At 70.7% G+C, this 112692-nt stretch carries 103 protein-coding genes and 1 pseudogene (1 of these 104 only partly in view); 43 read left to right on the top strand and 61 right to left on the bottom strand.

From position 1 onward, the window contains the following. The 3 genes from ACH4VX_RS03220 to ACH4VX_RS03210 all read left to right on the top strand — a co-directional run. Nucleotides 1-984, top strand: the 3' portion of a protein-coding gene (locus tag ACH4VX_RS03220; protein ID WP_398365596.1) for a class II fumarate hydratase. It extends 420 nt beyond the left edge of the window; only the last 984 of its 1404 coding nucleotides appear in the window; its start codon lies beyond the left edge, outside the window; its stop codon occupies nucleotides 982-984. 73 nt (nucleotides 985-1057) lie between these two features. Continuing rightward, nucleotides 1058-1750, top strand: coding sequence for a DUF402 domain-containing protein (locus ACH4VX_RS03215; RefSeq protein WP_398365594.1), 693 nt, complete (start codon nucleotides 1058-1060; stop codon nucleotides 1748-1750). A 385-nt stretch (nucleotides 1751-2135) separates the two neighbouring features. After that, nucleotides 2136-4292 (top strand): SpoIIE family protein phosphatase, encoded by a 2157-nt coding sequence (locus ACH4VX_RS03210; protein WP_398365593.1) that lies wholly within the window; start codon nucleotides 2136-2138, stop codon nucleotides 4290-4292. Nucleotides 4293-4355: 63 nt separating this feature from the next. On the opposite strand, the gene ACH4VX_RS03205 is transcribed toward ACH4VX_RS03210, so the two are convergent. Further along, entirely contained in the window at nucleotides 4356-6644 is a 2289-nt protein-coding gene (locus tag ACH4VX_RS03205) for a transglycosylase domain-containing protein (RefSeq protein WP_398365592.1), read from the bottom strand. Between the two features lie 260 nt (nucleotides 6645-6904). Between ACH4VX_RS03205 and ACH4VX_RS03200 the strand changes: the two genes are divergently transcribed. The 5 genes from ACH4VX_RS03200 to ACH4VX_RS03180 all read left to right on the top strand — a co-directional run bounded on the left by ACH4VX_RS03200 (nucleotide 6905) and on the right by ACH4VX_RS03180 (nucleotide 11764). Further along, nucleotides 6905-7840 (top strand): SPFH domain-containing protein, encoded by a 936-nt coding sequence (locus ACH4VX_RS03200; RefSeq protein ID WP_398365590.1) that lies wholly within the window; start codon nucleotides 6905-6907, stop codon nucleotides 7838-7840. Then, on the top strand, nucleotides 7837-8091 hold the full coding sequence (locus ACH4VX_RS03195) for a hypothetical protein (RefSeq protein WP_398365588.1): 255 nt from the start codon (nucleotides 7837-7839) through the stop codon (nucleotides 8089-8091). Before ACH4VX_RS03200 ends, ACH4VX_RS03195 begins: the two co-directional genes overlap by 4 nt. A 126-nt stretch (nucleotides 8092-8217) precedes the next feature. Then, nucleotides 8218-8742 carry a PadR family transcriptional regulator gene (locus tag ACH4VX_RS03190; RefSeq protein WP_398365586.1) on the top strand — a complete coding sequence of 175 codons (525 nt, stop codon included), beginning with the start codon at nucleotides 8218-8220 and terminating at the stop codon, nucleotides 8740-8742. Further along, the gene (locus ACH4VX_RS03185) at nucleotides 8739-9434 is read left to right on the top strand and encodes an ABC transporter ATP-binding protein (protein WP_398365584.1); all 696 of its coding nucleotides are present in this window, start codon (nucleotides 8739-8741) and stop codon (nucleotides 9432-9434) included. The genes ACH4VX_RS03190 and ACH4VX_RS03185 overlap by 4 nt, the downstream gene beginning before the upstream one ends. After that, nucleotides 9431-11764: an ABC transporter permease gene (locus tag ACH4VX_RS03180; RefSeq protein ID WP_398365582.1), complete on the top strand. Its 2334-nt coding sequence runs from the start codon at nucleotides 9431-9433 to the stop codon at nucleotides 11762-11764. Before ACH4VX_RS03185 ends, ACH4VX_RS03180 begins: the two co-directional genes overlap by 4 nt. Before the next feature lie 23 nt (nucleotides 11765-11787). On the opposite strand, the gene ACH4VX_RS03175 is transcribed toward ACH4VX_RS03180, so the two are convergent. Then, nucleotides 11788-12732 (bottom strand): LysR substrate-binding domain-containing protein, encoded by a 945-nt coding sequence (locus tag ACH4VX_RS03175; protein ID WP_398365581.1) that lies wholly within the window; start codon nucleotides 12730-12732, stop codon nucleotides 11788-11790. A gap of 133 nt (nucleotides 12733-12865) precedes the next feature. Here ACH4VX_RS03175 and ACH4VX_RS03170 point away from each other — a divergent pair, with 133 nt between their 5' ends. Further along, complete coding sequence (locus ACH4VX_RS03170) at nucleotides 12866-13420, top strand: peroxiredoxin (RefSeq protein WP_030220361.1); 555 nt, start codon at nucleotides 12866-12868, stop codon at nucleotides 13418-13420. Nucleotides 13421-13426: 6 nt separating this feature from the next. Beyond that, the gene (locus ACH4VX_RS03165) at nucleotides 13427-13960 is read left to right on the top strand and encodes an alkyl hydroperoxide reductase (RefSeq protein WP_398365578.1); all 534 of its coding nucleotides are present in this window, start codon (nucleotides 13427-13429) and stop codon (nucleotides 13958-13960) included. A 78-nt stretch (nucleotides 13961-14038) separates the two neighbouring features. Here the strand turns inward: ACH4VX_RS03165 and ACH4VX_RS03160 are convergent, their stop codons facing one another. From ACH4VX_RS03160 to ACH4VX_RS03145, 4 genes are all read right to left on the bottom strand, one after another. Then, the gene (locus ACH4VX_RS03160) at nucleotides 14039-15430 is read right to left on the bottom strand and encodes an AI-2E family transporter (protein ID WP_398365576.1); all 1392 of its coding nucleotides are present in this window, start codon (nucleotides 15428-15430) and stop codon (nucleotides 14039-14041) included. Nucleotides 15431-15563: 133 nt separating this feature from the next. Next, nucleotides 15564-16262: a transglycosylase SLT domain-containing protein gene (locus tag ACH4VX_RS03155; RefSeq protein WP_398365574.1), complete on the bottom strand. Its 699-nt coding sequence runs from the start codon at nucleotides 16260-16262 to the stop codon at nucleotides 15564-15566. A gap of 410 nt (nucleotides 16263-16672) precedes the next feature. Further along, entirely contained in the window at nucleotides 16673-17998 is a 1326-nt protein-coding gene (locus ACH4VX_RS03150) for a PhoH family protein (protein ID WP_398365570.1), read from the bottom strand. Between the two features lie 305 nt (nucleotides 17999-18303). Beyond that, nucleotides 18304-19077: an isoprenyl transferase gene (locus tag ACH4VX_RS03145; protein ID WP_398365569.1), complete on the bottom strand. Its 774-nt coding sequence runs from the start codon at nucleotides 19075-19077 to the stop codon at nucleotides 18304-18306. A gap of 365 nt (nucleotides 19078-19442) precedes the next feature. Here ACH4VX_RS03145 and ACH4VX_RS03140 point away from each other — a divergent pair, with 365 nt between their 5' ends. Beyond that, complete coding sequence (locus ACH4VX_RS03140) at nucleotides 19443-19577, top strand: hypothetical protein (protein WP_398365567.1); 135 nt, start codon at nucleotides 19443-19445, stop codon at nucleotides 19575-19577. Nucleotides 19578-19823: 246 nt separating this feature from the next. Here ACH4VX_RS03140 and ACH4VX_RS03135 read toward each other — a convergent pair whose 3' ends face one another. The 10 genes from ACH4VX_RS03135 to ACH4VX_RS03090 all read right to left on the bottom strand — a co-directional run bounded on the left by ACH4VX_RS03135 (nucleotide 19824) and on the right by ACH4VX_RS03090 (nucleotide 30255). After that, the gene (locus tag ACH4VX_RS03135; protein ID WP_398365565.1) at nucleotides 19824-20633 is read right to left on the bottom strand and encodes a methyltransferase domain-containing protein; all 810 of its coding nucleotides are present in this window, start codon (nucleotides 20631-20633) and stop codon (nucleotides 19824-19826) included. Between the two features lie 42 nt (nucleotides 20634-20675). Further along, nucleotides 20676-21551, bottom strand: coding sequence for an LLM class flavin-dependent oxidoreductase (locus tag ACH4VX_RS03130; RefSeq protein ID WP_398365563.1), 876 nt, complete (start codon nucleotides 21549-21551; stop codon nucleotides 20676-20678). Then, a complete protein-coding gene (locus tag ACH4VX_RS03125; RefSeq protein WP_398365562.1) occupies nucleotides 21548-22234 on the bottom strand; it encodes a hypothetical protein in 687 nt (228 codons plus the stop codon). Before ACH4VX_RS03125 ends, ACH4VX_RS03130 begins: the two co-directional genes overlap by 4 nt. A 708-nt stretch (nucleotides 22235-22942) precedes the next feature. Beyond that, nucleotides 22943-24244: a hypothetical protein gene (locus ACH4VX_RS03120; protein WP_398365560.1), complete on the bottom strand. Its 1302-nt coding sequence runs from the start codon at nucleotides 24242-24244 to the stop codon at nucleotides 22943-22945. After that, nucleotides 24241-24561 carry a hypothetical protein gene (locus tag ACH4VX_RS03115; protein ID WP_398365558.1) on the bottom strand — a complete coding sequence of 107 codons (321 nt, stop codon included), beginning with the start codon at nucleotides 24559-24561 and terminating at the stop codon, nucleotides 24241-24243. Before ACH4VX_RS03115 ends, ACH4VX_RS03120 begins: the two co-directional genes overlap by 4 nt. Nucleotides 24562-24996: 435 nt before the next feature. Continuing rightward, nucleotides 24997-26028, bottom strand: coding sequence for a hypothetical protein (locus tag ACH4VX_RS03110; protein ID WP_398365556.1), 1032 nt, complete (start codon nucleotides 26026-26028; stop codon nucleotides 24997-24999). Then, complete coding sequence (locus ACH4VX_RS03105) at nucleotides 26016-26675, bottom strand: hypothetical protein (RefSeq protein ID WP_398365554.1); 660 nt, start codon at nucleotides 26673-26675, stop codon at nucleotides 26016-26018. The genes ACH4VX_RS03110 and ACH4VX_RS03105 overlap by 13 nt, the downstream gene beginning before the upstream one ends. 84 nt (nucleotides 26676-26759) lie before the next feature. Beyond that, on the bottom strand, nucleotides 26760-27281 hold the full coding sequence (locus ACH4VX_RS03100) for a hypothetical protein (protein WP_398365552.1): 522 nt from the start codon (nucleotides 27279-27281) through the stop codon (nucleotides 26760-26762). Beyond that, nucleotides 27278-27985: an Imm52 family immunity protein gene (locus tag ACH4VX_RS03095; RefSeq protein ID WP_398365550.1), complete on the bottom strand. Its 708-nt coding sequence runs from the start codon at nucleotides 27983-27985 to the stop codon at nucleotides 27278-27280. The genes ACH4VX_RS03100 and ACH4VX_RS03095 overlap by 4 nt, the downstream gene beginning before the upstream one ends. Nucleotides 27986-28071: 86 nt before the next feature. After that, on the bottom strand, nucleotides 28072-30255 hold the full coding sequence (locus ACH4VX_RS03090) for a Tox-REase-5 domain-containing protein (RefSeq protein ID WP_398365548.1): 2184 nt from the start codon (nucleotides 30253-30255) through the stop codon (nucleotides 28072-28074). Between the two features lie 421 nt (nucleotides 30256-30676). Here ACH4VX_RS03090 and ACH4VX_RS03085 point away from each other — a divergent pair, with 421 nt between their 5' ends. Both ACH4VX_RS03085 and ACH4VX_RS03080 read left to right on the top strand, forming a co-directional pair. Beyond that, entirely contained in the window at nucleotides 30677-31357 is a 681-nt protein-coding gene (locus ACH4VX_RS03085) for a DUF4232 domain-containing protein (RefSeq protein WP_398365546.1), read from the top strand. Nucleotides 31358-31450: 93 nt separating this feature from the next. After that, on the top strand, nucleotides 31451-32974 hold the full coding sequence (locus ACH4VX_RS03080) for a discoidin domain-containing protein (RefSeq protein WP_398365544.1): 1524 nt from the start codon (nucleotides 31451-31453) through the stop codon (nucleotides 32972-32974). A gap of 91 nt (nucleotides 32975-33065) precedes the next feature. Here the strand turns inward: ACH4VX_RS03080 and ACH4VX_RS03075 are convergent, their stop codons facing one another. Beyond that, nucleotides 33066-33377 carry a hypothetical protein gene (locus tag ACH4VX_RS03075; RefSeq protein WP_398365542.1) on the bottom strand — a complete coding sequence of 104 codons (312 nt, stop codon included), beginning with the start codon at nucleotides 33375-33377 and terminating at the stop codon, nucleotides 33066-33068. A 191-nt stretch (nucleotides 33378-33568) separates the two neighbouring features. Between ACH4VX_RS03075 and ACH4VX_RS03070 the strand changes: the two genes are divergently transcribed. Beyond that, on the top strand, nucleotides 33569-33934 hold the full coding sequence (locus ACH4VX_RS03070; protein WP_398365541.1) for a DUF192 domain-containing protein: 366 nt from the start codon (nucleotides 33569-33571) through the stop codon (nucleotides 33932-33934). On the opposite strand, the gene ACH4VX_RS03065 is transcribed toward ACH4VX_RS03070, so the two are convergent. Then, on the bottom strand, nucleotides 33931-34434 hold the full coding sequence (locus ACH4VX_RS03065; RefSeq protein WP_398365539.1) for an ATP-binding protein: 504 nt from the start codon (nucleotides 34432-34434) through the stop codon (nucleotides 33931-33933). The two genes, ACH4VX_RS03070 and ACH4VX_RS03065, sit on opposite strands and share 4 nt — an antisense overlap. A gap of 269 nt (nucleotides 34435-34703) precedes the next feature. Between ACH4VX_RS03065 and ACH4VX_RS03060 the strand changes: the two genes are divergently transcribed. After that, entirely contained in the window at nucleotides 34704-35555 is an 852-nt protein-coding gene (locus ACH4VX_RS03060; protein ID WP_398365537.1) for a helix-turn-helix domain-containing protein, read from the top strand. Between the two features lie 9 nt (nucleotides 35556-35564). After that, nucleotides 35565-35756: a hypothetical protein gene (locus tag ACH4VX_RS03055; RefSeq protein WP_398365535.1), complete on the top strand. Its 192-nt coding sequence runs from the start codon at nucleotides 35565-35567 to the stop codon at nucleotides 35754-35756. 5 nt (nucleotides 35757-35761) lie between these two features. Here the strand turns inward: ACH4VX_RS03055 and ACH4VX_RS03050 are convergent, their stop codons facing one another. From ACH4VX_RS03050 to ACH4VX_RS02985, 14 genes are all read right to left on the bottom strand, one after another. Further along, entirely contained in the window at nucleotides 35762-36409 is a 648-nt protein-coding gene (locus ACH4VX_RS03050; protein ID WP_398365534.1) for an OmpA family protein, read from the bottom strand. An 8-nt stretch (nucleotides 36410-36417) separates the two neighbouring features. Beyond that, nucleotides 36418-36996 carry a hypothetical protein gene (locus ACH4VX_RS03045; protein ID WP_398365532.1) on the bottom strand — a complete coding sequence of 193 codons (579 nt, stop codon included), beginning with the start codon at nucleotides 36994-36996 and terminating at the stop codon, nucleotides 36418-36420. 34 nt (nucleotides 36997-37030) lie between these two features. Continuing rightward, nucleotides 37031-37633, bottom strand: coding sequence for a pilus assembly protein TadG-related protein (locus tag ACH4VX_RS03040; protein WP_398365530.1), 603 nt, complete (start codon nucleotides 37631-37633; stop codon nucleotides 37031-37033). Further along, on the bottom strand, nucleotides 37630-37863 hold the full coding sequence (locus tag ACH4VX_RS03035; RefSeq protein ID WP_398365529.1) for a hypothetical protein: 234 nt from the start codon (nucleotides 37861-37863) through the stop codon (nucleotides 37630-37632). The genes ACH4VX_RS03040 and ACH4VX_RS03035 overlap by 4 nt, the downstream gene beginning before the upstream one ends. A 160-nt stretch (nucleotides 37864-38023) precedes the next feature. Further along, complete coding sequence (locus ACH4VX_RS03030) at nucleotides 38024-38887, bottom strand: response regulator (RefSeq protein WP_398365527.1); 864 nt, start codon at nucleotides 38885-38887, stop codon at nucleotides 38024-38026. Continuing rightward, the gene (locus ACH4VX_RS03025) at nucleotides 38884-40449 is read right to left on the bottom strand and encodes a histidine kinase (RefSeq protein WP_398365525.1); all 1566 of its coding nucleotides are present in this window, start codon (nucleotides 40447-40449) and stop codon (nucleotides 38884-38886) included. The genes ACH4VX_RS03030 and ACH4VX_RS03025 overlap by 4 nt, the downstream gene beginning before the upstream one ends. Before the next feature lie 18 nt (nucleotides 40450-40467). Beyond that, a complete protein-coding gene (locus ACH4VX_RS03020; RefSeq protein WP_398365523.1) occupies nucleotides 40468-41355 on the bottom strand; it encodes a DUF5936 domain-containing protein in 888 nt (295 codons plus the stop codon). 21 nt (nucleotides 41356-41376) lie between these two features. Beyond that, entirely contained in the window at nucleotides 41377-42321 is a 945-nt protein-coding gene (locus ACH4VX_RS03015) for a type II secretion system F family protein (RefSeq protein WP_398365522.1), read from the bottom strand. 11 nt (nucleotides 42322-42332) lie between these two features. Further along, nucleotides 42333-43670 (bottom strand): CpaF family protein, encoded by a 1338-nt coding sequence (locus tag ACH4VX_RS03010; RefSeq protein WP_398365520.1) that lies wholly within the window; start codon nucleotides 43668-43670, stop codon nucleotides 42333-42335. Nucleotides 43671-43684: 14 nt separating this feature from the next. Next, entirely contained in the window at nucleotides 43685-44059 is a 375-nt protein-coding gene (locus ACH4VX_RS03005) for a TadE/TadG family type IV pilus assembly protein (protein ID WP_398365518.1), read from the bottom strand. A 1-nt stretch (nucleotide 44060) separates the two neighbouring features. Next, nucleotides 44061-44471 carry a pilus assembly protein gene (locus tag ACH4VX_RS03000; RefSeq protein WP_398365516.1) on the bottom strand — a complete coding sequence of 137 codons (411 nt, stop codon included), beginning with the start codon at nucleotides 44469-44471 and terminating at the stop codon, nucleotides 44061-44063. Then, complete coding sequence (locus tag ACH4VX_RS02995) at nucleotides 44468-45727, bottom strand: CpaE family protein (RefSeq protein ID WP_398365514.1); 1260 nt, start codon at nucleotides 45725-45727, stop codon at nucleotides 44468-44470. The genes ACH4VX_RS03000 and ACH4VX_RS02995 overlap by 4 nt, the downstream gene beginning before the upstream one ends. 9 nt (nucleotides 45728-45736) lie before the next feature. Beyond that, nucleotides 45737-46444, bottom strand: coding sequence for a Flp pilus assembly protein CpaB (cpaB, locus tag ACH4VX_RS02990; protein ID WP_398365512.1), 708 nt, complete (start codon nucleotides 46442-46444; stop codon nucleotides 45737-45739). Nucleotides 46445-46510: 66 nt separating this feature from the next. Then, nucleotides 46511-47344: a hypothetical protein gene (locus ACH4VX_RS02985; RefSeq protein WP_398365929.1), complete on the bottom strand. Its 834-nt coding sequence runs from the start codon at nucleotides 47342-47344 to the stop codon at nucleotides 46511-46513. A gap of 409 nt (nucleotides 47345-47753) precedes the next feature. Here ACH4VX_RS02985 and ACH4VX_RS02980 point away from each other — a divergent pair, with 409 nt between their 5' ends. Together ACH4VX_RS02980 and ACH4VX_RS02975 are read left to right on the top strand one after the other, a co-directional pair. Then, nucleotides 47754-49463: a chitinase gene (locus ACH4VX_RS02980; RefSeq protein ID WP_398365510.1), complete on the top strand. Its 1710-nt coding sequence runs from the start codon at nucleotides 47754-47756 to the stop codon at nucleotides 49461-49463. A 170-nt stretch (nucleotides 49464-49633) separates the two neighbouring features. Further along, nucleotides 49634-51832: a serine/threonine-protein kinase gene (locus tag ACH4VX_RS02975; protein ID WP_398365508.1), complete on the top strand. Its 2199-nt coding sequence runs from the start codon at nucleotides 49634-49636 to the stop codon at nucleotides 51830-51832. 91 nt (nucleotides 51833-51923) lie between these two features. Here the strand turns inward: ACH4VX_RS02975 and ACH4VX_RS02970 are convergent, their stop codons facing one another. From ACH4VX_RS02970 to ACH4VX_RS02945, 6 genes are all read right to left on the bottom strand, one after another. Further along, a complete protein-coding gene (locus ACH4VX_RS02970; protein ID WP_398365506.1) occupies nucleotides 51924-53246 on the bottom strand; it encodes an Nramp family divalent metal transporter in 1323 nt (440 codons plus the stop codon). A 67-nt stretch (nucleotides 53247-53313) separates the two neighbouring features. Then, nucleotides 53314-53901, bottom strand: coding sequence for a hypothetical protein (locus tag ACH4VX_RS02965; RefSeq protein WP_398365504.1), 588 nt, complete (start codon nucleotides 53899-53901; stop codon nucleotides 53314-53316). An 84-nt stretch (nucleotides 53902-53985) separates the two neighbouring features. Then, nucleotides 53986-55473 carry a GntP family permease gene (locus ACH4VX_RS02960; protein ID WP_398365503.1) on the bottom strand — a complete coding sequence of 496 codons (1488 nt, stop codon included), beginning with the start codon at nucleotides 55471-55473 and terminating at the stop codon, nucleotides 53986-53988. A 120-nt stretch (nucleotides 55474-55593) separates the two neighbouring features. Further along, a complete protein-coding gene (locus tag ACH4VX_RS02955; protein WP_398365501.1) occupies nucleotides 55594-56004 on the bottom strand; it encodes a RidA family protein in 411 nt (136 codons plus the stop codon). Then, the gene (locus tag ACH4VX_RS02950) at nucleotides 56001-56765 is read right to left on the bottom strand and encodes an IclR family transcriptional regulator (RefSeq protein ID WP_398365499.1); all 765 of its coding nucleotides are present in this window, start codon (nucleotides 56763-56765) and stop codon (nucleotides 56001-56003) included. Before ACH4VX_RS02950 ends, ACH4VX_RS02955 begins: the two co-directional genes overlap by 4 nt. Beyond that, complete coding sequence (locus tag ACH4VX_RS02945; protein WP_398365928.1) at nucleotides 56762-57901, bottom strand: sugar kinase; 1140 nt, start codon at nucleotides 57899-57901, stop codon at nucleotides 56762-56764. Before ACH4VX_RS02945 ends, ACH4VX_RS02950 begins: the two co-directional genes overlap by 4 nt. 159 nt (nucleotides 57902-58060) lie before the next feature. On the opposite strand from ACH4VX_RS02945, the gene ACH4VX_RS02940 reads away from it, so the two are divergent. After that, nucleotides 58061-59326: an amino acid deaminase gene (locus ACH4VX_RS02940; RefSeq protein WP_398365497.1), complete on the top strand. Its 1266-nt coding sequence runs from the start codon at nucleotides 58061-58063 to the stop codon at nucleotides 59324-59326. A gap of 11 nt (nucleotides 59327-59337) precedes the next feature. Then, nucleotides 59338-60948 (top strand): amidohydrolase family protein, encoded by a 1611-nt coding sequence (locus ACH4VX_RS02935; protein ID WP_398365495.1) that lies wholly within the window; start codon nucleotides 59338-59340, stop codon nucleotides 60946-60948. A gap of 21 nt (nucleotides 60949-60969) precedes the next feature. Here ACH4VX_RS02935 and ACH4VX_RS02930 read toward each other — a convergent pair whose 3' ends face one another. Further along, on the bottom strand, nucleotides 60970-61902 hold the full coding sequence (locus ACH4VX_RS02930) for a serine protease (RefSeq protein WP_398365493.1): 933 nt from the start codon (nucleotides 61900-61902) through the stop codon (nucleotides 60970-60972). 299 nt (nucleotides 61903-62201) lie between these two features. Here ACH4VX_RS02930 and ACH4VX_RS02925 point away from each other — a divergent pair, with 299 nt between their 5' ends. The 6 genes and pseudogenes from ACH4VX_RS02925 to ACH4VX_RS02900 all read left to right on the top strand — a co-directional run. Continuing rightward, nucleotides 62202-63413, top strand: coding sequence for a pyridoxal phosphate-dependent aminotransferase (locus ACH4VX_RS02925; RefSeq protein ID WP_398365491.1), 1212 nt, complete (start codon nucleotides 62202-62204; stop codon nucleotides 63411-63413). A gap of 92 nt (nucleotides 63414-63505) precedes the next feature. Then, the gene (locus tag ACH4VX_RS02920; protein ID WP_398365489.1) at nucleotides 63506-63931 is read left to right on the top strand and encodes a hypothetical protein; all 426 of its coding nucleotides are present in this window, start codon (nucleotides 63506-63508) and stop codon (nucleotides 63929-63931) included. Between the two features lie 196 nt (nucleotides 63932-64127). Further along, complete coding sequence (locus tag ACH4VX_RS02915) at nucleotides 64128-64499, top strand: hypothetical protein (protein WP_398365487.1); 372 nt, start codon at nucleotides 64128-64130, stop codon at nucleotides 64497-64499. A 66-nt stretch (nucleotides 64500-64565) separates the two neighbouring features. Further along, entirely contained in the window at nucleotides 64566-64889 is a 324-nt protein-coding gene (locus ACH4VX_RS02910; RefSeq protein WP_398365927.1) for an IS3 family transposase, read from the top strand. 965 nt (nucleotides 64890-65854) lie between these two features. Beyond that, entirely contained in the window at nucleotides 65855-66463 is a 609-nt protein-coding gene (locus ACH4VX_RS02905; protein WP_398365485.1) for a hypothetical protein, read from the top strand. 396 nt (nucleotides 66464-66859) lie between these two features. Next, a pseudogene (locus ACH4VX_RS02900) lies at nucleotides 66860-67111 on the top strand (GNAT family N-acetyltransferase); the annotation flags it as partial. A gap of 240 nt (nucleotides 67112-67351) precedes the next feature. Here ACH4VX_RS02900 and ACH4VX_RS02895 read toward each other — a convergent pair. Both ACH4VX_RS02895 and ACH4VX_RS02890 read right to left on the bottom strand, forming a co-directional pair. Next, nucleotides 67352-69397 carry an NACHT domain-containing protein gene (locus tag ACH4VX_RS02895; RefSeq protein WP_398365483.1) on the bottom strand — a complete coding sequence of 682 codons (2046 nt, stop codon included), beginning with the start codon at nucleotides 69395-69397 and terminating at the stop codon, nucleotides 67352-67354. Between the two features lie 507 nt (nucleotides 69398-69904). After that, on the bottom strand, nucleotides 69905-71725 hold the full coding sequence (locus ACH4VX_RS02890; protein WP_398365481.1) for a phosphoenolpyruvate carboxykinase (GTP): 1821 nt from the start codon (nucleotides 71723-71725) through the stop codon (nucleotides 69905-69907). A gap of 343 nt (nucleotides 71726-72068) precedes the next feature. Between ACH4VX_RS02890 and ACH4VX_RS02885 the strand changes: the two genes are divergently transcribed. Continuing rightward, on the top strand, nucleotides 72069-72773 hold the full coding sequence (locus ACH4VX_RS02885; RefSeq protein ID WP_398365479.1) for a hemolysin III family protein: 705 nt from the start codon (nucleotides 72069-72071) through the stop codon (nucleotides 72771-72773). A 175-nt stretch (nucleotides 72774-72948) separates the two neighbouring features. Further along, nucleotides 72949-73680, top strand: coding sequence for a Mut7-C RNAse domain-containing protein (locus ACH4VX_RS02880; RefSeq protein WP_398365477.1), 732 nt, complete (start codon nucleotides 72949-72951; stop codon nucleotides 73678-73680). Nucleotides 73681-73822: 142 nt separating this feature from the next. Here ACH4VX_RS02880 and ACH4VX_RS02875 read toward each other — a convergent pair whose 3' ends face one another. Next, on the bottom strand, nucleotides 73823-75907 hold the full coding sequence (locus ACH4VX_RS02875) for a thioredoxin domain-containing protein (RefSeq protein ID WP_398365475.1): 2085 nt from the start codon (nucleotides 75905-75907) through the stop codon (nucleotides 73823-73825). A gap of 218 nt (nucleotides 75908-76125) precedes the next feature. Between ACH4VX_RS02875 and ACH4VX_RS02870 the strand changes: the two genes are divergently transcribed. Beyond that, nucleotides 76126-79326, top strand: a complete 3201-nt coding sequence (locus ACH4VX_RS02870) for a tetratricopeptide repeat protein (RefSeq protein WP_398365474.1) — start codon at nucleotides 76126-76128, stop codon at nucleotides 79324-79326. A gap of 261 nt (nucleotides 79327-79587) precedes the next feature. Here the strand turns inward: ACH4VX_RS02870 and ACH4VX_RS02865 are convergent, their stop codons facing one another. Both ACH4VX_RS02865 and mca read right to left on the bottom strand, forming a co-directional pair. After that, nucleotides 79588-79830 carry a hypothetical protein gene (locus ACH4VX_RS02865; RefSeq protein WP_398365472.1) on the bottom strand — a complete coding sequence of 81 codons (243 nt, stop codon included), beginning with the start codon at nucleotides 79828-79830 and terminating at the stop codon, nucleotides 79588-79590. After that, complete coding sequence (gene mca, locus ACH4VX_RS02860) at nucleotides 79823-80704, bottom strand: mycothiol conjugate amidase Mca (RefSeq protein WP_398365470.1); 882 nt, start codon at nucleotides 80702-80704, stop codon at nucleotides 79823-79825. The genes ACH4VX_RS02865 and mca overlap by 8 nt, the downstream gene beginning before the upstream one ends. Nucleotides 80705-80853: 149 nt before the next feature. On the opposite strand from mca, the gene ACH4VX_RS02855 reads away from it, so the two are divergent. Continuing rightward, a complete protein-coding gene (locus ACH4VX_RS02855) occupies nucleotides 80854-81252 on the top strand; it encodes a DUF4307 domain-containing protein (protein ID WP_398365468.1) in 399 nt (132 codons plus the stop codon). Nucleotides 81253-81420: 168 nt separating this feature from the next. After that, nucleotides 81421-81918 carry a transcription elongation factor GreA gene (gene greA / locus ACH4VX_RS02850; RefSeq protein ID WP_398365466.1) on the top strand — a complete coding sequence of 166 codons (498 nt, stop codon included), beginning with the start codon at nucleotides 81421-81423 and terminating at the stop codon, nucleotides 81916-81918. 58 nt (nucleotides 81919-81976) lie between these two features. On the opposite strand, the gene ACH4VX_RS02845 is transcribed toward greA, so the two are convergent. The 3 genes from ACH4VX_RS02845 to ilvA form a co-directional block, all read right to left on the bottom strand. Beyond that, a complete protein-coding gene (locus tag ACH4VX_RS02845; RefSeq protein ID WP_398365464.1) occupies nucleotides 81977-82822 on the bottom strand; it encodes an ABC transporter permease in 846 nt (281 codons plus the stop codon). Beyond that, nucleotides 82819-83814, bottom strand: a complete 996-nt coding sequence (locus ACH4VX_RS02840; protein WP_398365462.1) for an ATP-binding cassette domain-containing protein — start codon at nucleotides 83812-83814, stop codon at nucleotides 82819-82821. The genes ACH4VX_RS02845 and ACH4VX_RS02840 overlap by 4 nt, the downstream gene beginning before the upstream one ends. Nucleotides 83815-83998: 184 nt before the next feature. Further along, nucleotides 83999-85228: a threonine ammonia-lyase gene (gene ilvA, locus ACH4VX_RS02835; RefSeq protein ID WP_398365460.1), complete on the bottom strand. Its 1230-nt coding sequence runs from the start codon at nucleotides 85226-85228 to the stop codon at nucleotides 83999-84001. Nucleotides 85229-85396: 168 nt separating this feature from the next. On the opposite strand from ilvA, the gene ACH4VX_RS02830 reads away from it, so the two are divergent. The 3 genes from ACH4VX_RS02830 (at nucleotide 85397) to ACH4VX_RS02820 (ending at nucleotide 86811) form a co-directional block, all read left to right on the top strand. Beyond that, nucleotides 85397-85903, top strand: coding sequence for a MarR family winged helix-turn-helix transcriptional regulator (locus ACH4VX_RS02830; protein ID WP_398365458.1), 507 nt, complete (start codon nucleotides 85397-85399; stop codon nucleotides 85901-85903). Between the two features lie 159 nt (nucleotides 85904-86062). After that, nucleotides 86063-86566 (top strand): sigma factor-like helix-turn-helix DNA-binding protein, encoded by a 504-nt coding sequence (locus ACH4VX_RS02825; RefSeq protein WP_398365456.1) that lies wholly within the window; start codon nucleotides 86063-86065, stop codon nucleotides 86564-86566. After that, a complete protein-coding gene (locus tag ACH4VX_RS02820) occupies nucleotides 86563-86811 on the top strand; it encodes a hypothetical protein (RefSeq protein WP_398365454.1) in 249 nt (82 codons plus the stop codon). The genes ACH4VX_RS02825 and ACH4VX_RS02820 overlap by 4 nt, the downstream gene beginning before the upstream one ends. 7 nt (nucleotides 86812-86818) lie before the next feature. Here the strand turns inward: ACH4VX_RS02820 and ACH4VX_RS02815 are convergent, their stop codons facing one another. Next, a complete protein-coding gene (locus ACH4VX_RS02815) occupies nucleotides 86819-87976 on the bottom strand; it encodes a cystathionine gamma-synthase (RefSeq protein ID WP_398365452.1) in 1158 nt (385 codons plus the stop codon). Nucleotides 87977-88119: 143 nt separating this feature from the next. On the opposite strand from ACH4VX_RS02815, the gene ACH4VX_RS02810 reads away from it, so the two are divergent. Beyond that, on the top strand, nucleotides 88120-89238 hold the full coding sequence (locus ACH4VX_RS02810; protein WP_398365450.1) for a hypothetical protein: 1119 nt from the start codon (nucleotides 88120-88122) through the stop codon (nucleotides 89236-89238). Nucleotides 89239-89301: 63 nt separating this feature from the next. Here the strand turns inward: ACH4VX_RS02810 and ACH4VX_RS02805 are convergent, their stop codons facing one another. Next, on the bottom strand, nucleotides 89302-90342 hold the full coding sequence (locus ACH4VX_RS02805) for an NAD(P)-dependent alcohol dehydrogenase (RefSeq protein ID WP_398365448.1): 1041 nt from the start codon (nucleotides 90340-90342) through the stop codon (nucleotides 89302-89304). A 173-nt stretch (nucleotides 90343-90515) separates the two neighbouring features. Here ACH4VX_RS02805 and ACH4VX_RS02800 point away from each other — a divergent pair, with 173 nt between their 5' ends. After that, nucleotides 90516-91433, top strand: coding sequence for a helix-turn-helix domain-containing protein (locus tag ACH4VX_RS02800; RefSeq protein ID WP_398365446.1), 918 nt, complete (start codon nucleotides 90516-90518; stop codon nucleotides 91431-91433). 12 nt (nucleotides 91434-91445) lie between these two features. On the opposite strand, the gene ACH4VX_RS02795 is transcribed toward ACH4VX_RS02800, so the two are convergent. From ACH4VX_RS02795 to ACH4VX_RS02770, 6 genes are all read right to left on the bottom strand, one after another. Then, nucleotides 91446-91958 (bottom strand): hypothetical protein, encoded by a 513-nt coding sequence (locus ACH4VX_RS02795; protein ID WP_398365444.1) that lies wholly within the window; start codon nucleotides 91956-91958, stop codon nucleotides 91446-91448. 74 nt (nucleotides 91959-92032) lie between these two features. Next, nucleotides 92033-95362, bottom strand: coding sequence for a S8 family peptidase (locus tag ACH4VX_RS02790; RefSeq protein ID WP_398365442.1), 3330 nt, complete (start codon nucleotides 95360-95362; stop codon nucleotides 92033-92035). 209 nt (nucleotides 95363-95571) lie between these two features. After that, on the bottom strand, nucleotides 95572-96255 hold the full coding sequence (locus ACH4VX_RS02785; RefSeq protein ID WP_398365440.1) for an ABC transporter ATP-binding protein: 684 nt from the start codon (nucleotides 96253-96255) through the stop codon (nucleotides 95572-95574). 77 nt (nucleotides 96256-96332) lie between these two features. Continuing rightward, on the bottom strand, nucleotides 96333-97805 hold the full coding sequence (locus ACH4VX_RS02780; RefSeq protein WP_398365438.1) for an ABC transporter permease: 1473 nt from the start codon (nucleotides 97803-97805) through the stop codon (nucleotides 96333-96335). 150 nt (nucleotides 97806-97955) lie between these two features. Continuing rightward, the gene (locus ACH4VX_RS02775; RefSeq protein WP_398365436.1) at nucleotides 97956-99203 is read right to left on the bottom strand and encodes an Ig-like domain-containing protein; all 1248 of its coding nucleotides are present in this window, start codon (nucleotides 99201-99203) and stop codon (nucleotides 97956-97958) included. 240 nt (nucleotides 99204-99443) lie between these two features. Continuing rightward, entirely contained in the window at nucleotides 99444-99800 is a 357-nt protein-coding gene (locus ACH4VX_RS02770; RefSeq protein WP_398365434.1) for a hypothetical protein, read from the bottom strand. Nucleotides 99801-99909: 109 nt separating this feature from the next. Between ACH4VX_RS02770 and ACH4VX_RS02765 the strand changes: the two genes are divergently transcribed. Further along, a complete protein-coding gene (locus tag ACH4VX_RS02765) occupies nucleotides 99910-100224 on the top strand; it encodes a hypothetical protein (protein WP_398365432.1) in 315 nt (104 codons plus the stop codon). Between the two features lie 46 nt (nucleotides 100225-100270). Here ACH4VX_RS02765 and hutH read toward each other — a convergent pair whose 3' ends face one another. The 3 genes from hutH to ACH4VX_RS02750 form a co-directional block, all read right to left on the bottom strand. After that, on the bottom strand, nucleotides 100271-101839 hold the full coding sequence (hutH, locus tag ACH4VX_RS02760) for a histidine ammonia-lyase (RefSeq protein WP_398365926.1): 1569 nt from the start codon (nucleotides 101837-101839) through the stop codon (nucleotides 100271-100273). 75 nt (nucleotides 101840-101914) lie between these two features. Next, nucleotides 101915-103063 carry a diguanylate cyclase domain-containing protein gene (locus tag ACH4VX_RS02755; protein ID WP_398365430.1) on the bottom strand — a complete coding sequence of 383 codons (1149 nt, stop codon included), beginning with the start codon at nucleotides 103061-103063 and terminating at the stop codon, nucleotides 101915-101917. Between the two features lie 66 nt (nucleotides 103064-103129). Further along, entirely contained in the window at nucleotides 103130-103930 is an 801-nt protein-coding gene (locus tag ACH4VX_RS02750) for an enoyl-CoA hydratase/isomerase family protein (protein ID WP_398365428.1), read from the bottom strand. A gap of 215 nt (nucleotides 103931-104145) precedes the next feature. Here ACH4VX_RS02750 and ACH4VX_RS02745 point away from each other — a divergent pair, with 215 nt between their 5' ends. After that, a complete protein-coding gene (locus tag ACH4VX_RS02745; protein ID WP_398365426.1) occupies nucleotides 104146-104739 on the top strand; it encodes a hypothetical protein in 594 nt (197 codons plus the stop codon). A gap of 19 nt (nucleotides 104740-104758) precedes the next feature. Here the strand turns inward: ACH4VX_RS02745 and ACH4VX_RS02740 are convergent, their stop codons facing one another. Further along, a complete protein-coding gene (locus ACH4VX_RS02740) occupies nucleotides 104759-105868 on the bottom strand; it encodes an adenylate/guanylate cyclase domain-containing protein (RefSeq protein WP_398365424.1) in 1110 nt (369 codons plus the stop codon). Between the two features lie 136 nt (nucleotides 105869-106004). Continuing rightward, a complete protein-coding gene (locus ACH4VX_RS02735) occupies nucleotides 106005-106895 on the bottom strand; it encodes a biotin--[acetyl-CoA-carboxylase] ligase (RefSeq protein WP_398365422.1) in 891 nt (296 codons plus the stop codon). Nucleotides 106896-107194: 299 nt separating this feature from the next. Between ACH4VX_RS02735 and ACH4VX_RS02730 the strand changes: the two genes are divergently transcribed. The 4 genes from ACH4VX_RS02730 to ACH4VX_RS02715 all read left to right on the top strand — a co-directional run bounded on the left by ACH4VX_RS02730 (nucleotide 107195) and on the right by ACH4VX_RS02715 (nucleotide 109911). After that, entirely contained in the window at nucleotides 107195-108784 is a 1590-nt protein-coding gene (locus tag ACH4VX_RS02730) for an acyl-CoA carboxylase subunit beta (RefSeq protein WP_398365420.1), read from the top strand. A 9-nt stretch (nucleotides 108785-108793) separates the two neighbouring features. After that, nucleotides 108794-109000 (top strand): acyl-CoA carboxylase subunit epsilon, encoded by a 207-nt coding sequence (locus tag ACH4VX_RS02725; RefSeq protein ID WP_398365418.1) that lies wholly within the window; start codon nucleotides 108794-108796, stop codon nucleotides 108998-109000. A gap of 130 nt (nucleotides 109001-109130) precedes the next feature. Beyond that, the gene (gene mmpB / locus ACH4VX_RS02720) at nucleotides 109131-109259 is read left to right on the top strand and encodes a morphogenic membrane protein MmpB (RefSeq protein WP_398365416.1); all 129 of its coding nucleotides are present in this window, start codon (nucleotides 109131-109133) and stop codon (nucleotides 109257-109259) included. A 31-nt stretch (nucleotides 109260-109290) separates the two neighbouring features. Then, on the top strand, nucleotides 109291-109911 hold the full coding sequence (locus tag ACH4VX_RS02715) for a Maf family protein (RefSeq protein WP_398365414.1): 621 nt from the start codon (nucleotides 109291-109293) through the stop codon (nucleotides 109909-109911). On the opposite strand, the gene ACH4VX_RS02710 is transcribed toward ACH4VX_RS02715, so the two are convergent. After that, on the bottom strand, nucleotides 109880-110338 hold the full coding sequence (locus tag ACH4VX_RS02710; protein WP_398365412.1) for a hypothetical protein: 459 nt from the start codon (nucleotides 110336-110338) through the stop codon (nucleotides 109880-109882). The genes ACH4VX_RS02715 and ACH4VX_RS02710 overlap by 32 nt on opposite strands. A gap of 411 nt (nucleotides 110339-110749) precedes the next feature. On the opposite strand from ACH4VX_RS02710, the gene ACH4VX_RS02705 reads away from it, so the two are divergent. Then, nucleotides 110750-112522 (top strand): acetyl/propionyl/methylcrotonyl-CoA carboxylase subunit alpha, encoded by a 1773-nt coding sequence (locus ACH4VX_RS02705; RefSeq protein WP_398365410.1) that lies wholly within the window; start codon nucleotides 110750-110752, stop codon nucleotides 112520-112522. The last annotated feature ends 170 nt before the right edge of the window (nucleotides 112523-112692 follow it).

The raw sequence follows: 112692 nt of genomic DNA, 5'->3' as shown, positions 1-112692 counted from the left end.
AACGACGTGTTCCCCTCGTCCCTCCACATCGCCGCGACCGCCGCCGTCACCCGCGATCTGATCCCGGCCCTCGACCACCTCGCCGCCTCCCTGGAACGCAAGGCCGAGGAGTTCGCCGACGTGGTGAAGTCCGGGCGGACGCACCTGATGGACGCCACGCCGGTGACGCTGGGCCAGGAGTTCGGCGGGTACGCGGCCCAGGTGCGGTACGGGATCGAGCGGCTGAACGCCTCCCTGCCGCGCCTCGCCGAACTGCCGCTGGGCGGGACCGCCGTCGGCACCGGCATCAACACCCCGCCGGGGTTCTCCGCCGCCGTCATCGAGGAGGTCGCCCGCACGACCGGACTGCCGCTGACCGAGGCGCGCGACCACTTCGAGGCGCAGGGCGCCCGGGACGGCGTCGTGGAGACCAGCGGGCAGCTGCGGACCATCGCCGTCGGCCTGACGAAGATCGCCAACGATCTGCGGTGGATGTCCTCCGGGCCGCGCACCGGCCTCGCGGAGATCAGCCTGCCCGACCTCCAGCCCGGCTCCTCGATCATGCCCGGCAAGGTCAACCCGGTCGTCCCGGAGGCCGTGCTCATGGTCTGCGCGCAGGTGACCGGCAACGACGCGACCGTCGCCACCGCCGGCGCCTCCGGCAACTTCGAGCTCAACGTCATGCTGCCGGTCATCGCGAAGAACGTCCTGGAGTCGGTGCGGCTGCTCGCGAACGTCTCCCGGCTGCTCGCCGACCGCACGGTCGACGGCATCGTCGCGAACCGTGAACGGGCCCGGGAGTACGCCGAGTCCTCGCCGTCCGTGGTCACCCCGCTCAACAAGTACATCGGCTACGAGGAGGCCGCCAAGGTCGCCAAGAAGTCGCTGGCCGAGCGGAAGACCATCCGGGAGGTGGTCCTGGAGAGCGGCTACGTCGAGCGCGGCGACCTCACCGTCGAGCAGCTCGACGAGGCGCTGGACGTCCTGCGGATGACGCGGCCGTAGAGCCTCGCGCACCGGGCGTGAACCATGACGGGGGGCAGCGGCGTCGTACGGCCGGGGCACCTACTATCTGGCCATGACGGAGGGCGGAGCGACGATGCGCGAGGATGCGGGCAGGGCGGCCGGACACTGGGCGCCCGGGACACAGATCCTGTGGCGGTACCGGGAGAACGGTGGCGCGCGCATCCACATCGCGCGCCCCGTCACGGTCGTACGCGACGACCCGGAGCTGCTCGCGGTGTGGCTGGCGCCCGGTACCGAGTGCGTGAAACCGGTGCTCGCCGACGGCACGCCGGTGCACCGGGAGCCGCTCGGCACCCGGTACACCAAGCCGCGCACGGTGGTGCGGGGCCGCTGGTCAGGCACCGGTGTGCTGAAGCTGGCCCGGCCCGGTGAGCCCTGGTCGGTGTGGCTGTTCTGGGGTCCGGGCCTGCGGTTCAAGAACTGGTACGTGAACCTGGAGGAGCCGCTGGCCCGCTGGACGGGCGGGGTGGACTCCGAGGATCACTTCCTGGACATCTCCGTGCACCCGGACCGGGCCTGGTACTGGCTGGACGAGGACGAGTTCGCACAGGCCCGGCGGGACGGTCTGGTGGACTCCGCGCTGGCCAAAAGGGTGCGGGAGGCCGGGCGGGCCGCGGTGGAGGTGATCGATGCCTGGGGGCCGCCGTTCGCGGACGGGTGGGAGAACTGGCGCCCGGATCCGTCGTGGACGGTACCGTCACTGCCACAGGACTGGGACCGCACTCCGGCGCATGTGTCCTCGTGAGACCCTTGCTGCACCCCCGGGCGGGAAACGTAGGATCGTCCTCCGCAAGGGTGCGGGGCAGCAACCACCGGAGCGCGCACCGGGCTTGACCGATCGTCACCGAGGGGCGGCAGGACGTGAGCAAGGGGTACGGAAACACCGGCACCGGCCGGGAACGGCCGGCCGGGGCCTGTCCAACGGATCATGCCGGAAACGCGGGGCCTGGCACGCCCTCCCCCGGAGGGGGAACCCTCATCGCCTCGACGCCCTCCTCCGGCTCGGTCCGCCGGACAGGCCCTGGCACAGGAACAACCTCTGACCACGCGGGAAATCCGTTCCGGGGGCACGTATTCCGGGTATCGGAGTTTCGGCGGGACGAACCGCGCGCACGGCGTGCGCCGGACGGATGGACTCGACACGCGTGACGGAGCAGCCGACCTCCTTCGAACGCCCACAGCCGGGCGTCGACCCCGCGGATCCCCGCGGGGCGCTCCTGCGTACCCCGCCACCGGCGCGTGTGCCGGACACCGGAGCCGCCTTACCGGTGCAGAACCGCTCCGGCGGTGAGCCTCCCGCGTCCGGGGCCGCTTCCCCGGGGTCGCCGGGGGCCGCTTCCCCAGGGTCGTCGGACACGGTGACACCGGGCGGCACCGGTCAGGACCCGGCTGACGGGCCCGGCTCCGAGCACTCCCAGCCGGGTGCCGGACAGGGTGCCGGGCCGGACACGCACCGGCCGCGTCCCGCGCCCGAGGGCATTCCGCTGCAGCCGGCCGCGGATCACGGCCGGCCCGCGCAGGTCACCGACGGCAAGGAGCGCCGTACCGGGCAGGTCGCTCAGCCCGGGCGGCCCACACCGATGCGACGGGACGGGGACCGGCTGCGGTTCGTCGGTGCCGCGACCCGGCGGATCGCCCGCGGCATCGACCTGGACGAGATCGTGATGGGGCTGTGCCGGGCCACCGTGCCCACCTTCTCCGACGCGATCCTGGTCTACCTGCGCGATCCGCTGCCGGTCGGTGACGAGCGGCCCACCGGCCCGCTGGTGCTGCGGCTGCGCCGCACCGACCGGATCCCGGCCGAGCGGGACACCGAGGGCGGGTTCACCCCGGTCGCCCCGCCGGAGCCGTCCGAGCTGGACTCGGTCGGCGCGGAGCTGTGCACGGTGCGGCCCGGCAGCGCGCTCGCCGAGGTGCTGCGCGGCGTACGGCCGGTGTTCACGGACGCGCCCGCCGCGCGTGCCGCGCTGCCCGAACTCCTCGGCGAGGACGGCGCGTCGGCCGTGCCGGACGGGCAGCGGGCGATCCTCGCGCCGCTGCGCGGCCGGCGCCGGGTGATCGGCGCGGCGCTGTTCCTGCGGCGCCCGGAGCGCATCCCGTTCGAGGCCGACGACCTGCTGGTCGCCGCCCAGCTCGCCACGCACAGCGCCCTCGGCATCGACAAGGCGGTGCTGTACGGGCGGGAGGCGTACATCGCGGACGAGTTGCAGCGCACGATGCTGCCGGAGACCCTGCCGCGCTGCACCGGCGTACGGCTGGCGTCGCGCTATCTGCCGGCCGCCGAGACCGCGCGGGTGGGCGGCGACTGGTACGACGCCATCCCGCTGCCCGGCAGCCGGGTCGCGCTGGTGGTCGGTGACGTCATGGGACACTCCATGACGTCGGCGGCGATCATGGGCCAGCTGCGCACCACCGCACAGACCCTCGCCGGGCTCGACCTGCCCCCGCAGGAGGTGCTGCACCATCTCGACGAGCAGGCGCAGCGGCTCGGCGTGGACCGCATGGCGACCTGTCTCTACGCGGTGTACGACCCGGTATCGCACCGCATCACCATCGCCAACGCCGGCCATCCGCCGCCCGTCCTGCTGGAGCTGGGCGGCCGGGCCGAGGTGCTGCGGGTGCCCGCGGGCGCCCCGATCGGTGTGGGCGGGGTGGACTTCGAGGCCGTGGAGCTGGACGCGCCCGCCGGTGCGACCCTGCTGCTGTACACCGACGGCCTGGTGGAGTCCCGGCTGCGGGACGTGTGGACCGGCATCGAGCAGCTGCGGGAGAAGCTCGCCGCGACCGCGCAGCTGACCGGCCCGGACCATCCGCCGCCGCTTGAGGCGCTGTGCGACGAGGTGCTCGACATGCTCGGCCCGGGCGACCGGGACGACGACATCGCGCTGCTCGCCGCCCGCTTCGACGGGATCGCGCCGAGCGATGTGGCGTACTGGTTCCTGGAGCCGGAGGACGCGGCCCCCGGCCGGGCCCGTCGCCTCGCCCGGCGGGCGCTGTCCCGCTGGGGCATGGAGGAGCTGAGCGACTCGGTGGAGCTGCTGGTCAGCGAGGTGGTGACGAACGCCGTGCGGTACGCCACGCGGCCGGTCACGCTGCGGCTGCTGCGCACCGACGTGCTGCGCTGCGAGGTCGGTGACGACGTGCCGCAGCTGCCGCGGCTGCGGCAGGCGCGGGCCACGGACGAGGGCGGGCGCGGGCTGTACCTGGTGAACCGGCTGGCCCGGCGCTGGGGCGCGACCCGGCTGAGCACGGGCAAGGTGGTGTGGTTCGAACTGAACCGCAGCTGAGCCGTCGTACGACGTGACGAGGGGTGCCCGGTGTGGTCACCGGGCGCCCCTCGTGTTTCCCGTCTACTGCTCCTCGTCGTCCCCCGGGTCCTCCGGGCCCCCCGGGAGCTCGAACGTCGGCGGTGCGGAGGTGGTCGGGTCCGTCGGCGGCTCCGACGTCGGCGGCCGGCTGCTCGGCGGCGCGGACGTCGGCGGCTCGGAGGTCTCCGGCGGCGCCTGGGTGGTCGGCTCCTCGGTCGTCGGCTCGTCGCTCGGAGTCCCGGAGGGCGACTGCGAGACCGACGGCGAGCTGCTCGGCTTCACCGCGTTGCCCTGCTTGGTGTCCAGGTCGAACTCGGTGACCTCGTCCATGACGCCGAAGGTGTACGCCGCCCAGATCTCCGCCGGGGGGCCACCGCCGTTGACCCGGTAGTCGACGCCGGCCGCCCGGTACATCGGGACCTGGTTGTGCTTCTTGTCGTCCTCGCCGAACAGGCCGACGGAGGTGACCAGTTCGGGGGTGAAGCCGGTGAACCAGGCCGACTTGTTGTTGTCGGACGTACCGGTCTTGCCGGCAACCGCCTGGCCGTCGCGCAGCGGGTTGTCCCGCACGGACTTCTGGGCCGTACCGTCGTCGACCACGCCGGTCAGCACGGAGGTCACCGTGTCGGCGGCCTCGCGGCTGATGACCTGCTCACCGGTCGGGTCGGGGAACTCCACCGCGCGGTCCTTGTGCTCGACCGACTTCACGATCGCCGGGGCGACCTTCTTGCCGTGGTTGGCGAGGGTGGCGTAGACGCCGGCCATCTCCAGCGGGCTCGCGCCCATACTGCCCAGGGTCTGCGCGGGCACCGGGGGCATGCCCTCGGTCTCCATGCCGAGTTCGCCCGCGGTCTCCACCACCTCGGTCATGCCGACGTCGATGCCCATCTGCGCGAAGACCGAGTTGACGGACTTGTTCATCGCCTCCTGGACGGTGATGTCGTCGTAACTCCGGTCGTCCTCGTTGGGCGGCGCGAAGCCGACCTTCTTGCCGCCGTCCAGCACGGGGCGCTCGCTCGTGCCGTCGTAGATCGTGTTCGCCGTGATCGGCACGTCGTCCTGGGTCTCGGCGTCCTGGTCCACGGCCGCGGCGAGGATCACCGGCTTGAAGGTGGAGGCGGCCTGGTAGTCGTCGCGGGTGGCGTTGTTGGTGAAGTGCTTCACGTAGTCCACGCCGCCGTACATCGCCACGACCGCGCCCGTCTTGGGGTTCACGGAGACGGCGCCGGCCTGGACGTCGGCGTCGACCTCGCGCTTGTCGGGGTCGAGCTTGCTGGTGAGCTGGGTCTTGACCGACTCCTCCAGCGCCTTCTGCTTCTTCTTGTCGATGTTGAGCGTGACGGTGTAGCCGCCGAGGTCCAGCATGGCGTCGGCCTGCTTCATGTCCTCGGCGGTGCCCTGGGCGACGAGCTGCTGCTTGAGCGCGGTGTTGGCCGCCTCCACCAGGTACCCGGCCTGGCCCTCCATACCGGGGGCGGCCTTGGGCTCCTTGGGCTCGGGGAACTCCATGCCCTGGCGGTCGGCCCGGTCCAGCCACTTCTGCTCGACCATGTTGTCCAGGACGTAGGTCCAGCGCTCCTGGACGAGCTTCTTGCCGGTGTCGCTGGCGATCGCCCAGTCGTACTGGTTCGGCGCCTGGAGCAGCGCGGCGAGGTACGCGCCCTGCTCGACGGTCAGGTCCTCGGCGTCGACGCGGTAGTAGGCCTGCGCGGCGGCCTGGATGCCGTAGGCGCCGCGGCCGTAGTAGCTGGTGTTGATGTAGCCGGCGAGGATGTAGTCCTTGGACTTCTCCCGGTCCAGCTTCAGGGAGATGACCAGTTCCTTCAGCTTGCGGGTGACCGTCTGTTCCTGGGTCAGGTAGTAGTTCTTGACGTACTGCTGGGTGATCGTCGAACCGCCCTGCGCGCCCTTGCCCGAGACCGTGTTGAGCAGGCCGCGCGCGGTGCCCTTGAGGTCGACGCCGGAGTCCTTGTAGAAGGACTTGTTCTCGGCGGCGACGAAGGTGCGCTGGACGTCCTTGGGCACCTTGGCGAGGTCGACGATCTCGCGGTTGTAGCCCCTGCGGGCCATGATCGAGCCGTCGCTGTACTTGTAGACGTTGCCCTGCAGCTCGGCGTCGGCGTTCCCCTCGGGGATGTCGATCACCATGTACAGCACGATGAAGGCGCCCATGCCGAGCAGGCAGAGGCCGAAGAACGTGCCGAGGATCTTCTTCCAGGTGAAGAGGCGGCGTATGCCGCTGCGGCCGGCCGCGCCCGACGAACGGCGGCCCTGGGGTGCCGCACGGCGCCCACCGCGCTGTCGTGCGCGTCTTTCTTCCGCTCGTCCCATGCGTCCGTTCCGCTCCGCTTCGTTCGTGTGTGCTCTTCAGCCACACCAGTTCGCCGCTCGGGTCAGCTCAGAAAGCTAACACCGGGAGCTATGACAAAGAGCCGCCGATCCGGCCTTTACGGGCGTGACAATCAGCACCCGACCCAATGGAACCGACGTGCGAACGGGGTTCATGGTTGTCAGGATCGGGTAATCTGATATCACTTAGCTAGTCAGGCGCTAGCCGGTCGGCGGGCGCCCGGAGAAACGGGGGATCACCCATGTCCACACACGACACACAGGTCACGGCCGATGTGCCCGAGATGCCGGCCCCGCGCGTGCGGGAGTTCGCGGCGCACAGCATCGGCGGCGGGCTGGCGCTGCTGCTCGGCCTCGTCGGCCTCCTGGCCGGCGCCGTGCTGATCGTGACCGCCACGGCGGTCGACGGGGCCGGCGCCAAGGCCGTGCTGATCATCGGCGGCATCCTGGTCGGCATCGCCGCGTTCCTCGCGATGTGCGGGCTGAACATGGTGGCGCCGGGCGAGGCGCGGGTGGTGCAGCTCTTCGGCCGCTACCGGGGCACGATCCGGCAGGACGGGCTGCGCTGGGTGAACCCCCTCACCTCGCGCAGGAAGATCTCGACGCGGGTACGCAACCACGAGACCGCCGTCCTGAAGGTGAACGACGCCTACGGCAACCCGATCGAGCTGGCCGCCGTCGTGGTGTGGCGGGTGGAGGACACCGCCCAGGCCACCTTCGAGGTGGACGACTACATCGAGTTCGTCTCCACCCAGACCGAGGCGGCCGTGCGGCACATCGCCATCGAGTACCCCTACGACGCCCACGAGGAGGACGGCCTCTCGCTGCGCGGCAACGCCGAGGAGATCACCGAGAAGCTCGCCGTCGAACTGCACGCGCGCGTGGAGGCGGCCGGTGTGCAGATCATCGAGTCCCGCTTCACGCACCTCGCGTACGCCCCCGAGATCGCCTCGGCGATGCTCCAGCGGCAGCAGGCCGGCGCGGTCGTGGCGGCGCGGCAGCAGATCGTGGAGGGCGCCGTGGGCATGGTCGAGTCGGCCCTGGCCCGGATCGCCGAGCAGGACATCGTGGAGCTCGACCCGGAACGGAAGGCGGCGATGGTGTCCAACCTGATGGTGGTGCTGTGCGGCGACCGCTCGGTGCAGCCGGTCCTCAACACCGGAACGCTCTACCAGTGACGACTCCGTCCGGGGGCTCGGCCCCCCAGGGCCGGCCGCAGCGCAAGCAGGTGCTGCTGCGGCTGGACCCGTCGGTGTACGAGGCGCTGGCGCGCTGGGCGAACGACGAGCTGCGCTCGGCGAACGCGCAGATCGAGTTCCTGCTGCGGCGCGCTCTCGCGGAGGCGGGGCGGCTGCCCGGCGAGGCGGGGCCCCTGCCCCGTCGCGGGCGCCCCTCCGGGGGCTCCGGCCCCCGGCCCCCGTCGGCCTGAACCCCGCGCCGGCCCCGGTGCCAGAACCGTGACAATCGGCCCCCACCTGGGAGTCCGCACACCCTGCCACGCTCTGGACACTCGATGTATACATCGTGCGTATACACGGTGTGTAGAGTGCTCCGCATGTCCATCGGTCACACCCTCCTGGGGCTCCTGGAGTCCGGCCCGCGTCATGGTTACGACCTGAAGCGGGCCTTCGACGAGAAGTTCGGTCACGACCGGCCGCTGCACTACGGCCAGGTCTATTCGACGATGTCCCGCCTGCTGAAGAACGGGCTCGTCGAAGTCGACGGCATCGAGGCCGGCGGCGGCCCCGAGCGGAAGCGGTACGCGATCACCGAGGCCGGCATCACCGATGTCGAGCGCTGGCTCGCCACTCCGGAGAAGCCGGAGCCGTACCTCCAGTCGACCCTCTACACCAAGGTCGTCCTGGCGCTGCTCACCAGCCGCGACGCCGCCGACGTCCTCGACACGCAGCGCTCGGAGCATCTGCGCGGCATGCGGATCCTCACCGACCGCAAGCGCAAGGGCGATCTCGCCGACCAGCTCATCTGCGACCACGCGCTCTTCCACCTCGAGGCCGACCTGCGCTGGCTGGAGCTCACCGCGGCACGTCTCGACAAGCTCCGTGAGGCGGTGGCCCGATGACCACGACCCCTCCCCCCGGTTCCCTGCTCGTCGCACGGGACCTGCGCAAGGTCTACGGACCGACGACCGCGCTCGACGGCGCCGGTTTCTCCATCCACCCCGGCGAGGTCGTCGCCGTGATGGGGCCCTCCGGCTCGGGCAAGTCGACGCTGCTGCACTGCCTCGCCGGGATCGTCACCCCCGACTCCGGGTCGATCACGTACGACGGGCGTGAGCTGACCGCCATGAGCGACTCCGAACGCAGCGCGCTCAGGCGCTCGGAGTTCGGCTTCGTCTTCCAGTTCGGGCAGCTCGTGCCGGAGCTCACCTGCGTGGAGAACGTCGCCCTGCCGATGCGGCTGAACGGCACGCCCCGCAAGGAGGCCGAGCGGGCCGCGCTCACCTGGATGGAGCGCCTCGAGGTCGACGACGTCCGCACGAAGCGGCCCGGCGAGGTGTCCGGCGGTCAGGGCCAGCGGGTCGCCGTGGCGCGGGCCCTGGTCACCGGCCCGCGGCTGCTGTTCGCCGACGAGCCGACCGGTGCGCTGGACTCCCTCAACGGCGAGCGGGTGATGGAACTGCTCACCGACGCCGCCCGGTCCGCCAACGCCGCCGTCGTCCTCGTCACGCACGAGGCGCGGGTGGCCGCGTACTCCGACCGTGAGATCGTCGTGCGCGACGGCAGGTCCCGGGACATGGAGCGCGTCGTATGAGTGCCGCTCAGTGGGCGCGGGACCTCGGCATGGGGCTGCGGTTCGCCTTCGCCGGGGGACGCGAGGGCTGGACCCGGGCCCTGCTCACCGCGGTCGGCGTCGGGCTGGGCGTGGCGCTGCTGCTGCTCACCACCGCCCTGCCCGGTGTGTTGGCGGAGCGGGACCGGCGCGAGGACGCCCGCCTCAACTTCACCTACGGCGCGGAGATCGAGCGCGCCGACGACACCCTGATGACCGCGGACACCGACACGGAGTTCGACGGCCGGGACATCCGCGGCAGGCTGCTGGAGCCGGAGGGCGACAAGGCCCCGCTGCCCCCCGGCCTGCGGGAGTTCCCCGCACCGGGCGACATGCTGGTCTCCCCCGCACTGAAGGAGTTCCTCGACTCGGACGGCGGCGCCCTGCTGCGGGAGCGGCTGCCGTACGACATCACGGGGACGATCGGCGAGCAGGGGCTGATCGGGTCGCAGGAGCTCGCCTACTACGCGGGCGCCGAGGGCCTCGCGGACCGGGTCCGCGACGGAACGGTGGGCCGTATCGACTCCTTCGGGGACCCCAACCCGGTCGAGGAGGAGACGGACCCGGTCCTCATGCTGCTGATCCTGGTCGTCTTCGTGGTGCTGCTGATGCCGGTCGCCGTGTTCATCGCCGCGGCCGTGCGGTTCGGCGGCGAGCGGCGCGACCGCAGGCTGGCCGCGCTGCGGCTGGTCGGCTCCGACGGCGGCATGACCCGGCGGATCGCCGCGGGCGAGGCGCTCGGCGGGGCGCTGCTGGGGCTGCTGTTCGGCACCGGGTTCTTCCTGGCGGGGCGTGAGTTCGCGGCGTCCGTCGAGGTGTTCCGGATCAGTGTCTTCCCCAGCTATCTGAACCCCTCGCCGCTGCTGGCGCTGCTGGTCGCGGTGGCGGTCCCGGGGGCCGCGGTCCTGGTGACCCTGCTGGCGCTGCGCGGAGTGGTCATCGAGCCGCTCGGCGTGGTGCGCACGGCGCGGCCGGCCCGCCGCCGGCTGTGGTGGCGGCTGCTGTTCCCGCTGGCCGGCGTCATCATGCTCGCCCCCATGCTCGGCCAGGGCCGGGAGAACGGGGAATTCAACGGGTACCTGGTCACCGGCGGTGTCATCTGTCTGCTCATCGGCGTCACCGCGCTGCTGCCGTGGTTCGTGGAGACGGTCGTCGCCCGGCTCGGCTCGGGCAGCGTGTCCTGGCAACTGGCCGTACGACGGCTTCAGTTGAGCAGCGGCACGGCGGCCCGCATGGTCAACGGCATCGCGGTGGCCGTGGCCGGCGCGATCGCCCTGCAGATGCTGTTCGCCGGAGTGGAGGCCGACTACACCAAGGAGACCGGCTTCGACGTGTCGCTGGCGCAGATGCAGATCCGGGTGCCGGACGGCACCGAGATCGCCGCGGCCACGACGAAGCTCGAGGAGACCAGGGGCGTCCGCAAGGTCTACCCGCTGTCCGAGGGGTACTTCGCCGACCGCCCCTACGAGGAGGAACCGCAGCGCAGCACCCAGCTGACCATCGGCGACTGCGCGACCCTGCGCGAGGTGGCGAAGCTGCCCTCGTGCGCGGACGGCGACGTGTTCGCGGTCCGGGGCGGCGAGTACGACACCGACACGCCGTCGCTGAGCAGGCCGGGGCAGAAGCTGTACGCCGAGGCGTCGTCCGACGACGACGCGGCGAAGGACGTCGTGTGGACCGTCCCCGAGGCGTTGAAGGAGGCCGACTCCGTCGAGGACCCGACCGGGACGAAGCGCGGCGGCTTCCTGCTGACCCGGGGCGCGATGCCCGCGGACATGGCGGAAGCGGTCACGGGCCAGCTGTACCTGGCGATCGACGACTCGGTGCCGCACGCCCGTGAGCACGTGCGCAACACGGCGGCCGCGATCGACCCGCTGTCCGACCCGATGACGTGGTCCGCGACCGAGCGGACCGAGCGCTACGACACCATCCGCACGGGTCTGTTCGTCGGCGCCGCCGCCGTCCTGGCACTGATCGGGGCGAGCCTGCTGGTCTCCCAGCTGGAGCAGCTGCGCGAACGCCGCAAGCTGCTGTCCGCCCTGGTCGCCTTCGGCACCCGGCGGCGCACACTGAGCCTGTCGGTGCTGTGGCAGACGGCCGTCCCGATCGGTCTGGGACTGCTGCTGGCCTCGGTCGTGGGCGTCACCCTGGGCGCGGTGCTGCTGCGGATGACCTCCACACCGGTCGGGGTGGACTGGCCGAGCGTCCTGCGGATGACCGGCATCGGCGCGGGCGTCGTCCTCCTGGTGACCCTGCTGAGCCTGCCCCCGCTGCTGCGCATGATGCGCCCGGACGGCCTCCGGACGGAGTGAACGGCGCGGACGGTGGAGGGCGCTCAGCTCCCCACCGTCCGCACCGGAAGGTCCCGCATCGCTTCCCGCAGGGCCGCCGCCAGTTGCTCGTACTCCGCCGCCCTCGCCGCGCCCGTGCGCATGGCGAGGGCGATGCGGCGGGTGGGGGCCGGGTCGGCGAAGCAGCCGGTGAGCAGACGGCTGGAGCGGGTGGTCTCGACGTCGACGGCGGTGCGCGGCAGCAGCGTCACCCCGAGGCCGCCCGCGACCAGCTGCACCAGCGTGGACAGTCCGGCCGCGGTGGTGGTGGCCGGGACTCCCGCGCGGCCGGCCTCGCGGCAGATGTCCAGGGCCTGGTCGCGCAGGCAGTGGCCCTCGTCGAGCAGGAGCAGGTTCAGCTCGCGCAGCACCTCGCGGGGGATGCCCTGCCGGCCGCCGAGACGATGGCCGAGCGGGGTGACCAGCACGAAGTCCTCGTCGAAGAGGGGCAGTTCGCTCACCCCCGGCACCCCGAGCGGCACGGCGAGCAGCAGCAGGTCCAGCCGGCCGCCGGCCAGTCCGTCCAGCAGGTTCGTGGTCTGCTCCTCGTGCACCTGGAGGTCGAGGAGCGGATAGCGGTCGTGGACCAGCCGCAGGACCGTCGGCAGCAGGTAGGGGGCGACGGTCGGGATCACGCCGAGCCGCAGCGCCCCGGTGAACGGAGCCCGCAGCGCGTCCGCCTCCTCCATCAGCGCGTCGACTTCCCCGAGTACGGCCTTGGCGCGGACGGCGAGCCGCTCACCGGCCGGCGAGAGCAGCACCTTGCGCGTCGTACGCTCCACCAGCGTGACACCGAGTGTCTCCTCCAGCGCCGACACGGCGCCCGACAGTGCCGGCTGGCTCATCCCGATCGCCGAGGCGGCGTCCCGGAAGTGCAGATGCTCGGCCACCGCGGCGAACGCGCGGAGCTGCGCGAAGCTGGGCTGCCTGCGTCTCTTGCCCACAGTCACTGATAACTACCTCCGATCAACACGACCGAGTGTAGCTATTTCACTAATCAATGCACGGTGTGCCAACATCAACAAGGTCCAACCCATGGGAAATGCCCGCGATCCGGGTATTTCCTCGCTGCAAGGAGAGCCTGTGCTCACTGTCGGTGACAAGTTCCCCGAATTCGAACTGACCGCCTGCGTCTCACTGGAGAAGGGCAAGGAGTTCGAGACGATCGACCACAAGACCTACGAGGGCAAGTGGAAGATCGTGTTCGCGTGGCCCAAGGACTTCACCTTCGTGTGCCCGACCGAGATCGCCGCCTTCGGCAAGCTGAACGACGAGTTCGCCGACCGTGACGCCCAGGTCCTCGGCTTCTCCGGCGACTCCGAGTTCGTCCACCACGCCTGGCGCAAGGACCACGACGACCTGCGCGACCTGCCGTTCCCGATGATGGCGGACTCCAGGCACGAGCTGATGCGCGACCTCGGCATCGAGGGCGAGGACGGCTTCGCCAAGCGCGCCGTGTTCATCGTGGACCAGAACAACGAGATCCAGTTCTCCATGGTGACCGCCGGCTCCGTCGGCCGTAACCCCAAGGAGGTCCTGCGGGTCCTGGACGCCCTGCAGACCGACGAGCTCTGCCCGTGCAACTGGTCCAAGGGCGACGAGACCCTGGACCCGGTCGCGCTGCTGTCGGGGGAGTGATCCGAGATGTCCCTCGACTCCCTGAAGTCCCGTATACCGGACTACGCCAAGGACCTGAAGCTCAACCTGGGCTCGGTCATCGGCAACTCCGACCTGCCGGCCCAGCAGCTGTGGGGCACGGTGCTGTCGACGGCGATCGCCTCGCGCTCGGCCATCGTGCTGCGCGAGCTGGAGCCGGAGGCCAAGGCCAACCTGTCGCCGGAGGCGTACACGGCCGCCAAGGCCGCCGCCGCGGTGATGGCGATGAACAACGTCTTCTACCGCACCCGTCACCTGCTGTCGGACCACGAGTACGGCAGCCTGCGCGCCGGTCTGCGGATGAACGTCATCGGCAACCCGGGCGTCGACAAGGTCGACTTCGAGTTCTGGTCCTTCGCGGTCTCCGCGATCAACGGCTGCGGCATGTGCCTCGACTCCCACGAGCAGGTGCTGCGCAAGGCCGGTGTGGAGCGTGAGGTCGTCCAGGAGGCCTTCAAGATCGCCGCGGTGATCCAGGCGGTCGCCGCCACGGTGGACGCGGAGGCGGCCCTCGCGGAGTGACTCCGCCCCGTCACGCACCTCGGGCCCGTTCACCCCAACCGGTGAACGGGCCCGACGCGTACACCCCGCGCCCCGCGCCTACTCCTCGCCGGTGTCGCCCGGGCGGTTCTTCTCCTCCCCCGGCTCCGGAGGCCGGGCCTCCGGAGCTGCCGGCGCCGGCAACGGGGCGTCCGGTTCGGACATCGCCGTGGCGCCGCGCGGCCGGGGGGCCTGGATCACGGCCGTCTCATGCGCGTACGCGCGCAGATAGCCGACGACGGTGTTGGTGACCGCCACCAGCGGCACGGCCACCACCGCTCCCCCGATGCCGGCCACCATGCCTCCCGAGGCCACCGCCAGCACCACCGCGAGCGGATGGACCCGGACCGCGCGGCCCAGGATGAACGGCTGGAGGATGTGCCCCTCGATCTGCTGCACCGCCAGCACCACCACCAGCACCATGACGCCCGTGAACACGCCCTGCGTGACGAGCCCGACGACCACCGCGAGCGCTCCCGACACCACCGCACCCACGAGCGGGATGAACGAGAACAGGAAGATGAACACGGCGAGCGGCACCGCCATCGGCACATCGAGGAAGTAGATGCCGAGGCCGATGAAGATCGCGTCGATCAGGGCCACTATCACCGTGCCGCGCACATACGCCGTCAGCGTCCGCCACGCGGCCGGCCCCGCCCCGGCGACACCCGGACGGGCCGCCGCCGGAACGAGCTTCAGCGACCACTCCCAGATCCGCTTGCCGTCGTAGAGCAGGAACAGCGTCGAGAAGACCGCCAGCAGAATGCCGGTGAGCGCCTCGACCACGACGGTCACGCCCTCCAGGCCCGCCGAGGTGATCTGCTCGGTATTGGCGCCGACGGCTTCCCGCAGGTTCTTGGCGATCTCGTTGATCTGCTTGTCGGTGACGTGGAAGGGGCTGTTCAGCAGCCAGTTGCGCAGCTCGTCGATGCCGTCCTGGATCTGGTCGGAGAGGTTGTCGATGTTCTCCATGACCTGCCAGGTCACGAACCAGCCGATGAGGCCGATCACGACGAACCCGAACAGCGCCGTCAGCGCGGTGGCCGGCCCGCGCGGCACGCCGAGCCGCCTCATCCGCGCCACCGTCGGCTGCAGCAGCGCGGTGATCAGCAGCGCGGCCACGAACGCCAGCACCACCAGCTGTACGGCGCTGATGACCCGCATGAGTACCCAGACCGTGCCGGCCAGCACCAGCAGCCGCCAGCCGGCCTCGGCCGCGACCCGTACCCCCCAGGGCACGGCCTGCGCCGGGTCCGGGCGGACCGGGACGACGGCGGCCGCGTACTCGAGCGGCGGCTCAGGGTCGGAACGCGGGGTCTTCACCCGTTCGGGTTCGGGGTCGGCTTCCGGCAGGCGGTCCCGCTCCACCTCGGCGCGGCGCTCCTCCAACCGCTTGCTGACCTCGGTCAGTCGGGCCCCGACCCGGCCGAGCCACCCTGGCACTCGCGACATGATCCGTCCTCTTCCCCCGTTTCTCCCCACCACTCACCCCTGGAGTCGTCGGTCAGACCGTACATGGCGAAAGCCCCGCACCGTAGGACGGTGTGGGGCTGTGCCGGGGTTGAGCGGGGCCGCGCGCCTGCTTCTAGTAGTAGTGGTTGGCCTGCCAGAAGGTCCAGGCTTCACACGGGCTGCCGTAGCGGCCGTTCATGTAGCCCAGGCCCCACTTGATCTGGGTGGCCGGGTTCGTCGCCCAGTCGGCTCCGGCGGAGGACATCTTGGAACCCGGGAGCGCCTGCATCAGGCCGAAGGCGTCGGAGGTGGGGTTGTCGGCCTGGTAGTTCCAGCTGGACTCGTGGTCCACGATGGTGCTGAAGCACTGGAACTGGTCCGCCGGGACGATCTGCCGGGCCATCGCCTGCACTTCGGCGATCGTGTAGGAGGACTGGACCGGGAAGCTGGACGCGTCACGGGTGGCGGAACGGCTTGCGGCGGCCTTGGCCTCCGCGCGATCCTTGGCGGCCTGCTTCGCCTTGTCGTCCGCTTCCTTCTTCTTCGCGACCGCGGTGTCGGCGGCGGCCTTGCGGGCGGCCGCCTCGGCGTCCTTCTTGGCGCTCGCGTCCGCGGCGATGGCCATCGTCTCGGCCTGCTGCGTCAGGGACGCGGTCTGCACCTGGGCCTGCTGGCCCGCGGGGATGTCCGCGAGCAGCGTGGTGCCGCTTGCCGTCGCTTCGGCGTCGTTGTTCTGCGCGGTGCTGCCCGAGGCAACGCCGACGACACTTCCGACAGCGGTGACCGCCGTGGCCGAGGCCACTGCGAATCCCCGGACCGAGATCCGGCTCACACGGTTTCCTTCCAGCATCACCCGCTTCGGTGACCCTCGCGGACGCAATCGTGCCCCTGGCACTGGCCTCCCCAACTAACGGGTCACGGGAGGCACGGGCCCGGTGGGCAACTCCCACGGGGGGAGCGCCGCGTGGTGCTCGGGCGGCATACGACGACGCTATGGAGTTGAAACTGTGGTGCTGCACCGCTGGGGATACAGCTGTGTCGTATGCGGGGCCTGACAGGAGTGAGACTCTGCCGTAACCCGACGGCGCAAGGCAATTCCCTGTTGCGTGTGAAAGCTCACATCCCGTTCGGCCCCGGCGAATCCTGGAAATCCGCACACACGCCGACGCCGCCCGGCTAGGCTCTACGCCTTTCCGGACGGCGCCAACTACTGGGTAACCGCCCCCTGTTGGGCGGTGCGGGTCAGATCTGCCCGTCTTCGAGCATTTCGGTCACAAGCGCGGCGATCTGGGACCTCTCGGACCGCGTCAGGGTGACGTGCGCGAACAGCGGATGCCCCTTCAGCTTCTCGACGACGGCGACCACACCGTCGTACCGACCGACCCTCAGATTGTCCCGCTGGGCGACATCATGGGTCAGAACGACCCGCGAATTGGCCCCGATACGGGACAGAACGGTCAGCAGTACGTTCCGTTCCAGCGACTGGGCCTCGTCCACGATCACGAACGCGTCGTGCAGCGAGCGGCCCCGGATGTGGGTGAGCGGCAGGACCTCCAGCATGCCGCGCGCGGTGACCTCCTCGATGACCTCCCGGCTGGTGACCGCCGACAGCGTGTCGAACACCGCCTGCGCCCAGGGGCTCATCTTCTCCGCCTCGGAACCCGGCAGATAACCGAGCTCCTGCCCGCCCACCGCGTACAGCGGACGGAAGACCATCACCTTCTGGTGCTGACGGCGCTCCAGCACCGCCTCCAGGCCGGCGCACAGGGCCAGCGCCGACTTGCCGGTGCCGGCCCGGCCGCCCATGGACACGATCCCGACGTCCGGGTCGAGCAGCAGGTCGAGCGCGATCCGCTGCTCGGCGCTGCGGCCCTTGACGCCGAACGCCTCCCGGTCGCCGCGCACCAGGCGGACGTTGCCCTCGGGCGTGATCCGCCCCAGCGCCTTGCCGCGCTCCGACTGGATGGTCAGCCCCGTGTGCACGGGCAGGTGGGAGGCCTCGGGCACATACACGTGCCCCTCTTCGAAGAGGACGTCCACCTGCTCGCCGGGCAGGGTCAGTTCGGACATTCCGGTCCAGCCGGAGGAGTCCGTGATGGCGAGCTCCGCACGGTACTCCTCGGCGAGGAGACCGACGGAGGACGCCTTGATCCTGAGCGGGAGGTCTTTCGACACCACGGTGACGTCGAACCCCTCGGCCTGCAGATTGCGGGCGACCGCGAGGATGCGGGAGTCGTTGTCCCCCAGGCGGTAGCCACTGGGCAGCACGCCGGGGTCCGAGTGGTTGAGCTCGACCCGCACGGTCCCGCCGAGGTCCCCGGTCGGGATGGGGGCGTCGAGACGGCCGTACCGCACCCGGTAGTCGTCCAGCAGGCGCAGCGCCTGCCGGGCGAAATAGCCGAGTTCGGGATGGTTCCGCTTGGCCTCCAGCTCTGTCACCACGACGATGGGGAGCACGACCTCGTGCTCGTCGAAGCGGCTCAGGGCGTTGGGATCGGCCAGCAGGACACTGGTGTCGAGAACATAGGTGCGCCGGTCGGGCTTGTGGCGCTTTGCGCTGGTCACCACGGAAGAACGTACCCCCTCGGATGAGGTCGGGGAGCGACGAGGCGGAGCTGGACCGGTCGACGGCCCTCATGCACAGCGGGCCGAGAACCGGCCCTCCGCCGCTTCTTCCGTGCCGTGACCGCACGGTCGGGCTGGTGCAAAGGGCCTCCCGGGCGGACGGCTTCTGCGCCGCCCGCTGAGATCCGACACCCGTGGTTCGGGTGTCGACCTGTCTGGCTTATGCCCTCGAACAAGCGCCGCCATGCCACGGCATATGACGGCGTGCCGGTGAACTCCGGGTGACGTGCGGTAGGTGGGCGGGGTGCTCAGCCGCCGTAGCGCCGGTGGCGGGCGGCGTAGTCACGCATCGCGCGCAGGAAGTCGACCTTGCGGAAGGCCGGCCAGAACACGTCGCAGAAGTAGTACTCCGAATGCGCGGTCTGCCAGAGCATGAATCCGGACAGCCGCTGCTCACCGCTGGTGCGGATGACGAGGTCCGGGTCGGGCTGGGCGCGGGTGTAGAGGTGACGCCCGATCATGTCGGTGTCGACGGCCTCGGCGAGCTCGTCCATCGACGTGCCCTGCTCCTGGGCGTCCAGCAGCATGGACCGCACGGCATCGGCGATCTCCTGGCGTCCGCCGTACCCGATGGCGACGTTGACCACTATCCCGTCGACGTCCGCGGTGGCCTGCTCGGCCTCCTTCAGGGTGGTCTGCATCCCGGACGGCAGCAGGTCGCGCGTGCCGACGTGATGCACCCGCCAGCGCCCGTCGGCGGCGAGGGTGCGCACCACGTCCTCGATGATGCCGAGGAGCGGGACGAGTTCCTCCTTCGGCCGGTCGAAGTTGTCCGTCGACAGCAGCCAGAGGGTGACGACCTCGACATCCGTCTCGCTGCACCAGCCGAGGAACTCCCCGATCTTGTCCGCGCCGGCCCGGTGGCCGTGGACGGTGCTGGAACCCGCGGCCTTCGCCCAGCGGCGGTTGCCATCCATGATGACGCCGATGTGCTTGGGCACCTGAGCGGTGTCCAGGTGACCTTCCACCCGGCGTGCGTACAGCCTGACCAGCAGGCCCCGCAGCTTGTCGCGCAGGTTCACGTGATCGTCAGCCCCTCCGTACGGATCGGACAGGCGCGGCGTTCCCCGCCGCGTCGCGCGGCAAGCGGCCCGGTCTCGGCCGCGGGCGGCCCCTGTCCGTATGGCGGTCCCCGAAGGGGAAGCGTACCCCCGCCGGGGCGGGGGTCCCCAAAGTCCGGGGTGGTCGTGTTCGCCGGCTGTCCGGCGGCAGCACACGGTTCGTCGCCCGTATTCGCCGCCCGTGGGGGTGCCGCACGCGGTTTGCCTGCCGCCCTCCGACCACCGCCCCCGTCGGGCGCTCTTTCCTGGCCAAGAAAAAACGGGCCGGTCCGTGGGGGGGGAGACGGACCGGCCCGAGGGGGGGTTTCCACCATAACCCTTCGTAAGTGATGCTGCGTACATCGGCGCGCCACAACTACTCTCCGAAACCGTCCGACGACGCGCAGACGGCCCTGGAAGGCGCTTTCCAGGGCCTCGAGGTGGCCGAAAACCGGCGAAATCGCGTGAAAACCGAGCGGTGAGGGGACTCTGGGCCGAATGTGGCACCATCCGCCGACAGGGTGACCACACTTCCGGCCATCCCTCCGACAGGCGCCCCGGGTGCGGACGCCGGATTGACCCGAGGAGGCCGGCTCGGGCACCGCGCAGCCCCCTCCGCTGCGCGGTACCGTCGCCCCGCGCAACTTTGCTGGCGCGAATTATCTTGGTCCGAACCTATGTGATCCCCTGCTCCGGAGACCAGCCGCACCCCATAACGATGCGGAAACTCATGGGCGCGAAGTGCGGCCGGCTCCGCCCTTGCGGGCATGGAAGAGATGCCGGGTGCTGTGGGCCACGAAGGCTCCCTCGGTCCTGATCCGCTCGTGCAGGGCGCGCAGCCGCGGCACATACGCCTCGACGGTGAAACCGGGGACCGTCCAGATCACCTTGCGCAGGAAATGAACGACGGCGGCGATGTCGTAGAACTCGACGCGCAGCCGTTCGGCCCGCAGATCGACGATCTCCAGCCCGGCGGCCTCGGCCGCGCGCCGCTCACGGTCCGGATGCCGCACGTTGCGCTGCTCGTCCGGCTGCGCCCCGAGGAAGTACTCGACGAGTTCGTGGACGCTGCCGGGCCCGACATGCTGGGCGAAGTAGACACCACCCTCCATGAGCACCCGGGCGATCTCCTCCCACGGGGCCTCGACGGGATGCCGGCTGACGACGAGGTCGAAGGCCCCGTCCGCGAAGGGCAGCGGCGCGTCCTCGGGCGAGGCGACGACGGCGACACCGCGCGGCCGGAGCAGGGCGGTGGCCTTGGCGACGTTGGGCGCCCAGCCCTCGGTGGCGACGACGAGCCGGGGCTGCCGAGGGGCGTCGGCGAGCGCGAAGTCCAGGACCTCCCCTCCCCCGGTCTGGATGTCGAGCACGGCGTCGGCCCCGCCCAGCCACCCGGCCATCGTCCTGGCATACCCCCACGAGGGCCGGGCCTCGCTGGCCCGCCCCTCGAACCAGGAGAAGTCCCACCCCTCGGTGGACACGGAAGCACCTTCCGCGATCAGCTCTTCGAAGGTACGGCGGCTCGCCCTGTCCGTCATGCACAGATCATGCACGGAGCGGCCGCCGCCTGTCCTCCGGCTTTACGGCACCAACGGCCGCACCTCCTCCGCCACGAACCGCACGAAGCCCTCCGGGTCCGGCTCATCACTGGTCGGCTGGAGAACGACCGAGTCTGCCCCGGCCTCGGCGAGCCGCTGTACGGCCCCGGCGACGGCCCCCGCGTCCCCGGCGACCCCGAGATCCGCTTCCCCGCCCACCCCCTCGGCGACCAGGTCGGCCCGCACCCGCTCGCCGGCACCGGTCCCCGTGGCGGCGAGCAGATAGACGACGACCTTGTGGGGCTCGTGGTCACGCCCCGCCGCAGCACGTCCTTCCTCAATGAGCCGGCGCGCCCGCCGCACCCCCTCGGGTGAGGTGTCGGCGGTGAGGATGGTCCCGTCGGCGGCCTCACCGGTGAGCCGCACGGTACGGGGCCCGGTGGCACCGGCGAGCACCTCCACCGGCCCCTGCGGCGGCCAGTCGAGGGCGACGTCGTCGAGCCTGACGTACCGCCCCTCGGTGGTGACCCGCTCCCCTCCCAACAGGGCCCGCAACGCGACGAGATGCTCCCGCAACAGGGTGAGCGGCGACTCGGCCCGCGCCCCGACCTGCCCCATCCAGTCCTGCACCCCGTGTCCGACTCCGAGGATCGCGCGGCCCGGGAACATCCGGTGCAGACCGGCGGCCTCCATGGCCGTCATGGCGACGTTCCGCAGCGGCACGGGCAGCAACCCGACCCCGACCCGAACCCGCTCGGTCCACGCCAGCGCGGCAGCGGCGGTCGAGATCCCACCCTCCCGGAAACAGTCCTCCCACAACCAGAGCTCCTCGAGCCCCGCCTCATCGGCGATCCGGGCAACGGAACGGAGCCGCTCGGGAGCGAGCTGGGGACGGAAGACTGCGCCTAGTGTGGTCATGGGTGGGTCCTACCCACCTGGGACGGGCTCTTGAAACTGACGCTCGCGGCGATCAGCCGCAGAATCTCCCGGTACTCGTCCCGTCGCCCCGGGGCCGTCGTGGTGAGCGTGAGCACGGCCAGGCGTCCGCAGTCCGGGTGGGGCAGATGCGCGTGCAGCTGGAGAAGCGGTATCCGCGGCAGCCCGCTGCCGGCCCCCGGCACGGACGCCGACTCGCTGAACGCGGCGGGCCCACAGGAAAGCTCGACGAACTCCACACCGGCACGCCCCTCCCCGGCCGTCACCACCCGAGCGGCGGTGACACCACGCGGGGCAACGGCGGTCTCCCGCCAGGAGATGGTGAAGAGGGAGAACAACGGCACCGGGTCACTCACACCGGCCACGTCAGCGACGTCGTCCCGATGAAGCCCGATGGAGCAATGCACGGTACCGACTTCGCGTAGGGCGGCCAGCAGCTGCTGGGCTGTGGCGAACTGGGCAATGAGCTGCTGGCGTGCCATCTCGTCTGGGGCGGCGTCCAGGAGCGGAGCCACCGCTGTTCGTAGTTCATCCGCTGCCGCGGAATCAGGACGAGGGAGTAGAGCTTCTAGCGGAAGGGCCGTGAAGCCGGCTGGTTCGGTGAACCAGAGTTCCGCATCGGGGTCGTTGAATGATTCGTGAAGAATGATCGCCGAGTTGGTCACAGAGGGTTCCAAACAAGGGGTCAGGGGCGGAGAGGGAAGATTCCGACACGTCGGCCACGCTCTACGTCCTCCGCAGTGGCTCCCCAGTCCGCAAAACGCTGACCATCATGCACGACCATTCGCTGCTCGAGCACATGCAGCCGCCGAGGCGTGTTGCCACTGCGGCTGGGTACAGCGATGAGTCCAATAAAGCGGGGATCACCGGCAAACCAAAGCGTCTCGATTTCAGCCTTCAGCGTCGGTTTGGCGCGGGGAGCCATCCTGCGGTGCCACCACTCCGTACGGTAATGCCGCGAGAAGACAAGAGGTAGGCGGTGCTGAGGGCGAGCAGGATTGGACATCTCGAACCATCCATGATGCCTACTCGACACCTCAGCATGATCCGTTAATCCGTGTGGAATATCCCGAAGAACTCGCCACGGATACGTCCGCATGATACGTCGCATGCAAAGAGCCGGACGGAAATAGCGCAACTGCACTACCGCTCGATAGAAGCAGTAGCAGAGCGGAAGCATGAAGAGAAGAGCAAATTTCGAAGAAAGGTGAACAACCAGGACGTAGAGCAGACCGAACCATGAAGCAAGCCACCACAGTAAACCGGCAACACACCTCAGTGCGTGCCCTGACCAGGACAGGCGAGTAAGCGGATGGTCCCACGCCACTCGGCAACGTTCAGGATTCACGCACCATCTCTCCCTTTACTCAATGTCAGAAGGCATGACGGACGACATCGAAAATTCCGGCGTTGTCCAAAATTAGCCTTACCCCGTCGACACCTGCCACAGTGCCATCCTTAACTCCATCGCCCTCCGCATCCACGATCTTGTTGTAGATCCCAAAACCAGCAGTACCGACGCCAGCCAATCCCGAGGTAGCAGCCACCGCCTTGGCCGCTGCGTCAGGACTACTGAGACTTCTCACTGCCCGCGCAACCAAGGGGTTGTCCAGTCGAGCAATGGACTGCATGTTGTCCATGGATTTGGCACCCAAAAGCGCTGCCTTTTGTGCGAGCGTAAGCGTTTCTCCACTGGCACGAATAGAATTCATAGCCCCCTTGGCTCCTGCGGCAACCGCCCCTAGGCCGGGAATCACACCGGCAGCGTCTGCCCCTACTGACACCAAATTGCTCCAGAAGTCCGCATCGAGCTCACCTTTGGTGAAGCCGTCCTTCAAAGACTCCAAGGTCTCGGGATTCGCAATAAGCCTCAGACCGAGCGCCGTCACACTCAGCCCGGACGCCACGAGCATCAGCGCGGCCACCATCGGCAAGCCGAGCGGACCCGCAAAGAGGATCGCCACGACTCCTGCAACACCAGCCAAGAAGCTCAGGACGTCCGGCAGGTTGTCGGTCAGCCAGTCGAGGGCCTCGTCGAACCAGCCTGGTTCGTGAGGGGCCAGTTTCTTCGTCGCGTCGCGGATTCTGCTCGCACGGTGCTTGGCCTGCCGCTCATGTTCCTCAGCCAGTTGCTTCGCCTTGCGAATGACCTTGTCGAGCTCGGCCTGCGCCTCCTCGACAACCGTGTTCCCACGCTCCTCCCCCGCCTTGTCCGCACGCCTCTCGGCCCGGCCGACCGCAGCACGCGCCTCCTCCGCCTCGCCCTCCAGCCGTTTCGCACGCCGCTGAAACTCATCCAGCTCGCTCTCCCAACGGCTCAGCTGCCCGGCCGCCTTGCGAAGGGAATGCGCCGCGTTCTTCAGGTTCAACGGCAGCGGCCCGCCGTCGAGCTGCTCGCGGAAGGCGACGGCGGCGTCGCCCTTCCAGTAGCTGCCGTCCAGCAGCTTGGTCACCAAGCCGTGCGCGTCCCGCAGGACCTCCGCACACCCGCTCAGCTTCTTGTGCAGCCGACGGACGGCCTCCGTGTCACCCGGCACCGGATTGAACCCCAGATGCGGATACTCCGGATTGGGGATACGCGGCGCCGACTTGAGTCCTTGAGGTAGACCGAGATCGGCCCGCGACTGCGGATCAAGGACCGCGCCGGACTGATCGGTCTCCGGAGCGAAAGTCACTTCCCAGCGCCTCCGCCCTTGCCTTCGCGGGCCCGCTTGAGCGCTTCCTCCAGAGCCTTGTCGACCTCGAGGTAGCTGTCCCGGCTCTTGCCGATGATCTCGGCCAGGTCCTCCGTCTGCTTGCCGATCTCCTCGGCCCCGTACTTCCAGTCCTCCTGGAAGTCCTCACAGGCACTGTCGAGATCATCGGTACCGAGCCCGGTGACGGTCGCGTCCGCGAGCGCCTTGCGTACACCTCTGAGCGAACTCGACGACTTGCGCAAGGACTTCATGAACCGCCCGAGCTCGCCCCCGTCAACCGCCAACCGCTCCGCCATACGCCCGTCCCCTCCACCCGCACGACATCACCGATGGAATGAACGACACGAACCACAATCCGTGACGACCCGGAGCCGGCGAACGCGCTCTGCCGGGTACGTCGTACACCTGAAGCCGTACTGGTGTGCCGGGAGGAAGCCGAAGATCAGCTCATACGGTCGGACTCAGGGCCGGCACTTGTCGCTGCCCCGTGCACCGGATCCTGTTCCGCAATGGCCGTGTCCACAGCCCTGATCCGCTGCTCGGCAGCGTCAAGTACCGAATCCGTCACCGACTCGCTCGAGGAGACCGACTTCTCACCATCCGTGTCCACGCCCCCCTTCCACTGTCCCTGGCGGTGCTGTCGCCGTCGCTTCCGCAGGCGGACAGCGTGAACGCCGCGAGCAGGGTGGGGCGACGGTTCGCAGTTGGCTCCCGTAGGGCGAAGCCTGGGGTCAGCGGTTGATGGCCTGGATTTCCTGGACCTCGACGTCCTGCGTCGCTCCGAACTCGCCGTCGGGAAGGTCACCGCCCGCGCCGCCGGTGCCGGTCCAGTGGATCTCCCACGTGACTGTCGCCTGGAGCGGGAACGTACCGTCGCCCGAGGAGCGCAGGTATTTCACCCCGCACGGAGGCGTCTCGTCCACCTTGCCCTTCTCGTACGGCTCACCGATCCGGCCGTCGTCGATCTCGCAGACGCCCGAGGCCGGATAGACCTCCGCGTCCGGCGTGCCCGGCTTGATCTCCAGCGAGACCGGCTCCGCCGTGGCCGTCGCCTCGAGTCCGATCGCCTCGACGGACGCGGTGACCGAGACCGGCTTGAACTCGGCACCGTCCAGCCACGCCCACGTCGGAAGGTTCACCTTGGTGGCCTCCGCGGGGGCCAGCGTCACCTCGGTACCCGGGACCCGGATCTCCGCGTAGGCGAGTTCGGCGAGGATTTCGGGGGTGATGGCGTTCTCGATGTTCGCGGGAGGGGCGTCGCCCGTGTCCACCCAGAAGTAGTCCTCGTCGCAGGAGTCCCAGCCCGGCGGGAAGCTCTTGTCGACGTATGAGCCCCACCAATAGCCTTCGCCCGACTTGTCCTTGTTGAAGCCCTTCTTCTCGTCGTCGGCGTTGTACTTCTCCCGCTGTGTGGCGTCCCACTCGTGGCCCGTCGAGCCGGCTTCCCAGATCGGTTCCAGGTACTTCTGCAACTGCTCGGGGGTGTATTTGGGGGCGTACCAGCAGGGGGGTGGACTCCACGAGGTGGACGACGTCAACGCGCCCGCGGAGTCGCCGCTGCCGTTCTTCGAGCGGTCGAAGACGACGCCGCCGACGGTGACGGAGAGGTTGCCTTCGTCGTCGGCGTTGGCGCTCTGTTCCGTGCCGCTGCGGGTACCGTCCTCCCCGCGCCCACCAGCGAACGCCGCAGGTGCTGCAAGGAGGGGAAGACTGACGAGTGCGACAAGAATCGCAACCCTTATCGGCTTTGTTACGGCTGGCATACCTTGCTCCCCCGATCCGACGCGATGTCGGTGGTCCGCCAGACGCCCTCAGCGTTCTTCGCGAGCTTTGTGTTGTAGAGGACGTAGGCATCCGCCGTCGTCGGCGTATTCTTGACCTTTCCGGTTTTCTTGTCCTTGATGAACGACTTGCTCTCGTCTGAGCAATAGGTGATGTAGGCCCCGTCGTCCCCTGAGAGATTCACCTTGTAGTCGAAGTACCGAGTCTCACCGACCCACGTGTGGTTCTTCTTGATGTACCCGAGCACATACGTGATCGAGCCACTCAGAGCCGATTCGGTGTTGTAGAAGCCGAGTGCCTTGGTATCGGTGCTGCCCTCGAAGATTGCCTCATCGACCGAGTTGACGCTCAGCGTACTGTCCGCGAGAGCCGCATCCTTCGCCGCATTGCCCGTCTTCTCGTACTCGAAGACGTTCTTAGCGTCGGAAGGGAATGCGATCTCCGGGCGTCCGCCAGAGTCCGACGCACTCGGGGTGGGCGATGATGACTTCTCACCCCCCGTGTCCGCGCCCGCGATCTTGTCGTTGTCCTTGGTGGTGGTGTCGTCGTCGCTTCCGCATGCGGACAGCGTCAGGGCCGCGGTGGCGGTCAGCGCGAGCGCTGCGAGCAGGGTGGGGCGGCGGTTCACGGTCGGCTCCCGGTGGGGCGAGGCTTGGCTTCAGCGAAGTCAAAGCTATCCGGTGCGTAAGTCGAGGCACCAGAGTGAGTGGGGTCAACTTGCGGGGTCTGGTGGTTCCGTGAGCGGGTGGTCGGTGATGAGGGCTGTCAGGATCAGGGGGGCGTCGCCGTCGGACTGGTTGAGGGAGAGGGCGGTCCAGCGGGTGGGTGGCAGCGGGCCCCAGAGGGTCAGGTCGCCGTAGCAGGCCTTGGTGGAGAGGGTGTGGAAGGGCTCGGGGGATTGTTTGCCCGAACCGCGTTGGAGGAGGAGGGCGCGCGTGGTCAGCGTGCGGTGGGGGCCCCAGTGGGTGTCCAGGTGCGTCGCCAGTTCGGTCAGGTGTGACTCCGCTCTCGCCTCCGCCTCGTTCCATTCGCGGCCGTACACGCCCGTGAGGGGGGCGCTCCGCCAGAGAGGAAAGAGCAGGAAGCCTTCGCCGTGGGTTGATGTCCATTCGCCGGTCAGCGGGTCGCCCTGGTCGGTGGTGGGGCCGGAGGTCGGGAAGGGAGACGACAGGGCGGTCTCGATGGCGGATACGGCGGAGGGCAGGTCGAAGGGGGTGTCTGCGCGGGGCGTCACAGTGTGGGCCTGGTCATGGGGTGGGGGAGCGGGTCCAGTGCGCCTGAGTGCCTGAGGGTTTGGTACGCCTTGACCACTGTTGCCGTGTCTCCGGGGGCAGCGATGGTCAAGAGGGTGCCCCCGGTGGGAAGTTCCTTGCTGTCGGGCAGCGCGTCGGCGGGTGTGCGGGCCGCTCGGCCGGCGGACAGGTAGGCCACCCAGCCGACCGATGGCGTGCCGATCTTGAAGCCCGCTTCCTTCTTGAGCGCGGACGTCACCGCCCGGTCGCTCACGTCTCCGTAGTCCGGGTACCACGACTCGGCCACGGCGGTGAGGAGTTCGGCGTCGGGGAGGTCGTCCGGCGTCTCGTCGGGGGACACGATCGTGGCCACCAGTGACTGGAGGAGGAACTGCGGGGTTCCGCCTGCGAGTGCGGCGATCTCCACCTTCCAGCCGGGGGCCGTGGTGTCGGCGAGCAGCCGGAGTGAGGTGCCGTTCGCCGCCGACCAGTCGTCTGTTGTCTGGGCCGTGTGCAGGGCGGCGAGCAGGGACGGCTCGGTCGGCCGGAGGGTTTCGGCCGGTCCGGAGGCGGGGGCGGTGTGCCATGTCCCCGTCGTCTGCGGCAGCAGCCGGGCGAACCTGTCCAACGTCGTGCTCCATCGTGCGGCGAGTTCCTCCGCCGACTCCTGCCGGGGGCCCCAGAAGCCCCGCACCACGCGTCGCATGTCCTGTTCCCTCTCTGATCTCTGATCTCTCGCCGCTCGCCCGTGTCCGGCTTCACACCCTAGGTCGTGCGCGGTCCGCCGATCCGTCAGTCGAAGGCCTCGGGGCGGCGGTCGCCCGCGATCGGTTCGGGGGTCGTGTGGACGACCTCGATGTCCAGGCCCGCGTCCTCGAAGGCGTCGCGGGCCGCGTCGGCGACCTCCTCGTTGGAGAAGTGCCACTCGATGTCCTTGCCCCGCGCCGCCGCGACCTGTCTGCGGGCCTCGGTCAGCAGCCGTTCCCGGCCTGACGGGGTGAGTTCCGTGCGGTCGGCGCCCAGGAAGCTGTCGTAGCCGTTCTTGGCCTCCAGGTAGGTCTGGCGGGAGGAGTCCCAGCCGTCGAACTCGACGTCCGGTACGTCCGGGTCGGTGTGCGGGACGACGTACTCGTGTCCGCGTTGGGTGCCGGTGATCTGTTCCTGGTAGCGCAGCCAGGACTCGTTGCGCCAGTTGGGGGTGGGGTTGCGGTCGCGGCTCGCCCAGAAGCCGTCGCCCTTGTCGGCGTCGCCGTACGTGCGGCTGTCCAGGTCGTCGGCCCATTCCGGCGGGTTGTAGCTGCGCGGGTCGCCGGTGTCGTTGCGCTCGGGTTCGGGGTACTGCTTCCTGTTCTCCAGTGCCTGGCGAGCGCGCTCCGGTTCCTCGGCGCGTTTGCGTTCCAGGTAGGCCTGGCGTTCGGCCGCCCGGGCCTCCTCCGCCTGTTCCCGGGCCTCCTCGTCGCAGCCGCCCTCCGCCAGGACGACGTACGGACTGCCGGCCGCCGCGAGTACGGTCGTGTCGGTACCGGGTCCGCCGTGCGGGCCCTCGCCGTACGGGGTCCTGCGGGGCGGTGCGGAGATGGTGCAGCCGGTGCGGCGGGCCGCTTCCTCGGCCTCGTCCGCCGCCTCGTCGGCGCGCCGGGCGGCGTCCTCCAGCGCGTCGAGGTCGCCGGCCTCGGCGGCGCGCCGGGCGTCCTGGGCGGCCTCGGTGGCGTCGTCGACGACCTTGCTCAGCCGGCCGAGGGAGCCGACCTTCTCGGCGATCTTCGCCTCGCCGTAGCCGGGGATGAAGAGGGAGCCGATGTTCCAGATGACGGTGGTGACGGCCCGGGTCCCGTTGCCGCTGTTCCACTGGTCCACGACGTCGTCGCCGATGAACGAGTCGAACAGGACCGTGCCGCCGGTGCCGAGCGAGGCGCCGCCCCAGTCCAGGACCGCGCCGAGGTAGTCGCCGTCGTCCCACATCTCGCGGGCGTCGGCGGTGTCGTCCCACCACGCGCCGCCCAGGGAACTGCCGTAGTCCATCAGGCCGTTCCACGTGTCGACGGGGCTGGTGACGACGTCCCAGATGCCGGTGACGTCGCCCCAGACGCCGTCGACGAACAGGCCTCCGCCCACCTGCCCCAACTGGTCGCCGGCGCAGCCGAAGAAGGCACCGAAGCCGGAGAAGCAGCCCTCGTCGTCCCCGACGCCGTTCTCGGATTCGGATTCGGGTTCGAATCCGGTGGTCGGGTCCTCGTACGGCGGCTCGTCGATCTCGTCCTCGGCGGCCACGGGGTCCACCGGGTTCGTGGGGTTCGTGGGGTCCGCGGCTGAGGGGTCGTCCTCTGTCTCAGAGGGCGCCTCGCGGGAGTCCGTGTCCCCGGTGTCGTCCTCCGCCGAGACCTGGCTGTCGTCACCCCCGCCGGGTCCCGGACATGCCGTACCGGTGACGCGGCAGACCTGGGCCTGGATGCCGGTGAGGATCTGGGTGCCCAGGCCGCTGACGACCAGCGCGGCGATGATCGCCGCGACGACCGCGATCAGGCCCGCGTACTCCACCGCCGTCTGGCCGTCGTCCCTGCGCCACCGGATCATCCGGGGCAGGGAAAAGGGGCGGCGCTCGCGCCGGCCCGGTTCCGCGAGGCGGTACCAGTCGCGGCTCTCCGGGCGGGTCAGGAGGGAGAGGATCAGGAGGGGGAGGAGGAGCTGGGTGAGGCCGCGGGCCGATCCGTCGGCGAGGTTGGATATGGAGCCGAGGATCAGCCATGCCTGTACGCCGATCAGCCCGGCCCGGACGCCGGCTCCGCCCCGCCAGGTGCGGCGGGCCAGCCACCAGCCGAGGGCTCCGGGCGCGGCGGCGTACGCCACATGGGCGAGCAGGGTGCCGTCCACCGCGTCGAACGACGCCGCTGTGAGGAGCAGCCCCAGGCCCCCGAGCACCGTGAGCGCGAACAGTGCGTGCACGAGCAGCAGGGCCTGGGACAGGGGCCGGGGCATGTCCCGCAGCCCTCCCCCGTACCCGGGCGCACCCCGCGCCACCCCCGGCTCCGCTCCTCCCCCGTTCGAGGCCATCCCCGCCCCTCCTCAAGTCTCCGGGTTCGCAACCGTGTTTGGTTCACGGCACGGGCCGAGAGTAGGGAGGGGTGGTTGTCAGGGGATGGGCCCGTGGGCCCAAAACAGCGCCCCACCGGGCCCGGCACTGTCAGTCGGAGCGATCGGGTGGTGAGCGGCAGGCCATCGGTTCGAACTCGGCCGGCATTCGGACGAGTTCGTGGTCATGTCACCCTTCTGTGACAGCGATGTCGTGGAACGACGGCGGCGGGATCCCTTCGGCTCGCAGACCCCTCATAGTGATCAAGCAAGCACCGAGAAGCCGAAACCGCTTCGGCCTCAAACAGCTTATTCTCAAGGGGATTTCATGTCCGGCAACCGTCGCAAGGCCTTCCTCGTCTCCGCAGTCCTCGTGGGCGGCGCCATGCTGATGACCGCCTGTCAGGACACGGACGCGGACACGGACACCGGTGCCGCGAAGGGTTCTTCGTCCGCCGCCTCGACCGGCGGTACGGCCACCCCCTCGTCCGGCTCGTCGACCACGGGCAGCGGTCAGGCCACCGACGAGGGCGGCGACACGACGGGCAAGGGAACCGAGGACGGGGCCGGCTCCGGCGTCGACACCGGTAACGGGGAGCGGGTGGCGGTCGAGCAGACCTGCGGCGCCAACGACATCTCCTGGAGCACCAAGTCCGAGACCCAGGGCGGCGGATACATCCTGATCATGGCGAAGGCGAAGTCGGGGATCACCTGTTACCTGCCCGCCGCGCTGCCGATCGTGGCGTTCGGATCCGACGGCACCCAGGCGGGTCCCGCGGAGCAGTCCGTCGGCGAGCAGGTCAAGCTGAGCGGGAGCACCACCGCCTACGCCGGAGTGAACCCGAAGACCACCAGCGGCGACAGCGGCAAGGAGCTGGACAGCATCATCGTCGCCGTCGGTGACGCCGACCCCGACCCGGTCTCCCTGCCGGTCGACACCATCACCGTCGAGGACCCGATCGTCACCAACTGGCACACCTCCCCGGCGGACGTGGTTCCGTTCGTCTGAACGGCGTTGTCAGTCCGGCCCACTAGGGTCCTGGATCACAGTCACCACCGTGTGACGACGTCTGCTGACGTGCCGTCATGATCTGGAGCACTCATGGGCTTTGATGCCACCTACGCCGACTTCTCCGTCGATCCGACTCGGCTGGCGAACTCCGATGTCAGGCTCCACGGGGCCCGGTTCGCCGGGTCGCACGTGGCGTTGAGTGCGGGCGGGAGCGTGACGCTGGACTTCGAGGTGGAGGACCCGGAGGACGTGCCCCAGGCGACGCTCACCGTCACGGCCCTCGTCTCCAAGCTCGGCTCCGACCTCGGGTACGCGCCGATGGACGTACTGGTCCAGGGTGAGGTGCTGGCCGAGGACCTCACCGTGCCCGGCGGCGGCGACCTTCCGCAGGACAACGTTTTCGCCGTACCCGGGCGGCTGCTGAAGCCCGGTACCAACACCCTGGAGATACGCTCCTCGGCCAAGTCCGGCAGCATGCTCTGGCTGTACCGGATCACCCTGGATCCCGTCTGGGAGCGCGGCCGTTCCGAGCGGGCGCGGGTGGCGGAGGCGGCCCGGGACTCGGTCTTCGCCTACGGTACGGAACTCCGTCCGGCCCATGCCTCCTCCGCCTCCTGGCAGGCGGCCCCGCGGCTGCTCTTCCACATCGACCGGGACGAGCACTCCCTGCCCGCCCAGCTCGGCTGGCGTGATGAGGACGGGGCCGAGGCCGCCATCAGCTTCCAGTCCAACATGTCCGACTTCCACGGCGTGTACCGCTCCGCGGACGGTACGGCGTACGAGTACCGGGGGCGGCTCACCGACCGCCGGCCGTTCTCGGACGACACCCAGAACCTCTCGGCGTCCCCGCTGCACCGCTTCCACACGGAGGAGGGGTGGGGCGGCAGCTGGCACACCTCCCACGAACTGCGGCTGCTGGTCGACGGCGGCGGGGCGCCCGTCGAGCGGGTGACCTGGCGCGACCAGCGGGGCAACTCCGGGGTGGCCGTGCTGCACGCCGCCGTCTCCGAGGTCGAGGTGACCGGTGTCGAGGCGAGCGACGAGTTCGACGAGGGGGGCGAGGGGGCCGACAACCTCCTCGATGACCAGCACAGCAAGTGGCTGACGTTCGAGGAGACCGCCCAGCTCGACTTCACCCTCGCCCGTCCCGCCGCCGTCGCCTCGTACTCCCTGATGTCGGCGAACGACTTCGACGAGCGTGACCCCCGCGACTGGACCCTGTACGGCTCCCACGACGGCCACACGTGGACGCCGCTGGACACGCGCAGCGGTGAGAAGTTCACCGGGCGCCACCAGACGAGGCAGTTCCACCTGCGTTCCAGCACCCGGGCCTACCGTCACTACCGTCTCGACATCATCAACAACGCCGGCGGGAGCGAGGTCCAGCTCGCCCATGTCCGGTTCGCGGAAGCGCCCACCGGGCAGGCGTTCACCGGCTGCTACCAGCGCTACAACGAGGGCCCCATCGGCTACCGAGGCACGCCGGTCGTCGCCCCCTCCTCCGCCGTTCCCGTCGCTCCCCGCGTCGCCTCGGACCTGGAGGCCGCCGTCGCGAGCCTGTCCGAGACGGCCCAGACGCTGGCCGCGCTGGCTGCGCAACTTCGCAGGCACTGACCTTCGCGGGGCCTGCCGGGGATACGTTCAGTGCGGTCGGCCGCACGGACCAGCCACGGCTTCGGGCGGGAGAGTTCTTCCCCGCGCCCCGTCACGAGGCCGCTTCCGTCGGCCGGGAGAGTTCCGGCCCGTCCCCGGGGAACGGGCCCTGGAGCTCGCTCGCCATCTGCGGGTCGGACCACGCCTCGGCCGTGGAACGCCAGGAGGCGAGACTGCGTGCGAACAACAGCAGGAGTCCCGTGTCGGCGCCCGCGATCAGGTCCGCCAGCAGTTCGCGTACACAGGTGTGCCGCTCGTGCTCGGGCAGCCAGTGCAACCACGGCAGCTCTTCGGCCAGGGCCTCCTCGGCCGGCGGCTGGTGCCGGTCGGCCAGGATGGCCAGCGACCGTGCGGCCAGACTCATGCCGCTGAGGGTCGCTTCGAACCGCTCTTCCCGCATCAGTACGAGGTTGTCCTCGTCACGGCGTTCCAGTATGACGTCGGCATTTCGCCGCCCGAGCCGCACAACTTCGCAAGCAGTGATTTCGAGCGGCCTGCGGAGATACGTTCGGTGTGGACGGTTCGTCGATGGGTGGTCCAGGGGGTCGGTCGGGGATGGGACGCTGGCAGGACGGGCGGGGGGAGTTGACCGTACGGGGGGACGGCGAGGGGGTGACGGTGAGTGTTCCCCTGGAGATCGCCGCCTCCTATCGGGCCCGTACCAGAGGGCTGCTGGGGCGGGACTCCCTCGACGGGGTTCTGCTGCTCTCCCCCGCCAACAGCGTGCACACCTTCCGTATGCGCATGCCCATCGACGTCGCCTACCTCGACCGGCGGCTCCGGGTCATCGCCGTACGCACCATGCCGCCGGGGCGGCTCGGTCTGCCCCGGCTCCGGGCACGCCATGTGCTGGAAGCCGAGGCCGGGGCGATGGAGGGGTGGGGGCTGCGGGTCGGGGCCCTGGTGGAGGTGGACCTTTAGGGCGCCGCCGCCTCCGTGTACGTGCGTGCGCCCTCCCTGGGCAGGACCGCCCACATGCGAGTTCCCCCGCCCGGTTCCCTCGCGTCGCCGAAGCCCCAGTCACCGGCGCAGGCCTTCACCACGCAGGCCAGGACGCGGAGCGCGGCTCGGCGGCGGGTGTCGCACGCCGTGGCCAGACGGGGATGCGTGTGGCGGGGGTGCGCGTCGTAGAGGGTCATGCGGAGGGCCTCGTCGCGGTAACGGAGTGAGACGTACAGCTCCGCGGTGGGGGCCAGGCGGTAGGCGCAGGCGGTGAGTTCGCCCAGGGCCTGGACCGCGGCGTCCGCCATGTCCTCCAGGCCGTGGGCCCGCAGGATCGTCCGGGCCGCCGCGCGGGCGATCGCGGGGCTCTGCGGGGCGGCGGGCAGCGTGAAGCTGTAGGAGAGGCTGTCGGGGGTCGGTGGGGTGGGCGGCAGGTCGGCGGGGGCGGCGATCGGGCAGAGGCCGGCGGTTGCGGGCATGGACAACTCCTGACGGCGGCAAGTGGTTTGTGGCTCCGCCCGGTGGCTCGTCTCCCTGGACGCGAACACGCCCCTCCCAGGGCAGGAGAGTGCGGGCAGGCTCGCGCGATGCCGTTCCGGGTCGGCGCAGGCCGTAATCGTCCTGTCGCTGAATGTACGCATACCCCGGGAACATGTGCCACTTCCTCCAAGGAAATTGCCTCCAACGAGTTGGGGCAGGGGCGTCTTTGAGGGCAGACTGGTGCCCGACCAGGGGGAGGAAGGTGCCGATGCCAACACGTGCGACACCCACCGTGCGACAGCGGCGAGTGGGCGCCGAGCTGCGAAAGCTACGCATCGCAGCAGGCCGGAACACGGAGTACGCCGCCGGCCTGCTGGGACTGGACAGGACCAAGGTCTCCAACATGGAGGCGGGTGTCCGCGCCATCTCACCCGAACGCATCCAGATACTCGCCAACAATTACGAATGCAGGGATCAGGCGTACATCGATGCGCTGATCTCCATGGTTGAGTCGCGTAAACGCGGCTGGTGGGAGCACTACAGGGGTCAGCTACCGCAAGGTCTGTTGGACGTCGCCGAGTTGGAATGGTTCGCCACTCGCCTGCGCAGCCTGCAAACCGTGCACATCCCTGGGCTACTGCAGCTGAGTGGGTACGCCCGCGCAGTCTTCGATTCCGCCCTTCCGCCCCTGCCCACGTCTGAGGTCGAGCTACGGGTTGCGCTGCGCACGCAGCGGCAGAAGGTACTGGATCACGACGGCGCGGTCGAGTACGTGGCCTACGTGCACGAATGCGCTCTGCGTATGCAGTTCGGGGGACGACGGAACACGCGGGAGCAGTTGGACCACCTGTGCGAGGTGTCCGAGCGTGACAACGTCGACCTACGTGTCCTCCCAGTCGAAGTCGGTGCGTTCCCCGGGGCAGGGCACGCCGTTCTCTACGCCCACGGCGTGGTTCCTCAGCTCGACACCGTGCAGCTCGACTCCGCGCATGGCGGAGAGTTCACTCATGCCGACGCGCAGCTCGCGAAGTACGGTGCTCACATGGACTGGTGGCACGAGAGGTCACTTGATCCGCAGCGTTCCCGGGACTTCATCCGCTCCATTGCCCGTCAACTCTGAGGAGCCGTCATGGCCGACATCAGCTGGGAAGAGCCCTTCTGCGCAGAAGGCAACAACTGCTTCCGCATAGGCACCGACCTCGACGGCAACGCCTACATCGCCGTCGCCGGGCAGGAGGACACCCCGCTCACCGACAGCAGAGAGGCCCTGCGCGCCCTCATCCTGGAGATCAAGGCGGGCAAGGCCGACCACCTGCTCTAGCCGGCTCAGCTCGCCGTGCGCGGGAACGTGATCTCGACCCTGCGGTTCTTCTTGCGGCCGGCCTCCGTCGAGTTGTCTGCGATCGGGTACTGCTCGCCGTAACCACGCACCTCATAAGTGAGGTTCGCGTCGCTCAGTTCCTGGCCCAGGACGGCCTGTACGGCGTTGGCGCGCTGACGGGACAGGACGTCGCCGTGGGCGGACGAGCCCAGGTTGTCCGTGAAGCCGAAGACGCGGACCTTCGTCGCGTTCTGCGTCTTGATCTCTCCCGCGATCGTGACGATACGGGCCTTCGCCGCCGCGCCGAGCTTCGCGCTGTCCTTGCCGAACAGCACCTCGGCCTGGAGCGCGAACGTCACGTCGGAGTTGGTGTCCTCGCGTCGTTCGTCGCCGCTCTTGTCCTCCACGATCTGCTTGATGTCCAGGACCTTGGGCTCGGTGAGGGTGGCGCCCTCCGGGAGCTTGAGGTCGGGGTCGTTCGGGTCGACTTCGACGGGTGCGGACGCGGACGCCTCGGTTCCCGGCGGAACGCTGGGGCCGTCGTCCGCGTGTGCCACCACTGCGCCGTACAGGTTGGTGGCGACCATGACCGTGGCGGCCGAGAGAACCAGGGCGAGGCGAGGCGGCGCCAGGCGGGTCGGGGTACGAGTCATGGCCGGCCTCACCCGGAGATCTTGATCGTGCCGCTGGCGAACGTCGGCAGCTGCAGGCTCACGTCTGCCGTGTCTGCCGGCGGGGCGGGGAACTGCATGAAAACAGGGAGGACCTGACCTGCGTTGAGGGTGGTGAGACCCGTCGTCGTCAGCGGGCGGCCGTCCGTGTCCCGCAACACGTAGTAGCGTTTCTTTCCCTTCGGGTCCACGAGGGTGGCACCGCCGAGCGACGGACCGTGCTTGACGACCTCGGTCTCGTCACCGCTCATCTGAGGTGGAACGGCCACTGATTCCGCGCCGTCGTTCTTGAGATTGCCGCTCACGGTGACGAAGCCGCCGGAATCCCGTACCGCAGAGGTGATCTGGAGAAGCAGTCCGTCTGTGCCTTTGAGCTCGGCCAGTGGGGTCTCCGCCTGCCCCTCCTGGGCACTCGGCTGCGATCCACTGTCCTTGGAAGCGGATGACGAAGGTTTCGGCTTGTCGTCGTCGCCACCGCCGCCGCAGCCCGCCATGCCGAGAGCCAGGCCGGCCACAGCGGTCAACGCGACCATCCCCCTGCGGGCCCGCGCAGTGATCCGAATGCTCATCTCTCTGCTTCCTTCATCACTCGTCGTTCGCTTGTCAGTCGGCCAGGTGGACTTCGAACAGGTCCTCGGGCTCGGGGAGGAGTTCGATGGGCCCCTTCGGGTCCAGCTCCCATTTCTCGCCCTCGCAGGTGAGCAGCGGCAGTACGTCCTCTCCGGCGTCCTCGGACGGGAGCCGGAAAGTACAGCGGGGTTCGATCACAGCGGTGGCGGACGCGTCGGAGCGGCGATTCTCCGTGCCGGGGACGATGGAGTCTCCGACGGTCCTGTTGGTCTCGACCTCGACCTCGTAGCCGAGGAGGCCCGCCAGGCCGCATCCGACCACCCGGGCGTCGTTCTGCGCGGCAAGCTCGTGCGCCCGCCCGCAGGTGAGACCGATGCCGTCGACATTCCCGTTGAAGATGGCCTGCCACTTCGCCGGATCGAGCAGGTCCTGAACCCACCGGTCCGCGAGTGCGTCCCGAGTCTCCTGTGCCGCCGCGAGTGCCGCCGCGTCGGCAGCGGTCTGCGCGCCGTTCCGATTCGCCGCGGCCTGGCCGACCGCGAAGTACGCGAACGCGAGAAAGAGCAGGCCCCCCACCACCGTGATGTAGATGGGGAAGGCCTGCCCTGCGTCGCCGTACCGGCGGAATCGCCTCAAGGAGCCACCTTGGCGATCTGTGCGTTGATCTTGCCGAGGATCGTCTGCCCGATGCTGGTGCCGGTGATCGCGAGCACGATCAGCACGACCACCGCGATGATGCCCAGGTACTCGACCGCGGTCTGTCCCTTGTCCGCGTTGCGGCGCCGCATGGCCTCGACCGTCGTGTTCTTCCAGCCGTTGACGCGGACCTTGGTCGCGATGGCGGTCTTCATCATCAGGTCGCTCATGGTGTTCCCCTCCGGCTGACGCGGTAGCGGTCTGCTTCGTGGGACCGCTTTCGGCATCTGCAACGTACGGGCGGGCACCCCGTCCGTCAGAGGGCCCCAGGGCCCAATCCCGGGCCCAATCGCAGGCCCAGCTCCTCGTCGCCCTTGCCGTCACCGGAGGTCACCCCACCCCTCGACCCGAGCCCGGTGCCGTGCCGAGCCACTTCGCCGCGGCCTCGGAACGGCTCGTGCTGTGGAGCTTCGCGAAGATGCGGTTGATGTGGTTCTTGACCGTCTTCTCGCTGATGAAGCACGTGGCGGCGATCTGCTGGTTGTTCATGCCGGATGCGATGAGGTCCATGATCTCCGCCTCCCTCGTGCTGAGTTGGTACCTCGACCTGTCGGGAGCGGCCGGGCGGCCGCCTGTCCACCCAGACGACGATCGTGCCATATCCGGTTGCAGTTGCGAAAGGTTTTCCGCAGAAGTAGGCGGGGGTGGGATGTGGGGCAGGCCGAGTCCGTTTGTGGCGCGGTTAGTTGCGCGTGCAGCCCCCAGTCCCTCCGGTAGCGTTCCGGGTGGTCGCGGGTCCTGGCGTAGTTGCGAGAGCAACGCTCCTGCCGCGGTGGGGGTGAAGTGGGGCCTGCCCTCCCTGATGTCGCGGATCGCCGACACCAGCTGGTCCGCCGTGAACTCCCCGTGGACCAGGTAGCCGCCCGCTCCCCTGCGCAGGGCCTCCTGGACGATCTCCGACTCCCTGCTGTACGTCAGCATCACCACAGGAGCGATCCGTACCAGGTACGGGAGTGCCGAGATGCCGTCCACGCCGGGCATGCGGACGTCCAGGAGGACCACGTCGGGACGGTGGGCACGGGTCGCCTCGTAGGCCTCCCGGCCGTCGGCCGCCTCCGCCACCACCGTGATGTCCTCGCGTCCGGTGAGGAGGGCGGTCAGGCCGGCGCGGACCACCGGGTTGTCGTCGGCCACCACCACCCGGAGGAGGGCCGGTGGCGGAACGTTCGCGAAGGGGTTCGGCGGTGTCGTCATGAGGTGGCCTCCGTGGGAGTCGTCACGGCCGCCAGCGGGAGTTCCAGGCGGACTTCGGTGCCTCGGGTGTGCGCGCCCCGGCCTATGCGGATGCGGGCGCCGACCGAGGCCGCCCGCTCGACCATGCCGACGAGGCCGAAGTGACCGGAGCGGCGGAGTTGTTCGAGGTCGGTGCCGGGCGGGAGGCCGGTGCCGTCGTCGTACACGCTGATGCGGAGCAGGTCGCCGTGGACGCCGGCGTGGACGTCGACACGGGTCGGCTGTGCGTGACGGTGGGCGTTCTCCATGGCCTCCGAGGCGATGGTGAGGAGTTGGCGGGCCACGGCGGGTGGGACGGGCGGGACCGCGTGCTCGCCGGTGGGGCGGTAGACCGCGGGTACGCCGGTGCGTCCGGTGAAGTCGCGGGTGCGGGCGGCCAGTTCCACCAGTACGTCCGTGCCCTGGCCCGGGTCCGACTCCCTGCGCAGGTCCGCCAGGAGTTCGCGGGATTCGGCCGCGGCTCTGCGGGCCGAGCGGGCCACCAGTTCCGCCTGTTGTTTCACCAGGGCCGGGTCCATGCGCGGGGCGCCCGCCGTGCCGGCCAGACCGTCTGCCGCCAGGGCCACTCCGTGGAGGGTCTTGGCCACCGAGTCGTGCATCTCGCGGGCCAGGCGGGCCCGCTCGGCGCTGACTGCCTCCGTGACGGCCAGCCGGGCCTGGACCGTGGCCAGGGCCCGGGTTGCCGTGCCCAGCCGGAGCATGAGGTTGCGGAGACTGGAGCCGACCGCGCCCGCGATCACGCAGAGGCCGGGGAGGAGGAGCGTCTCCGCCGGGTCCGTCCGCGGGTTGTCCAGCGCCGCGTGGACCAGGAGGAGGATCAGGCCCTGGAGGGAGGCGAAGACGGCCGCGCCGCGCCAGCCGTAGATCAGGCCCGCGAGGAGGGGGGTGCAGACGCTGACGTAGGCGAGGGTGGTGTCGGGGCCCGCCGAGATGAGGAGCAGGGCTCCGAAGAGGGTGTCCGCCGCGAGGAGGGTGGGGTGGCGGAGGAGGAGGGGGCCGAAGCGTTCCCAGTCCCTGAAGAGGACGTAGGAGGCCATGAAGGTGGCCACTACGGCGATGGCGACGAGGCGGGTGCTCCAGCCGGGGCCTGCGTTGAGGAGGGCGGCCGGGGCGGCCAGGGCGATCATCGCCAGTCTGAAGCCGAATGCCTGCCGGCAGAGGGCCTGGAGGGCGTTGACCTGGATTTGTACGTCTGGTGCCGGTGCCGGTGCGGGTTGTGGGGGGTGCATCCGGCCTTCGGCCGGATGCGGGTTCCCACCCGCACCACCCGTGCAAGTTTCGTTGTCGGGTGCGGGTGGCCCCTGTGGAGGCTCAGCGCCGTCGGCGGCTGCCGCTCCGTGCATCTGTGTATGTCCCGCCGGTTCCCAGCCCGGTGGCAACGCCGGGGTCGCCGACGTCACCGGGATGTCCGGGGCGCCCGTCCTCGCGTGGGGCGGGAGGACCGTGCCCGCCGGTGGGGTGGTGATCTCCGGCAGTCCGGCCGCACGGCGGAACAGCCCCGTGCGTTCCCCGGTCGTCGTCATCGCACCCCGCCCCCTCCCCTACTCGCCCGTGACCGCGCCGAAGTCGATGCCGGAGCCGAGGATCAGGCCGGCGCCGAGGAGGATCATCGTGGCCGGGACCATGAACGTGGTGATCATCATGGTGGCCTTCGGGACCGCGCGGGCCGCCTTGCGGCGGGCGTTCTGCGCGTCCGTACGGCGCATGTCCTTGGCCAGCGACACCAGCGTGTCCACGATCGGCGCACCCAGTTCCTCGCCCTGCTGGAGCGCCGTGACGAACATCGCCACCTGCTCGGACTCATTGCGGCGCCGCAGCTCCGTGAAGGCCTGCCTGCGGCTCATGCCCAGGTCCATCTGACGGAGTGTGATGCGCAGTTCGTCCGCCCACGGCCCCTCGTACTTCGACGACACCCGGTCCAGGGCCTGCCGGAAGCCCAGACCCGCGCTCACCACCACCGCCAGTACGTCCAGGAAGTCCGGCAGGGTCCGCTCGATGACGTCCTTGCGGATGCGGATCGCCGACCAGATGCCGACCTCCGTCCAGAACGCGCCGAAGGCAAGCAGCAGCAGGGCCATGAAGAGCTGGCCCCGCATGAGGAACACCAGGAAGCCCAGCCCGCCGAGCGCCCCGTACACCGCGCGGCGGGCGGCGTAGCGGTCGATGGTGAGGCCCCCGGGGTTGCCCGCCAGGTCGATCTTGCGTCGGTACTTGGCGACCTGCTTGGGGCCCATGACACGCAGCACGGCGGGGGCGTAGCGCATGCCCATGCGGTCGACGAGGGAGTCGACCGCGCCCGTACGGGTGGAGCCGACCTCCAGGGCCAGGGCCAGGTCGGTGGGGAGTTTCGCCTCGGCCCGGTACATGCGGACGCCGGCGAAGACGCCGTAGACGGCGAGGCCCATCAGGAGGGCCAGCAGAAGTGCCATGTCGGTCGGCCTCCTCGCCGTTCAGACGTCGATGCGGGACAGGCGGCGGATGAGGACGAAGCCGATGGCGTACAGCCCGAAGGCGACGATCACCGCGGCCTGGCCCGTCGGGGAGCCGGTCATGCGTTCCAGGGCGCCGTCCTTCACCCCGTTCATCAGGAACAACGAGCCGACGCCCAGGACGGGAACGGCGTACGACGTCATGCTGACCTGGGAGAGCTGCGTACGGACCTCCCGCCGGGTCTCCTTGCGCTCCTCCAGCGTCTCCGTCAGGTTGCGCAGGGCGCTCACCACCTGGCCACCCGCCCTGTTGGACAGCACCAGCGTGGTGACCAGGACGACCAGCTCGCGGGACGGGAGGCGGTCGGCGAGTTCGCCGAGGGCGTCGTCCATCGACGCGCCCACCGCCAACTGGGCGGCGACCTTGGACAGTTCCTCGCCGGCCGGGGCCTCCAGTTCCTCCGCCGCCATGCCGACGGCCGTACGGAGGGCGAGGCCGGCCTGGGTGGCGTTGGCGAGGATGCGGGCCAGTTCCGGGAGTTGGTTGATGAACTTCTCGATGCGTTTCTGCCGCTGCCAGTTGAGGAACTGCAGCGCCACCCCGATGCCGAGCAGGCCGGCGATCGGGCCGAAGAAGGGGGCGAGGGTCGCCTGACCGATGAGCCACAGGCCGGTGACCGTGGCGAGCATGTAGACGAAGAACTCGCCGGGGGTGATGTCCAGACCGGTGGCCGCCAGGCGCAGTTCGAGCTTCTTGCCGGGCCTGGTGCGGCGCAGGCGGCGGTCCAGGGTGGGGAAGTGGCGCCGGCGGCCGACGACGGGGATCTGGCCGGTGGCCGACAGCCGGTCCACCAGCGCCTGCCGCTGTGCCCTGCCGGTGGCGTACGCGTGCACGCCGACGACCGCGAGGACGCAGGTCAGCAGCGCGATGCCGGTGGTCAGCGTGATCAGGTTCTGCAGATCCATGGGGACGGTTCCTACCTGGCTTCTCGGGTGGCGAGCTGGTCGTAGGACTGGGCGATGCCGAACGCCTGGGGGACGGGCTGGCTCGCCATGTAGAGGCGGTCGGCGGTGCGGCGCGGGAGGGGGTACTGCTCGTAGACGCCGTGGACGCGGCCGTCGGCGGTCATCGGCCGGGCGTTGAAGCGGGCGACCGTGGCCAGCCGGTACGGCTCCGATCCGTGGCTCTCCAGGAGGGCGACCTCGGTGATGCGGCGGGCGCCGTCGGCGAAGCGGGTGAGCTGGACGATGACGTCGACGGCGCTGTTGATCTGATCGTGGAGCGCCACGAAGGGGATCTCCACGTCGGACATGGAGGCGAGGGTCTGGAGCCGCATCAGGGCGTCCTCGGCGCTGTTGGCGTGGACCGTGGCGAGGGAGCCGTCGTGGCCCGTCGACATCGCCTGGAGCATGTCCAGGGACTCGCCGCCGCGGACCTCACCGACGACGATGCGGTCGGGGCGCATGCGGAGCGAGTTGCGGACCAGGTCGCGGATGGTGACCTGGCCCTTGCCCTCGACGTTCGGCGGGCGGGACTCCAGGCGGATGACGTGCGGCTGCTGGAGCTGGAGTTCGGCGGAGTCCTCGATGGTGATGATGCGTTCGCCCTCGGGGATCAGGCCGGAGAGGGCGTTCAGGAGAGTGGTCTTGCCGGTGCCCGTCGCCCCGGACACGATGACGTTGAAGCGTGCCTGCACCAGGCCGGCGAGCAGGTACAGCATGTGCTCGTCGAGGGAGCCGAGGCCGATGAGTTCCTGGAGGGTGAAGGAACGGGGGAAGCGCCGGATGGTGAGGGTGGCGCCGGTCAGGGAGAGCGGCGGGATGATGACGTTGACGCGCTCGCCGGAGGGGAGGCGGGCGTCGACCATGGGGTTCGACTCGTCGACGCGGCGGTTGACGGTGGAGACGATGCGCTCGATCGTCTGCATCAGCTGGTCGTTGGAGGCGAAGCGCAGCGGGAGTTGTTCCACGCGGCCGCCGCGCTCCACGAAGATGGCGTCCGGGCCGTTCACCATGATCTCGGTGATGGACGCGTCCTCCAGCAGGGGCTCCAGGATGCCGAGGCCCAGTGCCTCGTCGACGACCCGGCGGATCAGCTGGGAGCGCTCGACGGTCGACAGGACCGGGCCCTCGCGGCTGATGATGTGGCCGAGGACGCGTTCCAGCCGGGCCCGGCGCTCGGCCGCCGCCAGGGAACTCATCTCCGCGAGGTCGATCTCCTCCAGGAGCTTGGCGCGGTAGGAGGCGACCAGGTGGCCGTCCTCGCCCCGTCCGGGCGTCTCCTCGGGGGAGTTGATGCGTGCCCGCAGGCTCATGGGTCGCTTGCTCCTCAGTGGTCTCGCGGCATCGTGGCGGACTTGCGGGCGGGGCCGAAGTCCCAGCCCGGCACGATCGACGGGATGTCGACCGTGGCGGTGACGGTGATCTCGTCACCTCCGGGATAGCCCTCGCAGGAGGTGCCGTCGGCGAGCCAGTCGCTGACGGCGGCCCTGCAGGTGTAGCCGTACGCCTGGTCCAGCGACGCGCTGCGCGCCCCCGCGCGGGCCGCCGTGCCGGCCTGCTGGGCGGTGTAGGCGATCAGGCCGAGCTGTACGGCGGCCATGGCGACGACGAGCAGGATCGGGAGGAAGCCGAGGTATTCGATGGCGACCTGGCCGCGGTCGCGGGGGCGGCGTGCGTTCGGCGTGTACGGCTCGTACGGCATGTCAGTCCGTCTCCTCCTCGACCGCGCCCGCGTGCCCCTTCACGTCGAGGGGGAGGGAGACGGCGCCGGGGAAGAGGAGGGGAACGCTCAGGTTCACGTCGGCGGTGACGAAGCCGCCCGAGGTCGTGCAGTTCACGGTCGCTCCCTCCGCCCACGCTCCCGACAGCTTGTCCCGCCCTGCCGCCTGGCAGGCGCCCTGGCGGGCGCCCGGCGCCGCCGCCGTGCCCGCCCGTACGGCCTCGTCCGCAGCATTCCCCGCGAGCGTGAACGCGTACCCCACCAGCACGAGCTGCCACAGCACCACCAGCGTCACGAGGATCGTGGGGGTCATGCCGAGGAACTCGATGGTCACCTGGCCCCGGTCGCCGTCACGTCCCCGGTCACGGTCGCGCGCGGGTAATGCCGCTTTCATGGTCGTCCCCCTCCGTCCCTGCGCCGCCGGAAGCTCACCGACCCGCGGTCGCCGCGCAGCCGGCCCGTGCGCCGGTCGCCCTCGGCGGCCTTGACCAGGCCGAGTTCGCCGGCCAGGCCCCACAGGGCCTGTTTCACCGTGCTCTTGTTCTCCAGTTCGTGGATGCGGCCGGCGTCCACGACGGCCTGCAGTTCCTTGAAGTGGGCGGGGATCACGGTGGCCGCGACGACGGTGCCGGTGATCTTCCGGATGAGCGGGGGCTGGATCTCCGTGGACCGGGTGTGCCGGTTGACGACCACCGTGGTCTCCTCGGCCTTGCGGATCTGCAGCCGGTCCCACATCCGCACCGCCCGCTTGGCGCCCCGTACGGCGATCACGTCGGGGGTGGTGACCAGCAGGGCCGTGTCGGCCATCTCCACCGCCGCCGCGCCGGCGCCGCCGAGCTGGGCTCCGCAGTCGATGACGACGACCTCGTAGCGGGAGCGCAGGGCGCTGACGATCTGACGGGTGGCGCGGTCGGTGACGTCCTCGCCGCGTTCACCCTCGCCGGGGGCGAGCAGCAGGGCGAGGCCGGTGTCGTGGCGGAAGACGGCGTCGGCGAGGACGCGCGGGGAGATGTCGTTGATGGCGGCGAGGTCGACGACGGAGCGGCGGAACTGGACGTCCAGGTAGGCGGCGACGTCGCCGGTCTGGAGGTCCATGTCGACGAGGGCTGTGGTGCGGCCGGAGGCCTGGGCGGCGAGGGCGAGCTGGACGGCGGTCAGGGTCGCACCGACGCCGCCCTTGGCGCCACTGACGGTGACGACGGTGCCGCCGACACCGGTGAACACGTCGCCGCCCGAACCGAGGTGGCGTCGTACGCCGGCGGACCACTGGGCGACGGCCTGGACGCGGCTGGCGAGTTCCTCGTAGCTGAGCGGGAGGGCGACCAGGCCGCGGGCGCCGTAGTCCATGGCGGCCTGGAAGAGGCCGGGGCTCGCGTCGGAGGTGACGAGGATGACGCCGACGGCCGGGAAGCGCAGGGCGACCTCGCGGATCAGCTCCAGGGCGGGCACGGGACCGATCCGCTCGTGCACGACCACGACCTCGGGCAGTTCGTCGACGGACTCGGCGGCCAGCCGGGCGAGGGTGTCGACGAGCTGGGTGGAGTCGGCCACCGGGGCCACCGGCTCGGCGTCCGGGAGCTGGCTGAGCAGCGTGGTGAGGGACCGGACCGCGTCCGCGTCGCCGATCGCCGGGAGGATCCTCGTGGGCATGCGGGCCTCTCACTTGTCCTTCGCGAGTTCGTACGTCCGCTGCGAGTCCGGGACGGTGCTCTCTGTTCCGGGGGCGACCAGTGCCAGGCGGACCCGCTGGGCGAACGACTCGGCGTAGGTGATGCGCTGGGCGTCGATGGCGGACAGCGCGAAGGTGATCGGGACGGCGTCGGTGGGCTCCCGGCCGCGGTCGTTCTCGCCGGGCTGGAGGGCGGTGAGCTTGCCGACGTCGAGGACCTTGGCGTTGGTCACGATGACCCTGGACTGGTCGGGGTCGCCCTCGCGCTCGCCCTCGAAGGTGGCGTAGACGTTGACCGCCGAGCCCGGTGTGATCTTGCCGGCGACGCCGGTCGCCGCGTCGATCATGATGGCGACCTCCTGCTGTCCCGGCCGCAGGGCGGGCTGGTTCACGATCATGTCGCTCTGCAGCAGGGAGCCCTCCTGCAGATCGGTCACGGCGATCTTGCCCCGGATCTCGTCCAGGTCGGTGACGGCGTTCTTCGACAGCCACCGCTCGGGCATCTCGATCTTCTCGAACTGGCCCGTGCTGAGGGGCGTGTAGGGCGCCACGCTCGTCTTCAGCCGGTACGCGGTGACCTCGGGGCCGACCTTGGACTCCACGTCGCTGATGACGGAGAGCACGCCGGCGAACGCGCCCAGGGCGCACAGGACCGACAGAAGCAGGAGTATCACGCCGCGGCGCTGACGGGAGTTCATGAACCGTGCAACCTCATCGGGGATATCGGTCGAGCGGAATCGGGACTGTGCGGTGGGCGAACGGGGTCAGGTGCGCCGGGTGAGGGCCGGCGTGCCCTCGGGGGCGGGCGGTACGGCCGAACAGAACACGCACCGGTCGCCGATGACGTCGATGCCGCACCAGTGGCAGCTGCCGCGCCGTACGGAGGTGACCAGCTGGTACAGGACGGACAGGTCGGGCAGGTAGGTGCAGAACTCGACGAGTCTGCCGGTCCCCCACCAGCCCGGGGACTCGGCGGGAAGCGGTGTCTCGCGCAGGCCCTGGACCTTCCAGGAGGGGGCCAGGTCGGCGGTGACCCAGTCGGACTGGAGCTGGCCCTTGGCGACGAGCATCCAGGTGCCGAACTCGGGGCCGTCGAGGGATGCCTCGGGGCCGAGACGGACGAGTTGCGGCTGCGGGTGGGCGAGTACCGCGAACTGGCTGCCGGGCATCCAGGACTTGGCGTGCTGCTTCAGGTCGACGGGGACGCGGTCGAGGCGGGCGACGGAGCCGAGCAGGGCCCCGGAGTGGATGTAGTGGATCAGCAGCCGGCCGGCGGAGGCGAGGACGCCGGGGCTGAGGTCGCAGGAGGCGAGCTGCCGTAACTGGCGTACCAGGACGGCCAGTCCGAGGGGCGGCAGGTCGGGGCGGAAGAGGGCTATCCGGTCGCTCTCCAGCAGGGAGCGCAGGGTGTGCAGGCGTCGCTGGACGGCGGTGGGGGCGGCCTGGGAGCAGACCACGATGACGTGCCCGTGGTGCTCGACGATCAGCTGCAGCTCGGTCAGGACCTGTTCGAGCGGCCGGGTGTCGATGTCCCGCAGCACGACGGCGGGCAGGGTTCGTTCGTCCTGGGCCGGCAGCGCCATGTCGGCGCCGGTCACGGCAATGGCAGTTGGCACGCGCGGCTCCCCGTTCTCCCCAGGCCCCTCGGCCCATCGGGTGTCACTCCGATGCACCCTGGTGACTTCACTGCGTGACTACGTCAGCACTGTATCCGCGGGCCTGTGACCGGAGAACAGCGTTTGAGTAGCTGAACGGCAACTGCTGATGCACAAGGTGCTTCAAAACGGGACACGTTGAGCATCTCGCCGGTGTCGATCGGGCCCCGGAGGTGTGGATCCCGTGCGCCGCCTTGACGCCGGGTGACGCCTTGGGGTCGACCCGCCGGTCGATTTCGGTCTGGACCTATTGACAACCGGATTGGTCTGGACCACCTTGTGCTGCACACGGTGGCCACCGTCGCTCGCACCTCCTCTCCTCTCCCACCCTTCTCCCCCACCGGAGGCCCCCATGAACCGCGCACCGGGAACACCCGTTCGCAGCAGACGTCTCTGGGCCGGAGCCTTCGTCTCCGCCCTCGCCCTCGCCCTTCCCCTCGCCGGCGCGGGCCAGGCGTCCGCGGCGGACGTCAACAACGCCAGGAACGCCGGCTTCGAGGCGGGCCTGAGCAACTGGACCTGTTCGGCGAACAGCGGCGCGACCGTCTCCTCCCCGGTGCACGGCGGTACGGCCGCACTCAGGGCCACGCCCGCCGGGCAGGACAACGCCCGCTGCACCCAGACCGTCGCGGTGAAGCCCAATTCCACGTACAGGCTGAGCGGCTGGGTGCAGGGCGGGTACGCCTACCTGGGCGTGACCGGCACCGGTACCACGGACGTGTCCACCTGGACCCCGGACTCCGGCAGCTGGAAGCAGCTGTCGACGAGCTTCACCACCGGCTCCTCCACCACCTCGGTGACGGTCTACACCCACGGCTGGTACGGCCAGGCCGCCTACCACGTGGACGACCTGTCGGTGTTCGGCCCCGACGGGGGTGGCGGCGGTGACCCGGATCCGACGGTCCCGGGCACACCGGGCGGGCTGTCCGTCTCCGGTACGACCGCCTCGTCGGTGACGCTGGCCTGGAACGCGGTGTCGGGGGCGACCGGATACACCATCTACCGCGACGGTACGAAGGTGACGGCGGTGTCGGGCACGTCGGCGACCGTAACCGGGCTCGCCGCCTCGACGTCGTACTCCTTCCAGGTCGCCGCCACCAACGCGGCGGGCGAGTCGCCGAAGTCGACGGCGGTGTCCGCGCGGACGAAGGAGAGCGGCGGAGGCGGGGGCGGTGACCTGCCCAGGCACGCGGTGACCGGGTACTGGCAGAACTTCAACAACGGCGCGGCAGTGCAGCGCATCTCGGACGTCCCGGGCAACTACGACATCATCGCGGTCGCCTTCGCCGACGCCACCGGCACACCGGGTGCCGTCACCTTCAACCTGGACTCGGCGGGCCTGAACGGCTACACCGTCGACCAGTTCAAGGCGGACGTCCGGGCCAAGCAGGCGGCCGGCAAGAAGGTCATCATCTCGGTCGGCGGCGAGAAGGGCACCGTCGCGGTGAACGACTCCGCCTCGGCGGCGAACTTCGCCGACTCGCTGTACACGCTGATGCGGGAATACGGCTTCGACGGTGTCGACATCGACCTGGAGAACGGCCTCAACCCGACCTACATGACGCAGGCGCTGCGGTCGTTGTCGGCGAAGGCCGGCCCGTCGATGATCCTGACGATGGCTCCGCAGACCATCGACATGCAGTCGACGTCCGGCTCGTACTTCAGGACCGCGCTGAACGTGAAGGACATCCTCACGGTCGTCAACATGCAGTACTACAACAGCGGTTCCATGCTGGGCTGTGACGGCAAGGTCTACAGCCAGGGCTCGGTGGACTTCCTCACCGCGCTCGCCTGCATCCAGCTGGAGGGCGGTCTCGACCCGTCCCAGGTCGGCCTGGGCCTGCCGGCCTCGACGCGGGGCGCGGGCAGCGGTTACGTCTCCCCGTCGGTCGTGAACAACGCCCTGGACTGCCTCGCCAGGGGCACCAACTGCGGTTCGTTCAAACCGTCGAAGACCTACCCGGGCCTGCGGGGCGCGATGACCTGGTCCACCAACTGGGACGCCACGGCCCAGAACGCCTGGTCCAACGCGGTGGGCCCGCACGTCCACGCGCTGCCGTAACCGACGCGGCACGAACGGCACCCCCTGCCCCGCGGTGACGTGGGGCAGGGGGCGGTGCGCGCGCAGGGCTCGGCGCCCCGGACGGAGAGCGCAGGTCACGAGCGGGATACAGAAGTAACCGATGCGTCTTCGGACACCTCCCGGCGTGACCGCTGTGCGAGGATCGGCCCGTGGATGAGCTGAGACCCGACGACCCGTCACGTATCGGCCCCTACCGGCTTCTCGCCCGCCTCGGCGCGGGCGGCATGGGCGAGGTCTATCTGGCCCGCTCGACCGGTGGCCGCACCGTCGCCGTGAAACTTGTCCGTTCCGAGCTGGCGTCGGAGCCCGAGTTCCGCAGGCGGTTCGCGCAGGAGATCGCGTCCGCGCGGCGCGTGGGCGGCGAGTGGACCGCGCCCGTGCTGGACGCGGACACCGACGCGGCCGCGCCGTGGGTCGCCACCGGGTACGTGCCGGGGCCCTCGCTGCACGAGGTGATCGCCGAACGCCCGGAGCCGCTGCCCGAGCGGTCGGTGCGGATACTCGCCAACCGGCTCGCCCAGGCGCTCACGACCATCCACGAGGCGGGCCTCGTCCACCGCGACCTCAAGCCGGCGAACATCCTGGTGACGATCGACGGGCCGCGCGTCATCGACTTCGGCATCGCCCGCGCGCTCGACGCGGTGACCGCCGACGGCAAGCTGACCCGCACCGGGGCGGTGATCGGCTCGCCCGGCTACATGTCCCCCGAGCAGGTCCGCGGCGAGCCGCTCACCGCGGCCTGCGACGTCTTCTCGCTCGGCTCGGTGCTGGCCTTCGCGGCGACCCGGCGCCAGCCGTTCAGCTCCTCGGACAGCGGGATGCACGCGGTGATGTACCGGATCGCGCAGGAGCCGCCGGACCTGTCCGGCCTGCCCGAGGGCCTGTCGGAACTCGTGCGCGACTGCCTGGCCAAGGACCCCGCCGCCCGGCCGACGCCCGCCGAACTGGTGGAGCGTACGGCCGCCGACGCGGCGAGCGCGGACACCGAGCCGTGGCTGCCGGCCGGCCTGATCGCGGAACTGGGCCGCAGGGCAGCCCGGTTGCTGGATTCGGAGGCACCGGGCACCCGGTTCGTCCCGGCGCAGCCGACCGCACCGCCGACCGTGCCGCCGATGCCCGTCACCGGGCCGCCCGCGGCCACCCCGCCGCCGCCCGTGGCGCCACCGGTTCCGTCGGCGGCGCCGCCCTCCGCTCCGCCCGCGACCCCGCCGCTGCCGGTGAGCGCACCGGCCACCCCGCAGCCCACGCCGGACCCGGCCCCGCCCACCGCGGACCCGAGCCCGGCCGCCGTGAACCCCGGCCCGCCCGCCGGGGACCCGGCGCCGGACCCCACTCCGGCTCGGCCGCCCGCGCCGACACCGGTCGCGCCGCCGCTCGGCGTGTTCGGGGACCCCATTCCGACGCCGGCCCCCGCGCCCGCCCCGGCACGCCGCAGGCGGACCCGACTGGTCGTCGGCTCCGCCGCCCTGGCCGTCGCCCTGCTCGCCGGCGGTATCACGTACGCCGCCATGAACCTGGGCGGCGACAAGGACGACGGCAAGAGCACCGGCGCCGGGAGGACGGGCGACTCCGAGCAGCCCGCCGACGGCAGCACCGAAGAGTCCGCGGGCGACACCGCGCAGGACGAGGAGGACACCTCGGGCCCGGCGCCCTCGGCCTCCATCGAGGGTTCGATCGCCGACGCGTACCTGGGCACCTGGCAGGGCGAGGGCAAGGACTCCGACGGGAACACCCTCTCGCTCCGGCGCATCACGATCACCCAGGGCGTCGAGGGCGAGGACGTCGCGACGACGTTCAACTCCTTCGACGACCTGCTGTGCACCGGCGCCGCGAAGCTCGTCTCGTTCGACAACCTGATGGTGCTGGAGTCCCGCGCGGTCACCAGCATCCCCGAGGACAGCTGCAGCGACGGCGGCGAGCAGACCCTGCGCCTGCTCGACGACGGCTCGATCACCTGGACCAACGGCGACAGCGGCGAGACCGCGACCCTCAAGAAGACCGAACTGTCCGACACCCCCGTCCCGACCGAGTTCCTCGGCACCTGGCAGCGCGAGGGCTCCGATCCCGGCGAGAGCACGTCCCTCGTGCTGGAGCAGGGTGCGCACGGTGAAGTGGTGGCCACGTGGACCGGTGACGGACCGGCGTACCACTGCGAGTGGGAGAGCGTGCTGGTGGACGCCACCAGCACGGGAGTACGGCTCGGCCCGGCGATCGTCACGGCCGCGGAACCGCAGGACCAGTGCGAGAACGGCGACACGAAGACGTTGCGGCTCAAGAGCACCGACCGGCTGACCGTGAGCGTGCTCAGCGACGACCAGCCCCCGTCGGCCTACCGCCGCGCGGACTAGGAGATGTCGTTTGGATCTTGCCGGGGTCGCGGGGTCCGGCTCGGCTGTGAGGCGCCGTCACCTGAAGCCGGCCTGATCCAGACGACACCCCCTAGAAGAACTCCGACCAGGGCTGGTCCCAGACCTGCTTGACGCACAGCACCAGGAACAGCAGGCCGGCGACGGCGAGCATCGTGTTGCTGAGGGGGCCGTTGCGCCATTCCCGGGGGGTGCGGGAGGAGTTGAGGAGCCAGAGCAGGGTGAGGGCCAGGAAGGGCATGAAGGCGGCGCCCAGGACGCCGTAGATGATGATCAGGCGGAAGGGCTCGTCCTGGAAGAGCAGGACGATGGGCGGGAAGGTGAGCCAGAGCAGGTAGGCGCGGAAGGCCCAGGAGCGTTCGCGGCGGCCGGAGGCCAGCTCGTCGCCGCGCGCCTCGCGCTCGCCCCGCTGCCGGGCCAGGAAGTCGGCGAACATCAGGCTCACGCCGTGCCACACACCGATCAGGGAGGTGAAGGAGGTGGCGAAGAAGCCGATCAGGAAGAGCTTGCCGGTCGCCGTGCCGTACTGCTGCTCCAGGATGTCTCCGAGCTGCATCAGGCCCTTGTCGCCGCTCGCGATCGCGACGTTCGCCGAGTGCAGCAGCTCGGCGCCGACGAACAGCATCGCGATGACGAAGACGCCGGTGGTGGCGTAGGCGACCCGGTTGTCCAGGCGCATGACCTTCATCCAGCCGGTGTTCGTCCAGCCCTTGGCGTTGACCCAGTAGCCGTACGCGGCCAGCGTGATGGTGCCGCCGACGCCGCCGATCAGGCCCAGGGTGTTGAGGACCGAGTCCTTCTCGTCCGGGATGACCGGGAGGAGGCCGGCGAAGGCGTCGCCGAGGTGGGGGGTGACGCGGATCGCCAGGTAGACGGTGACGACGAACATGACGCCCACCAGGACCGTCATGACCTTCTCGAAGACGTCGTACTTGTTGAACCAGACGAAGACCAGACCCACCAGGCCGCAGGCGATGCCCCACCATTCGAGGTCCATCACGTCCGGGAAGAGCGCCTGGAGCGGCAGGGCGCTCGACGACATCGCCGCCGCGCCGTAGACGAAGCCCCAGATCACGGCGTAGACCGCGAAGAACCACATCGTCCAGGGGCCGAGGCTCGCCCAGCCGTCGAAGAGGGTGCGCCCGGTGGACAGGTGCCACCGGCCGCACGCCTCCGCGAGGGAGATCTTCACCAGACAGCCGATGACCGCGGCCCACAGCAGGGTGTAGCCGAAGTTGCTGCCCGCGATGAGAGTGGCCACGAGGTCGCCGGCGCCGACACCGGTCGCGGCGACGACGACGCCGGGACCGATGTAGCGCCAACTGGACTTACGGGGAGCCGAGTCGACCCCACCCGGTACGCCTACGTCTCTGGTGTTGCCCGTGGTGTCCGCCATGGGGGTCAAGAAAGCCCATGACGGCCGGTGGGACAAGAGGGCGTGCGCGGATCTTCACCCGATGTGCCTAGTCGGCGTCGGTTCCGTCACCGTCGTCCTCGCTGTCCTTGGCGCTGTCCTTCACGTCGTCCGCCTGGTCGTCCTTCTCGGACTGCGCCTCGCCGTCCTCGAAGTACGCGTCCAGGACCGCGTCCAGGGCGGTGTCCCATTCCGCGAAGCTGCTGCGGGACGGGGCCTCGACCTCGATCGGGTACCAGCGGCTGTCAGGGGTGTGGACGGTGAGCGTCCAGCGCTTGCCGAAGCGGGCGGTCTCCGTCTCCACCGCGCCGATCTCGTCCCAGCGGAACTCGCACTCCTGGTCGTCCAGGCGCAGTCGTACGCCGCTGTGATCAGCGACGACCCGGGCGCGACGGTCGGACGCCTCGAAGACGGGACCGTCGGGGTCCGCCTCCTCCTCGGGAGCGGACTCCTCTTCCACCTCCGGTTCTGGCTCCGGGGTGATGTCCTCCTCCGGGGCCGTGTCCTCCGGTTCCTCCGGCTTCGCCTTCGCGTCCTCCTCCCGGCCGGACGCGGGCGAGGTGAGCCCGGGGATGAATGCCGGGTCGAATCCGGCGCCTTCCAGGGGCTGGCTGCTCGAACCTATGCGCTGCTCCACACCGCAGGAGTATGGTCGACAAACCTGTGCCGGACACAGCCAGCCCCCAACTTCGTTATAAGACGCCTACACAGGCGCCACGGCTCACACGACGAGACTGAGCGCGGCGGCGACCACGAAACCGGCCACGGACAGCACGCTCTCCAGCACCGTCCACGTCTTGAGCGTGTCCCGCTCGCTGATGCCGAAGTACTTGGCGACCATCCAGAAGCCGCCGTCGTTGACGTGCGAGGCGAAGATCGAGCCCGCCGAGATGGCCATGATGACCAGCGCCACGAACGCCTGCGAGTGGTCGCCCTCGGCCAGCAGCGGGGCCACGATGCCCGCCGTCGTCACGATCGCCACCGTCGCCGAGCCCTGCGCGACCCGCAGCACCACGGAGATCAGGTAGGACAGGACGATCACCGGCAGGCCCACGTCGTTGAAGGTGTCCGAGAGCGCCTGGGCGACCCCGCTGGCCTTGAGGACGGCGCCGAAGACGCCGCCGGCGCCGACCACCAGCAGGATGTTGCCGACCGGCTTCAGCGAGGACGTGGAGACGGTCTCCAGGGACTTGCGGGACCAGCCGCGCCGGATGCCCAGCAGGTAGTACGCGAGGAACAGGGCGAGGGTGAGGGCCACGAAGGGGTGGCCGAAGAACTCGATGACCGAGCGGAGGGTGGAGGGGTCCAGGGCGATCGAGGAGAAGGTGGCCGCGAGGATCAGGACGAGCGGCGTACCGATGATGCCGAGGACCGTGCCGAGCGGCACCGGCGCCTCCCGCGGTTCGACCCCGGAGGCGCGCTGCTCGGCGACGACGGCGTCCTTGGCCTCCTGGGCGGCCTCGACCATGTCCTGCGGTACGGCGACGAAGATGCGCTTGCCGATCCAGGCGGCGTAGACCCAGGCGGCGGCGACGGCCGGCAGACCGCAGACGACGCCCATGAGGATGACCCAGCCGAGGTCGACGTGGAGCAGTCCGGCGGCGGCCACCGGGCCCGGGTGCGGGGGCAGGAAGGCATGGGTGACCGAGAGGCCGGCGAGGAGGGGGAGGCAGTAGAGCAGGATCGACTTGCCGGAGCGCTTGGCGGCGGCGTACACGATCGGCGCGAGGACGAAGATGCCGACGTCGAAGAAGACCGGGATGCCGAAGATCAGGCCGGTCAGGCCCATCGCGAGCGGGGCCCGCTTCTCGCCGAACAGGCCGAGCAGCCGGCCCGCCAGCACCTCCGCGCCACCGCTGACCTCGAGGATCGCGCCGAGCATCGTGCCCAGGCCGATGATGATCGCGACATGGCCGAGGATGCCGCCCATCCCGGACTCGATGGTGGACACCGCGTCCGAACGCTGGACCGTGCCGAAGAGCTCGGTGACCGACAGACCCGCCATCAGGCCGACGGCTATGGAGACGGCGAGCAGCGCGACGAACGGCTGGAGCCGGACCTTGATGATCAGGAAGAGCAGGAGCGCGATGCCGATGGCGGCGACGGTCAGCAGGCCTGCCGTGCCGTCGAGGAGGAGGAGCAGGCCTCCGGTGTGCGGTGGTGTCTGAGCCGGTCCGGAGGCGGCGAGCGGGAGGGACGGATGGAGCATTCGGGGGTCCTCTGGGTAAGGGCATGGGGCTTTCGGGCAGGGGGGATCGCGGCACGGCGTCCCAGGGGGTGCGGGACGCCGTGCCGTGACGACGTGCGGTGGTGGGGAAGAGGACGCGTGTCAGCCGAGGACGGCGAGCGCGTCGATCTCGATGAGGAGGCCGGCCGGGAGACCGACGTAGACGGTCGTGCGGGCGGCGGGCGGCTGGGTGAGGCCCTGCTCCTCGAAGTAGGTGTTGTAGAGGTCGTTCATCTCCGCGAAGTGGTCCACGTCGGTGAGGTAGACGCGGATCATCATCACGTCGTCCCAGCCCGCGCCGCCCTCCTCGAGGATCGCCTTGACGTTGGCGAGGGTCTGGAGGGTCTGCTCGCGCAGGGTCGGGCCGGCGGGCGTGGGCGGCTTGCCCTCCTCGGCGGGCAGGAAGCCGACCTGGCCGGCGACCTGGAGGATGTTGCCCTTGCGGACGCCGTGGGAGAACTTCGCGGGCGGGACGGTGTGGGTGGCGGGGGTGAGCGCGGTCTTCTCGGTCATGCGGAGGTGTCCTTCACTGGGGTTCTGCCGGAGTACTCGCCGCTGATCGCGTCCGCCGTACGGCGCACCAGCGGGAGCAGGGTGAGGAGTTCGTCGGCGGTGACGACGACGTTCGGCGCGGAGACCGACATCGCGGCGACCACCCGGCCGTCGGCGCCGCGGATCGGCGCGGCGACGCAGTTGATGGACTCCTCGTGGCCGCCGAGGTCGGTGGCCCAGCCCTGTTCGCGCACCTTGGCCAGTTCCTGGAGGAACGCGGTGGCGTGGGGTGTCGAACGGGACGTGTACGTGGGGTAGTCGAGCTTCTCCGCGAGGGCGCGGCGCTCGTGCTCGGGGAGGTCGGCGAGGAGCAGCTTGGCCACGGCCGCGACGGTGATGGCGACCGGTTTGCCGATCCGTGAGTACATGCGGACCGGGTAGCGGCTCTCCACCTTGTCGATGTAGAGGACCTCGTTCTCCTCGTACACGGCGAGGTGGACGGTGTGTCCGCACTTCTCGTTGAGGCGTACGAGGTGGGCGTGGGCGATCTCGCGGACGTCGAGGTTCTCCATCGCCTCCTGGGCGAGGGCGAAGAGGCGGGCGCCGAGTCGGTAGCGCTGGTCGGACTGGCGGTAGACCAGGCCGTGCTCGTGGAGGGTGCGCAGGAGGCGGAGGGCGGTGGACTTGTGCACGCCCAGGCGGTCGGCGACCCGGCCGAGGTCGGCGGGGCCCTCCGCGAGCAGGGGGAGGATGCTCAGGGCGCGGTCTACGGTCTGGCTCATGGGGTGGGTGCCTCCTCGTCGGCCTCTTCATCGGCTTGTGTCCAGCCGGGGCCGAGTCGCAGTCTCTCCCACGCGGTGTCGTCGAGGGCGGCGAGGCGGTCGGCGTGGGCGCGGGTGGGGGGTGCGGCGAGGTCGCCGGGGGTGGTGAGGCTGGCTGCGGCGGTGAGGTGGCCGTGGCGCAGGCGGTCGCGCAGGGGGAGGTTTCGGAGGGTTGCGGAGAGGAAGCCTGCGGCGAAGGCGTCGCCGGCACCGGTGGTTGCGACCACGTCGACCTTGAGGGCGGGTTCGTAGGTGCCCTGTGCTGGTGCGGGGCGGGAGTGGGTCGCGCTGCCCGGTGCTTGCGGGGTGCCGTCGCCCCCACCCTCCCCCACTCCCGGCTTCGCTCGAGCGGGGGGACCCCCATCGCCCTGGGGGTCCCCCCTCCGGGGGAGGCACGATTGCCCGCGGAGGGGGGAGGTGGAGCAGAAGGCTGTGGCTCCGTGCGCGCCCTGCTTGACCACCAGGATGTCCGGCTCCTGGAGCGCTTCGCGGATGGACGAGGGGCCGCCCGTGATGCCCCAGGCCTCCTCCGCCTCGTCCTCTCCCACGAAGACGATGTCCGCGCCGCGCGCCAGGTCCAGGAGGACCTCCGGGCCCTGGTCGTCGCTCCACAGGGCCGGGCGGTGGTTCACGTCGAAGGAGATCAGAGGGCGGCCGGGGTGGGGGGCGGTCAGCTCCCGCATCAGTGCCAGGCACCCCTCGGAGAGCGCCGCCGTGATGCCGGACAGGTGCAGGACGCGTCCGGCGCGTGCGGCGTCCAGGTCCACGCCGGCCGGCGACATCGCCGAGGCCGCCGAACCCGCCCGGTAGTACGCGACCTCGTGGGCGTCCGTGGCGCGGTCGCCGGCCGTGCGGAAGTAGATGCCGGTCGGGCGGGCCGGGTCACGGCGGACGTGCGACACGTCGACGCCGTATCCGCCGATCGCCCCGACGAGGTGGTCGCCGAAGGCGTCCGCGCCGACCCGGCTGATCCACCGGGTGGTGTGGCCCGCCGCCGCGAGCACGCACGCCACGTTCGACTCCGCGCCGCCGATGCCCCGGTCGAAGGACGGCACGTCGGCGAGACGGCCCGGCCGGGAGGGCAGGAACGTCACCATGGACTCGCCGAGCGCGACAACGTCCACGGCGTGACTCCTCTTCTTCTGCGGGTGAGGCGGTGTCCGTTGACCCCGCGTGGCGGAGATGTTAGACAGCGGTGAGCGATATACGCAACGAGTGTTGCAAAATGTGCAACACGGCTGATCAGGGAGGCTCAGATGGTCCTCGACGCCCTCACCCACCTCACCGAGGAGCGGGTCGATCACCGCTTCAAGGGCCTCCCGCCGGACGCCGGGGGGCTGACCGTCGGCGAGCTGGCCGCGCAGCGCCGCAACCTCTTCACCGGCGGCTTCACCACGCCCGTGCTCGCGCTCTCCGCCGAGCGCCTGGAGCACAACCTGAAGCTGATGGAGTCGTACGCGGCCCGGCACGGGCTCGCCTTCGCGCCGCACGGCAAGACGTCCATGGCCCCGCAGCTCTTCCGGCGGCAGATCGAGCACGGGGCGTGGGGCATCACGCTGGCCGTTCCGCACCAGGTGCGGGTGGCGCGGGCGTTCGGGATCCAGCGGGTCTTCCTCGCCAATGAGCTGGTCGACGCGGCGGCCCTGCGGTGGATCGCCGCCGAGCTGGACGCCGACCCCGGCTTCCGGTTCGTCTGTTACGTCGACTCCGTGCGCGGGGTCGAGCTGATGGACGCGGCACTGAGCGGGGCCTCCCGCCCGGTTGACGTGGTCGTCGAGCTCGCCGCCGGTGAGGGTGCCCGCACCGGTGTGCGGACGGAGGCGGGGTGCGCCGCCGTCGCCGACGCCGTGGCGGGCGCGCGCGGGCTGCGGCTGGTCGGGGTCGCCGGGTACGAGGGCGAGGTGCCGCGGGCGGACCCGGAGCGGGTGCGGGCCTGGCTGCGGCGGCTGGTGTCGCTCGCCGTGGACTTCGACAAGGCGGGGCGGTTCGCGGGGCTGGACGAGATCGTGGTGAGCGCGGGCGGCAGCGCCTGGTTCGACGCGGTGGCCGATGTCCTCGCCGAGATCCCCGGGCTCTCCGTGCCCGTGCTGAAGCTGCTGCGCTCGGGGGCGTACGTCTCGCACGACGACGGTCACTACCGCGAGCTGACCCCCTTCAACCGGGTCCCGGAGGAGGGCGCGCTGGAGCCGGCGTTCCGGCTGTGGACGCAGGTGGTGTCCCGCCCGTCCGCCGAGCAGGCGTTCACCAACGCGGGCAAGCGGGACGCGGCCCACGACCTCGATCTGCCGTTCGCCCAGGTGGTCCGCCGGGACGGCGGTGAGCGCCCGGCCACCGGGATCTCGGTGACCGGACTGTCCGACCAGCACGCCTGGCTGCGCACCACCGAGGAGGCCGATCTGGAGGTGGGGGACTGGGTGGGGCTCGGGCTCTCCCACCCCTGCACGTCGTTCGACAAGTGGGTGCTCATCCCCGTGGCGGAGGCGGACGGCACGGTGGTCGACTACATCCGTACGTTCTTCTAGGAGGCCGGCGCATGGAAGAGCTCGTCATCAGGGACGCGGACGTCGTCGACGGCTCAGGCGACCACTCGTACCGCGCGGACGTGGTCGTGGACGGCGGCCGCATCGTCTCGATCGTGAAGGAGGCGGCGGACGCCGGCTGTCAGCGTCCGAAGGCCCGCCGTGAACTGGACGCCGAGGGGCTGGTGCTGGCCCCCGGCTTCATCGACATGCACGCCCACAGTGATCTGGCGTTGCTGCGCGACCCCGACCACAGCGCCAAGGCCGCACAGGGCGTCACCCTCGAAGTCCTCGGCCAGGACGGGCTGTCGTACGCGCCGGTCGACGACCGGACGCTGGGCGAGGTGCGCCGGGCGATCGCCGGGTGGAACGGTGCCGGGGACGACATCGACTTCGACTGGCGGTCGGTGGGCGAGTACCTGGACCGGCTCGACGGGGGCATCGCGGTCAACGCCGCGTATCTGATCCCGCAGGGCACGGTCCGCGCGCTCGCCGTCGGCTGGGAGGACCGCGAGGCCACGCCCGAAGAGCTGGGCCGGATGCGGCAGTTGGTCGCGGAGGGTATGGAGCAGGGCGCGGTCGGCATGTCGTCGGGGCTGACGTACACGCCCGGCATGTACGCCGAGGACGCCGAACTCACCGAGTTGTGCCGGGTGGTGGCGTCGTACGGCGGCTACTACTGCCCGCACCACCGCTCCTACGGCGCGGGCGCGCTGGAGGCGTACGAGGAGATGGTGGCGCTGACGCGGGAGGCGGAGTGCCCGCTGCACCTGGCGCACGCCACGATGAACTTCGGGGTGAACAAGGGCCGGGCGCCCGAGCTGCTGACCCTCCTGGACGAGGCCCTGGACGCGGGCGCCGACATCAGCCTCGACACCTATCCCTACACCCCCGGCTGCACCACCCTCGTGGCGCTGCTGCCGAGCTGGGCGAGCGAGGGCGGTCCGGAGGAGACCCTGCGGCGGCTCGCGGACGAGGGGACCGCCGAGCGGATCCGGCACCACCTGGAGGTCACCGGCTCGGACGGCTGCCACGGGGTGCCCGTGGAGTGGGAGACCATCGAGATCTCCGGCGTCGGCGACCCGGCGCTGGGCGAGCACGTCGGCCGTACGGTCCTGGAGTCGGCGCGGGCGCGCGGCGGGTCCCCCTGGGCGGTCGCGCGGGAGCTGCTGCTGAAGGACAGGCTCGCCCCGACGATCCTCCAGCACGTCGGACACGAGGAGAACGTACGGGCGATCATGCGGCACCGGGTGCACACCGGCGGCTCGGACGGCATCCTGCAGGGCGCGAAGCCGCATCCGCGCGCGTACGGGACGTTCCCGCACTACCTCGGGCACTACGTACGGGAGCTGGGGGTGCTGACGCTGGAGGAGTGCGTCGCGCATCTGACCGCGCGCCCGGCCGCGCGGCTGCGGCTGCCGGACCGGGGGCTGGTCCGCGAGGGCTACAAGGCGGACCTGGTGCTGTTCGACCCGGCGACGGTGGCCGCGGGGTCGACCTTCACCGAGCCCCGGACGCTTCCGACGGGCATCCCGTACGTGCTGGTCGACGGGCGATTCGTGATCGAGGACGGGCGGCGTACGGACGTACTGGCGGGACGGGCGGTCCGCAGGACTCCCCGCTGACCGCCCGCCACCACGCGCCCTCTACGGCTTGGGGACGGCGCAGCCGCTCGCGCTCAGGTCGAGCTTGTTGTCCACGCCGAAGCAGGCGGGGAACAGGTAGGTCTGCTGGGCGTAGTTGATGCCCTGGCGGACCGTGACGTTGCCGTTCTCGTCGACCTCGCACGGGTTGTTGACCGTGCAGCGCTCGCCGTCCTCGTTGCCGGTGTTGTTGACGGCGACCACCTGGCCGGTGGCGCTGTCGACGACCGGCGAGCCGGAGGTGCCGCCGATGGTGTTGCAGGCGGAGGTGTAACGGACCGAGTCCTTCCAGGTCCAGCCCCCCTCCTTCACGCGGTACGCGAATCCGTCGACGGAGCAGTTGTAGATCCGCTTCCAGTACCCGGACACCACGCTGATGGACGTACCGGCCGCCGGGCGGGTGGCGCTCAGGGGCAGTGCGTCGATGCCGTACGCGCTCTTGATCTGCGCGTACGTCGTGCTCAGCCGGTAGATCGCGGCGTCCGTGTCGGTCATGGTCGCGTACACGAGCCGGTTGGCGCGCAGGGTGGCGACCTTGGAGCCGGAGGAGTTCAGCAGTCCGAAGGTGCGGCTGGACGCCCGGTCCACCAGGACCTGGCCGGGTGCGGGGAAGCCGCTCTCCAGGCAGTGGCCGTTGGTGAGCACGAGCGCCGGGTCGTCGGCCGCCGAGCCGGGCATGCGGACGACGGAACCGGAGCAGTTGCTGAGCGAGACGGTACCGGCGAAGTTCACCGCGCCGGCTTTCGGCGCCGTGAGCGCGGACAGGGTGTCCACCGCGGTCCCGACCGTGTCGTTGACGACGTCCGTCAACGTGGTCGGGACCGCGCCCGAGGTCGTGTCCGCGCCCGTGGGGGAAGGCGCGGCGGCGACCGCGGGGGTCGCGCCCGCCCCGGCGAGGGCCAGGGCACAGAGCGCGACGACGAGAGGTTTTCTCATGGGGGTCCCCTCTTGCGGCGTCGGGCGGCCGGGAATCCTCCGGCCGCCCACAGGATTGTCATGCGCATTGTCATCATGCGGACGGCGAGGGGGCAAGGCCTTGTTTCCGACCGGTAACCGGACGCGGCAAGGCCCTCAGGTTCGCCCGGACCCGAGGAGAAAGAGGGGGTCGGGGAGGGGAGGGTCGGTGTGAAGGTGGTGGAGGCACACGGCCGCCCGGACATAACCACCCGAAACGACGCGTCTCACGTGGCGGAAAACACGGCCCGAAGGGCCATACCGGCCCGTAAGCTCCCAGCATGCAGGTGATCCAGTCGACCAAGCTCGCCAACGTCTGTTACGAGATCCGGGGCCCGGTGCTCGAGGAGGCGATGCGGCTGGAAGCGGCCGGTCACCGCATCCTCAAGCTGAACACCGGCAACCCGGCGGCGTTCGGCTTCGAGTGTCCGCCCGAGATCCTGGAGGACATCCTCCGCAACATGTCGACGGCGCACGGCTACGGCGACGCCAAGGGCCTGCTGGCCGCGCGCCGGGCGGTGGTCATGCACAACCAGACCCTCGGCATCGAGACCGACGTCGAGCACGTCTTCATCGGCAACGGCGTGTCCGAGCTGATCGTGATGGCGATGCAGGGGCTGCTGGACGACGGCGACGAGGTGCTCGTCCCCGCGCCCGACTACCCGCTGTGGACGGCGGCCGTCTCGCTCTCCGGCGGCACGGCGGTGCACTACCGCTGCGACGAGCAGTCGGACTGGATGCCGGACCTCGCCGACGTGGAGCGCAAGGTCACCGACCGCACCAAGGCGATCGTCATCATCAACCCGAACAACCCGACCGGCGCGGTCTACGACGAGGCCGTCGTCAAGGGCCTGACCGACATCGCCCGCCGCCACAACCTGCTGGTCTGCTCGGACGAGATCTACGACAAGATCCTCTACGACGACGCCGAGCACATCCCGACCGCCTCCGTCGCCCCCGATCTGCTCACCCTGACCTTCAACGGCATGTCGAAGGCGTACCGGGTGGCCGGCTACCGGGTGGGCTGGATGTCGATCTCGGGACCGCGCGCCCACGCCGACTCCTACATCGAGGGCCTGACGGTCCTGGCGAACATGCGCCTGTGCGCGAACATGCCGGGCCAGCACGGGGTGGTCGCGGCGCTCAGCGGACGCCAGACGATCAACGAGCTCGTCCTGCCGGGCGGGCGGCTGCGCGAGCAGCGGGACACGGCGTACGAGCTGCTGACCCAGATCCCGGGCGTGAGCTGCGTGAAGCCGAAGGGGGCGCTCTACCTCTTCCCGCGCCTCGACCCCGACGTCTTCAAGATCAAGGACGACCGGCGGATGGTCCTGGACCTGCTGCGCCGCGAGAAGATCATGGTCGTCCAGGGCACCGGCTTCAACTGGCCGGAGCCGGACCACTTCCGGGTGGTCACCCTCCCCTCGGTCACCGACCTGCGGGACGCGGTGGGGCGGATCGGCCGCTTCCTGGACGGTTACGGACAGCCCTGAGGCCTTCTCGCGGACGGCCTTCTTATGAACGACTCAACTTTAGACTGGATCTAAGCTAGGATGGCTTCCTGTTGCACCACAGGAGGCCATCCATGTACGAACCGATCCGTGCCAAGTCGGTCCACAGCACGATGGCCGGCACTCCCCACGACTTCCCCCACCGCTCCCGCGAGGAAGAGCTGGACATCCAGCTCGCGGGGCATCTCGCCGCGCTGCTCGCCGTCACCGACGAACTGCGCGTGGCGGCCCCCTCGGCCGATCTGGACACCGCGGCCGAGCGGCTCGCCGAGCAGATCACCCGCCTGCGGGGAGGACGTACGCCGGCCCGCGCGTCGGCGACCACGAGGGGCCGCGAGCCTGACGCGGCGGCCCTGCACCGGCGGGCGCACGCGCTCGCCGGCCGCACCCTGGTCGTCGCCGCCTCCCGCGCCGACACGGCGGCGGCGATCCTCGCCGCCGAGCGGATGGACGCGCACACCGCGGCCCTGGAGCCGCGCACCCTCACGTCCTCCCGCTGAGCCCCCGCGAGGGCTCCCCCGAACGGCCCCGGTCCGCGTGCACCCGCAGCGACGCGCGGACCGGGCGCCATCAGCTTGTCGCCGTCCCAGCCGTCACGATCGGCTTCCGCCGGCGGGCAGCTCGCCCGCGCAGGTGGTGCGCCCCGACTCCCCCGTGGCCGTGGCCCGCTGGACGCGTTTGCCGCGGATCGCGAGCGTGCAGGACACCCGCCCGCCCTTCTTCCCCGAGAACGACGGCCGCGGCGGGGTCTTGCCGAGCGGCACCTGGACGGTGCGCTTCCAGGGCAGTTCGGCGTCCCGGACGACGGTGGCCGTGCCGTCCGGAGTGACCCCCGAGATTCCGACACCTGGACGCTGGACGTTCCGTCATCCAGGGGAAGTGATCCAAGGCGGCAAGGCGGAAGAACGCCCGGTCGAAGGAGGAGAACGAGACCCTCCGGAAAGCCGCCGCCTGTTTCGCGCGGGAGACGACACGGTGATCCGCTTCCGTTTCGTCGACGAGCACCGGACCGCCCACAAGGTAAAGCGGATGTGCGACGTTCTCGGCTGGGACCGCTCCGGCTACTGAACATGGCACCAGAACAAGGAGGCACGGCAGGAGAAGGCCGAATCGGAAGAGGATCCGGCCCGCCGCATCCGGGAGATCCACACCGATTCGCGGGGAGCCTGCGGTGCCCTGCGAATCACCCGCGAACTCCGGGACCAGGGGCACGTGGTGAACCGCAAACGTGTCGCGCGAATCATGCGGGAGCGCGAGATCGTCGGGACAGCGCGACGGAAGTCGCGGTCGCTGACGAGACAGGACCGCACAGCGCCGACGGCACCGGATCCGATTCTGCGGGACTTCACCGCGCCGACGCCTGGGCTGAAATTCGCCGGGGGCACCACCTGTCCACCGACGGCCGAGGGGTGGCTGCGCCTGCAGGGCTTCGGCATGGTTCGATGTCGTCCGTTCTGATCACGCGAGGCCGAGAAGGGCAAGGGGCCCGGTTCGGCCCCGGGCTGCCCGTCGGAGGCCGGAGGCGATGTTGCGGGCGCCGGCCGGGCGGAGAGCTCCGATCGCGAGGTTCCTGCGGGCGGCCATCGCTCTGGGGGTGTTTCCGGTCCGCAGCCGGGAGGCGTCCTCGGCGAAGGTGACGTCCCTGACGTGGTGCAGGGCCTCGACGATCCAGTGCCCTCGGATCAGTCGGGCGAGCCGAGCCGGCCTGCTCGACGGTGAGGCCGGTGACCGCGCAGACGGTCCTGGGACCGATCTTCCCGGTCCTGCGGTGATCCCGTCGGTCTTCTCACCGACGTCCATCCGGGCCGGGACCAGTGCGTTCACGTGGCCGCAGGCGGCCAGGAGGTGGATCTTCCGTCCCGTCGCGCGGGCCGCACCCCGCAGCGACTTCCCGTCGACCGCGAGCCCTCGCAGTCCTTGTCCCCCGGTCCCCCGGTCCGCGAGCCAGGCTCCGACCGCCCGGTCCGGGGCGTCCGTGCCTGCCGCGTACCGAACCCCGCCCGGCATGACGGGACGCCGGCAACCGGGCGTCAGCCGACCACGCCGAAGTCCTGGCCGAAGAGGGCGCGGCGGTACGCGACTTCCGGTTGGTTTCCGCTGCGCTCTTCGAGATGCACGACGAATGGACCGCCTTACCTCGCCGCCACCTCCCCGAAGGCGATATGAGCGATATCTACCGTAAACTCTCTTTTGGTTCCTACGCGCCACCCATCGCACCGAAATGCAACCGCCAGTTGATCCCCAACACCATGACGAGGGACACTGCCTGACGGATGCGCGTTCCCAACCGAGTGGCACTCGCTTCGGTATCCTCCCGTGCAGGTCATCGGAGGCCATTTACCCAAAGATTACAGGGCAGTTGACCTCAAGGTTTCGTGGTAGCGTCCTTGTTCGGAGGGACAGTGCAACCTGAAAGGGAAATCGTGAACACGGAGAAGATCGCCGCTCGCCGCCTCTCGCTGGAAGAGGTGACGAAGCTCGGCGTGAAGGACAAGCTCTTCGTTTCCGCCGACACGGCAGAACTCAAGCTTCCCGACTGCTATGTCCCTGCTTTTCTGACCAAGTCCGGTGAGAATTTCGAGGGCGGCTCGATCACGGCGAGAACCGTATTCCAGGAAGAGGTCTCCTGCCTTCCCGACGACGAGAATGAAGCCGGAATCTACCTGGCCGACGAGAACGGCTCGGTGACCATCGAGGTCCTCCAGTCCGCCGGTGTCGTGCTGGACCTGGCACTTTTCGTCCCTGGCGGGGACAGGGGGGCCCTCACGGCCCTTTACGCTGCGGCCCGACAGGCGTTCGGCGCCGACATCGTGCAGATCTGGCGCCAGGGCCTCAAGGAGGTTCCCGACGTGAAGGTCGACATCTTCGAGGAGCAGATCCCCCGGGGGCGCAAGGGGAGCGACAGCCCCAAGCGTGACCGACGCGCGATCGACACCTACCCCACCCGTGCGGACTTCATCGAGTTCTCCGCGGGGTGGAAGCCGGTCATTGAGATTCACAGGCCGGTTGTTGACGACACCCCGACCATCTGAGGCGGCGTCACCTCTCGGTCCCGGCCTGGGAGAACCCCGAGAACGCATGCGCCGGACCCGGTCGACCCCTGAGAACCGTTCGCGAATCCGGAGAGCGGCAGGAGTGCTCGGACCGATGCCCGAGTTGCCGCCGGAGAGGTGAAGGCCGGGACAGGACAACGGGGCCCGGTTCCAGCGTGTGGATCGTCCAGATCCGCAGCACGCCGGGAGCGAGGCCCCGTTGACGCGTTCCAGTGCATCGAAGTCCGTCATGCCGGGCAAGCCGGCCGACAGGGCTTCGGCGCAGTCGAGTGACGTCCACTTCGTGCTCGGGCGAGGCCGAGGAGCGTGAGGGGCCGGCGGGCGTCACGCGCATTGCGGTGACGGCCGGAGGCGATGTTCTTCGCTCCGTGTTCATTCGACGCCTTGCCGGCCGAACAGGCAGCCGGCATCTGCGCCTTCCACGTGCTCGTCGCCGAGGACGGCTCGGTCCTCGGCAGACTCGATCCGGTCGGCATCGAAGACCACACCGCGGAACTCGGCTACCGGGTCGCCCAGTGTGCTGCCGGCCGTGGTGTGGCCACCGCGACCGTCCGGGATCTGTGCCGGCCGGCGGCGGCCCAGTACCGGCCGCGCACCCTGCGGGCGGCCACCACCCTCCGGAACGTCGAGCTGTATTCGACTGTGCCCCAGGCTGTGTCGGCGACCCGTACAAAAGGCCGCCCCTACCCGTGGAACGGGGAACAGCCGTTCGGGTAGCGCAAGATCGGGAGCGTACACCGGCACGTCCGGATTTCCTCGGGGTTCATGCCCCCGGGCGTGTCCCATGCGTGGGGGCAGCCCTCGTCGGCGGTTGACCGGGGAGGGCGCTCGGGGCGCCCTCCGCGCTCCGTGGGTGGAGACACGGCCTCACGGCCGGGCCGCCAGCCACTCCTGCAGTTCGCGGTGGCGGAACTGGTAGGCGAAGCCCTCGACGCGCAGGATGCCCGCTTCGACGCACCATTCGAGGAAGCCGCCGAGTCCTGCGGGGAGTCGGCGGCCCGCGAGGAACTTGAAGAGGACGTAGCGGCGCCAGGCCTTCGCCGCGAGGGTGAAGGCGGGGAGGGCGGCGAGGATCGCGCCGTAGGCGAAGCCGAGGACGCTCTCCGTCCACTGGGCGATCAGCGAGCCGACCCACAGGGAAATGACGGCCGCCCAGAAGAACGCGTAGCGCAGCTCCGCACGCAGCGGGTCGCGTGGATCGGTCAGGGCGGCCTGCGGGTGGTCGCCCGTACTCCAGACGGCCTGTGAGGTCACGAACGACAGGACGTTCGCGACCAGGACCAGCGCGAACAGCGACGGACTGAGGCCCCGGTCCACCAGGAACAGCACCCAACCGGTGGTGTACATCACGTTCAGGCCGATCATCTTCGGCTCTCCCAGCAGCCGCCAGTCGAGGTGACGTGGAACAGGCTGCCGCCGGGTGTTCTCCAGTGCCACGGGCAGCACCGTCTGCATCAGGAACAGCAGGCCGAAGGCGGCGAAGAGGCGCGGGTACGGGAGGCTCTCCCAAGGCGTGAGGCCGAGCCGTTCGGCCAGGTTGATCGAGATGACGAACGGCAAGGTCAGCAGCGCGAGCTCGGCATAGTGCATCCCGGATTCGCGCTCCATCCGCCACAGCCGGTGCAGCACGAGATCCGTGTCGGAGACCACCTCGTCACGGGGGCGCGGGGTGCCGTCCGACTCGTCCGGCCGGTGGTCGTCCCGCAGATGCCTGGCCAGGGTGGTCAGCCACTCCTCGACCTTCGCGAGGTCCCGTCGGCGGCCGGCATCCGGCTGTCGGCTGTACGTCGACGCGGCGGCGTGGGTGTACAGGCCGAGCAGGTGGGCCGGTACGGCGCCCAACGGCATCGCCAGGAGTGCTTCGGGGTTGCGCAGCCTGCGGCCGTCCTGTTCGTCTTTCTCGGTGTACGCCGTGGTCAGCAGGGCCATCCGCCACGGGGTGTCGAGGACCCGGGCCAGCCCGCGCGGGGTGCCGGTCCAGGTGAGGGCCTCGGCGAGCCGTCGCCATTCGGGCAGCCACTCCCCCGTCTCGTCCCGGCCGCTCCTGCCCAGGAACGCGAGCTGCTGGTCACTGGAGAGCGGCTGGAGGGTGACGACGGTGGCGTGTTCGAGCCTCTCCTTCGACTTCAGGGCGTTGTAGCGGTCGGCTCGGCAGAGCACCACGAGCGGCGCCCGGCCCGTCCGGCCGTCGTACTCGCGGTTGAGCCGTCGCAGGGCCTTCAGCGCACGGGTCTTCGCGGGCGCCACGCCGGGCGGGTCCATCTCGTCGAGACCGTCGAGGATGGGCAGGACGAGACGTTCCTCGAGGAGTCGGCGGGCCACGGTCCTGGAGCGGACCAGGCCTCTTTCCTTCAGGTAGCCGGACAGCCAGTCGACCAGACCGAGTTCGGTGTTCCAGGTGGACAGCGGAATGCGTACGGGCACCGGATCGCCGTCCTGCCAGCCGTCCAGCAGACGGGCCATCAGCTGGGTCGCGGCGACCGTCTTTCCGGAGCCCGGGCCGCCGAGGATGACCAGGCGGTCCTTGCATCGTGACGAGGTGAAGTAGTCACCCAGCGGATCCGACACCGTGGTCCCGGGATCGGCGGAGTCCTTGAAACCGACGGGGATCACGTTGTCGGAGCCCGGGAAGTAGCCGCGTGGAGCGGCCATGAGACGCCGGTCCACCTCGCTTTTGAACTCGGCCATTTGGCGTGCGCGATCCGACCGCTCGGCCCTGACCGTGAAACCCAGCCCGTACAGGGTGAGACCGACGGCCGCCGCGGCAAGCGCGGTCGCGAGGATGTCGGCCAGTGGGCTGTCGCGCAGCGGCGCGGTGTCCCGGAAGACGAAGAGTCCGGCCGCACCCGCCAGGAAGACGACGGCCAGGACACCCCACATGGAACCGCGATACGCCCCCCGTGTTGCCCTCATGGTTCAGTAAGTCTGCTGAACCACACGGGTCTTGGCAATGCGGGAAGTGCGTGGAGCACTACGATCCCGCTGCGCCCCGGCACCGCTCCGAGCCGGGGCCCGTGTCTTCAGCGGTCGCGGAAGCGGTCGGTCCGCTCCCTTCCCGCTCCCGGTCGGACATGTCCGGTGGTCCCGGCAGGCCGCGTGACGCGGGCCGGGCCATGGGGACCTCCCGGTTTCGGAGGTGCGCCTCCAAGAACGGGGGAAGCCGGTCCGGGTTACTTGAGTGACGCGACGAACGACGTCCAGGCCGGGGCCGTGATGGTGAGGACCGGGCCCCGTGAGCCCGGCATGGGCGAGGGCCTGCCGTCGTCCCTCCGCCGGGGCGGGCTGGAGGGGGCGACGACAGGCCCGTGGTCCCGCACGCCGTTGTGCGGGCCTCGCCGGTGTGTTCCGCGGCCGGTCGTGGCGTGACGATCGCTGGTCAGGGCATCCCCATCCCGACCGGCCGCGGGGTCCGTGCGGGCGTCAGCCCAGGCGCTTCACCAGCGCGTGGTACTGGTCCCACAGCTCCTTGGGCGTGTGGTCGCCGAAGGTGTTGAGGTGGTCGGGGACCAGGGCGGCCTCCTCGCGCCACACGTCCTTGTCGACGGTGAGCAGGAAGTCCAGGTCGGCGTCGGAGAGGTCCAGTCCTTCGGTGTCCAGCGCGGCCTTGGCCGGGAGCACGCCGATCGGGGTCTCGACGCCCTCCGCGTGGCCGTCCAGGCGCTCCACGATCCACTTCAGGACGCGGGAGTTCTCGCCGAAGCCGGGCCAGACGAACTTGCCGTCGTCGTTCTTGCGGAACCAGTTGACGTAGTAGATCTTCGGCAGCTTGGACTGGTCCTTGTCCTTGGCCACGTCGATCCAGTGCGCCATGTAGTCGCCCATGTTGTAGCCGCAGAACGGCAGCATGGCGAACGGGTCACGGCGCAGCTCGCCGACCTTGCCCTCGGCGGCGGCGGTCTTCTCGGAGGCCACGTTGGCGCCGAGGAAGACGCCGTGGTTCCAGTCGAAGGACTCCGTCACCAGCGGTACGGCGCTGGCGCGGCGCCCGCCGAAGAGGATCGCGGAGATCGGCACGCCCTTGGGGTCCTCCCACTCCGGCGCGATGATCGGGCACTGCGCGGCGGGGGTGGTGAAGCGGGCGTTGGGGTGGGCGGCGGGCGTACCGGACCCCGGGGTCCAGTCGTTGCCCTTCCAGTCGGTGAGGTGGGCCGGGGTCTCCTCGGTCATGCCCTCCCACCACACGTCGTTGTCGTCGGTGAGGGCGACGTTGGTGAAGACGGAGTTGCCCCAGAGGGTCTTCATGGCGTTGGCGTTGGTGTGCTCGCCGGTGCCGGGGGCGACGCCGAAGAAGCCGGCCTCGGGGTTGATGGCGTACAGGCGGCCGTCCTCGCCGAAGCGCATCCAGGCGATGTCGTCGCCGATCGTCTCGACCGTCCAGCCGGAGGTCGTGGGCTCCAGCATGGCGAGGTTGGTCTTGCCGCAGGCGGACGGGAAGGCGGCGGCGACGTACTTGGACTCGCCCTGCGGCGGGGTCAGCTTGAGGATCAGCATGTGCTCGGCCAGCCAGCCCTCGTCACGGGCCATGACGGAGGCGATGCGCAGGGCGTAGCACTTCTTGCCGAGCAGGGCGTTGCCGCCGTAGCCGGAGCCGTAGGACCAGATCTCGCGGTCCTCGGGGAAGTGGGAGATGTACTTGGTGCTGTTGCAGGGCCAGGGGACGTCCTCCTGGCCGGGCTCCAGCGGGGCGCCGACCGAGTGCACGGCCTTGACGAAGAAGCCGTCGGAGCCGAGCTCGTCCAGGACCGGCTGACCCATCCGGGTCATGGTGCGCATGGAGACGGCGACGTACGCCGAGTCGGTGATCTCGACGCCGATGGCGGACAGCGGCGAGCCGAGCGGGCCCATGCAGAAGGGCACGACGTACATGGTGCGGCCCTTCATCGAGCCGCGGAAGACGCCCTTCTCGCCCCGGAAGACGTCCCGCATCTCGGCGGGGGCCTTCCAGTGGTTGGTGGGGCCGGCGTCCTCCTCCTTCTCGGAGCAGATGAAGGTCCGGTCCTCGACGCGGGCGACGTCGGTGGGGTCGGAGGCCGCGTAGTAGGAGTTGGGGCGCTTGATCGGGTCGAGTTTTCGGAAGGTGCCCTTGGCGACGAGCTCGCCGCACAGGCGTTCGTACTCGGTCTCCGAGCCGTCGCACCAGACCACCCGGTCCGGCTGCGTCAGGTCTGCGATCTCGTTGACCCAGGAGATCAGTCCCCGGTGGGTGGTGAGGACGCTGGGAGCCGCGATGTCGCGCGCCACGATTGCTCCTAAATGAGGGGTTTTTTGTTGGGAGGCCCCGTGGGGGCTGCGACCCGGATGCTTCACGGTGGAGCCTTGGGCGCTCATCCGGTGCCGACCGCACTCATTTGATCATCCGACGAGAGCGCCCATCTGTCCAGAGGGCCGCACAGGTGAGCAACGTGACGATGGCCACGGTTTCTCGTGGCACTTTGCGCGCACGTTGGGTTCACATGGAGGTTTCTTTGCGTGACGACGCGGCGGGGTGCCGTGAGATGGGATGCCGTGGGATGATGGCCACTTCGCGCGGGCCGATCCGACACCCCGATGCATAACTTACGGTTCAGTAGGTACGATGTCGGACATGACTGCGCTCGTCCCCGACGCGCCCGAGGACCCGGCGGCCGACGGCCGAGGTCCGGTCGCGACCTCCCTGCCGCACCCGGTCAAGCCCAAGCTCCGCGGCTGGCTGCATCTCGGCATGTTCCCCGCCGCCCTGGTCGCCGGGCTGGTGCTGACCGCCTTCGCCGACTCGGCCCGGGGGCGCCTGGCCTGCGGGGTCTTCGCCCTGACGGCCTGCCTGCTGTTCGGCGTGAGCGCGCTGTACCACCGGGGCGACTGGAGCCCCCGCATGGACGGGGTGCTGCGCCGCCTCGACCACGCCAACATCTTCCTGATCATCGCGGGCACCTACACGCCGCTGACCATCCTGCTGCTGCCGGAGTCCAAGGGGCGGTGGCTGCTGTGGGGCATCTGGGGAGCGGCGGTGGCCGGGATCGCCTTCCGGGTCTTCTGGGTCGGCGCGCCGCGCTGGCTCTACACGCCCTGCTACATCGCGATGGGCTGGGCGGCCGTCTTCTTCCTGCCGGACTTCATGCGCTCGGGCGGCGTCGCCGTACTCGTCCTGGTGATCGTGGGCGGTCTGCTCTACAGCGCGGGCGGGGTGATCTACGGCATCAAGAAGCCCAACCCGTCACCGCGCTGGTTCGGCTTCCACGAGGTCTTCCACTCCCTCACCCTGGCCGCCTTCATCGCCCACTACATCGGCATCTCCCTGGTGGCCTACTAGGAGATGTCGTTTGGATCTTGCCGGGGTCGCGGGGCCCGGCACGCACCTCTGCGGCGCCGTCGCCTGAAGCCGGCCTGATCCAAACGACACCCCCCAGTACGCGTAGGAGCCGGCACCGACCTGCCCGCCGCGAAATCCCGGGGCGGCGGACACCCGACATGACATCCTTGACCGGGTGAACGGTCCCGAGATCCACGTCGAACTCGCCCCCGAGCTGCTGCTCTTCGTCCCCCGGGCGCGGCCCACCGGTGCCACGAAGGCCGCCACCGACGGTGTCTCCAGCCTCGGCCATGTCGTCGAGTCCCTCGGAGTCCCGCTGACCGAGGTCGGCGCGCTGCTCGTGGACGGCCGCGAGGTGGCGGCCGGCCACGTGCCGGCCGCGGGCGAGTCGGTGACGGTACGCGCCGTCGAACACCCCCAGCGGGTTCCGGGCGCTCCCCTGCGCTTCCTGCTCGACGTGCACCTCGGCACGCTCGCGCGCCGGCTGCGGCTGCTGGGCGTGGACACCGCGTACGAGTCGACGGACATCGGCGATCCGGCGCTGGCCACGCGGTCGGCGGCGGAGCAGCGGGTGATGCTCAGCCGGGACCGGGGGCTGCTGCGACGGCGGGAGCTGTGGGCCGGCGCGTTCGTGTACAGCACGCGGCCCGAGGAACAGCTCACGTACGTACTCGACCGGTTCCGGCCCGAGCTGCGGCCGTGGACCCGGTGCACCGCCTGCAACGGGCTGCTGCGGCGGGCCACCAAGGACGAGGTCGCCGACCAGTTGAAGGGCGGGACGCACCGTACGTACGACGTGTTCGCGCAGTGCGGTGAGTGCGGGCGCGCGTACTGGAAGGGCGCGCATCACGAGCAACTGGTCGCGATCGTGGAGCAAGCGGTCGCGTCCCACTCGGAGCGCCGTTGAGGGGACGCCCCTCGGGACCGCACGGCGATACGGCCCCGCGCCCCGGTGAGGGCGCTCGGCTCACCGTCGGATCACTCCCGCCGCGGGCCGTGCCGTCGCGGTTCTCGTCCGGGTGCGGCAGGCGGTCGGCACGGCCGCCGGTTCAGCCGCCCAGCGCCGCTCGCAGCCGGTCGGGATCGGTCGTCGGCGCGTCGCAGGTGAAGTTGCGGCAGACGTAGGCGGCCGGTTCCCCCCGGACCAGCGGCCGGTCGGCGAGCAGCGGGAACTCGTCGCTCTCCGGGGTCCCGACGGCGACCACCACGCCGGGCGCGGCACCCAGGAGCGCCGTGCGGTGCAGGGTGTTCGTGGCCGGGTCGTCGAGCGCCGGACCCACCACCGCGACCTCCCGCGGCCCGTCCAGCACGGCCTCGGCGACCGCGAGCCCCCACCCGATGAACCGCGGGACCCGCGGGCCGAGCGCCTTCACCACGCCCAGCGCCCGTTCGGCGACCGTGCGGTGCGATGCGGAACCGGTGTGCGCGGCATAGCCGAGCAGGGCGCCCGCGGCGGCGGTCCAGCCGGACGGGACGGCGTTGTCGGTCGGGTCCTGAGGACGCCGGATCAGGCGCTCCGCGTCGGACGCCGTGTCGTACAGGGCGCCCGACCCGGGGTCCGTGAAGCGGGCCAGGACATGGTCGAGCAGCAGTCCGGCGAACTCCAGCCAGACGCCCTCGCCGGTCACCGACGCCAGTGCCAGGAAGCCCTCGGCGACATCGGCGTAGTCCTCCAGCACCCCCGCGTTGGCCCCGACGTGGCCGTCCTTGCTGGTACGGGCGATACGGGCCTGGTCGTCCAGGTGCAGCCGGACCAGCAGGTCACCGGCGGCGACGGCGGCCTCCGTCAGGTCCGGCCGGTCGAAGTAGGCGCCGGTCTCGGCGAGCGCGGCGATCGCCAGCCCGTTCCAGGCGGCGACCACCTTGTCGTCCCGGCCGGGCGCGGGACGGGCGGAGCGTGCCGCGAGCAGCCGCTCCCTGATGCCGTCGATCCGTCCGGCGTCGAACACCTCGTCCCGCTGCGGGAGCTGCAGCACCGAGGCGCCCTCCTCGAAGGTGCCCTCCTCGGTCACCCCGAAGTACCGCACGGCGAGTTCCGCGTCGTCGTCCCCGAGGACCTCGCGCAGCTGCGCCGGCGTCCACACGTAGTGGGCGCCCTCGACGTGCCTGCCCGTGCCGCCCTCCCGTCGCCCGCCACCCTTCTGATGACGCCCTTCGGGCGACACCACCTCCTCGCTGTCGGCGTCCAGCGCGGAGGCGAAACCGCCCTCGGACGTGCGCAGTTCGCGGACCATGAAATCGGCGGTCTCCAGCGCGACCCGGCGGGCGAGCTCGGAGCCGGTGGCCCGCCACAGGTGGGCGTAGACCCGGCACAGCAGCGCGTTGTCGTAGAGCATCTTCTCGAAGTGCGGCACCACCCAGTCCCGGTCGACGGAGTACCGGGCGAAGCCGCCGCCGAGCTGGTCGTAGATCCCGCCGCGCGCCATGCGCTCGCAGGTGTCCCGCGCCATCTGCAGCGCGCCCTCGGCTCCGGTGCGGGCGTGGTGGCGCAGCAGGAACTCGATCACCATGGACGGCGGGAACTTCGGCGCCCCGCCGAACCCGCCGCGCTGCGGGTCGTACTCCCTGGTCAGCCCGAGCAGCGCCTGCGCGAGCTCCTGCTCGCCGGGCACCTGGTCGTCGCCGTAGGACATCTCCCGGCCGGCCAGGTCCCGGGCGATCTTCCCCGCCACCTCGTCGACCTCGCCGCGCCGCTCTTCCCACGCCTGGTGGACGCCCTGGAGCACCTGCCGGAACGACGGCATGCCGTGCCGGGGGGCGGGCGGGAAGTACGTACCGAAGTAGAACGGCTCGGCGTCCGGGGTGAGGAACACGGTCATGGGCCAGCCGCCCTGCCCGGTCGCCGCCTGCACCGCCTCCATGTAGACGGCGTCGACGTCCGGGCGCTCCTCGCGGTCCACCTTGACGCTGACGAAGTGCGCGTTCATGTCGTCGGCGGTGGCCCGGTCCTCGAAGGACTCGTGCGCCATCACGTGGCACCAGTGGCAGCTCGAATAGCCGACGCTCAGCAGAACGGGCACATCCCGCTCACGCGCCTCCGCGAAGGCCCCGTCCGACCACGGCCACCAGTCGACGGGATTGTCGGCGTGCTGGATCAGGTACGGGGACGTTTCATTGGCCAGTCGGTTCGGCATACCTCCATCCTGCCCGACCCACCGGAAATCGTCGCAGGACAGCCCGGCGGACGCTCGCACCGCCACCGTTCCTCCGGCCACCGGTCCGACTCCCGCACGAACGGGCGACTCGCCCGGACGTCACCGGGCTTCATCCACTGATCGTCGCCCTCTCGCGCTGACGCTCCGTCCGAAGGACACTCGTGGGCATGGGAGTTGCCGCCGGAGGGGGACATGTCATGCGGGACAGTCAACGGGCGGACGCCGAACGGCTGTTGGCGCGGGCCGTGGAGGAGGAGGTGCGCAGGTCGGGCGGGCGCACCGACGGCAGGGTGCTGCTCGCGCGGGCGCGCGGGGCGCTGGACGCGATGGCGCAGACGTCGGCCGAGGAGTACGAGGCGTACACGCGCGCCCTGGACGAGTCGGAGGCCGGGCAGCTCACCTTCCGGCAGCGTTACGCCCGCGAGGGCGCCGGGACTCCGCTGCTGGTGGCCGGGGTGGCGGGGGTCGCGGCCGTGGTCGCCGACATGGCGCTCGGGACGGGCACCGGGACGGCGCTGGGCGCGGGCGTGGCCGTCGGGGTCGTCGGCGCGGCGGCGACGGTGGTGAAGGTGGCCGGTGCGCATGTGCCCGCCGCGCACCACCGGGCCGGTGCGGTGAGCCAGCCGGGCGGACCGGAACAGCTGCGGCTGCAGTGGCTGACGGCGCTGGAGGTACGGGGGATCCGGCCGTTCCTGGACCAGCAGCGGGTGCTGGCCGCGTCCACCGGGCCGAAGCAGGCGGGACCCCGGCTGCGCGGTACGGACAAGAGCGCGGCGGCCCGCGGGCGGAGCGTGCTGGAGCAGTCGTTCGGGCACCTCCCGGAGCCGCTCGGATCGTTCGCGGGGCGACGGCAGGAGATGGCGCGGATCCGGCAGTGGGTGCAGGCGGCCCGCGCGACCACGGAGACCCAGCCGACGGTGGTCGTGCTGCACGGGGCGTCCGGCAGCGGCCGTACGACGCTCGCGGTGCGCGCCGCGCACGACCTGAAGGACCACTTCCGCGGCGCCTGCGTCGTCGATCTGCGCGGCGACAGCCCCGGCGAGCCCCCGCTGTCCACCCGGGACGCGCTGCTGCATCTGCTGAACCGGCTCGGGGCGCCCCGCGAGCAGCTGCTGTTCCGTGAGCGCTCCTCCCCCGACCAGCAGGTCAAGCGGCTGAGCGAGCTGTACCACCAGCACCTGACCGGGATGCCGGTCACGATCGTGCTGGACGACGCCTCCGACCCGCAGCAGGTCCGCACGCTGATCCCGGAACGGTCCGACAGCCTCGTCCTGGTCACCTCCCGCGCACCGCTCGGGCTGCCGGACGATCTGCCGGCCCGGGTGCACCAGCTGTCGGTGGAACCGCTGGACCCGGCCGGCGCGGAGGAACTCCTCGCCGCCGCCGCGCAGGACGCCTCCGGGCCCTACGACGCCGATTCCGCCGAGCGGGTGCGGGAGCTGTGCGGGGGTCTGCCGCTGGCGCTGCGGGTCGCCGGGGCGGCTCTCGGCCCCCGCTCACCCCTCGCGCTCGCCACCGACCTGGACGCCTACGGGCCCGTCGAGCCGGTCGAGCGCGCCCTGTGGCTGCGTTACACCGACCAGCCGGAGACCCTGCGGCGGCTGCTGCGGCGGCTCGCCCTGGCCGGCCGGGCCTCCCTGGGCGCCGCAGCCGCGGCCGCGCTCCTGGCCACCGACGAGGCGGAGGCCACCCGGCATCTGGTCGCGCTGCACCGCGCCGGCCTGATCGACCGGGTACGGCACAGCCGCTACCGGCTGCACGACCTCGTCCGCGCCTTCGCCCTGGCCCGCCTCCTCGACGAGGAGGACCCCGCCGAGCGCACGGCGGCGCAGGAACGGCTGGTCGTGAACTACGCCGAGCTGGCCGACTCGGTGCTGCGGCTGGTCGACGGCAACATGTCGACCCGCTCGGACCGCTTCAGCCCGTACGGCTTCACCTCGCTGGACGAGGCGCTGCGCTGGCTCGACGACGAGTCGAGCTTCATCACGGCGGCACTGCGGCACGCGGAGGGCGTGGACCGGGGGGCGGTGCTGAATCTGCTCGGCGCGCTGTGCGACTACTGCCTGCTGCGCGGCGACCTGTACCGCCTCGGGGAGATCAACGAGCTGGCGCAGGCCGTGGACGAGGGGCTGCTGGTGCGCTCCGTGCAGTGGCGCACGGGCATCGCGGCACGGCAGCTGGGCGAGCTGGACAAGGCGCGGACGACACTGACGTCGGTGGTGGACCTGTACCGGGAGGCGCAGCACGACGCGGGTGCCGCGCGGGCGCTGACCTCGCTCGGCATCACGCTGCACCACCAGGGCAATCTGACGGAGGCGTCGGCGAAGCTGCGGGAGTCGCTGGACCTGCAGGCCGCGCCCGAGCTGGCCACGGACCGCGCCTGGACGATGCACGCGCTGGCGGCCGTCGAACGGGACCGGGCCAGGCTGTCCGAGGCGCTGGACCTGCTGACCGAGTCGCTGGTGCTGCACCGCGCGGGCGAGTCCGTGCACGGGCAGGCCTGGGCGCACTTCCAGCTGGGCCAGCTGAACCTGCGCAGGGGCGACGTCCCGCGCGCCGGGACCGAGCTGCGTACCGCCCTGGAGCTGTACGGCCGCACCCGCGACGCCCGCGGTGAGGCGTGGGCGCTGACCGAGCTGGCGCGGGCCCGGCTGGTCGACGGGGACGCCTCGCCGGCGGTGGAGGACCTGCGCCGGGCCGCCGCCCGGCACCGGGACAACGAGGACGCGCGGGGCGAGGCCTGGACGCTGTACTACCTGGGCCAGGCGCTGGAGGAGACCGGGGACCTGGACCGGGCGGTGCGTGAGCTGGAACGCGCCCGCACGATGTTCTCCCGGATGCGGGACGTGTACGGCCTGGCCTGTGCCCGGCACCACTCGGCACGGGTGACCCGCGACCAGCAGGCCGCCCGGACGGGGTCGCTGCGGAACTCCGGGTTCGCCCGGCAGCTGCTGGTGGACGCGCGCGCCGACTTCCAGCGGATCGGGGTGGCGCACGGCGAGGCGTGGACCTGCCTGGAGCTGGCGGTCGTCGACGCGGGCAACGCGCGCACGCAGCAGGCGCTGGCGCTGTGCGACGAGGCGGTGTCCCTGTTCGCGTCGTACGGCGACCGGCGCGGCGAGGACTGGGCGCGCTTCCTGCGCTGCACGCTGCTGCCGTACGCGGCGCCGGGCGGTACGGAGGTCGGTACGGCGGTGGCCCAGGAGGAGCTGTCCCAGCTGGGCCGGGCCGGTCACGACTCCCGGGACGGGAAACTCGCCGACTGCGTGGAGGCGTACCAGCTCCTCCTCGAGCGAGGCGTCAGCCTGGAGGCAGGCTGGCAGGCCTGGCACCTGGGCATGGTCCCGAGCCGCCACGCCCGCGAGGTGATGGGAGTGGCGGTGGACGAGAAGGCATAGGGGCCCGGCGGTCGTGGGCAGTCGTTCCGCAGGGCGATGGGGGCACCCCCCGTGCCCTTCGGGCAATGGGGGGAGGGTGGACACGGCCACCCACGGCCGGCACCCGGCGCCGATGCGGGCCGAGGGCGTCCGCGCAGCCCGGCGCTCACGGGGTGCCTCCCCCGGAGGGGGTGCCCCCGGCCCACCCGCGCCGCCCCGGAGGTACCTCCCCGGCCTCCGAGGGACTGGGGGGAGACACGACTGCCCGCGGTCGGCGCGGGTTCAGCCCCGCTTCTCGGCGGCCGTCGCCCCGGCCTTCTCCGCCCCCGGGTCCTCGGACTCGGCGAAGTCGACACGCCCCATGTGCCGGTTCATGGACTTCATCAGGGCCCAGACCGCCAGGGCCATCACCGCGAAGACGACGAAACCGAGAACACCAGGGGTGACCTTGTCCTCGTCGAGTTCCTTGGCGAGGGGGACCAGGTGGGTCAATGCCAGGCTTGCGCTTGCGCTCATGTCAGGCATTGTCCCGGATGCCCGCGAAGAGGTCGTCCTCGGGGAGGGAGGTATCGACGAGAGACTTCGCGAGCTCGTACTCCTCCGTCGGCCAGACCTCCCGCTGGAGGTCCATCGGCACCCGGAACCAGCCCCCGTCGGGATCGATCTGCGTCGCGTGCGCGATCAGCGCCTTGTCACGGATCTCGAAGAAGTCGGCGCACGGCACGTGCGTGGTGAGCGTGCGCTCCTTGCGCTCGAACTCGCTCCAGCGCTTCAGCCAGTCCCCGTACGGCGACTCCAGGCCGCGGTCCAGCATCGCCTGGTGCAGCGCCTCGGTGCGGGGACGGTTGAACCCCTGGTTGTAGTACACCTTCAGCGGCTGGTACGCCGGGCCGTACTCGCCCTCCGGGTACTTCGCGGTGTCCGTCGCACCCTCGAACGCCACCATCGTGATCTTGTGGGTCATGATGTGGTCGGGGTGCGGGTAGCCGCCGTTCTCGTCGTACGTGGTGATCACCTGGGGGCGGAACGCGCGGATCCTGCGGACCAGCTCACCGGCCGCCTTGTCGACGTCCTCCAGGGCGAAGCAGCCCTCCGGCAGCGGCGGCAGCGGGTCGCCCTCGGGCAGCCCGGAGTCGACGAACCCGAGCCATTCCTGCTTCACCCCCAGGATCTCCCGGGCCTCGTCCATCTCCTTCTTGCGTACCTCGTGGATGTGCTCCTCGATGTACGCGTCGTCCTGCAGTTTCGGGTTGAGGATGGAGCCGCGCTCCCCGCCCGTGCAGGTCACCACCAGCACGTCCACCCCCTCGGACACGTACTTCGCCATGGTGGCCGCGCCCTTGCTCGACTCGTCGTCGGGGTGGGCGTGCACGGCCATCAGTCGCAGCTGGTCAGTCAAGACTCAATCCTCAAGTCGGTAGGCGCCCTCAGTGCGGCGGCGCAGTCACAGGCTTCTATAGTGACCGAATCGGGGGACGAATAATTCCGGGGTTTTCCACTCCGGGGCCTGTCAGGGGACACCGGTCCCCTCCTGCCGAGGAGACGATCATGAGTACGTCGAGCACGCGGCTGCCCGAGGGCCGTTACGGCCGCTCCTCGGACCAGCGTGCCGACCGCACCCTCAAGGTCGTCGGCGCCGTGCTGTCGGTGCTGCTGCTCGGGCTGATCGGCTGGTTCGGCTACCACTACGTGGCCCAGAACGAGATCAGCGCCGAGGTGATCGGTTTCGACACCTCCGAGGACTTCGTGAAGGTGCACCTGGAGGTGCACAAGGACGCGGGTACCGCCGGCTACTGCACGGTCCGCTCCCAGGCCGAGGACGGCGCCGAGGTGGGCCGCGCCGACTTCCGCTTCGACGAGGACGCCACGCGCATCGACGAGGTCGTCACGCTCCGCACCACCTCCCGGGGCACCTCGGCCGAGCTCGTCGGCTGCCACACGGACTGACACCGCAGGGAATACCTGGCCACTGACCTGCGCCGACACGAGTCTGGTGGCTTATGTCCTCCCCCTACGGGCACTCAATTGTTAGGCTCGTGGTTTCGCCCATCCCTGGAAGAACATTCTTCTGAGTAGGGCGATGCTTTGTATTCCCAGTACCTACGAGGAGCACCTGTGACCCAGACCAGCGAGAACGTCACCTGGCTGACCCAGGAGGCGTACAACAAGCTCAAGGACGAGCTTGCGTACCTTACTGGTCCCGCGCGCACGGAGATCGCCGGCAAGATCGCCGCCGCGCGCGAGGAGGGCGACCTGCGGGAGAACGGCGGGTACCACGCGGCCAAGGAGGAACAGGGCAAGCAGGAGCTCCGTGTGCGCCAGCTCACCCAGCTCCTCGAGAACGCCAAGGTCGGCGAGGCCCCGGCGGCCGACGGTGTGGTGGCGCCCGGCATGGTCGTGACCATCGCCTTCGACGGCGACGAGGACGACACGCTGTCCTTCCTGCTCGCCTCCCGCGAGTACGCGAGCACCGACATCGAGACCTACTCGCCGCAGTCCCCACTGGGCTCGGGCGTCATCGGCCACAAGGTCGGCGAGGACGCGGAGTACGAGCTGCCGAACGGCAAGAAGGCCTCGGTGAAGATCCTGGAGGCGAAGCCGTACAACGGCTGACCCGCCCCCGTGAGTCCCCGGCGGGCCCCCGGCACCCCCTGCGGTGCCGGGGGCTTCGTCATGCCGCCGCCGAGCGGTACTTGCGCACGGCGAGCGTCCGGAAGAGCGCGATGATCAGGACCGAGTAGATCAGCGACGCCCACACCGGGTGCTGCATGGGCCAGGCGTCCGAGGTGGAGACCCCGGGGTTGCCGAAGAGCTCGCGGCAGGCCTGCACGGTGGCGCTGAACGGGTTCCAGTCGGCGATGTGGCGCAGCCAGGGCGTCATGTTGCTGGAGTCCACGAACGCGTTCGACACGAAGGTGACCGGGAAGAGCCAGACCAGTCCGCCGGAGGTGGCCGCCTCCGGGGTGCGGACGGACAGGCCGATGAGCGCGCCGATCCAGGTGAACGCGTACCCGGCCAGGAGGAGCAGGGCGAACGCGCCGAGCACCTCGCCGACGCTGGTGTGGGTGCGCCAGCCGACCAGGAGGGCGACGACGGCGAGCACGAGCAGGGTGAGCGCCGTCTGCACCATGTCGGCGAGGGTGCGGCCGGTGAGCACCGCGCCACGCGCCATGGGCAGGGAGCGGAAGCGGTCGATGAGCCCCTTGTGCATGTCCTCGGCGATGCCCGCCCCGGCTCCGGCGGTGGCGAAGGTGACGGTCTGCGCGAAGATGCCGGCCATCAGGAACTCACGGTAGACCTGCGGGCTCGTACTGCCGCCGATGTCCATGGACCCGCCGAACACGTACGAGAACAGCACCACGAACATGATGGGCTGGATGAGCCCGAAGATCACCACTTCGGGGATCCGGGCCATGCGGATCAGATTGCGTTTGGCGACGACCAGGGAGTCCCGGATCGACCGGCCGATGGGGTTGCCGGGGGCCGTGACCCGGACGGTGTCGGTGACGGCGCTCATTTCGCGGCCTCCTTGGTGTCCTTCTCCTCGGCCTCGGCCTCGGCGACATGGCCGGTGAGGGAGAGGAAGACGTCGTCGAGGGTGGGGCGGCGCAGACCGATGTCGTCGATCTCGATGCCGTTGGTGTCGAGGTCGCGGATGATCTCGGCGAGGAGCTTCGCGCCGCCGGAGACCGGTGTGGTGATCTTGCGCATGTGGTCCTCGACCGTGGTGTCGCCCTGGCCGGCGCCGCGCAGGCTGTACTTGTCGAGGAGGGCGGAGGCCGACTGGATGTGCTCGCGTTCGTGCACCACGACCTCGACGCGTTCGCCGCCGGTGCGGGCCTTGAGCTGGTCGGAGGTGCCCTGGGCGATGACCCGGCCGTGGTCGACGACCGCGATGTCGTGGGCCAGGTGGTCGGCCTCCTCCAGGTACTGGGTGGTGAGCAGCAGCGTCGTACCACCGGAGACGAGCTGTTTGATCACCTCCCACAGCTGTTGGCGGTTGCGCGGGTCGAGGCCGGTCGTCGGCTCGTCCATGAACATCACGGGCGGCGAGACGACCAGGGCGGCGGCGAGGTCGAGGCGGCGGCGCATGCCTCCGGAGTAGGTCTTGGCGGTGCGGTCCGCGGCGTCCGCGAGGTTGAACTGCTCCAGCAGTTCGTCCGCGCGGACCTTCGCCGCCTTCGCCTTCATCTGGTAGAGCTGTCCGACCATCTGCAGGTTCTCGCGGCCGGTCAGATACTCGTCGACGGCGGCGAACTGACCGGACAGGCCGATGGAGCGGCGTACGGCGTCGGGCTGTTTCAGCACGTCGAGGCCGGCGACGACCGCCTTGCCGCTGTCGGGCCGCAACAGGGTGGTCAGGCAGCGGACGGTGGTGGTCTTGCCCGCGCCGTTCGGCCCGAGCAGGCCCAGGACGGTGCCCTCGGGGACCTCGAGGTCGACGCCGTCCAGTGCCTTTACGTTCCCGAAGGTCTTGACCAGACCTTCGGCATAGATGGCGCCCGGCATATGAGTCTCCACGTCGTCGTGATTCTTCGGAAAGCCTAGGTTCGCGCGCTTCGGTGTGCTGAGGTTTTTCATCGGGCGCGGGCGGCGGGACGCACGGTGGGGCACCCGACACCGAGACACACCATAACGCGATGTATCGCGTCTCACAATGGGATTGCCCGAAGGAGTGACGCCTCGTCGGGCGTCAGTCCATGACCGTGTAACCCGCCTCGCGCAGGGCCTGGTTGACCTCCGCGCAGTGCTCCGGGCCCTTGGTCTCCAGGTGCAGCTCGACCTCCGCCTCCGTGAGCCCGAGCCGTGGGTCGGTCCGCACGTGGCTCACATCGAGGACGTTAGCGTCGGCCACTGACAACGCCTTGAGAAGCGAGGCCAGGGCGCCCGGCCGGTCCGTCAGGCGCAGCCGTACGGCCAGGTAGCGGCCCTGTGCGGCCATACCGTGCCGCAGCACCCGCTCCATCAGCACCGGGTCCACGTTGCCGCCGGACAGCACCGCCACGACCGGCCCCTCGAAGGCACCGGGCCGGCTCAGCAGCGCCGCGACCGGGCTCGCCCCGGCCGGCTCGACGACCAGCTTGGCCCGCTCCAGGCAGAGCAGCAGCGCGGCCGACAGCTCGTCCTCGGTGACCGTGCACACCTCGTCCACCAGCTCGCCGACGATCCCGAACGGCACATCACCGGGTCGCCCCACCTTGATCCCGTCGGCCATCGTCGCCGGGTTGCGCACCGACACCGGACGCCCGGCCGCCAGCGAGGGCGGATAGGCCGCCGCGCCCGCCGCCTGCACGCCGACGATCCGCACATCGGGCCGCAGCGCCTTCACCGCGACCGCGATCCCGGCGGCCAGCCCGCCCCCGCCGACCCCGACGACGATCGTGCGCACCTCGGGGCACTGCTCCAGGATCTCCAGGCCGACCGTGCCCTGGCCGGCGATGACGTCCGGGTGGTCGAAGGGGTGGATGAACACCGCCCCCGTCCCGTGCGCGTACTCCATCGCCGCGGCCAGCGTCTCGTCGACCACCTGGCCCTGCAGGCGCACCTCGGCGCCGTACTCCCGGGTCGCGCTGATCTTCGGCAGCGGGGCGCCCTTCGGCATGAAGACCGTGGACCGCACCCCGAGCAGCGACGACGCCAGCGCGACGCCCTGCGCGTGGTTGCCGGCGCTCGCCGCCACGACACCGGCGGCCCGCTCCTCGGGCAGCAGCCCGGCGATCCGGACGTACGCGCCGCGCAGCTTGAACGACCCCGTCCGCTGCAGGTTCTCGCACTTCAGGTGCACCGGCGTGCCCACCCGCCGGGACAGGTGCCTGCTGCCCTCCAGCGCGGTCGTCCGTGCCACGCCCGAGAGCATCTTCTGGGCGCCGCGCACATCGTCCAGGGTGACGGTCCGCAGGGAGTCGGCCGTGCTGTAGCTCATGACTCCAGCATCGCAGTCCACCGGCGGCGGTGACCTGTGTGACCAACCCGCGGACTCGGCTTTGCGCAGCGCCGGTACGGGCCGTCTTCCGGCCGCGTACCCTGTCCCCCAATTAGCAGCCCTCCACGAAGTGAGCCCCCGGCCATGCCCACAACACCTGATATGTCGATGGACATGAGGACGGACCTGACGGCCGTCGGTGACACCGGTCTTCTCGACACGCTGCAGCATGAGGTGGCGTTGTTCGCCCGCCGTGCCGAACAGACGCGTCTGGGCGGGGTCGGCCAGGTGCGCAACTCGATGGACCGCGCCGCGTACCTGCTGCTCAACCGCCTCGACAAGGAGGGTCCCATGGGCGTCAAGGCGCTCGCCGCGAGCATGGGCATCGACTCCTCGACGGTCACCCGGCAGGTCGCCCCGCTCGTGGACACCGGCCTGGTCAAACGGACCTCGCACCCCGAGGACGGACGCGCGGTCGTGCTCCAGCTGTCCCCGCGCGGGCAGTCGCGCCTGGAGGAAGTGCGCTCCTCCCGGCGCCGGTTGATGGACGAGCTGACGCAGGACTGGGCGCCGGAGGAGCGCGAGGCGTTCTGCTCGCTCCTGACGCGCTTCAACGGCGCGTTGTCCGCGCGGATGTCCGCGCAGGGTGTCCCGGAGGACGGACCGGCCTCCTGACCTCCCGTCCCTGAGGACAGCGCCCCCGGTACGGGAGAACCCGGCCGCCGTCACGCGTGCGCGGCTCTTGACCGCAGGGCACACCCTGTCCTCATATGAGACCGGGGTCCCCGTCGCACGCGGCGAGGGACCGGCTCTCAAGGGCGACGGGAGGCGCGGTTGCGACCACGGCACACGTCCCGGGACGCCCTCCGCGCCCGCGAGTTCGAGGCATACGTCGCGGGCGCCGGCACACGGCTGCTGCACACCGCGACCCTGTTCACCGCCGAGCCCCCGGACGACAACCCGCACGCGCGGCGCCTGCTGACCCTGGCGCTGGCCCACACGTACGCGAGCTGGGACCGGCTGCACGGTGGGGACCCCTACGCCCACACCCGCCAGTACCTGGCGGTCCGCTTCGCGAACGGCGCCTGGCACCGGCGCGGCGGACCGCTCCGCTCCCGCGCCCGCACGGAAGGCCCGCTGGCCCCGCTCTCCCCGCAGGAACGCCTGGTCCTGGTACTGCGGCTGCACGAGGGGATCGCCGAGGAACAGACCGCGGCCCTGCTCGGCCTGCCCGCGGAGCGCGTGCGGACCGTCTTCCATCGTGCGATGGCCGCCGTACTGCGCCCGCCTCCGAGGCCGGCCCCCTCGGTGGGCCGCGTCAAGGCGGTGCCGTCATGACCCGGATGAGGCGTGAGGCGACCGTACGGCGGATGCTGGAGCGGTCGCCGCCGCACGTGCCGCCCGAACTCCACGCGGACGCGGCGCGCCGCGGGGCCCGCATCCTGCGCCGCAGGACGCTCGCCCGCCGCGCGATGTGGCTGCTGTTGCTGGCGGTGACCGTGGCGTTCGTGGTGTGGGCGCTGACGGTCCGCCCCTGGGTGGAGCCGCCGTCGGAGACGACTCCACCCCTGACGGGCTGGTGACCGGGGTCTACCGTCCGAGCGCCTGCTGGAGGTCTTCGAGCAGGTCGTCGACGTTCTCGATGCCGACGGAGAGGCGCACCAGGTCGGCGGGGACCTCGAGCGCGGAACCGGCCGCGGACGCGTGCGTCATCCGCCCGGGGTGCTCGATCAACGACTCGACGCCGCCCAGGGACTCGCCGAGCGTGAAGACCTCGGCCCGGTCGCAGACCTCGACGGCCGCCTCCTCGCCGCCCTCCACGCGGAAGGAGATCATGCCGCCGAAGGCCCGCATCTGTTTGGCGGCGACCTCGTGGCCGGGGTGGTCGGGCAGCCCCGGGTACAGGACGCTCGTCACGCGCGCGTGGCGGGTGAGCATGTCGGCGACCTTCGTGGCGTTCTCGCTGTGCCGGTCCATGCGGACCGAGAGGGTCTTGGTGCCGCGCAGCACCAGCCAGGAGTCGAAGGGGCCGGCGACCGCGCCCATCGCGTTCTGGTGGAAGGCGAGCTCCTCGCCCAGTTCCGCGTCGCCGGTGATCAGGGCGCCGCCGACGACGTCGGAGTGGCCGCCCATGTACTTGGTCAGGGAGTGCACGACGACGTCCGCGCCGAGCGCGAGCGGCTGCTGGAGGTACGGCGTGGCGAAGGTGTTGTCGACGACGAGCCGGGCGCCCGCGTCCCGGGCGACCTGGGCGACGGCGGCGATGTCGGTGATGCCGAGCAGCGGGTTGGAGGGGGTCTCCACCCATACGGCCTTGGTCTTCGGGGTGATCGCGGCCCGGACGGCGGCGGGATCGCTGGTGTCGGCGACCGACCACTCCACGCCCCAGCGGGCGACGACCTTGGCGAAGAGGCGGAACGTGCCGCCGTAGGCGTCGTTGGGGATCACCACGTGGTCGCCGGGGCTGAGCAGCGTACGCAGCAGGCAGTCCTCGGCCGCCAGTCCGGACGCGAACGCGAGGCCGCGGCGACCGCCCTCCAGGGCGGCGAGGTTCTCCTCCAGCGCGGTCCTGGTCGGATTGGCGCTGCGGCTGTACTCGTAACCGCCGCGCAGTCCGCCGACACCGTCCTGCTTGTAGGTGGACACCTGGTAGATCGGCGGGACGACCGCGCCCGTCAGGGGGTCGGCGGTGTTGCCCGCGTGGATCGCGAGTGTCTCGAAGTGCTGACTGATGTGCCTGTCGCTCATGGGCACCGAGGGTAGTGCGCGCACGGTGCGGATGACGGACGCGGAGCGGGCGGCGTGGGCGGAGCGGGCGGGTGCCGGGAGTTTTCCACAAGGTCCGGTGCCGGGTTGGCCAATTGTCGGCGTGGTCTGGTTCGCTTGGTGACATGGAGATTCTCTGGGTCCTGATCGCGCTCGTCATGCTCGGCTTCGTGGTGTTGCCGTATCTGCGGCGCAGGCGCGGGACGATCATGCAGGTCCCCGTCGGCCACCCGGATGCGGCGGACCCGGCGAACTACCGCTTCGCCCGCGAGGAGGAGCTGGACATCCGCATGCCGGGACCCGACCAGGACCTGCTGGACGTCCTGGACCTGGTGCAGCGCACGCAGGACTACCGCGCGGCGCAGCAGTTGCTGGCCGGCACGGACGCGGAGGGCGAGTCGCGCTGGCAGCGCGTCCAGGCGTTCGCCGGCGCGGCCTCGCTGGAACTGCAGCAGCGGCCGGGCGGGGTGAGCGAGGCGCCGGGCGGGCAGTGGCTGCGGGTGTGGCGGACCGAGATGCCCAAGGACGCGGGGGGAGCCGCGGTGCACGCCGAGTTCCTGGTGCAGCAGGCGTGGCGGACGGCGGCGCCCGGGACGGACGAGTTCCGGATCATCATGGAGGAGGCGAAGGCGGCGTGCGGCGAGGCCGCGCTGCTGGCTCCCGGTGATCCGGTCCCGTACATCGTGGAACTGTCGGTGGCCCGTGGACTCGGTTACTCGCAGCAGGACTTCGAGCAGGTCTGGCTGAAGATCCTGGACCGCGCCCCGGCCCACATGGGGGCGCATCTGGCCGCGCTGCACTACTGGTGCGAGAAGTGGCACGGCTCGCGGCAGCAGGCGTACGCGTTCGCGGAGGCCGCGGCGGCGCGGGCGCCCCAGGGCTCCCTCCTCGCCGCCATGCCGCTCTTCGCGGTGTTCGAGCACCTGCCCGAGGTGAACCTGGTCGCCGGTTTCTACCGGAGCGAGACCGTCACCAAGGCGATGCACGGCGCGCTGCACGCGGTGCACTCGGCCCGTCCCGACGACCCGATGTCGGCGCACGTGCGGCATCTGCTGGTCTTCTTCCTGGTCCGCGGCGAGCGCTGGGCGGAGGCCATGAGCCAGCTCATACACATCGACGGTCACGTGGGCGCCCTCCCCTGGACCCTCTCCCCCGACCCGGCCGCCGAGTTCGCCGTCTACCGCGCCCTGGCGGTGGCCGGCTACGAGGCGAACGGCGGCAGCCCGGCGACGCTCCCCCACTGAAGCCCGGACGGCGCCGCCTCCACGGGCCGTCCGGCCCACCGCGGGACGGCGCCGTCCCCGCCGTCAGATCGTCGCCGTGTCGATCACGAAGCGGTAGCGGACGTCACTGTTCAGGACGCGCTCGTACGCCTCGTCGATCTCGGCCGCACCGATCAGTTCGATCTCCGCGCCGATGCCGTGCGCGGCGCAGAAGTCCAGCATCTCCTGGGTCTCCCGGATGCCGCCGATGCTCGACCCCGCGAGGGTCTTGCGCCCGCCGATCACCGAGAAGAGGTTGAGGGAGACGGGCTCCTCCGGGGCGCCCACGTTCACCAGCGCACCGTCCGTCTTCAGCAGCGACAGGTACGCGTCGAGGTCGAGCGGGGCGGAGACCGTGGAGACGATCAGGTCGAAGGTGCCCCTCAGGTCCGCGAAGGTGGCCGGGTCGGCGGTGGCGTAGTAGTGGTCCGCGCCCAGCTTCAGCCCGTCGTCCTTCTTGCGCAGGGACTGCGACAGCACCGTCACCTCGGCGCCGAGCGCGTGCGCGATCTTCACGGCCAGGTGGCCGAGGCCGCCGAGTCCGACGATCGCGACCTTCTTGCCGGGACCGGCGTTCCAGTGCCGCAGCGGGGAGTACGTGGTGATGCCGGCGCACAGCAGGGGCGCGGCCTCGTCCAGCGAGATCCCCTCGGGAATGCCGAGGACGAAGTTCTCGTCGACGACGACCTTCTCCGAGTAGCCGCCGTAGGTCGGCTCGCCGTCCCGGCCGATGCCGTTGTAGGTCATCGTGGCGCCGTTCAGGCAGTACTGCTCCAGGCCGGCCCTGCAGTTGTCGCACTCGCGGCAGGAGTCGACCATGCAGCCGACACCCACCCGGTCACCCACCTCGTACCGGGTGACGCCGGGGCCGACCTCGGACACCACACCGGCGATCTCGTGGCCGGGGACCATCGGGAAGATCGCCTCGCCCCAGCCCTCACGGGCCTGGTGGATGTCGGAGTGGCAGATGCCGGCGAACTTGATGTCGATCAGGACGTCGTGCTCGCCGACCGCGCGCCGCTCGATGGTCGTCCGCTCCAGCGGAGCCTTGGCGGCGGGTACGGCGTATGCGGCGACAGTGGTCATACCGGGGGTCTCCTCGTGAGGTCGTGCGCCCGGCTGTCTCCTGTCCGGCCGGGCACGGCCTCCAGCCTGCGGCCGCGTCCCGGACTTACCCAGACCACGGTTCTGCCTACGTTGGCTGTGCGTACCACTGACGGGGACAGGATGCTGTGCGTACGACCGGGAATACTGGAGGCATGGACGAGCAGCACACCCACCCGGCCGGCCCCGCGAGCGGCGGCCTCGACCCGCGGGCGGAACTGAGCGAGTTCCTGCGTACCCGGCGGGCCCGGCTGAAGCCGGAGGACGTGGGTCTGCCGGACTTCGGACGGCACCGCCGGGTGCCGGGCCTGCGCCGCGAGGAGCTGGCGCAGCTCGCCGGGGTGTCCGTGGCGTACTACACGCGCCTGGAGCAGGGCAACGGGCGGAACGTGTCGGCGGAGGTGCTGGACTCGATCGCGCGCGCCCTGCGCCTCACCGACGCCGAGCGGTCCCACCTCACGCATCTGGCGAAGCCGAAGCGGCAGAAGCGGAAGCCGGCGGCCCGGACCCAGCAGGCCCGCCCCGCGCTGCGGCATCTGCTGGAGTCGATGGACGCGGTCCCGGCCTACGTCGTGGGCCGGCGCTCGGAGATCCTCGCCTGGAACCGGATGGCGGCGGCGGTCTTCGGGGACTGGGGGCGGCTCCCGGCGCAGGAGCGGAACTGGGCGCGGCTGGTGTTCCTGGACCCGGACCACCGGGAGCTGTTCGTGGAGTGGGAGCAGAAGGCGTACGACATGGTCGCCTACCTCCGCATGGACGCGGGCCGCCACCCGGACGACCCGCAGCTGTCCTCGCTGGTGGGCGAGTTGTCCGTCAAGAGCGAGGAGTTCCGCAGGCTGTGGGCGGCGCACGACGTCAAGGAGAAGAGCCACGGCGTCAAGCACGTCCGGCATCCGCTGGTCGGTGAGCTGGCGCTGCTGTGGGAGTCGTTCCGTCCGGCCGGCGACGACACCGGGCAGTCGCTGGTCACGTACTTCGCCGAGCCGGGTTCGCCGTCGGCGGAGGCCCTGAAGCTGCTGTGCAGCTGGGGCGCGGACGCGAGGCGGGCCGGGGCGGACGCCACGGCTCCCTGAGGCGGACGGCCCTCAGCCCTCGACGCCCAGGTCCTCCCGCATCAGCCTCCGCATCGCCGACAGCCGGGGTTCGGCCTCCTTGAGTTGGCGCAGGGCGTGTTCCGGGCTCTCGCCGTCGCGGGCCCGCTGCCGGTCGAGCCGCTTGACCACGGCGTCGATCCGGGCGAGCACCTCGTTGACGGCGCGCGAGGCGTCCAGGATCCGCTCGGGAACGATCATCTGGGCCTCCGCGTACCGGTCGCGGTAGTCGAGCCGTGCCTCCTCCAGCTGATCGCGGTCGTGCTCGCCGTAGACGCCGTCACGGAGGCGGTGCAGGGCGTCCTTGAGGAGCGTGTGGAACTGGCGTGAGGCGCGGTTCATCGCCGTGTACGCGCCGCGCCGCTCCTCGTACCGCCGGCGTTCCTCGGCATCGAGGGCCTCCTCCGCCCTCTGCCGTGCGGTGAGGCGCTGACCGATCACCGGGGCGAACAGGGTGCCGAGGACACCGACGACAGCGGTGATCATGGCAGTCACGGCGGCGGTCATGACAAAACTCTATCGAAGCGGACATGGAACGGCCCGCCGGAAGCAGTGCTTCCGGCGGGCCGTCCGTTCACGGACTACTTGCCGTAGTACGCGTTGTAGATCGAGATCGTCGACTTGTTGCCCTTCTTGTCGGCGATCTTGGCGTGGAAGGAGACGGCCTTCCCCTTCGCCGGGTTCTTGACGGTGATCTTCCCCTTCGTGACCGTGGTCTTCTTCCAGGTCTTGCCGTAGTCGTAGGACACGTACACCGACAGGGACTTGAGGTTCTTGCCCTTGGCGGCGCCCTCGACGGTGACCGGGATGCTGACCTTCTTGCCGGCCGTCACCTTGCTGTCCAGGCCGGTGGCGGCCTGGAAGCGGACCGTGGAGGCGGGCAGCTGCTTCACACCGGCGGTCTTCTTGGAGCGGAAGGTCCAGCTCGCGTCGATCCGCGTGGAGGCGGCGGCGACCTTGACGCTGCGCTTGACCGAGGTGGTCAGCTTGTAGGAGGCGTCCGCGGACGGGACCTTGAACTCCTTCTCGCCGAACAGCGGGTCGTCGTGCGAGCCGACCTTCTTGCCGTTGCGGTAGAGGCTGGTGGTGACCGACGTGAACACCGAGGAGCCGGCGTGGCCCTTGCCGTCGGCGAACAGCGGGAGCAGCCCGGAGATGCTGTTGCCGTCACGGAAGAGGCCGTAGTCGGAGGTGAGACGCGGCCCGAAGACGGCCGTGTTCACGGTCTCCTGGTACGTCTTGCCGCCCTTGTAGCCCTTCGCGTAACCGATGAGGTAGCCGGCCTCGGAGACCGGCCAGCCCTCCGCGTCGGCACCGCCGATCTGCTCGAAGTCGAGGTCCCACTTCACCCCGGCCACGGTGGACAGGTGCAGCGTGCGGGTGCCGGGCAGGCTCTGCTCGCTGCCGAACGAGGAGGCGCCGCTGCTGCCGGGCAGCCAGCCCGTGGGGCTGACGGCGCCCTCCTTGCCGCTCGCCGCGGCGCCCATGCCGACCTTCACCGTGGCGAACTCGCCGGCCTTGTAGTTCCGGGTGTAGCCGGTGGCGAGGTTCTTCACCTTGGCGCCGGTGACGGTGCTGTACTGCTCCTTGGCGCCCTTGCTGAAGTGCGCGTCCCACTGCTGGCTCAGCGAGCCGTCGGTGATCTGCGGGCCCAGGTGGGCGGAGCGGAAGTTGTCGTACGAGTCCAGCCACCAGCCGAAGCCGTAGGAGGAGTCCTTCGTCTCGACGGTGTAGTCGGCGGAGGCGAACCCCGGCTTGACCGCCTTGTCCGGGACGGTGATCTTCACCGGCTTGGCCTTGCGGGCGTCCAGGGTGATCGCCGTGTTCTTGGTGACGTTCAGCTTCGGCTGGGCGATCCAGTCGGCGCCCTGGTAGTTCTCCGGGTCGGAACCGACCAGGATGCTGGTGTCCAGGATGTAACCGCCCTTGGGCACGCGGACGGTGACGGTGCCGTCGGCGTCGTAGGGCTGGTACCACCGGTCGGCGCCCAGGCCGGAGATGCCGGCGAGGTTGGTGAGGTAGTTGGAGGCCGGCTTGCCCGCGCGGTCGAGGAACTTCAGCGTCACGTCGTACGACTCGGCCTCGCGCTGCACCGCGGCCGCCGTGCGCACGGTCTGCCCGCCGCCCGTCGCGACCACGTACGCCGAGTAGGCGCCGTCGACCGTGCCGCCGAGCTTGGTGTCGACGGTGACGTCCACGGAGGCCTTGCCGCCCGCGGGGACGGTGACCGTGGTGGCGCCCAGGGTGAAGAAGCCGGCCGGGGCCGCCTTGCCCTGGGGGTTCGTGGCGGTCGACGTCAGCTTCAGGGTGACGTCCTGGGTGCCGAGGTTGCGGTAGGTGAGTGCCTTGGTGACCGGCTTGTCGTCGGTGTGCGGCCACTGCTGGACGCCGAAGCTCAGCGACACCGGGTCGGCGATCACGGTCTGCTCGACGGCCTTGTCGACCTGGACGCGGCCCGAGCCCTGCTCGAACGGCGTGTACGTGCCGCCCTTGGTGGAGCCGGTGAGCGCGCCCTTCAGCTCCGCGGAGGTCCAGTCCGGGTGCCGCTGCTTGAGGATCGCCGCCGCGCCCGCGACGTGCGGGGTCGCCATCGACGTACCGGAGATGGTCATGTAGCCGGCCGGCTTCTCGCCGACCTCCTTGGCGATGTCGTTGCCCTTCGCCGAGGCCGCCGTGATGTCCACACCGGGCGCGGTGACGTCCGGCTTGACGGCGCCGTCGCCGACGCGCGGGCCGGTGGAGGAGAAGTCGGCGAGCTCGTCCCTGTCGTCGACGGCACCGACGGTGAGGGCGGCGTCCGCGCTGCCGGGCGAACCGATCGACTGCGGGCCCTCGTTGCCGGCCGCGATGGCGAACAGGACGCCCTTCTCGGCGGAGAGCTTGTCGACCGCCGCCTCCAGCGGGTCGACCTCGGGCGTGTCACCGCCGCCCAGGCTCATGTTGACGACGTCGGCGCCCTGCGCGGCCGCCCACTCCATGCCGGCCAGGATGCCGGAGTCGTCACCGAAGCCGGAGTCGTCGAGGACCTTGCCGTTGAGGATCTTCGCGCCGGGCGCGACGCCCTTGTACTTGCCCTTGGACTGGGCCCCCGTACCGGCCGCGATGGACGCGACATGGGTGCCGTGGCCGACCTTGTCGCCGGCGGTGGCCGCGGAGGTGAAGTTCTCGGACGCGGTCACCTGGCCCTTGAGGTCCGGGTGGGTGGCGTCGACACCGGTGTCGAGGACGGCGATCCTGACGCCCTTGCCGTCGTAGCCGGCCGCCCATGCCTTCGGGGTGCCGATCTGCGCCACCGACGTGTCGAGGGAGGCCTTGCGGACCCCGTCGAGCCAGACGTGGGCGATGCCGGAGGCGGTCCTGTCACCGTTGGTGACGGCGTCCCAGAGCTCGGGCGTGTCCTCGTGCGGGGTCTGCACCGCGTCCGCGTTCAGGGACTTCAGGGTGCGACGGACCGTGCCCGCGTCACGGACGTCGGCCTTGGCGGCCTGTGCGCCGCCCCGGTAGCCGACGATGACCTTCAGGCCCCGCTTCTGGGAACCGCGGGTCGTGGCCTTGTTCAGCTCGGTGACGTCGAACAGCCGCTGGTCCAGCTTGCCGCTCGCGATCAGCCGGGCGGCGTCGGCCGGCAGCACGAGGGTGTGGCCGCCGGTGCGGCGGACCTGCACCGGTATGTGCTCCCGGCCCTCGGCCCGCTCCAGGCCGACCACGCGGCCCTTGGCGTCCACGGCGACCCGGTCCCCCGTGATCAGCGTGATCCGGTGCTTGGCCTGCGGCGCGGACGCCCCCGTCGAGGCGGCGGCGGTCGTGCGCTCCCCGTCGGCCGACGCGGGGCCGGCCATGCCCGCCGCGAGCGCCACGGCGGTCGCCGTGGCGACCGTGGCCGCGCACGCTCTCTTCACTTGTCTGCGCAAGGTTCCCCCTAGCAAGGTCGCCGGGCGAACTCGGCGCCACCCGGCCGGGGGTGGTCTCGTACGCATGCACGCACCCCCCGGTTCACGCAGTATGCCGAGGGGTGATCAAGTACCTCAAGGGACGCCGGAAAGGGTGCCGAAGTCGACGGGTGGCTGTAACACCACCGCCGGAACTCCGTTACACAACCGTGCGGTTGGCACCCTCCCGGTCAGGATTTCGTGTTCTCCTTCACGGTGATCCGCCCCTTGCGGATCACCGCCAGACGCGGGGCCGCCTTCGCGATCGCCGAGTCGTGGGTGACCATGACGAAGGTCAGCCCCAGCTCCTTCCACATGCGGATGAGTACGTCCATGATCTCGTCGCGCATCGACTCGTCGAGGTTTCCGGTGGGTTCGTCGGCGAGCAGCACCTTCGGCTCCTTCACCAGTGCCCGCGCGATGGCCACGCGCTGCTGCTGACCGCCGGACATCTCGCCGGGCAGATGCCCGAGCCGCTCGCCCAGCCCGACCGACGCCAGCGCCTCGGCGGCCTTCTCCCGGCGCTCCTTGGCCTTCGTCCCGAGCGGGACGAGCGCGGTCTCGACGTTCTCCTGCGCGGTGAGCGTGGGGATCAGGTTGAACGACTGGAAGACGAAGCCGATGTTCTCGCTGCGGACCCGGGTGAGCCGGGCCTCCGGCAGTTCGGCCAGGTCGGTGCCGTCCAGGACGATCTCGCCGGAACTGGGCCGGTCCAGTCCGCCGAGCATCTGCAGCAGCGTGGACTTGCCGCCGCCGGTGGGGCCCTGGATGACGAGCCGGTCGCCGTCGGGGATGGTCAGGTCGATTCCGTCGAGGGCGTCGACGGTCTCCTTGCCGCGCGTGTAGCGCCGGGTGACGCCTCTGAGTTCGTACATGGGTCTACTCCTGGATCGCGTACGAGGATGGGGCCCGTCCGCTGCGGGCGGGCCCCTGGGCCGGTGCCGGGCGGGTGCTACTCGACGCGGCGGAGCGCGTCGGCCGGCCGCAGCCGGGAGGCGCGCCAGCCGCCGAAGGCGCCGGCGACGAGACCGCCGGCCACGGCGAGGCCGACCGCGAGGGCGAGGGTGGTGAGGCTGACCGGTGCGGTGAGCGCGACTTCGAGGGTCTTGGAGGCGGTCTGCCGGCCGGGGCCGCCCATGCCGCCGCCGGGTCCGCCCGTGCCGCCGCCTCCACCACTGCCGCCGCCGAGCTGGGCCTGCAGGGTGGGGCTGACGGCGGTGACGGCGTAGGCGCCCGCCAGGCCGAGCGCGATGCCGAGGGCACCGCCGACCAGACCGTGGACCATGGACTCGCCGATCACCTGCCGGGTCACCCGGCCGGACTTCCAGCCCAGCGCCTTGAGGGTGCCGAACTCGCGCACCCGGCGGGAGACGGCGGAGGAGGTGAGCAGACCGGCGACGAGGAACGCGGCCACGAGCACCACCACCGACAGCCACTTGCCGACGCCGGCGGCGAGCGAGGAGGCGGTGGACAGGGAGCCGGAGACGGTGTCCGCGAGGTCGGCGGAGGTCGTGACGGTCGTACCGGAAATGTTCTTCTGGATCCCGGACTTGACGCTGTCGATCCGCTGGGAGTCGGTCGCCTGGACGTAGATCGTGGTGACCTTGTCCTTGGCGTCGGCGAGGGTCTGCGCCTGCTTCAGCGGCAGGTAGAGGTTGGCCGCGGCGTCCCCGCTGGAGGCGGTGGCGATGCCGATGACCTTGTACTTGGTGCCCTTGACGGTGACGGTGTCACCGGTCTCGAGCTTCTTCTCCTTGGCGTAGGCGGAGTCGGCGACGGCGACCTTCGCGTCGGTCTCGGTCGACTTGAAGGTGCGTCCGTCGGTGATCTCGGAGGAGGTCAGCGGGCCGAGGGCGGGCTCGGTGACGTCGGTGCCGTAGACGGTGTAGCTGTTGACGTCGAAGTCCGCGCCGCCGCCCTCGACCCGGCCCTCCGGGGAGGACTGGCCGCCGCCGGGACCGCCGCCCTGGCCGCCCTCGGCGCCCTGACCGCTCTGGCCGTCCTGCTGGAACTGACCCCGGGTGAACTCGCCGCTCACCTTCATGACTTGGAGGCTCAGCCCGCCCACCGCGTCGGCGACGCCGTCCTGCTCGCCGACCTTGCCCACGGTGGAGCTCGCCAGGGTCTGGAAGCCCTGAACCATGACGCGGTCGCTGCTCTGCTCCTCGCCGGAGTCGTCGTCCTGGGCGTCGAAGCTGAAGCGGGGGCGTTCGCCGGTGGTCCGGGCCTCGGCGGCCTTGGTGACCGTCATGTCCGTGCCGAGCCCGTACAGGGACTGCAGGACCTTCTCCTGCGCCTTGCTCATGCCGGAGGACACGGAGTTGACCACGACGACCAGGGCGATGCCCAGTGCGAGGCCGGAGGCGACGACGAGGGCCGCCTTTCTGCGGCGGCGCAGCTCGCGCCTCAGATAGGTGAAGAACATGGCCGCAAGCTAGGGACAGTTGGTGATGAAGCGATAAGCGCTCCATAAGAGCCCCATGAGAAGAAGACCGATGCCGCCGCCCGCTCCCCGAAGGGGCGGACGGCGGCATCGGTCAGGTGGTGGGGTGAGGCGCCGCGTGCGCGGCCGGCGTCAGGCCGCCGAGCCCGCCTTCCACTGCTCCCAGCTCATGTTCCAGCCGTTGAGGCCGTTGTCCGGGGCGATGGTCTTGTCGCCGGTGTTCTGGACGACGACCACGTCACCGACGATCGAGTTGTCGTAGAACCAGGCGCCCGGCATGTTCGGGTCGTTCGCCCCCTTGGCGTCCTGCAGGCCCACGCAGCCGTGGCTGGTGTTGACGCTGCCGAAGATGGACTTGGCGCCCCAGTAGTTGCCGTGGATGAAGGTGCCGGAGGTGCTCAGACGCATGGCGTGCGGCACGTCCTTGATGTCGTACTCGCCCTTGCCGTCGTCGTCGGTGAAGCCGACCGTCGCGCCGTTCATCCGGGTCTCCTTGAACTTCTCGGAGATCACCATCTGGCCCTCGTACGTCTTGTTGTCGGGCGAACCGGCGGAGATCGGGATGGTGCGGACGGTCTTGCCGTCCTGCGTGATCTTCATCTGCTTGGTCTTCGCGTCGACGTACGTCACCTGGTTGCGGCCGATCTTGAAGGTGACCGTCTTCTGCTGGACGCCGTAGACGCCCTCGGCGCCCTCGACTCCGTCGAGCGCCAGCTTCAGCGTGACGGTGGAGCCCTCCTGCCAGTACTCGTCGGGCCGGCAGTCCATGCGGTTGGCGTTGAACCAGTGGCAGGCGACCTCCTGGCCACTGGTGGTGGAGACGGTGACGCCCTTCTGCACCGCGGCCTTGTTGGTGATCGCCTTGTCGAAGTTGAGCGAGACCGGCATGCCGACGCCGACGGTGGTGCCGTCGTCCGGGGTGTAGGTGCCGATGAAGCTGTTGTCCGGGGCGACCGTGGTGAACGAGGCGTTCTCGTGGGCGGCGAGGCCCGCGGAGTCCTCGGCGGTGGCCGACAGCTTGTAGGTGGTGGCCCGCTCCAGCTGGACGCTGGGCTTCCAGCTCTTCTTGTCGGCGGATATCTCACCGGCGACGGCGGTGCCGTCGGCGGTGGTCATCTTCACCTCGGTGAGCGTGCCCTTGGCCACGGTCACGGCGGCGGAGTTGTTGATGGAGGCGTTGTTGGAGCCGTCCTTCGGCGTGATCTTGATCTGCGCCTCGGAGGACTTCTTGGCCGCCGCCTCGTCGACCTGGGCCTGCGAGTCGCCCTTGCTGTCGCCCGAGGCGCCGTCGTCACCGCCGGAACACGCCGAGAGCACCAGCACTCCGCCGAGCAGAGCGGACGCGGCCGCCAGACCCCTGCGCCGCTTACCGTCCGTCATCACACGCTTCTCCATCGTTGCCGAATCCCAACCCCACGAGTCCCCGGCGCGAAGCCGAAGCACCTCGTCCACAACCTTCAACGCTACGACCGGGTGCTCCCGTTCCCCATGGCCCGCGGATGTGGGGCTCGCCACGTCCGCCGGGGCGGACGGTGAGGGCGCCGGTCGGTGCGCCGTCGCTTGAGACGTCAGGGCCCGGGCGGCGGTTGCCGCCCAGGGTCACGATTTCCCCAAAACGCCTCAGCCGACCCGGTCCGCCCCGTCCTCGTCGTCGTCGGGCTCCTCGTCATCGTCCTCGTCGAGGTCCCACTCCGGGGAGTCGGGGTCGTAGTCGATCACTTCCCCGCTCCAGGAGGCCTGCAGCAGTTCCACGCCCGGCACCTCGCCGACCAGGGTGAACGGGTCGACGAGCTGGGCGAGGGCCTCCGCGGTGTCCTCCGTCACAGTGCTCTCGGCCTGTACCCGTTCCTCGTCCGGCATGTCACCGTCGTCCGCGATCCTGCGCAGCGCGGCCCCGGTCACCGCATCCTCGTCGTCGATCTCGAGGACGAGTTCCACGCGAAGCCGTACAAACCGTGATGTCTCTGGGGTGCTCATGCCCGGAGCGTACGGCCCCGGCCTCCCGTGACTTTCCTGTGACCCGCGTCTTTCACTAACATCGCCCCACACGGCCAATTCGCCAGCGCTGCAAGGGGATCGATATTCCGTGTCATCCGCGCTCCGTCCGTTGCTGACCGCCACCGCCGCGGGCACCCTGCTGTGCGCCCTGTGGTTCGTCCCGTCCGCGAACGCGACCTCTCACACACCGGTGGCGGAAACGGTCTCGGCAAGTCCGTCTCCGCAGGTCACAGAGCAGGCGAGAATCGTGTCGACGTCCGTCGCCGGTACCGGTGGGGACGTCCGCCTCGCGGACACCGGCAGCTTCGACAGCACCCCGTACATCGTCGGCGGCACGACCTGCCTCGCCCTCGGCGCCGGTTTCGTCGTCTATTCGGTGCGCCGGGAACGCCTGGGGTTCTGACGCACGCGCCGGGGCCCGGCGGGACGGCCGCCGGGCCCCGGCCGGTTCAGCGCAGCGGTCCGGTGACCGTCTCCACGGCCGCGACCAGCCGCCCGTCCCGCACGAACGCGTCCGCCGCGGCGAGGTCGGGAGCGAGGTGGCGGTCCGGTCCTGGACCGCCCACGCCCGCCTTCCGTACGGCCTCGATGACCGCCAGTGTCGCCGGCGCCGGGGTCAGTCCCTCGCGCAGTTCCACGGCCCGGGTGGCGGCGTACAGCTCGACGGCGACGACCCGGGCGAGGTTGTCGACGGCCGTACGCAGTTTCCGCGCCGCCGACCAGCCCATGGAGACGTGGTCCTCCTGCATCGCGGAGGACGGGATCGAGTCCACCGACGCCGGTACGGCGAGCCGCTTCAACTCGCTGACCAGGGCGGCCTGCGTGTACTGGGCGATCATCAGCCCGGAGTCCACGCCGGCGTCGTCGGCGAGGAAGGGCGGCAGACCGTGGCTGCGGTTCTTGTCCAGCAGCCGGTCGGTGCGCCGCTCGGCGATGGAGGCGAGGTCGGCGACGACGATGGCGAGGAAGTCCAGCACATAGGCGACCGGCGCCCCGTGGAAGTTGCCGTTCGACTCCACCCGCCCTCCCTCGGAGCCGAAAGCCCGGGAGGTACCCCCAGGCAGCACCACCGGATTGTCCACGGCGGCCGCGAGTTCGCGCTCGGCGACCAGCCGGGCGTGCGCCAGGGTGTCCCGCCCGGCGCCGGCGACCTGCGGGGCGCAGCGCACCGAGTAGGCGTCCTGGACGCGCGGCGCGTCGTCCTGGTGATGTCCCGTCAGCCCCGAACCCTTCAGCACGGCCAGCATGTTGGCGGCGCTGGCGGCCTGACCGGGGTGCGGGCGGATGGCGTGCAGCTCGGGGGCGAGCACCTTGTCGGTGCCGAGCAGCGCCTCCAGGCTCAGGGCGGCCGTGACGTCGGCGGACTTGTAGAGGAGGTCCAGATCGGCGAGGGCCATGACCAGCATGCCGAGCATGCCGTCGGTGCCGTTGAGGAGGGCGAGCCCTTCCTTCTCTCGCAGCTCGACGGGCGGGATGCCGTGCTCGGCGAGCAGTTCACCGGCCGGCCGCACGCTGCCGTCGGGACCCTCCGCCTCCCCCTCGCCCATCAGCGTGAGGGCGCAGTGGGACAGCGGGGCGAGGTCTCCGGAGCAGCCGAGGGAGCCGTACTCGTGCACGACCGGGGTGATCCCGGCGTTCAGCACGTCGGCCATCGTCCGCGCGACCTCGGGCCGGACGCCGGTGTGCCCGGAGCAGACGGTCTTGAGCCGCAGGAACATCAGCGCCCGTACGACCTCGCGCTCCACCCGCGGCCCCATCCCCGCGGCGTGCGAGCGGACGATGTTGCGCTGCAGCCGGCCACGGAGCTCGGGGCTGATGTGCCGGGTCGCCAGGGCGCCGAAGCCGGTGCTCACCCCGTACACGGGGTCCGGCTTCGCGGCCAGGGCGGCCACGATCTCGCGGGACGCGGAAAGGGCGGCCACCGCCTCCGCGGACAGTTCGATGCGGGCACCGCCGCGCGCCACGGCGAGCACGTCGGACGCGGTCACGCCGGACGGCCCCACCACCACAGTGTGCATATTCATATTCAGGAGCGTACGCACTGAATTCAATGATGTCACCCCTGGAAGCCGCTCCCACCCCTTACCGACGCGCTACGGCGAATGCCGCCCCCGGAACCGGCGCCGCTCCCTGTCCGCCGCCCGCGAGGGCTCGTCCGCGAGCCGTACGACGGGATCGTCGGGCCCCTCCCGTCCGGCCACCACGGGATGCGCGGCGTGCTCGGCCTTGGCCCGGTACTGCGCCGCGTCGGCCAGCCGGAACAGCCGCCGGGCGGAGCGCACCGGCCCGACCGGATCCTCGGTGGACGCCACCCCGCAGGCGACACCGTCCCCGATCCCCAGCTCCCTGGCCCGCCGGCACACCTCGTCGGCGGCCTTGACGACCTCGTCGGCCGGCGGCCCCACGACCAGCAGACAGAACTCGTCCCCGCCGAGCCGCGCCACCAGAGCTCCCGGCAGCATGGCCCCGCACAGCGACAGCACGGTGCCGAACCGCTCCAGGAGCCTGTCCCCCACGGCGTGCCCGAGCGTGTCGTTGACCCGCTTCAGCCCGTTCAGATCGCACACCACGAGGCTGACGACGGCCCCGTCGCGCCGGTGCAGCTCCACGGCCTCGTCGAGCCGCGCGTCCACGGCGCGCCGGTTGGCCAGCCCGGTCAGCGAGTCCGTGTACGCCAGCCGCCGGACCTCCTCCAGCCGCTCGGTCTGCGCGATCCCGGCGGCCACGACGGCGGCGAGGACCGTCGCGAAGTCGGCGTCGCCCCGCCCGAAGACGGGCACACCGGCCGGCCGGGCCACGTACAGCTCGCCCCAGGCCCGCCCGTGCAGCACGACCGGCGCGACCACACAGCACCCGCGCCCCCGCCGCCTGAGCGCCGCGACCCGCTGGTGGCAGTACCCGGTCCGTCCCGCCGCGGACCCCTCGGCGGTCTCCACCCACGCGTCGGGCTCACCACCCCCCGCCCACCGCTCGTGCAGGAACTCGGCGATCTGGGCGAACTGATGCACCGGGTAGGACTCGTCCTCCGGGAACTCCTCCTCGCCCTCGGCCAGCTCCCCGACGTTCACCAGCACCCGCAGCCGCCCGAGCTCCCGCTCCCACACCGACAGGGCGGCGAAGCTCCCGCCCAGCGCCCGGCCGGCCCCACCGGCCGCGGCCCGCCAGGTGTCCCGCGAACTGTGCGCGGCGGCCATGCCCTGGGCCAGCGCCACCACGGCCGCCAGCCGGCTCTCCTCACCCATCTCTCCAGGTTAGGAAAATTCAGGACCGATCGGGATATTAAAGGAGCGAACGGGGCCCATCGGCCCCTACTCCCCTGGCCACTCCGGCCTGCGCTTCTCGTTGAAGGCGGCGACCCCCTCCGCCCGGTCCCCCGAGAACGCCACCGACCGCCAGGCGGCGTCCTCGACCTCCAGCCCGGCGGACAGATCCAGCCCGTGCCCGAGCCGCAGCGCCCGCTTGGCCGCCCGCAGCCCCACCGGCGAGTTCCCGGCGATCCGGGACGCCATGGCGAGCGCCTCCTCCCGGTCCCGCCCCTCCTCCACCAGCTCGTCGACGAGCCCCAGCTCCCGGGCCTCGGCGGCCTCCACCCGCCGTGCCGTGAAGATCAGCTCGGCGGCCCGCGCCGCCCCCACCCGCCGGGGCAGCAACTGCGTACCGCCCCCGCCCGGAATCACCCCGACCGACACCTCGGGCAACCCCATGACCGCCGTACGGTCGGCGACGATCACGTCACACGACAGGGCCAGCTCGAACCCGCCGCCGAGCGCGAACCCGTGCACCGCCGCCACCGTCGGCACGGGCAGTTCGAGCACCCCGGTGTACGCCCCGCGCGCCACGGGCCGCTGACGCACCAGATCGGCGTCGCTGAAGGAATTGCGCTCCTTCAGATCGGCCCCCACGCAGAACGCCCGCTCGTGCGAGGAACTCAGCACCACCGCCCGCACGCTCCGGTCCTCCCCCAGCGCCGCACAGGCACCGGCGAGGGAGCGGGCCATCTCCGTCGACACGGCGTTCATGGCCTTGGGCCGGTCGAGGACGAGCTCCGCGACATGTCCCCCCTCGTGCCGGCGCACCAGCACGAACTCCCCGAACCGTTCCTCACTCATCGACACCCTCCGGTTAACGCGGGTTAACTCCACTCGCCCCGATCATCGCAGCCCGCGCCCACCGGAGAAAAGGGCGCACGCCTGGTTCCCTTGTCACCCCCCGTCCACCCGTTCGAGTGACATCGCTCCGGCTCCCGGCCCGGCCCCTCGCAGGAGCGCATAGCGTGCGCACACCGCGGCACGCCGGGGGCGTGCACGCAGGGGAGGGGAACGCGATGACACCGACCGCACCGACCGAAGAGCCACCGGCAGGCACCTCCCGCCTCCGGGGCCGCCACCGCAAGCCCCGCCCCCGCAAGGTCCTGCTGGCCGCGGGAAGCCTGGCCGTGGCCGCGAGCGCCGTGGCCCTGGTCCGCCTGACCACCACCCAGGGCGGCGGCACGGACGTCGGCACGGAGGCGGGCTCCCGTCCCGTCCCTCACACGGACACCGGCACACCCATCGGTTCCCCGACCGCGAGCACAGCCGCCCCACCCGCCCCCAGGGCGAGCCCGTCCTCCCCCACGGTCCTGGGCGGCAAGAACCCGGCCCCGCTCACAGCGCCCGAGCGGTCCTCGCCGGCCCGGACGGCCGTTCCGGACAGAGCGGACACCCCCGCCACACCCGCCACACCCACCACCGCGTCCCCGACAACCCGCGGACCGCACTCACCCCCGCCCCGGCAGCCCCCGCACCACACTCCGGTGCCGCCCCCACCGGCACCCCACGACCCGGCACCACCACAGCCGGACGACCCCGCCCGGAACCCCCGCCCCGGCCTGTGCGTACCGATCATCGGTATCTGTGTGGGCGGCGGCGGGGGCCAATGAGCCGGGATCAATAACGGAATCAGTAAGAGGAGGCGGGAGCCCCGTTCCGACGCGTGAGCAGCCAGGGCTCCACCACACCGAGGCCACGCACGGGCCGCTGCCACATCGGCTGGAGCGCGAACCGATAGCTCGGCGGCTCCTCGCCCTCCTTCTCCGCGGCGGCCACCGCCTCGGCCGCCGCCGCCTCGGAGGCAGGGGCGGCACCGGTACGGATCAGCTCCTCGGCGAAGGCGCTGTCGACCAGCACGGCGTCCCGGGGGGCTATGGACGTGAGCCGGGAGGCCAGATTCACGGTCGTACCGAACACATCACCCATCCGGGTGGTCACCGTGCCGAACGCCATGCCGACCCGCAGCTCCGGCATGGTCTCGTCGTTCGCCATGGTCTCGATCAGCCGCATCGCGATGTCCGCGGCGGTACCGGCGTCGTCGGCGGCGTAGAGCACCTCGTCGCCCAGCGTCTTGATGAGCCGCCCGCCACGTGCGGCGACCAGATCGGCGGCGGTGGTCTCGAAGGCCTCGACGAGCTCACCGAGCTCCTCCTCCTCCATCCGCCGGGTCAGCCGCGTGAACCCCACGAGATCCGCGAAGGCGACGGCGAGCCGCCGGTCGACCATCTCCTCGTCATCGGCGCCCTGCACGACCCGCCCGGCCGATGCGGCGAGCTGCCGCCGCCAGACGTACACGAGGAACTCCTCCAGCTCGGGCAGGAGCAGCTCGACGATCGGATACGTCACCTCGGTACGGGTCATGCCCGGCTCGGGCGGCTCGGTCAGCCCCTCCAGGAAGGAGTCGATCTGCCACTCGGCCAGCCGGGCGGTGGTCTGTCCGGTGGACCGCGCCACCTGTACCGCCATGGCCTCGCTCAGCAGGCCCGCCTCCACCAGACCGGCGAGCCGGCGCAGCGCGAGCACGTCGGCCTCGGTGAGGGCCTTGGCCTGGCCCACGTCGGCGAAGCCCATCGCCCGCCAGAAGCGGGTGGCCAGTTCCATGGTGACGCCGGCACTGCGGGCCGCCTGAAACGGTGTGTAACGGCGCTCGGCGCCCAGGATGAGATGTTCGAGGCGCAGGGCAAGCGGATCCTCGCCGGCGCCCTGCGCGTCCGAGGAACCCGAGTCGTCGACGGTCACGCGTGCCCTTCCGATCTGCCATGGCCAGGTATCGACCGCGCTCAACTCTACGGCAGGTGTGCGCCAGCTCACTCCGTTCGGCCGGGCCGTGGGATGAGGCCGTGGGAGCTACGCCACCCCCACCGAAGCCGTGGTTTCACCTTGCGCGCAAGTGGACGATGTCGCCCGCGCCCACCGGTTCCTGCACACCCTCCGCCGTGGCCAGGACCAGGCGGCCGTCGCCGTCCACCGCGACCGCCTCCCCCACCAGCTCCCGATCCCCCGGCAGCTCCGCCCGCACCACCCGCCCGAGCGTCGCGCACCCCGCCGCGTACGTCTCCTGCAGGCCGCTCGCCGCCGGGTCGCCCCCCACCGCCCGCCACCGCCCGTACCAGTCCTCCAGCGACCGCAGCACCCCCCGCAGCAGCGGATCCCGATCCGTGCTCACCGCTCCCGCCAACGCCAGCGACCCCGCGGTCGGCACCGGCAGTTCATCACCCCGCAGGCTCACATTGATCCCGACACCGATCACCACCCCGTCGTCGCCGGCGCGCTCCGCCAGGATCCCGCCGGCCTTGCGCTCCTCTCCCTCCACCGTGACCAGCAGGTCGTTGGGCCACTTCAACGCCGTATCGACGCCCGCGGCCCGCGACAGCCCGGTCGCCACCGCGACGCCGGTGAGCAACGGCAGCCAGCCCCACCGCGCCACCGGCACCTCGGCGGGCCGCAGCAGTACGGAGAAGAACAACCCCGACCGAGCCGGAGCCGTCCACTGCCGGTCGAGGCGCCCCCGCGCGGCGGTCTGTTCCTCGGCGACGAGAACGACGCCCTCCTCCGGGCCGCCCGCGCCGGCACGGGCCACGAGGTCGGAGTTGGTGGAACCGGTGCGCTGCACCACGTCCACCTGCGTCCACAATCCGCCCGCGCGCACAAGTCCTCGGCGCAGGCCAACGGCGTTCAACGGCGGGCGGCCGAGGTCGGACCAACGTCCCGGCCTCGGCTCACTGTGCCTGTTGGGCGTACCTTCACCATCTGGTGGCATCGTCATGCAACCCACCCTAGGTTCGACGTCCTCCGCCCCGCAGAGAGGGCGGATCCCAGCCTTGGAGGCTGAGGTTCACGGGTGCCCGACCGTTTTCACGCTGTCACCCCTCCGACGTGTCCCGCCGCGACGCCTCCACCGTACCCATGAGCACGGTGACGACGGGGCTCTTCGAAGATCTCCTTCCCGCGTCTGTGAAGGGGGAAGCGGTGTGGGAAAGACCGCACTGCCGAACGGAAGACCCCCCACTACGCTACGGATGAGTAACCGTCCCCCCTTTTGAGCAGGCAGGGAGCCGCATCCCGATGTCCGAGCCGGAAGAGCAGCAGCCTGACATTCACACGACCGCGGGCAAGCTCGCGGACCTTCAGCGTCGTATCGAAGAGGCGACGCACGCCGGCTCCGCGCGCGCGGTCGAGAAGCAGCACGCCAAGGGCAAGCTGACGGCCCGTGAGCGGATCGACCTCCTGCTCGACGAGGGTTCCTTCGTCGAACTGGACGAGTTCGCCCGGCACCGCTCCACCAGCTTCGGCCTCGACGCCAACCGCCCCTACGGCGACGGCGTCGTGACCGGCTACGGCACGGTCGACGGCCGCCCGGTCGCCGTGTTCTCGCAGGACTTCACCGTCTTCGGCGGAGCGCTGGGCGAGACGTACGGGCAGAAGATCTGCAAGGTGATGGACTTCGCGCTGAAGACCGGCTGCCCGGTCATCGGCATCAACGACTCCGGCGGCGCCCGCATCCAGGAGGGCGTGGCCTCCCTCGGCGCGTACGGCGAGATCTTCCGCCGCAACACCCACGCCTCCGGGGTGATCCCGCAGATCAGCCTGGTCGTCGGCCCGTGCGCGGGCGGCGCGGTGTACTCCCCCGCGATCACCGACTTCACCGTCATGGTCGACCAGACGTCCCACATGTTCATCACAGGACCGGACGTCATCAAGACGGTCACCGGCGAGGACGTGGGCTTCGAGGAACTCGGCGGCGCCCGCACCCACAACACCGCCTCCGGCGTCGCCCACCACATGGCCGGCGACGAGAAGGACGCGATCGAGTACGTCAAGCAGCTCCTGTCCTACCTGCCGTCGAACAACCTCTCCGACCCCCCGGCGTTCCCGGAGGAGGCGGACCTGACGGTCACCGACGAGGACCGCGAGCTCGACACGCTCGTCCCGGACTCGGCGAACCAGCCCTACGACATGCACACGGTGATCGAGCACGTCCTCGACGACGCCGAGTTCTTCGAGACGCAGGCGCTGTTCGCGCCGAACATCCTCACCGGCTACGGCCGCGTCGAGGGCCATCCCGTCGGCATCGTCGCCAACCAGCCGATGCAGTTCGCCGGCTGCCTGGACATCACCGCCTCCGAGAAGGCGGCCCGCTTCGTGCGCACCTGCGACGCCTTCAACATCCCGGTCATCACCTTCGTCGACGTCCCCGGCTTCCTGCCCGGCGTCGACCAGGAACACGACGGCATCATCCGCCGCGGCGCCAAACTGATCTTCGCCTACGCCGAGGCCACCGTCCCCCTCATCACGGTCATCACCCGCAAGGCGTTCGGCGGCGCCTACGACGTCATGGGCTCCAAGCACCTGGGCGCCGACCTCAACCTGGCCTGGCCCACCGCCCAGATCGCGGTGATGGGCGCACAGGGCGCCGTCAACATCCTGCACCGCCGCACCATCGCCGAGGCGGACGACCCGGAGGAGACCCGCGCGAGGCTGATGCGGGAGTACGAGGACGCCCTCCTCAACCCCTACGTCGCGGCCGAGCGCGGCTACGTCGACGCGGTGGTCATGCCGTCCGACACCCGCCGGCACATCGTCCGCGGACTGCGTCAGCTGCGCACCAAGCGGGAATCCCTCCCCCCGAAGAAGCACGGCAACATCCCCCTGTAAGGAGCCGACGTGATCAAGGTCGTACGGGGCAACCCCACCCCGGAGGAGCTGGCCGCCGCACTGGCGGTGGTCCGGGCGCGCGCCGCGGCGGCGTCAGTCGTACCGCCCGGCGCGCCCACCCCCCGCGACTCCTGGTCCGATCCGTCCCGGATCGCGGGCCGTCGTCTGCCCCGGCCGGGCCCGGCGTCGTGGAGCCGCACCTACTGGCAGAGCTGAGCGCGTCCCGGGGGCGCGGGGCTGCCCCCTGTGCGGCTCCGCCGCGCGGGGGGACGGCACGACAACCCCGCGTCCCTACTTGAGTACGCGTACTCAGGCACCCCGACCAGCCAAGCCCCACGCTGGTGGCATGCTGTGGTCCGACCCCGAGAACGAGCCGCCCAAGGAACTGCGGGACACGCAGGACATGCTGCGGCGGCTGGGCGTTCTCGTGGCGCTGGCCATGGTGCTCGTCATGCTCGTGATCGGCGTGAGGTGAGGCATCCGGGTCACCTGGATACGCTGACCGCATGACAGATCAGCCGCGCCGCCGACTCGTGCTCGCCTCCCAGTCCCCCGCCCGGCTCGGGCTGCTCCGCCAGGCCGGACTGGACCCCGAGGTGATCGTCAGCGGGGTCGACGAGGACGCCGTCACCGCCCCCACACCCGCCGAACTGGCGCTCGCCCTGGCCGAGGCCAAGGCCTCCGTCGTCGCCGCGAAGCCCGAGGTCAAGGGCGCGCTGGTGATCGGCTGCGACTCGGTCCTGGAACTGGACGGCCAGGCCCTCGGCAAGCCCTCGGACGCCGAGGAGGCCACCGGGCGCTGGAAGTCCATGCGGGGCCGCGCGGGGACGCTGCAGACCGGCCACTGCGTCTACGACACCGTCAGCGGCCGGTACGTCTCCGCCACCGCCTCCACCGTCGTCCGCTTCGGCGATCCCACCGACGAGGAGATCGCCGCCTACGTGGCCTCCGGCGAACCGCTCCACGTCGCCGGGGCGTTCACCCTGGACGGCCGCTCGGCCCCGTTCATCGACGGCATCGACGGCGACCACGGCAATGTCATCGGCATCAGCCTGCCCCTGGTCCGGCGTCTCCTCGCCGACCTCGGTGTCGGCATCACGGAGCTGTGGGCGCCGCCGGAGGCGTGACCGGAGAACCGCCGACGCCGGGCCCGGGCCCGGCGTCGGCCGGCTGCTCCGGGCGGCCGTCGTACGTCATCAGCAGCAGCACGACGAGTCCGAGTACGACCACCATGTAGAGGAACGCGGTCCGGCCGACCAGGCCCCACGTGACCGCGCCCAGCAGCGCGTGCACCACCGCCGCGCTGATCAGCAGCACCCGGCCGAGCCCGGCGGGCGCCCGGTCACGCAGGGCGACCAGCAGGGCCACCAGGCCGCACAGCGCGAAGTAGAGCCCGAAGACGATTCCGCCGATCTTCGAGGACGTCGACATCACGTCCGGGTCGAGACCGGCCAGCGACATGTCCTGCCGGTCGACGACGACCCCCAGGAACCAGTTCAGCGCCGCGACGCCGAGCGCCTCGGCGAACAGTACGAGCGCCACGACCCATGCCACCGGTCTGCGCACCACCGGCCCCCACCCACTTTCGAGCACGACTGTGGTTACCCCGAGTATGTTCGGGCCGACGCGAAGGCTACATGGGGGTCCCCCCAGCTCGTTAGGAGTCCGGGGGAGGGCAAACCTCGGTACAAGGGTTCCGCGAAGGGCAAAGAATCATTGGGCCATTCGTAGGGACTCCACAAAGAAACGGAGTGGGCCGCAGCACGCTCTCACAGAGACCTTGACCACACAGGACGGCTAGGGTTTCGGGGAGGAGTCCTGCGTACCAAGGTGCGACAAGGGCTTTCGCGGGTCGAGCGGGCCTCGTATCACGCTCCGTGTGGGCAAGCTCACCAGTGGGAACGGGTCGAAGTGCCGTGTCGGCTGTCCCTAAACTCGGCTTGTTTCAAGGAGGGAGCCTCAATCGTGCGCAAGGTGCTCATCGCCAATCGTGGCGAAATCGCTGTCCGCGTTGCCCGGGCCTGCCGGGATGCCGGAATCGCGAGCGTTGCCGTCTACGCCGACCCGGACCGGGACGCTCTGCATGTCCGCGCCGCGGATGAGGCGTTCGCCCTGGGCGGTGACACTCCGGCCACCAGTTACCTCGACATGGACAAGGTGCTGAAGGCCGCGCGTGAGTCGGGCGCGGACGCCGTCCACCCGGGCTACGGCTTCCTCTCGGAGAACGCCGAGTTCGCCCAGGCGGTGCTGGACGCGGACCTGATCTGGATCGGTCCGCCGCCGCAGGCCATCCGCGACCTCGGCGACAAGGTCGCCGCCCGGCACATCGCGCAGCGCGCGGGTGCGCCGCTGGTGGCGGGTACGCCCGATCCGGTGGGCGGGGCGGAGGAGGTCGTCGCGTTCGCCGAGGAGCACGGGCTGCCGATCGCGATCAAGGCCGCCTTCGGTGGCGGCGGGCGTGGTCTGAAGGTCGCGCGGACGCTGGAGGAGGTGCCGGAGCTGTACGACTCCGCGGTGCGTGAGGCGGTCGCCGCCTTCGGTCGCGGTGAGTGCTTCGTCGAGCGCTACCTCGACAAGCCGCGGCACGTGGAGACGCAGTGCCTGGCCGACAGCCACGGCAACGTGGTCGTGGTCTCCACCCGTGACTGCTCGCTGCAGCGCAGGCACCAGAAGCTGGTCGAGGAGGCCCCCGCCCCCTTCCTGTCGGACGCCCAGATGGAGGAGCTGTACTCCTCCTCCAAGGCGATCCTGAAGGAGGCCGGCTACGTCGGCGCGGGCACGGTGGAGTTCCTCGTCGGTCTGGACGGCACGATCTCCTTCCTGGAGGTCAACACGCGTCTTCAGGTGGAGCACCCGGTGACCGAGGAGGTCGCGGGCATCGACCTGGTGCGGGAGATGTTCCGCATCGCCGACGGTGAGGAACTGGGCTACGGCGATCCGGTGCTGCGCGGTCACTCCTTCGAGTTCCGCATCAACGGTGAGGACCCGGGGCGCAACTTCCTGCCGGCGCCCGGTACCGTCACCCGCTTCGACGCGCCGTCGGGCCCGGGTGTACGGCTGGACGCGGGCGTGGAGTCCGGGTCGGTCATCGGCCCGGCGTGGGACTCGCTGCTGGCGAAGCTGATCGTCACCGGGCGCACCCGCAAGGAGGCGCTGGAGCGGGCCGCCCGTGCGCTGGAGGAGTTCCAGGTCGAGGGCATGGCCACGGCCATCCCGTTCCACCGCGCGGTGGTCAGGGACCCGGCGTTCGCGCCCGAACTCACCGGTTCGGCCGAACCGTTCACGGTGCACACGCGGTGGATCGAGACGGAGTTCGTCAACGAGATCAAGGCGTTCGCCGCCGCCGTGGACACGGGGGCGGAGGAGGAGGCGGACCGCGAGACGGTCGTCGTCGAGGTCGGCGGCAAGCGTCTGGAGGTCTCGCTCCCGGCCTCGCTGGGCATGTCCCTGGCCCGTACGGGGCTGGCGGCGGGCGCGAAGCCGAAGCGGCGGGCGGCGAAGAAGTCCGGCCCGGTGGCCTCGGGCGACACCCTCGCCTCTCCGATGCAGGGCACGATCGTCAAGCTCGCCGTGGAGGAGGGCCAGGAGGTCAAGGAGGGCGACCTGGTCGTCGTCCTGGAGGCCATGAAGATGGAGCAGCCCATCAACGCCCACCGGTCCGGCACGGTCAAGGGCCTGAGCGCGGAGGTCGGAGCGTCGATCACCTCCGGCGCGGCCATCTGCGAGATCAAGGACTGACACGTCTGACGCCTGCGGCGCTGCGTCCGGTCCGGTGGGCGGGTCGGGGGTGGCGCCTGCGGCCGGTCGGGCGGGGCGCCTGCGGCCGGTGGGTGGGTCGGGGCCGTGTCGGGGGTGTCCGTCCTCGGACCGGCGCGGATCACGTCTCCCGGAGGGGGTGCGGGGCGCGG

The organism is Streptomyces sp. NPDC020731 (assembly GCF_044334705.1).
Taxonomy (GTDB): Bacteria; Actinomycetota; Actinomycetes; order Streptomycetales; family Streptomycetaceae; genus Streptomyces.
The sequence above is the reverse complement of the archived record's forward strand: the minus strand, read 5'-3'. Positions and strand labels throughout refer to the sequence as shown.

Excerpts from the sequence above, each read along its gene's own strand:
- ACH4VX_RS03215 (WP_398365594.1), top strand. The coding sequence starts at position 1,058 with ATGACGGAGGGCGGAGCGACGATGCGCGAGGATGCGGGCAGGGCGGCC.
- ACH4VX_RS03210 (WP_398365593.1), top strand. The coding sequence starts at position 2,136 with ATGGACTCGACACGCGTGACGGAGCAGCCGACCTCCTTCGAACGCCCA.
- ACH4VX_RS03205 (WP_398365592.1), bottom strand. The coding sequence starts at position 6,644 with ATGGGACGAGCGGAAGAAAGACGCGCACGACAGCGCGGTGGGCGCCGT.
- ACH4VX_RS03200 (WP_398365590.1), top strand. The coding sequence starts at position 6,905 with ATGTCCACACACGACACACAGGTCACGGCCGATGTGCCCGAGATGCCG.
- ACH4VX_RS03190 (WP_398365586.1), top strand. The coding sequence starts at position 8,218 with ATGTCCATCGGTCACACCCTCCTGGGGCTCCTGGAGTCCGGCCCGCGT.
- ACH4VX_RS03185 (WP_398365584.1), top strand. The coding sequence starts at position 8,739 with ATGACCACGACCCCTCCCCCCGGTTCCCTGCTCGTCGCACGGGACCTG.
- ACH4VX_RS03180 (WP_398365582.1), top strand. The coding sequence starts at position 9,431 with ATGAGTGCCGCTCAGTGGGCGCGGGACCTCGGCATGGGGCTGCGGTTC.
- ACH4VX_RS03165 (WP_398365578.1), top strand. The coding sequence starts at position 13,427 with ATGTCCCTCGACTCCCTGAAGTCCCGTATACCGGACTACGCCAAGGAC.
- ACH4VX_RS03160 (WP_398365576.1), bottom strand. The coding sequence starts at position 15,430 with ATGTCGCGAGTGCCAGGGTGGCTCGGCCGGGTCGGGGCCCGACTGACC.
- ACH4VX_RS03135 (WP_398365565.1), bottom strand. The coding sequence starts at position 20,633 with ATGACGGACAGGGCGAGCCGCCGTACCTTCGAAGAGCTGATCGCGGAA.
- ACH4VX_RS03130 (WP_398365563.1), bottom strand. The coding sequence starts at position 21,551 with ATGACCACACTAGGCGCAGTCTTCCGTCCCCAGCTCGCTCCCGAGCGG.
- ACH4VX_RS03115 (WP_398365558.1), bottom strand. The coding sequence starts at position 24,561 with ATGGCGGAGCGGTTGGCGGTTGACGGGGGCGAGCTCGGGCGGTTCATG.
- ACH4VX_RS03110 (WP_398365556.1), bottom strand. The coding sequence starts at position 26,028 with ATGCCAGCCGTAACAAAGCCGATAAGGGTTGCGATTCTTGTCGCACTC.
- ACH4VX_RS03095 (WP_398365550.1), bottom strand. The coding sequence starts at position 27,985 with ATGCGACGCGTGGTGCGGGGCTTCTGGGGCCCCCGGCAGGAGTCGGCG.
- ACH4VX_RS03090 (WP_398365548.1), bottom strand. The coding sequence starts at position 30,255 with ATGCCCCGGCCCCTGTCCCAGGCCCTGCTGCTCGTGCACGCACTGTTC.
- ACH4VX_RS03085 (WP_398365546.1), top strand. The coding sequence starts at position 30,677 with ATGTCCGGCAACCGTCGCAAGGCCTTCCTCGTCTCCGCAGTCCTCGTG.
- ACH4VX_RS03080 (WP_398365544.1), top strand. The coding sequence starts at position 31,451 with ATGGGCTTTGATGCCACCTACGCCGACTTCTCCGTCGATCCGACTCGG.
- ACH4VX_RS03075 (WP_398365542.1), bottom strand. The coding sequence starts at position 33,377 with ATGAGTCTGGCCGCACGGTCGCTGGCCATCCTGGCCGACCGGCACCAG.
- ACH4VX_RS03070 (WP_398365541.1), top strand. The coding sequence starts at position 33,569 with ATGGGACGCTGGCAGGACGGGCGGGGGGAGTTGACCGTACGGGGGGAC.
- ACH4VX_RS03065 (WP_398365539.1), bottom strand. The coding sequence starts at position 34,434 with ATGCCCGCAACCGCCGGCCTCTGCCCGATCGCCGCCCCCGCCGACCTG.
- ACH4VX_RS03060 (WP_398365537.1), top strand. The coding sequence starts at position 34,704 with ATGCCAACACGTGCGACACCCACCGTGCGACAGCGGCGAGTGGGCGCC.
- ACH4VX_RS03055 (WP_398365535.1), top strand. The coding sequence starts at position 35,565 with ATGGCCGACATCAGCTGGGAAGAGCCCTTCTGCGCAGAAGGCAACAAC.
- ACH4VX_RS03050 (WP_398365534.1), bottom strand. The coding sequence starts at position 36,409 with ATGACTCGTACCCCGACCCGCCTGGCGCCGCCTCGCCTCGCCCTGGTT.
- ACH4VX_RS03045 (WP_398365532.1), bottom strand. The coding sequence starts at position 36,996 with ATGAGCATTCGGATCACTGCGCGGGCCCGCAGGGGGATGGTCGCGTTG.
- ACH4VX_RS03035 (WP_398365529.1), bottom strand. The coding sequence starts at position 37,863 with ATGAGCGACCTGATGATGAAGACCGCCATCGCGACCAAGGTCCGCGTC.
- ACH4VX_RS03030 (WP_398365527.1), bottom strand. The coding sequence starts at position 38,887 with ATGACGACACCGCCGAACCCCTTCGCGAACGTTCCGCCACCGGCCCTC.
- ACH4VX_RS03025 (WP_398365525.1), bottom strand. The coding sequence starts at position 40,449 with ATGACGACGACCGGGGAACGCACGGGGCTGTTCCGCCGTGCGGCCGGA.
- ACH4VX_RS03020 (WP_398365523.1), bottom strand. The coding sequence starts at position 41,355 with ATGGCACTTCTGCTGGCCCTCCTGATGGGCCTCGCCGTCTACGGCGTC.
- ACH4VX_RS03015 (WP_398365522.1), bottom strand. The coding sequence starts at position 42,321 with ATGGATCTGCAGAACCTGATCACGCTGACCACCGGCATCGCGCTGCTG.
- ACH4VX_RS03010 (WP_398365520.1), bottom strand. The coding sequence starts at position 43,670 with ATGAGCCTGCGGGCACGCATCAACTCCCCCGAGGAGACGCCCGGACGG.
- ACH4VX_RS03005 (WP_398365518.1), bottom strand. The coding sequence starts at position 44,059 with ATGCCGTACGAGCCGTACACGCCGAACGCACGCCGCCCCCGCGACCGC.
- ACH4VX_RS03000 (WP_398365516.1), bottom strand. The coding sequence starts at position 44,471 with ATGAAAGCGGCATTACCCGCGCGCGACCGTGACCGGGGACGTGACGGC.
- ACH4VX_RS02995 (WP_398365514.1), bottom strand. The coding sequence starts at position 45,727 with ATGCCCACGAGGATCCTCCCGGCGATCGGCGACGCGGACGCGGTCCGG.
- cpaB (WP_398365512.1), bottom strand. The coding sequence starts at position 46,444 with ATGAACTCCCGTCAGCGCCGCGGCGTGATACTCCTGCTTCTGTCGGTC.
- ACH4VX_RS02980 (WP_398365510.1), top strand. The coding sequence starts at position 47,754 with ATGAACCGCGCACCGGGAACACCCGTTCGCAGCAGACGTCTCTGGGCC.
- ACH4VX_RS02970 (WP_398365506.1), bottom strand. The coding sequence starts at position 53,246 with ATGGCGGACACCACGGGCAACACCAGAGACGTAGGCGTACCGGGTGGG.
- ACH4VX_RS02960 (WP_398365503.1), bottom strand. The coding sequence starts at position 55,473 with ATGCTCCATCCGTCCCTCCCGCTCGCCGCCTCCGGACCGGCTCAGACA.
- ACH4VX_RS02955 (WP_398365501.1), bottom strand. The coding sequence starts at position 56,004 with ATGACCGAGAAGACCGCGCTCACCCCCGCCACCCACACCGTCCCGCCC.
- ACH4VX_RS02950 (WP_398365499.1), bottom strand. The coding sequence starts at position 56,765 with ATGAGCCAGACCGTAGACCGCGCCCTGAGCATCCTCCCCCTGCTCGCG.
- ACH4VX_RS02945 (WP_398365928.1), bottom strand. The coding sequence starts at position 57,901 with ATGGTGACGTTCCTGCCCTCCCGGCCGGGCCGTCTCGCCGACGTGCCG.
- ACH4VX_RS02940 (WP_398365497.1), top strand. The coding sequence starts at position 58,061 with ATGGTCCTCGACGCCCTCACCCACCTCACCGAGGAGCGGGTCGATCAC.
- ACH4VX_RS02935 (WP_398365495.1), top strand. The coding sequence starts at position 59,338 with ATGGAAGAGCTCGTCATCAGGGACGCGGACGTCGTCGACGGCTCAGGC.
- ACH4VX_RS02930 (WP_398365493.1), bottom strand. The coding sequence starts at position 61,902 with ATGAGAAAACCTCTCGTCGTCGCGCTCTGTGCCCTGGCCCTCGCCGGG.
- ACH4VX_RS02925 (WP_398365491.1), top strand. The coding sequence starts at position 62,202 with ATGCAGGTGATCCAGTCGACCAAGCTCGCCAACGTCTGTTACGAGATC.
- ACH4VX_RS02920 (WP_398365489.1), top strand. The coding sequence starts at position 63,506 with ATGTACGAACCGATCCGTGCCAAGTCGGTCCACAGCACGATGGCCGGC.
- ACH4VX_RS02895 (WP_398365483.1), bottom strand. The coding sequence starts at position 69,397 with ATGAGGGCAACACGGGGGGCGTATCGCGGTTCCATGTGGGGTGTCCTG.
- ACH4VX_RS02885 (WP_398365479.1), top strand. The coding sequence starts at position 72,069 with ATGACTGCGCTCGTCCCCGACGCGCCCGAGGACCCGGCGGCCGACGGC.
- ACH4VX_RS02875 (WP_398365475.1), bottom strand. The coding sequence starts at position 75,907 with ATGCCGAACCGACTGGCCAATGAAACGTCCCCGTACCTGATCCAGCAC.
- ACH4VX_RS02870 (WP_398365474.1), top strand. The coding sequence starts at position 76,126 with ATGCGGGACAGTCAACGGGCGGACGCCGAACGGCTGTTGGCGCGGGCC.
- ACH4VX_RS02865 (WP_398365472.1), bottom strand. The coding sequence starts at position 79,830 with ATGCCTGACATGAGCGCAAGCGCAAGCCTGGCATTGACCCACCTGGTC.
- ACH4VX_RS02855 (WP_398365468.1), top strand. The coding sequence starts at position 80,854 with ATGAGTACGTCGAGCACGCGGCTGCCCGAGGGCCGTTACGGCCGCTCC.
- ACH4VX_RS02845 (WP_398365464.1), bottom strand. The coding sequence starts at position 82,822 with ATGAGCGCCGTCACCGACACCGTCCGGGTCACGGCCCCCGGCAACCCC.
- ACH4VX_RS02840 (WP_398365462.1), bottom strand. The coding sequence starts at position 83,814 with ATGCCGGGCGCCATCTATGCCGAAGGTCTGGTCAAGACCTTCGGGAAC.
- ilvA (WP_398365460.1), bottom strand. The coding sequence starts at position 85,228 with ATGAGCTACAGCACGGCCGACTCCCTGCGGACCGTCACCCTGGACGAT.
- ACH4VX_RS02830 (WP_398365458.1), top strand. The coding sequence starts at position 85,397 with ATGGACATGAGGACGGACCTGACGGCCGTCGGTGACACCGGTCTTCTC.
- ACH4VX_RS02820 (WP_398365454.1), top strand. The coding sequence starts at position 86,563 with ATGACCCGGATGAGGCGTGAGGCGACCGTACGGCGGATGCTGGAGCGG.
- ACH4VX_RS02815 (WP_398365452.1), bottom strand. The coding sequence starts at position 87,976 with ATGAGCGACAGGCACATCAGTCAGCACTTCGAGACACTCGCGATCCAC.
- ACH4VX_RS02810 (WP_398365450.1), top strand. The coding sequence starts at position 88,120 with ATGGAGATTCTCTGGGTCCTGATCGCGCTCGTCATGCTCGGCTTCGTG.
- ACH4VX_RS02805 (WP_398365448.1), bottom strand. The coding sequence starts at position 90,342 with ATGACCACTGTCGCCGCATACGCCGTACCCGCCGCCAAGGCTCCGCTG.
- ACH4VX_RS02800 (WP_398365446.1), top strand. The coding sequence starts at position 90,516 with ATGGACGAGCAGCACACCCACCCGGCCGGCCCCGCGAGCGGCGGCCTC.
- ACH4VX_RS02795 (WP_398365444.1), bottom strand. The coding sequence starts at position 91,958 with ATGACCGCCGCCGTGACTGCCATGATCACCGCTGTCGTCGGTGTCCTC.
- ACH4VX_RS02785 (WP_398365440.1), bottom strand. The coding sequence starts at position 96,255 with ATGTACGAACTCAGAGGCGTCACCCGGCGCTACACGCGCGGCAAGGAG.
- ACH4VX_RS02780 (WP_398365438.1), bottom strand. The coding sequence starts at position 97,805 with ATGTTCTTCACCTATCTGAGGCGCGAGCTGCGCCGCCGCAGAAAGGCG.
- ACH4VX_RS02775 (WP_398365436.1), bottom strand. The coding sequence starts at position 99,203 with ATGACGGACGGTAAGCGGCGCAGGGGTCTGGCGGCCGCGTCCGCTCTG.
- ACH4VX_RS02770 (WP_398365434.1), bottom strand. The coding sequence starts at position 99,800 with ATGAGCACCCCAGAGACATCACGGTTTGTACGGCTTCGCGTGGAACTC.
- hutH (WP_398365926.1), bottom strand. The coding sequence starts at position 101,839 with ATGCACACTGTGGTGGTGGGGCCGTCCGGCGTGACCGCGTCCGACGTG.
- ACH4VX_RS02755 (WP_398365430.1), bottom strand. The coding sequence starts at position 103,063 with ATGGGTGAGGAGAGCCGGCTGGCGGCCGTGGTGGCGCTGGCCCAGGGC.
- ACH4VX_RS02750 (WP_398365428.1), bottom strand. The coding sequence starts at position 103,930 with ATGAGTGAGGAACGGTTCGGGGAGTTCGTGCTGGTGCGCCGGCACGAG.
- ACH4VX_RS02745 (WP_398365426.1), top strand. The coding sequence starts at position 104,146 with ATGACACCGACCGCACCGACCGAAGAGCCACCGGCAGGCACCTCCCGC.
- ACH4VX_RS02735 (WP_398365422.1), bottom strand. The coding sequence starts at position 106,895 with ATGACGATGCCACCAGATGGTGAAGGTACGCCCAACAGGCACAGTGAG.
- ACH4VX_RS02730 (WP_398365420.1), top strand. The coding sequence starts at position 107,195 with ATGTCCGAGCCGGAAGAGCAGCAGCCTGACATTCACACGACCGCGGGC.
- mmpB (WP_398365416.1), top strand. The coding sequence starts at position 109,131 with ATGCTGTGGTCCGACCCCGAGAACGAGCCGCCCAAGGAACTGCGGGAC.
- ACH4VX_RS02715 (WP_398365414.1), top strand. The coding sequence starts at position 109,291 with ATGACAGATCAGCCGCGCCGCCGACTCGTGCTCGCCTCCCAGTCCCCC.